The organism is Vibrio sp. 9-16B-A1 (genome assembly GCF_056726165.1).
Genome location: NZ_JBSDZD010000009.1, coordinates 1 through 115343, shown reverse-complemented (window position 1 = coordinate 115343; position 115343 = coordinate 1). Strand labels below are relative to the sequence as shown.

94 protein-coding genes, 1 rRNA gene and 2 other annotated features (1 of these 97 running past the window's edge) are annotated in these 115343 nt (G+C 54.1%); of the genes, 55 read left to right on the top strand and 40 right to left on the bottom strand.

From position 1 onward, the window contains the following. A protein-coding gene (locus ACVB80_RS15335) for an HlyC/CorC family transporter (protein WP_481082166.1) crosses the window boundary here: on the bottom strand, window positions 1-896 show its 5' portion. 373 nt of this gene lie to the left of the window's left edge; the window shows 896 of its 1269 coding nt (coding positions 1-896); the start codon lies at window positions 894-896; its stop codon lies off the left edge, out of view. 80 nt (window positions 897-976) lie between these two features. Next, window positions 977-1771: a cytochrome C assembly family protein gene (locus ACVB80_RS15330; RefSeq protein ID WP_481082267.1), complete on the bottom strand. Its 795-nt coding sequence runs from the start codon at window positions 1769-1771 to the stop codon at window positions 977-979. Window positions 1772-1916: 145 nt separating this feature from the next. Between ACVB80_RS15330 and ffh the strand changes: the two genes are divergently transcribed. The 9 genes from ffh to ACVB80_RS15285 all read left to right on the top strand — a co-directional run bounded on the left by ffh (window position 1917) and on the right by ACVB80_RS15285 (window position 12647). Then, entirely contained in the window at window positions 1917-3302 is a 1386-nt protein-coding gene (gene ffh / locus ACVB80_RS15325; RefSeq protein WP_481082165.1) for a signal recognition particle protein, read from the top strand. A 365-nt stretch (window positions 3303-3667) separates the two neighbouring features. Then, window positions 3668-3916, top strand: coding sequence for a 30S ribosomal protein S16 (gene rpsP / locus ACVB80_RS15320; RefSeq protein WP_005438039.1), 249 nt, complete (start codon window positions 3668-3670; stop codon window positions 3914-3916). A 9-nt stretch (window positions 3917-3925) separates the two neighbouring features. Beyond that, window positions 3926-4480 (top strand): ribosome maturation factor RimM, encoded by a 555-nt coding sequence (rimM, locus tag ACVB80_RS15315; RefSeq protein ID WP_481082164.1) that lies wholly within the window; start codon window positions 3926-3928, stop codon window positions 4478-4480. 26 nt (window positions 4481-4506) lie between these two features. Further along, window positions 4507-5250, top strand: coding sequence for a tRNA (guanosine(37)-N1)-methyltransferase TrmD (gene trmD, locus ACVB80_RS15310; RefSeq protein WP_481082163.1), 744 nt, complete (start codon window positions 4507-4509; stop codon window positions 5248-5250). 41 nt (window positions 5251-5291) lie between these two features. After that, window positions 5292-5645: a 50S ribosomal protein L19 gene (gene rplS, locus ACVB80_RS15305; RefSeq protein WP_481082162.1), complete on the top strand. Its 354-nt coding sequence runs from the start codon at window positions 5292-5294 to the stop codon at window positions 5643-5645. 344 nt (window positions 5646-5989) lie between these two features. Then, window positions 5990-6799, top strand: a complete 810-nt coding sequence (gene dapB / locus ACVB80_RS15300; RefSeq protein ID WP_481082161.1) for a 4-hydroxy-tetrahydrodipicolinate reductase — start codon at window positions 5990-5992, stop codon at window positions 6797-6799. A gap of 498 nt (window positions 6800-7297) precedes the next feature. Further along, window positions 7298-8437 carry a glutamine-hydrolyzing carbamoyl-phosphate synthase small subunit gene (gene carA / locus ACVB80_RS15295; RefSeq protein WP_481082160.1) on the top strand — a complete coding sequence of 380 codons (1140 nt, stop codon included), beginning with the start codon at window positions 7298-7300 and terminating at the stop codon, window positions 8435-8437. Window positions 8438-8453: 16 nt separating this feature from the next. Next, the gene (gene carB / locus ACVB80_RS15290; RefSeq protein ID WP_481082159.1) at window positions 8454-11684 is read left to right on the top strand and encodes a carbamoyl-phosphate synthase large subunit; all 3231 of its coding nucleotides are present in this window, start codon (window positions 8454-8456) and stop codon (window positions 11682-11684) included. A 183-nt stretch (window positions 11685-11867) separates the two neighbouring features. Beyond that, the gene (locus tag ACVB80_RS15285; RefSeq protein WP_481082158.1) at window positions 11868-12647 is read left to right on the top strand and encodes a TSUP family transporter; all 780 of its coding nucleotides are present in this window, start codon (window positions 11868-11870) and stop codon (window positions 12645-12647) included. Here the strand turns inward: ACVB80_RS15285 and ACVB80_RS15280 are convergent. From ACVB80_RS15280 to gltB (ACVB80_RS15230), 11 genes are all read right to left on the bottom strand, one after another. Beyond that, window positions 12577-13446: a LysR family transcriptional regulator gene (locus ACVB80_RS15280; protein ID WP_481082157.1), complete on the bottom strand. Its 870-nt coding sequence runs from the start codon at window positions 13444-13446 to the stop codon at window positions 12577-12579. The two genes, ACVB80_RS15285 and ACVB80_RS15280, sit on opposite strands and share 71 nt — an antisense overlap. A gap of 201 nt (window positions 13447-13647) precedes the next feature. After that, the gene (locus ACVB80_RS15275; RefSeq protein ID WP_481082266.1) at window positions 13648-14034 is read right to left on the bottom strand and encodes a RidA family protein; all 387 of its coding nucleotides are present in this window, start codon (window positions 14032-14034) and stop codon (window positions 13648-13650) included. A gap of 419 nt (window positions 14035-14453) precedes the next feature. Further along, the gene (locus tag ACVB80_RS15270) at window positions 14454-15074 is read right to left on the bottom strand and encodes a TRIC cation channel family protein (protein WP_481082156.1); all 621 of its coding nucleotides are present in this window, start codon (window positions 15072-15074) and stop codon (window positions 14454-14456) included. A 103-nt stretch (window positions 15075-15177) separates the two neighbouring features. Further along, entirely contained in the window at window positions 15178-16002 is an 825-nt protein-coding gene (gene btuF / locus ACVB80_RS15265) for a vitamin B12 ABC transporter substrate-binding protein BtuF (protein WP_481082155.1), read from the bottom strand. Between the two features lie 2 nt (window positions 16003-16004). Further along, window positions 16005-16958: a cobalamin biosynthesis family protein gene (locus ACVB80_RS15260; protein ID WP_481082154.1), complete on the bottom strand. Its 954-nt coding sequence runs from the start codon at window positions 16956-16958 to the stop codon at window positions 16005-16007. A gap of 4 nt (window positions 16959-16962) precedes the next feature. Beyond that, window positions 16963-17658 (bottom strand): 5'-methylthioadenosine/S-adenosylhomocysteine nucleosidase, encoded by a 696-nt coding sequence (gene mtnN, locus ACVB80_RS15255; RefSeq protein ID WP_481082153.1) that lies wholly within the window; start codon window positions 17656-17658, stop codon window positions 16963-16965. A gap of 94 nt (window positions 17659-17752) precedes the next feature. Then, window positions 17753-18229, bottom strand: a complete 477-nt coding sequence (locus ACVB80_RS15250) for a DUF1499 domain-containing protein (protein ID WP_481082152.1) — start codon at window positions 18227-18229, stop codon at window positions 17753-17755. A gap of 15 nt (window positions 18230-18244) precedes the next feature. Beyond that, window positions 18245-19657 carry an FAD-dependent oxidoreductase gene (locus ACVB80_RS15245; RefSeq protein WP_481082151.1) on the bottom strand — a complete coding sequence of 471 codons (1413 nt, stop codon included), beginning with the start codon at window positions 19655-19657 and terminating at the stop codon, window positions 18245-18247. A gap of 11 nt (window positions 19658-19668) precedes the next feature. Next, on the bottom strand, window positions 19669-24132 hold the full coding sequence (gene gltB, locus ACVB80_RS15240) for a glutamate synthase large subunit (RefSeq protein ID WP_481082150.1): 4464 nt from the start codon (window positions 24130-24132) through the stop codon (window positions 19669-19671). Between the two features lie 239 nt (window positions 24133-24371). Further along, on the bottom strand, window positions 24372-25841 hold the full coding sequence (locus tag ACVB80_RS15235; protein ID WP_481082149.1) for a glutamate synthase subunit beta: 1470 nt from the start codon (window positions 25839-25841) through the stop codon (window positions 24372-24374). After that, entirely contained in the window at window positions 25841-30391 is a 4551-nt protein-coding gene (gene gltB, locus ACVB80_RS15230; protein WP_481082148.1) for a glutamate synthase large subunit, read from the bottom strand. The genes ACVB80_RS15235 and gltB (ACVB80_RS15230) overlap by 1 nt, the downstream gene beginning before the upstream one ends. 522 nt (window positions 30392-30913) lie before the next feature. Here gltB (ACVB80_RS15230) and mnmL point away from each other — a divergent pair. The 4 genes from mnmL to ACVB80_RS15210 all read left to right on the top strand — a co-directional run bounded on the left by mnmL (window position 30914) and on the right by ACVB80_RS15210 (window position 36544). Beyond that, window positions 30914-31861, top strand: coding sequence for a tRNA modification radical SAM protein MnmL/YtqA (mnmL, locus tag ACVB80_RS15225; protein ID WP_481082147.1), 948 nt, complete (start codon window positions 30914-30916; stop codon window positions 31859-31861). Between the two features lie 51 nt (window positions 31862-31912). Beyond that, window positions 31913-33643 (top strand): GGDEF domain-containing protein, encoded by a 1731-nt coding sequence (locus tag ACVB80_RS15220; protein WP_481082146.1) that lies wholly within the window; start codon window positions 31913-31915, stop codon window positions 33641-33643. 94 nt (window positions 33644-33737) lie between these two features. Beyond that, entirely contained in the window at window positions 33738-36095 is a 2358-nt protein-coding gene (arcB, locus tag ACVB80_RS15215; protein ID WP_481082145.1) for an aerobic respiration two-component sensor histidine kinase ArcB, read from the top strand. Next, window positions 36092-36544 carry a hypothetical protein gene (locus ACVB80_RS15210; protein WP_481082144.1) on the top strand — a complete coding sequence of 151 codons (453 nt, stop codon included), beginning with the start codon at window positions 36092-36094 and terminating at the stop codon, window positions 36542-36544. The genes arcB and ACVB80_RS15210 overlap by 4 nt, the downstream gene beginning before the upstream one ends. A gap of 61 nt (window positions 36545-36605) precedes the next feature. Here ACVB80_RS15210 and arcA read toward each other — a convergent pair whose 3' ends face one another. Next, window positions 36606-37322 carry a two-component system response regulator ArcA gene (gene arcA / locus ACVB80_RS15205; RefSeq protein ID WP_481082143.1) on the bottom strand — a complete coding sequence of 239 codons (717 nt, stop codon included), beginning with the start codon at window positions 37320-37322 and terminating at the stop codon, window positions 36606-36608. A gap of 332 nt (window positions 37323-37654) precedes the next feature. Here arcA and ACVB80_RS15200 point away from each other — a divergent pair, with 332 nt between their 5' ends. Together ACVB80_RS15200 and ACVB80_RS15195 are read left to right on the top strand one after the other, a co-directional pair. Continuing rightward, window positions 37655-38041: a DUF3293 domain-containing protein gene (locus ACVB80_RS15200; RefSeq protein WP_481082142.1), complete on the top strand. Its 387-nt coding sequence runs from the start codon at window positions 37655-37657 to the stop codon at window positions 38039-38041. Window positions 38042-38112: 71 nt separating this feature from the next. Then, the gene (locus ACVB80_RS15195; RefSeq protein WP_481082141.1) at window positions 38113-38601 is read left to right on the top strand and encodes a putative 4-hydroxy-4-methyl-2-oxoglutarate aldolase; all 489 of its coding nucleotides are present in this window, start codon (window positions 38113-38115) and stop codon (window positions 38599-38601) included. Here ACVB80_RS15195 and ACVB80_RS15190 read toward each other — a convergent pair whose 3' ends face one another. Next, window positions 38602-39081, bottom strand: coding sequence for a ribonuclease regulator (locus tag ACVB80_RS15190; RefSeq protein WP_481082140.1), 480 nt, complete (start codon window positions 39079-39081; stop codon window positions 38602-38604). Between the two features lie 326 nt (window positions 39082-39407). Next, window positions 39408-39530, top strand: a sequence feature (Thr leader region). Window positions 39531-39560: 30 nt separating this feature from the next. Between ACVB80_RS15190 and thrA the strand changes: the two genes are divergently transcribed. Genes thrA through thrC form a run of 3 tightly spaced genes read left to right on the top strand, consistent with a single transcriptional unit; the run spans window position 39561 to window position 44259 of the window. Then, the gene (gene thrA, locus ACVB80_RS15185) at window positions 39561-42020 is read left to right on the top strand and encodes a bifunctional aspartate kinase/homoserine dehydrogenase I (protein ID WP_481082139.1); all 2460 of its coding nucleotides are present in this window, start codon (window positions 39561-39563) and stop codon (window positions 42018-42020) included. Between the two features lie 2 nt (window positions 42021-42022). Next, window positions 42023-42979 (top strand): homoserine kinase, encoded by a 957-nt coding sequence (gene thrB / locus ACVB80_RS15180; protein ID WP_481082138.1) that lies wholly within the window; start codon window positions 42023-42025, stop codon window positions 42977-42979. Beyond that, the gene (gene thrC, locus ACVB80_RS15175) at window positions 42976-44259 is read left to right on the top strand and encodes a threonine synthase (protein WP_481082137.1); all 1284 of its coding nucleotides are present in this window, start codon (window positions 42976-42978) and stop codon (window positions 44257-44259) included. Before thrB ends, thrC begins: the two co-directional genes overlap by 4 nt. A 104-nt stretch (window positions 44260-44363) precedes the next feature. On the opposite strand, the gene grcA is transcribed toward thrC, so the two are convergent. Continuing rightward, on the bottom strand, window positions 44364-44741 hold the full coding sequence (gene grcA / locus ACVB80_RS15170; protein WP_481082136.1) for an autonomous glycyl radical cofactor GrcA: 378 nt from the start codon (window positions 44739-44741) through the stop codon (window positions 44364-44366). 348 nt (window positions 44742-45089) lie between these two features. Between grcA and nfo the strand changes: the two genes are divergently transcribed. From nfo to ACVB80_RS15155, 3 genes are all read left to right on the top strand, one after another. Continuing rightward, window positions 45090-45956, top strand: a complete 867-nt coding sequence (gene nfo, locus ACVB80_RS15165; protein ID WP_481082135.1) for a deoxyribonuclease IV — start codon at window positions 45090-45092, stop codon at window positions 45954-45956. Window positions 45957-46251: 295 nt separating this feature from the next. Then, on the top strand, window positions 46252-46929 hold the full coding sequence (ung, locus tag ACVB80_RS15160; RefSeq protein ID WP_481082134.1) for a uracil-DNA glycosylase: 678 nt from the start codon (window positions 46252-46254) through the stop codon (window positions 46927-46929). Window positions 46930-47069: 140 nt separating this feature from the next. Beyond that, window positions 47070-47621 carry a hemerythrin domain-containing protein gene (locus ACVB80_RS15155; RefSeq protein WP_481082133.1) on the top strand — a complete coding sequence of 184 codons (552 nt, stop codon included), beginning with the start codon at window positions 47070-47072 and terminating at the stop codon, window positions 47619-47621. Between the two features lie 56 nt (window positions 47622-47677). Here the strand turns inward: ACVB80_RS15155 and ACVB80_RS15150 are convergent, their stop codons facing one another. Then, window positions 47678-47863: a DUF3545 family protein gene (locus ACVB80_RS15150; protein ID WP_481082132.1), complete on the bottom strand. Its 186-nt coding sequence runs from the start codon at window positions 47861-47863 to the stop codon at window positions 47678-47680. A gap of 402 nt (window positions 47864-48265) precedes the next feature. Further along, entirely contained in the window at window positions 48266-48463 is a 198-nt protein-coding gene (locus ACVB80_RS15145; protein WP_481082131.1) for a hypothetical protein, read from the bottom strand. 115 nt (window positions 48464-48578) lie between these two features. On the opposite strand from ACVB80_RS15145, the gene ACVB80_RS15140 reads away from it, so the two are divergent. Both ACVB80_RS15140 and yaaA read left to right on the top strand, forming a co-directional pair. After that, the gene (locus ACVB80_RS15140) at window positions 48579-50009 is read left to right on the top strand and encodes an alanine/glycine:cation symporter family protein (protein WP_481082130.1); all 1431 of its coding nucleotides are present in this window, start codon (window positions 48579-48581) and stop codon (window positions 50007-50009) included. Between the two features lie 264 nt (window positions 50010-50273). Then, window positions 50274-51050, top strand: a complete 777-nt coding sequence (yaaA, locus tag ACVB80_RS15135; RefSeq protein ID WP_481082129.1) for a peroxide stress protein YaaA — start codon at window positions 50274-50276, stop codon at window positions 51048-51050. 222 nt (window positions 51051-51272) lie between these two features. Here the strand turns inward: yaaA and srmB are convergent, their stop codons facing one another. Both srmB and ACVB80_RS15125 read right to left on the bottom strand, forming a co-directional pair. Further along, complete coding sequence (gene srmB, locus ACVB80_RS15130) at window positions 51273-52511, bottom strand: ATP-dependent RNA helicase SrmB (protein WP_481082128.1); 1239 nt, start codon at window positions 52509-52511, stop codon at window positions 51273-51275. 73 nt (window positions 52512-52584) lie between these two features. Next, window positions 52585-53304, bottom strand: a complete 720-nt coding sequence (locus tag ACVB80_RS15125) for a tRNA1(Val) (adenine(37)-N6)-methyltransferase (protein ID WP_481082127.1) — start codon at window positions 53302-53304, stop codon at window positions 52585-52587. Between the two features lie 289 nt (window positions 53305-53593). Here ACVB80_RS15125 and brnQ point away from each other — a divergent pair, with 289 nt between their 5' ends. Further along, the gene (brnQ, locus tag ACVB80_RS15120; RefSeq protein WP_481082126.1) at window positions 53594-54904 is read left to right on the top strand and encodes a branched-chain amino acid transport system II carrier protein; all 1311 of its coding nucleotides are present in this window, start codon (window positions 53594-53596) and stop codon (window positions 54902-54904) included. Between the two features lie 113 nt (window positions 54905-55017). Here the strand turns inward: brnQ and fldB are convergent, their stop codons facing one another. Continuing rightward, window positions 55018-55536 (bottom strand): flavodoxin FldB, encoded by a 519-nt coding sequence (fldB, locus tag ACVB80_RS15115; RefSeq protein WP_481082125.1) that lies wholly within the window; start codon window positions 55534-55536, stop codon window positions 55018-55020. Between the two features lie 138 nt (window positions 55537-55674). Here fldB and xerD point away from each other — a divergent pair, with 138 nt between their 5' ends. The 8 genes from xerD (at window position 55675) to ACVB80_RS15075 (ending at window position 65007) form a co-directional block, all read left to right on the top strand. Next, window positions 55675-56574, top strand: coding sequence for a site-specific tyrosine recombinase XerD (gene xerD, locus ACVB80_RS15110; protein WP_481082124.1), 900 nt, complete (start codon window positions 55675-55677; stop codon window positions 56572-56574). Between the two features lie 32 nt (window positions 56575-56606). Further along, window positions 56607-57344 (top strand): thioredoxin fold domain-containing protein, encoded by a 738-nt coding sequence (locus ACVB80_RS15105; RefSeq protein ID WP_481082123.1) that lies wholly within the window; start codon window positions 56607-56609, stop codon window positions 57342-57344. Window positions 57345-57408: 64 nt separating this feature from the next. Next, complete coding sequence (gene recJ / locus ACVB80_RS15100) at window positions 57409-59148, top strand: single-stranded-DNA-specific exonuclease RecJ (protein WP_481082122.1); 1740 nt, start codon at window positions 57409-57411, stop codon at window positions 59146-59148. Window positions 59149-59390: 242 nt separating this feature from the next. Continuing rightward, a protein-coding gene (prfB, locus tag ACVB80_RS15095; RefSeq protein WP_481082121.1) for a peptide chain release factor 2 occupies window positions 59391-60489 on the top strand; the annotation gives its coding sequence in 2 pieces (ribosomal slippage) (window positions 59391-59465 and window positions 59467-60489; 1098 coding nt in all). Between the two features lie 34 nt (window positions 60490-60523). After that, complete coding sequence (gene lysS / locus ACVB80_RS15090) at window positions 60524-62044, top strand: lysine--tRNA ligase (protein ID WP_481082120.1); 1521 nt, start codon at window positions 60524-60526, stop codon at window positions 62042-62044. A gap of 305 nt (window positions 62045-62349) precedes the next feature. Further along, window positions 62350-63681, top strand: a complete 1332-nt coding sequence (locus tag ACVB80_RS15085) for a sigma-54-dependent transcriptional regulator (RefSeq protein ID WP_481082119.1) — start codon at window positions 62350-62352, stop codon at window positions 63679-63681. 460 nt (window positions 63682-64141) lie between these two features. After that, complete coding sequence (locus tag ACVB80_RS15080; RefSeq protein WP_481082118.1) at window positions 64142-64396, top strand: DUF1127 domain-containing protein; 255 nt, start codon at window positions 64142-64144, stop codon at window positions 64394-64396. Between the two features lie 299 nt (window positions 64397-64695). Continuing rightward, window positions 64696-65007: a DUF6482 family protein gene (locus ACVB80_RS15075; RefSeq protein WP_481082117.1), complete on the top strand. Its 312-nt coding sequence runs from the start codon at window positions 64696-64698 to the stop codon at window positions 65005-65007. 66 nt (window positions 65008-65073) lie between these two features. Here the strand turns inward: ACVB80_RS15075 and mutH are convergent, their stop codons facing one another. Next, on the bottom strand, window positions 65074-65739 hold the full coding sequence (mutH, locus tag ACVB80_RS15070; protein ID WP_481082116.1) for a DNA mismatch repair endonuclease MutH: 666 nt from the start codon (window positions 65737-65739) through the stop codon (window positions 65074-65076). 632 nt (window positions 65740-66371) lie between these two features. Between mutH and rppH the strand changes: the two genes are divergently transcribed. Genes rppH through ACVB80_RS15045 form a run of 5 tightly spaced genes read left to right on the top strand, consistent with a single transcriptional unit; the run spans window position 66372 to window position 71648 of the window. Then, entirely contained in the window at window positions 66372-66890 is a 519-nt protein-coding gene (gene rppH, locus ACVB80_RS15065) for an RNA pyrophosphohydrolase (protein ID WP_481082115.1), read from the top strand. Between the two features lie 5 nt (window positions 66891-66895). Next, window positions 66896-69145 (top strand): phosphoenolpyruvate--protein phosphotransferase, encoded by a 2250-nt coding sequence (gene ptsP / locus ACVB80_RS15060; protein WP_481082114.1) that lies wholly within the window; start codon window positions 66896-66898, stop codon window positions 69143-69145. A gap of 13 nt (window positions 69146-69158) precedes the next feature. Beyond that, window positions 69159-69956 carry a sulfite exporter TauE/SafE family protein gene (locus tag ACVB80_RS15055; protein ID WP_481082113.1) on the top strand — a complete coding sequence of 266 codons (798 nt, stop codon included), beginning with the start codon at window positions 69159-69161 and terminating at the stop codon, window positions 69954-69956. A gap of 18 nt (window positions 69957-69974) precedes the next feature. Beyond that, the gene (lgt, locus tag ACVB80_RS15050; RefSeq protein WP_481082112.1) at window positions 69975-70781 is read left to right on the top strand and encodes a prolipoprotein diacylglyceryl transferase; all 807 of its coding nucleotides are present in this window, start codon (window positions 69975-69977) and stop codon (window positions 70779-70781) included. Between the two features lie 15 nt (window positions 70782-70796). After that, entirely contained in the window at window positions 70797-71648 is an 852-nt protein-coding gene (locus ACVB80_RS15045) for a thymidylate synthase (protein WP_481082111.1), read from the top strand. A 377-nt stretch (window positions 71649-72025) separates the two neighbouring features. Here the strand turns inward: ACVB80_RS15045 and ACVB80_RS15040 are convergent, their stop codons facing one another. Next, a complete protein-coding gene (locus ACVB80_RS15040; protein WP_481082265.1) occupies window positions 72026-73177 on the bottom strand; it encodes a Na/Pi symporter in 1152 nt (383 codons plus the stop codon). A gap of 402 nt (window positions 73178-73579) precedes the next feature. Here ACVB80_RS15040 and nhaR point away from each other — a divergent pair, with 402 nt between their 5' ends. Then, entirely contained in the window at window positions 73580-74470 is an 891-nt protein-coding gene (gene nhaR / locus ACVB80_RS15035; RefSeq protein WP_481082110.1) for a transcriptional activator NhaR, read from the top strand. A gap of 125 nt (window positions 74471-74595) precedes the next feature. Next, window positions 74596-74892, top strand: coding sequence for an ArsR/SmtB family transcription factor (locus ACVB80_RS15030; RefSeq protein ID WP_481082109.1), 297 nt, complete (start codon window positions 74596-74598; stop codon window positions 74890-74892). A 172-nt stretch (window positions 74893-75064) separates the two neighbouring features. On the opposite strand, the gene rpsT is transcribed toward ACVB80_RS15030, so the two are convergent. After that, window positions 75065-75325 carry a 30S ribosomal protein S20 gene (rpsT, locus tag ACVB80_RS15025; RefSeq protein ID WP_481082108.1) on the bottom strand — a complete coding sequence of 87 codons (261 nt, stop codon included), beginning with the start codon at window positions 75323-75325 and terminating at the stop codon, window positions 75065-75067. 247 nt (window positions 75326-75572) lie between these two features. On the opposite strand from rpsT, the gene murJ reads away from it, so the two are divergent. From murJ to ispH, 6 genes are all read left to right on the top strand, one after another. Next, window positions 75573-77135, top strand: coding sequence for a murein biosynthesis integral membrane protein MurJ (gene murJ / locus ACVB80_RS15020; protein WP_481082107.1), 1563 nt, complete (start codon window positions 75573-75575; stop codon window positions 77133-77135). 89 nt (window positions 77136-77224) lie between these two features. Next, window positions 77225-78160, top strand: coding sequence for a bifunctional riboflavin kinase/FAD synthetase (gene ribF / locus ACVB80_RS15015; RefSeq protein ID WP_481082106.1), 936 nt, complete (start codon window positions 77225-77227; stop codon window positions 78158-78160). 64 nt (window positions 78161-78224) lie between these two features. Beyond that, the gene (gene ileS, locus ACVB80_RS15010; RefSeq protein WP_481082105.1) at window positions 78225-81056 is read left to right on the top strand and encodes an isoleucine--tRNA ligase; all 2832 of its coding nucleotides are present in this window, start codon (window positions 78225-78227) and stop codon (window positions 81054-81056) included. Window positions 81057-81119: 63 nt separating this feature from the next. Then, window positions 81120-81626: a signal peptidase II gene (lspA, locus tag ACVB80_RS15005; RefSeq protein WP_481082104.1), complete on the top strand. Its 507-nt coding sequence runs from the start codon at window positions 81120-81122 to the stop codon at window positions 81624-81626. 291 nt (window positions 81627-81917) lie between these two features. Beyond that, window positions 81918-82346, top strand: a complete 429-nt coding sequence (gene fkpB / locus ACVB80_RS15000; protein ID WP_481082103.1) for an FKBP-type peptidyl-prolyl cis-trans isomerase — start codon at window positions 81918-81920, stop codon at window positions 82344-82346. A 63-nt stretch (window positions 82347-82409) separates the two neighbouring features. Continuing rightward, window positions 82410-83354 carry a 4-hydroxy-3-methylbut-2-enyl diphosphate reductase gene (gene ispH / locus ACVB80_RS14995; protein WP_481082102.1) on the top strand — a complete coding sequence of 315 codons (945 nt, stop codon included), beginning with the start codon at window positions 82410-82412 and terminating at the stop codon, window positions 83352-83354. A gap of 70 nt (window positions 83355-83424) precedes the next feature. Here the strand turns inward: ispH and ACVB80_RS14990 are convergent, their stop codons facing one another. Continuing rightward, window positions 83425-84912: a carbon starvation CstA family protein gene (locus tag ACVB80_RS14990; RefSeq protein WP_481082101.1), complete on the bottom strand. Its 1488-nt coding sequence runs from the start codon at window positions 84910-84912 to the stop codon at window positions 83425-83427. A 209-nt stretch (window positions 84913-85121) separates the two neighbouring features. Between ACVB80_RS14990 and ACVB80_RS14985 the strand changes: the two genes are divergently transcribed. Then, entirely contained in the window at window positions 85122-85463 is a 342-nt protein-coding gene (locus tag ACVB80_RS14985) for a DUF2799 domain-containing protein (RefSeq protein WP_481082100.1), read from the top strand. On the opposite strand, the gene ACVB80_RS14980 is transcribed toward ACVB80_RS14985, so the two are convergent. The 3 genes from ACVB80_RS14980 to ACVB80_RS14970 all read right to left on the bottom strand — a co-directional run bounded on the left by ACVB80_RS14980 (window position 85451) and on the right by ACVB80_RS14970 (window position 89335). Next, on the bottom strand, window positions 85451-87190 hold the full coding sequence (locus ACVB80_RS14980; RefSeq protein ID WP_481082099.1) for a putative bifunctional diguanylate cyclase/phosphodiesterase: 1740 nt from the start codon (window positions 87188-87190) through the stop codon (window positions 85451-85453). The genes ACVB80_RS14985 and ACVB80_RS14980 overlap by 13 nt on opposite strands. Before the next feature lie 93 nt (window positions 87191-87283). Beyond that, window positions 87284-88219: an N-acetylmuramic acid 6-phosphate etherase gene (murQ, locus tag ACVB80_RS14975; RefSeq protein WP_481082098.1), complete on the bottom strand. Its 936-nt coding sequence runs from the start codon at window positions 88217-88219 to the stop codon at window positions 87284-87286. A 12-nt stretch (window positions 88220-88231) separates the two neighbouring features. Further along, on the bottom strand, window positions 88232-89335 hold the full coding sequence (locus ACVB80_RS14970) for an anhydro-N-acetylmuramic acid kinase (protein WP_481082097.1): 1104 nt from the start codon (window positions 89333-89335) through the stop codon (window positions 88232-88234). A 95-nt stretch (window positions 89336-89430) separates the two neighbouring features. Between ACVB80_RS14970 and nagZ the strand changes: the two genes are divergently transcribed. Next, window positions 89431-90414: a beta-N-acetylhexosaminidase gene (gene nagZ, locus ACVB80_RS14965; RefSeq protein WP_481082096.1), complete on the top strand. Its 984-nt coding sequence runs from the start codon at window positions 89431-89433 to the stop codon at window positions 90412-90414. Here nagZ and ACVB80_RS14960 read toward each other — a convergent pair. The 3 genes from ACVB80_RS14960 to ACVB80_RS14950 are packed head-to-tail and all read right to left on the bottom strand — an operon-like array spanning window position 90411 to window position 93533. Continuing rightward, window positions 90411-91106: a DNA alkylation repair protein gene (locus ACVB80_RS14960; protein ID WP_481082095.1), complete on the bottom strand. Its 696-nt coding sequence runs from the start codon at window positions 91104-91106 to the stop codon at window positions 90411-90413. The two genes, nagZ and ACVB80_RS14960, sit on opposite strands and share 4 nt — an antisense overlap. Then, window positions 91106-91828: a two-component system response regulator BtsR gene (btsR, locus tag ACVB80_RS14955; protein ID WP_481082094.1), complete on the bottom strand. Its 723-nt coding sequence runs from the start codon at window positions 91826-91828 to the stop codon at window positions 91106-91108. Before btsR ends, ACVB80_RS14960 begins: the two co-directional genes overlap by 1 nt. A gap of 1 nt (window position 91829) precedes the next feature. After that, window positions 91830-93533: a LytS/YhcK type 5TM receptor domain-containing protein gene (locus ACVB80_RS14950; protein ID WP_481082093.1), complete on the bottom strand. Its 1704-nt coding sequence runs from the start codon at window positions 93531-93533 to the stop codon at window positions 91830-91832. Window positions 93534-93726: 193 nt separating this feature from the next. Between ACVB80_RS14950 and ACVB80_RS14945 the strand changes: the two genes are divergently transcribed. Further along, window positions 93727-94800, top strand: coding sequence for a 3-deoxy-7-phosphoheptulonate synthase (locus ACVB80_RS14945; RefSeq protein ID WP_481082092.1), 1074 nt, complete (start codon window positions 93727-93729; stop codon window positions 94798-94800). Window positions 94801-94813: 13 nt separating this feature from the next. Continuing rightward, window positions 94814-95947 (top strand): bifunctional chorismate mutase/prephenate dehydrogenase, encoded by a 1134-nt coding sequence (gene tyrA, locus ACVB80_RS14940; protein WP_481082091.1) that lies wholly within the window; start codon window positions 94814-94816, stop codon window positions 95945-95947. A 416-nt stretch (window positions 95948-96363) separates the two neighbouring features. Here the strand turns inward: tyrA and ACVB80_RS14935 are convergent, their stop codons facing one another. From ACVB80_RS14935 to ettA, 3 genes are all read right to left on the bottom strand, one after another. Further along, a complete protein-coding gene (locus tag ACVB80_RS14935; RefSeq protein WP_481082090.1) occupies window positions 96364-97365 on the bottom strand; it encodes a M23 family metallopeptidase in 1002 nt (333 codons plus the stop codon). Between the two features lie 2 nt (window positions 97366-97367). Beyond that, a complete protein-coding gene (locus tag ACVB80_RS14930) occupies window positions 97368-97742 on the bottom strand; it encodes a PilZ domain-containing protein (protein WP_481082089.1) in 375 nt (124 codons plus the stop codon). 152 nt (window positions 97743-97894) lie between these two features. Further along, the gene (gene ettA / locus ACVB80_RS14925; RefSeq protein ID WP_481082088.1) at window positions 97895-99562 is read right to left on the bottom strand and encodes an energy-dependent translational throttle protein EttA; all 1668 of its coding nucleotides are present in this window, start codon (window positions 99560-99562) and stop codon (window positions 97895-97897) included. 324 nt (window positions 99563-99886) lie between these two features. On the opposite strand from ettA, the gene ACVB80_RS14920 reads away from it, so the two are divergent. Then, window positions 99887-101806, top strand: a complete 1920-nt coding sequence (locus ACVB80_RS14920) for a transglycosylase SLT domain-containing protein (RefSeq protein ID WP_481082087.1) — start codon at window positions 99887-99889, stop codon at window positions 101804-101806. Between the two features lie 102 nt (window positions 101807-101908). Next, window positions 101909-102229 carry a trp operon repressor gene (gene trpR / locus ACVB80_RS14915; RefSeq protein ID WP_481082086.1) on the top strand — a complete coding sequence of 107 codons (321 nt, stop codon included), beginning with the start codon at window positions 101909-101911 and terminating at the stop codon, window positions 102227-102229. Here the strand turns inward: trpR and yjjX are convergent. From yjjX to bamD, 6 genes are all read right to left on the bottom strand, one after another. Then, window positions 102210-102743: an inosine/xanthosine triphosphatase gene (gene yjjX, locus ACVB80_RS14910; RefSeq protein WP_481082085.1), complete on the bottom strand. Its 534-nt coding sequence runs from the start codon at window positions 102741-102743 to the stop codon at window positions 102210-102212. The two genes, trpR and yjjX, sit on opposite strands and share 20 nt — an antisense overlap. Next, on the bottom strand, window positions 102707-105031 hold the full coding sequence (locus ACVB80_RS14905; protein WP_481082084.1) for a putative bifunctional diguanylate cyclase/phosphodiesterase: 2325 nt from the start codon (window positions 105029-105031) through the stop codon (window positions 102707-102709). The genes yjjX and ACVB80_RS14905 overlap by 37 nt, the downstream gene beginning before the upstream one ends. Further along, window positions 105028-106077, bottom strand: a complete 1050-nt coding sequence (locus ACVB80_RS14900; protein WP_481082083.1) for a polyamine ABC transporter substrate-binding protein — start codon at window positions 106075-106077, stop codon at window positions 105028-105030. The genes ACVB80_RS14905 and ACVB80_RS14900 overlap by 4 nt, the downstream gene beginning before the upstream one ends. Before the next feature lie 76 nt (window positions 106078-106153). After that, the gene (pheA, locus tag ACVB80_RS14895) at window positions 106154-107332 is read right to left on the bottom strand and encodes a prephenate dehydratase (RefSeq protein ID WP_481082082.1); all 1179 of its coding nucleotides are present in this window, start codon (window positions 107330-107332) and stop codon (window positions 106154-106156) included. Window positions 107333-107379: 47 nt separating this feature from the next. Further along, window positions 107380-107501: a sequence feature (Phe leader region), on the bottom strand. A 107-nt stretch (window positions 107502-107608) separates the two neighbouring features. Further along, window positions 107609-107941: a ribosome hibernation-promoting factor, HPF/YfiA family gene (gene hpf, locus ACVB80_RS14890; protein ID WP_481082081.1), complete on the bottom strand. Its 333-nt coding sequence runs from the start codon at window positions 107939-107941 to the stop codon at window positions 107609-107611. A gap of 371 nt (window positions 107942-108312) precedes the next feature. Beyond that, entirely contained in the window at window positions 108313-109038 is a 726-nt protein-coding gene (gene bamD, locus ACVB80_RS14885; protein WP_481082080.1) for an outer membrane protein assembly factor BamD, read from the bottom strand. A gap of 258 nt (window positions 109039-109296) precedes the next feature. Between bamD and rluD the strand changes: the two genes are divergently transcribed. The 4 genes from rluD to ACVB80_RS14865 all read left to right on the top strand — a co-directional run. Then, complete coding sequence (rluD, locus tag ACVB80_RS14880) at window positions 109297-110271, top strand: 23S rRNA pseudouridine(1911/1915/1917) synthase RluD (RefSeq protein WP_481082079.1); 975 nt, start codon at window positions 109297-109299, stop codon at window positions 110269-110271. A 2-nt stretch (window positions 110272-110273) separates the two neighbouring features. Continuing rightward, a complete protein-coding gene (gene pgeF, locus ACVB80_RS14875) occupies window positions 110274-110996 on the top strand; it encodes a peptidoglycan editing factor PgeF (RefSeq protein ID WP_481082078.1) in 723 nt (240 codons plus the stop codon). Between the two features lie 98 nt (window positions 110997-111094). Then, window positions 111095-113668 carry an ATP-dependent chaperone ClpB gene (clpB, locus tag ACVB80_RS14870; RefSeq protein ID WP_481082077.1) on the top strand — a complete coding sequence of 858 codons (2574 nt, stop codon included), beginning with the start codon at window positions 111095-111097 and terminating at the stop codon, window positions 113666-113668. Window positions 113669-114077: 409 nt separating this feature from the next. Further along, window positions 114078-115343 (top strand): 16S ribosomal RNA (locus ACVB80_RS14865); the annotation flags it as partial.

Below are 115343 nucleotides of genomic sequence, written 5' to 3'. Positions count from 1 at the left end.
TTATTGCGCTGGAACTTCAGCAGCTGAACGTTAAGCGGCGTGGCTTCGGGAATGAAGTACACCTCATCGGCAGACCGCAGCAGGCTCTCTTTGGTAAACTCGTTTTTCTCCAGCATCAGGCGATAGGCTTCACGCAGGCGAACGATGCCGACCACTTCATCGATCTGATCCCGGTAGAGCACGATCCGGCCGTGCGGGGAGTGAGTCAGCTGGCGTACGATCGATTTCCAGTCATCGTTGATGTCGATACCGGTGATCTCGTTGCGCGGCACCATGATGTCGTTTACGGTGACGTTTTCCAGATCCAGAATCGACAGCAGCATGTCCTGGTGACGGCTGGGAATAAGGCCGCCGGCTTCATTCACCACGGTACGCAGCTCTTCTGAGCTGAGCGGGTCATCGCCGTTGTGGGCGACTTTAATCCCCAGAACCCGCAGAAAGCCATTGGTGATGAAGTTCACCAGGATCACCAGCGGAGAGAGCACTTTCATCAGAATGCTCAGTACCACCGAGCTGGCGTAGGAGACGCGTTCCGGATAGAGAGAGGCGAGGGTTTTTGGCGTCACTTCGGCAAACACCAGTACCACCATGGTCAGCGCACCAGTGGCGATCGCTACCCCGAGGTCGCCGTACAGGCGCATACCCAAAATAGTGGCGATGGCAGAGGCCAGAATGTTGACCAGGTTGTTGCCGATCAGGATAAGGCCGATCAGGCGGTCAGGACGGTCGAGCAGTTTTTCTACCCGGCGGGCACCTTTGTGGCCCTCTTTGGACAGGTGCTTCAGACGGTAGCGGTTGAGGGACATCATCCCTGTCTCTGAACCTGAAAAATACCCTGAAATGATAATGAGCAGCGCCAGCAGCGCGAATAAAACTCCGGTAGAGATGGCTTCCAAACTGTTTGAGTCCCTTTTTCCTGGTCTGGTGATTAAAATGGTTTTAGCGACGATGCCGCTAAAATGCAAATGGGTGCATGTTAACTGAGAATAAACTCACGTATAAATCGGCTGCCGAAGTAGGCCAGCGTCAGCAGGGTTGCGCCTGCCACGGTGAACCAGGTCACCCGTTTGCCGCGCCAGCCCTGGTGGTAGTGCCCCCACAGCAGAACGCTGTAAATCACCCATGCAACAAAAGAGAACACCGCCTTGTGCGCTTTGCCCTGGGCAAACATATCTTCGACAAAGAAATAGCCGGTCAGCAGGGTCGCGGTCAGCAGTCCGTTACCGATCAGAATAATTTTGAACAGCTGACGTTCGACTTTCATCAGCGGCGGAAAGTTGGGGTTAAATGCCAGTGCCTTCTTATTCTTAAGTTTGTAGTCCAGCCAGGCGAGCTGAATCGCGTACAGGGCGGCAATGGTCAGGGTCGAATAAGCAAACAGCGCCAGCGAAATATGGGTCAGTAGTTTGGGGGCATTTTCAAAGTGAGTAATGTAGGCGCTGGGCAGAAAAGTGGAGCCGGTGATGTTTAAGATCGCAAAACCGTAAGCGACCGGCAGCAGAAACCACAACCGGGTCTTGAACATTGAGGCACTCAGCACCATAGATATGATAAAGCTGATCAGCGAAGCCACGTTCATGATACTGAGGTTTTGCCCGCTGCCGTTCAGGATCAGGTCAGCCAGCAGCCAGGCATGAAACAGCAGGGCCAGCATCGCACCGGTAAACACAGTGCGGGTTTTGATCCCGGTATGATGAGCCAGACCCGGCACTATCATACTGATGGCAAGAGCGTAGAGTATTATTGCCGCAACGGCGACCAGGCTTTCCATAGTGTCCACTAATCATCAGATAGAATGAGAGATTATACCCAACAGACACCCGGGTGCATAGCGTCCGGACAGGGGGGCTGCTTTCAGGTCAGTGATTAAGGTATACTCTCTCACAATTTAGCGCATTGATTGAGCAATATAGATTATGTTTGACAATTTAACCGAACGACTGTCGAAAACGCTGAAAAACATCAGCGGTAAAGGTCGACTGACAGAAGACAATATTAAAGAGACCCTGCGCGAAGTGCGCATGGCGCTGCTGGAAGCGGACGTTGCCCTGCCGGTAGTCCGTGAGTTTATCAAAGGCGTAAAAGAACGCGCCGTTGGTGTGGAAGTCTCGAAATCCCTGACCCCGGGCCAGGAGTTCATCAAGATCGTTCAGGCCGAGCTTGAAGCGGTAATGGGCGAATCGAACGAAGCGCTCAACCTGGCGGCTCAGCCACCGGCCGTGATCCTGATGGCCGGTCTGCAGGGTGCGGGTAAAACCACCTCGGTCGGTAAGTTGTCAAAACTGCTGAAAGAGAACGACAAGAAGAAAGTGCTGGTGGTGTCTGCGGACGTTTACCGCCCGGCGGCGATCAAACAGCTGGAAACCCTGGCCGCTGACGTTGGCGTAGACTTCTTCCCGTCCAGCGCGGATCAGAAGCCAATTGATATTGCTAATGCCGCTATCGATCACGCGAAGAAAAAATTCTATGACGTACTGGTAGTCGATACCGCCGGTCGTCTGGCCATCGATGAGCAGATGATGGGTGAAATCCAGGATCTGCACGCAGCCATCAACCCGGTTGAAACCCTGTTTGTGGTCGACGCCATGACAGGTCAGGATGCGGCGAACACCGCAAAAGCCTTTGGTGAAGCCCTGCCGCTGACCGGTGTGGTTCTGACCAAGGTAGACGGTGATGCCCGTGGTGGTGCGGCGCTGTCGGTACGTCATGTGACCGGTAAGCCAATCAAGTTCCTCGGTGTGGGTGAGAAGACCGACGCGCTGGAACCTTTCCATCCGGACCGTATCGCGTCACGTATTCTGGGCATGGGTGACGTACTGTCGCTGATTGAAGACCTGCAGAAGAACGTTGACCACGAAAAAGCCGAGAAGCTGGCGAAGAAGTTTAAAGAGAAGAAAGGTTTCGACCTGGAAGACTTCCGCGAGCAGCTGGGCCAGATGCAGAACATGGGCGGCATGATGGGCATGATGGACAAGCTGCCGGGTATGTCCCAGTTGCCGGACAATGTAAAAGACAAAGTTGACGACAAGATGTTTAAGCAAATGGAAGCGATTATCAATTCCATGACCATGAAAGAGCGTCAGCGTCCTGAACTCATCAAAGGCTCACGCAAGAAGCGTATCGCAGCCGGTTCCGGTACTCAGGTACAGGATGTAAACCGTCTGCTCAAGCAGTTCACCCAGATGCAGAAGATGATGAAGAAAATGCAGAAGGGCGGCATGAAAGGCATGATGCGCAACATGCAGGGCATGATGGGCGGTATGGGTGGCATGGGCGGTGGATTTAATCCGTTCGGACGTTAATATCGCTTGCGCGATGGCGCTGGACACGGGGCGCTAGGCCCTGGGGGAGCTTGCGATAAGTGATGTGGGAAACCGAAGCTATCGTGTTGACTGCAAGGTTCTGGTAAGAAACTCTGCTTGCAGAGCCCAGAGCCCAGAGCCCAGAGCCCAGAGCCCAGAGCCCAGAGCCTATTATTTTTCAACCCGTTACCCAGCTCACACTTTTCCGCTTTACATTCTGTTGGTGAAAAAGTAGCTAAAACCCTTGCAAAGCCCCGGAATAAGAGTAAAATTCCGGGGCTTTATTTTGGCACGAGACCCCAGGTTGTTTATTGATAAATGGCTTTTGGGGTTAATTTTATTTTTGAGAAAGCAAAGAGGACGACATGGTAACCATTCGTTTGGCACGTCACGGCGCTAAGAAGCGTCCATTCTATCAAATCGTAGTAGCGGACAGCCGTAATGCGGCAACTGGCCGTTTCATCGAGAAAGTAGGTTTCTTCAACCCTACTGCTAAAGGTCAGGAAGAAGGTCTTCGTCTGGACCTGGATCGCGTTAACCACTGGGTTGGTCAAGGCGCATCTCTGTCTGACCGCGTAGCTAAGCTGGTAAAAGACGCTCAAAAAGCGGCTTAATTCTGGCTTATGTCGATGAAGGATAAAGAAACAATGAGTGAGCAAAACGAAAGAATTGTTGTAGGCAAGTTTGGTGCTACCTATGGCATTCGTGGCTGGCTCAAAGTTTTTTCCTACACAGACAATGCCGAAAGCATTTTTGATTACAGCCCCTGGTATATCCAGCAAAAGGGCGAGTGGGTTGAGTTTAAAGTAGAGAGCTGGAAGCGCCATAACAAAGGTATGGTGGCTAAGCTTGAAGGTCTGGAAATTCGCGAAGACGCGCAGCTTCTGACCAACATCGAAATTGCTATCGACCCGGCAACACTACCTGAATTGTCAGAAGATGAGTTCTACTGGCGTGAATTGTTTGGTATGCAGGTGTTCACCACCAAAGGCTATAACCTTGGTGAGGTCGTTGACCTGATGGAAACCGGCTCCAACGATGTTTTGGTAGTTAAAGCCAATCTGAAAGATGCTTTTGGACAAAAGGAACGATTAATTCCGTTCCTTGAAGAGCAGGTGATCAAGAAAGTTGATCGCGAAGCTCAACGGATCGAAGTTGACTGGGATCCTGGATTCTGATCTCCATATAAAGAGCGAGCAGTAACATGTGGGTTGGCGTAATCAGCCTTTTTCCTGAAATGTTCCGCAGCGTTACCGATTATGGAGTAACAGGTCAGGCGGTTAAAAGTGGTCTTTTGTCAGTTGAGACATGGAATCCCCGTGATTTCACTCACGACAAACATCGCACTGTCGATGACAGACCCTACGGTGGTGGCCCCGGTATGCTGATGATGGTGCAGCCTTTGCGCGATGCCATTCATGCTGCCAAACAAGCCGCACCGGGAAAGACGAAAGTCATTTACCTGTCGCCGCAAGGTCGTAAGCTCGACCAGCAGGGCGTAGAGGAACTGGCAACCAATGAGAACCTGCTTCTTATTTGTGGCCGTTACGAAGGGGTAGATGAGCGCATCATTCAGTCTGAGGTTGACGAAGAATGGTCAATCGGAGACTTTGTGATGACGGGCGGTGAAATCCCGGCCATGACGCTTATCGACTCAGTATCCCGGTTTGTTCCGGGTGTATTGGGCGATTTTGCGTCGGCAGAGGAAGACTCCTTTGCCAATGGCTTACTGGATTGCCCGCACTATACGCGTCCAGAGGTACTTGATGGTGAGTCCGTTCCGGCGGTACTTAAATCAGGCAACCATAAGGACATTCGTCGCTGGCGGTTACAACAATCGCTGGGCCGTACCTGGCTGAGAAGACCAGAGCTCCTGGAAAACCTAGCTCTGACTGACGAACAGGAACAATTACTGGCCGGGTTCATCAGAGAACACCGTAATCAGTAACCTATTTATTTTAGTATCAGTTTATTCTAGGAATTTAGAAAATGAGTAACATCATCAAAGCTCTTGAGCAAGAGCAAATGAAACAAGATCTGCCTGCATTTGCACCAGGTGACACTGTTGTAGTTCAGGTAAAAGTAAAAGAAGGTGACCGTGAGCGTCTTCAGGCGTTCGAAGGTGTTGTAATCGGTAAGCGTAACCGTGGCCTTCACTCAGCATTCACCGTTCGTAAGATCTCTAACGGCGAAGGTGTTGAGCGTACGTTCCAAACTCACTCTCCAATGGTTGATAGCATTGAAGTTAAACGCCGTGGTGCAGTACGTCGTGCCAAACTGTACTACCTGCGTGAGCGTTCTGGTAAAGCAGCTCGTATTAAAGAGAAGCTTGCTAAGAAGTAATGCTAGAACTAGCGTTCTCATGAAAAAAGCGGGTCCTGTATGGGACCCGCTTTTTTTTGGCGCTGGGTACTGGGCGCTAGGCCCTGGGGGAGCCCGCGATACAGAATGTGGGAAATCGAGGCTATCATGTTGACTGCAAGGTTCCAGTAAGAATCTCTGCTTGCAGAGCCCAGAGCCCAGAGCCCAGAGCCCAGAGCCCAGAGCCCAGAGCCCAGAGCCCAGAGCCCAGAGCCCAGAGCCCAGAGCCAATTCTTTTCCAAATGCAACTACACACCATCAATCCTTGCTCAAAAGTGTGATTTCCGTTACATTGATCACACCTTTCATCATGGAGACAGAACGCAATGGTTCGAATTGCGATTGCAGGAGCAGCTGGCCGTATGGGCCGCAATCTCGTTAAGGCGACACATCACCATCCAGAGGCACAACTCGGTGCCGCTTCAGAAAGACCAGAATCTTCACTTATCGGCGTTGACGCCGGTGAGCTCAGTGGCGAAGGCCGTCTGCAGGTTGCGCTGGTGGATGACTTTGCCAAAGTCGTGGATGATTTTGATGTTCTGATCGACTTCACTGCCCCGGTCAGCACCATGGCCAACATTGAACTGTGTAAGCAGCACGGTAAACAGCTGGTGATCGGCACCACAGGTTTTACCGAAGAGCAGAAAGCAGAGATCGATCAGGCTGCCAGAGAGATGCCAATCGTAATGGCGCCAAACTACAGCGTTGGCGTAAACCTGGTGTTCAAACTCCTTGAGAAAGCCGCCAAAGTGATGGGCGACTACTGCGATATTGAGATCGTAGAAGCGCACCACCGCCACAAAGTCGATGCGCCTTCGGGTACCGCTATCGGTATGGGCGAAGCGATCGCCGGTGCCATGGGTAACAACCTCAGCGATGTGGCCGTGTATGCCCGTGAAGGGATCACCGGCGAACGCACCAAAGATGAAATCGGTTTTGCCACCATTCGTGCCGGCGACATTATCGGTGAGCACACCGCAATGTTTGCTGACATTGGTGAGCGTGTGGAGATCACCCACAAAGCCACAGACCGGATGACATTTGCCAATGGTGCCGTAAAAGCAGCTATCTGGCTGGCAGGCAAACCGGCGGGTTTTTATACCATGACAGATGTGCTGCAGCTCAATAAGCTGTAATCTCACTGTTACTGACAGAATAACTATGCGCCGGCTTATGCCGGCGTTTTTTGTATTTACCGCCCCGGACTCATATCACTTAACCTGCCATTCACCGCCCGAATATCCCTACTTATCTTGTTATTTTGCGTGTTTATGGTCTTTTTTGTCTTATTTGTGCAGAAATGCAAACTAAACCCGGCTTGATGAACGTTTGCCTTTTTCTGTTTGCCGGAAAAGTGCGGTTTTAGCAAGTGGCATCGCAGTAATGAAGCATATCTGACGAAAAATGCAGCTCCGGCCGGAGTAAATGAGTGGTTTTGGCGTTTTGGGGCAAGAAATTGAGTTTTGGTGGACAAAATACAAATTTATTTGGTGGCAAATGTTGACACTGGTCACATGGCTCACTAGAATACCGCCAATTTATCTGAAGTCCTCGAAAGCGCATAAATACGGTTTCAAGGGAGGCGGATTTGCAATATAATTTATTTTTAATGCATTTTTATTCTGGAGGTTGTCTTGAGTAAGTCAGCACTGCTGGTCCTGGAAGATGGGACAGTATTCCGCGGAGTATCTATTGGCGCAGATGGAAGCTCCGTTGGTGAAGTCGTTTTTAATACCTCGATGACGGGGTACCAAGAAATCCTCACTGATCCTTCCTATTCTCAACAAATCGTAACTCTTACCTATCCCCACATTGGCAATACCGGTACCAATACCGAAGATGAAGAATCCTCAGCGATTCACGCACAGGGCCTTGTGATTCGCGATCTTCCACTGATTGCTTCCAACTTCCGTAATGAACAGTCTCTTTCTGATTACCTTAAGTCACAAAACATTGTGGGCATCGCTGATATCGATACCCGTAAGCTGACCCGCATTCTGCGTGAAAAAGGTGCTCAAAACGGCTGCATCATGGCAGGCGATAACCTGGACGAAGCTTTGGCGCTGGCGAAAGCAAAAGAATTCCCTGGCCTGAAAGGAATGGATCTTGCGAAAGAGGTTACAACAAAAGAAGCGTATCAATGGAAACAGGGTTCGTGGACGCTCGAGGGTGGACTTCCTGAAGCGAAAGACGACAGCGAACTGCCATACCACGTTGTCGCTTATGACTTCGGTGCCAAGCGAAACATCCTGCGAATGCTGGTTGACCGCGGCTGCCGCCTGACCGTTGTACCTGCTGAAACTTCTGCAGAAGAAGTGCTGGCGATGAACCCGGACGGCGTGTTCCTGTCAAACGGCCCTGGTGACCCGGCGCCATGTACTTACGCGATTGAAGCGACCAAAACGTTCCTGGACAAGAACCTGCCAATCTTTGGTATCTGTCTTGGCCACCAGATCCTGGCTCTGGCCTCTGGCGCACAAACAGTGAAAATGAAGTTCGGTCACCATGGTGCAAACCACCCGGTTAAAGACCTGGACCGCGACGTTGTGATGATCACTTCTCAGAACCACGGTTTTGCTGCGGATGAAGAGACGCTGCCGGAAACACTGCGCGCGACGCACAAGTCACTGTTTGACGGCACCCTGCAGGGTATCCACCGCACTGACAAACCAGCGTTCAGCTTCCAGGGGCACCCTGAAGCAAGCCCGGGCCCGCACGATGCAGCCCCGCTGTTTGACCACTTTATTGAACTGATTAAGAAGCACAAAGCGTAATTCGGAGTATTAAAGAATGCCAAAACGTACTGACATAAAAAGTATTCTGATCCTGGGTGCAGGCCCGATTGTTATCGGTCAGGCATGTGAGTTTGACTACTCTGGTGCTCAGGCCTGTAAAGCGCTGCGTGAAGAGGGTTACCGCGTAATCCTGGTAAACTCGAACCCGGCTACTATCATGACCGACCCGGATATGGCAGATGCAACTTACATCGAGCCAATCCAGTGGGAAGTGGTACGCAAGATCATTGAAAAAGAGCGTCCGGATGCGGTTCTGCCAACCATGGGTGGCCAGACAGCACTGAACTGTGCACTTGAGCTGGAACGTCACGGCGTACTGGAAGAGTTTGGTGTCGAAATGATCGGCGCGACTGCAGACGCAATCGACAAAGCAGAAGACCGTTCACGCTTCGATGCGGCAATGAAATCCATCGGCCTTGAGTGTCCGCGTGCGGATACTGCCAAGACAATGGAAGAAGCGTACAAAGTGCTGGATATGGTCGGCTTCCCTTGTATTATCCGCCCTTCTTTCACCATGGGTGGTACCGGTGGCGGTATCGCTTACAACAAAGAAGAGTTTGAAGAGATCTGTCGCCGCGGTCTGGACCTGTCGCCAACCAACGAGCTTCTGATTGACGAATCTCTGATCGGCTGGAAAGAGTACGAGATGGAAGTGGTTCGCGATAAAGCGGATAACTGCATCATCGTATGTTCTATCGAAAACTTTGACCCAATGGGCATCCACACCGGTGACTCAATCACAGTTGCGCCTGCGCAGACTCTGACTGATAAAGAGTACCAGCTGATGCGTAACGCCTCTCTGGCGGTACTGCGTGAAATCGGTGTAGAGACTGGTGGTTCAAACGTACAGTTTGGTATCAACCCGAAAGATGGCCGTATGGTTATCATCGAGATGAACCCGCGTGTATCACGCTCTTCTGCGCTGGCATCGAAAGCGACCGGTTTCCCGATTGCAAAAATCGCCGCCAAACTGGCAGTGGGCTTCACTCTTGATGAGCTGCAAAACGACATCACCGGTGGCAAGACGCCGGCATCGTTCGAGCCGACCATCGACTACGTGGTTACCAAGATCCCACGCTTTAACTTCGAGAAATTTGCCGGCGCTAACGACCGCCTGACGACTCAGATGAAGTCGGTGGGTGAGGTAATGGCGATTGGCCGTAACCAGCAGGAATCCCTGCAAAAAGCACTGCGCGGCCTGGAAGTGGGCGCAAACGGCTTTGATGAAATGGTTGACCTGGACGCGCCTGACGCACTGACTAAGATTCGTCACGAGCTGAAAGAAGCCGGCGCTGAGCGTATCTGGTACATCGCTGACGCATTCCGTGCCGGTCTGTCAGTAGACGGCGTATTCAACCTGACCCAAATTGACCGCTGGTTCCTGGTTCAGATTGAAGAGCTGGTGAAGCTGGAGCAGGAAGTTAAAGCTGGTGGTTTTGCCGGCCTGACTCAGGACGTGCTGCGCAAGATGAAGCGTAAAGGCTTCTCTGATGCCCGCCTGTCTGACCTGTTGGGTGTAGCGGAAAGCGAAATCCGTCGTCTGCGTGACCAGTACGACATCCACCCGGTTTACAAGCGCGTGGATACCTGTGCGGCTGAGTTCTCATCTGACACCGCTTACATGTACTCATCTTACGATGACGAGTGTGAAGCGCAGCCAACTGACAAAGACAAGATCATGGTTCTGGGCGGCGGTCCAAACCGTATCGGTCAGGGCATCGAATTTGACTACTGCTGTGTACACGCGTCGCTGGCGCTGCGCGAAGACGGCTATGAAACCATCATGGTTAACTGTAACCCTGAAACCGTTTCTACTGACTACGACACTTCAGACCGTCTGTACTTTGAGCCGGTAACCCTGGAAGACGTGCTGTCTATCGTGCGCGTTGAGAAGCCAAAAGGCGTTATCGTTCAGTACGGTGGCCAGACTCCTCTGAAACTGGCGCGTGCGCTGGAAGCGGCAGGTGTGCCAATCATCGGTACCAGCCCGGATGCGATTGACCGTGCGGAAGACCGTGAGCGCTTCCAGGTCGCTGTAGACCGTCTGGGTCTGCTGCAGCCGGAAAACGCCACTGTAACCACGCTGGAGCAGGCGGTTGAGAAGTCACGTGAAATCGGCTTCCCGCTGGTGGTTCGCCCGTCTTATGTACTGGGTGGCCGTGCGATGGAAATCGTATACGACGAAGCAGACCTGCGCCGTTACTTCAACGAAGCAGTAAGTGTATCCAACGAGTCTCCGGTTCTGCTGGACAGCTTCCTGGATGACGCAGTAGAAGTCGACGTGGATGCAATCTGTGATGGTGAGCGTGTGGTTATTGGCGGCATCATGGAGCACATTGAGCAGGCGGGCGTTCACTCTGGTGACTCTGCATGTTCTCTTCCGGCTTATACCCTGAGCCAGGAAATCCAGGACGTGATGCGCGAGCAGGTTGAGAAATTGGCGTTTGAGCTGGGCGTACGTGGTCTGATGAACACCCAGTTTGCCGTGAAGAACAACAAGGTTTACCTGATTGAAGTGAACCCGCGTGCTGCACGTACCGTGCCTTTCGTATCGAAAGCAACCGGTGCTCCGCTGGCGAAAATCGCCGCGCGTGTAATGGCTGGTCAGTCTCTTGAGTCTCAGGGCTTCACCAAAGAGATCATCCCACCTTACTACTCAGTGAAAGAAGTGGTACTGCCGTTCAACAAGTTCCCGGGTGTTGACCCGCTGCTTGGCCCTGAAATGCGCTCTACCGGTGAGGTAATGGGTGTGGGTGCAACGTTCGCAGAAGCATACGCGAAAGCAGAGCTGGGCTGTGGCAAGGTTTACCCTGAAGGCGGCCGTGCACTGCTGTCTGTTCGCGAAGGCGATAAAGAGCGTGTGGTTGACCTGGCATCGAAACTGACCAAACTGGGTTACCAGCTGGATGCGACTCACGGTACTGCTGTGATTCTGGGCGAAGCGGGTATTAACCCACGTCTGGTGAACAAGGTACACGAAGGCCGTCCGCACATTCTGGACCGTATCAAGAACAACGAGTACACCTACATCGTGAACACGGCTGCCGGCCGTCAGGCGATTGAAGACTCGAAAGTACTGCGTCGCGGCGCGCTGGCAGAGAAAGTGAACTACACCACAACTCTGAACGCTGCGTTTGCTGCCTGTATGGCGCACACGTCTGATGCGACCAGCAACGTGACTTCAGTGCAGGAACTGCACGCTCAGGTTAAAGAGAACCTGGCATAAGCATATAAAAACAGTAAGCCTCAGGCTTATCTGACAACCTCATTGCCCGCTCTCTGAGCGGGCTTTTTTTTGCCTTTGTAAAACTGTTGAAAAAGTGGAATGAATTGTAGGCGGGCTATTCGCTGTTGGTTGTTGAGCACTCCTGATACGCTTTGGCGATAACTCTGGCAATAACTGAATATTATGGAACTGACACTGGAATTACTCGCAATGCTGTTTGCGGTCGCCACTCTGGCGGGCTTTATCGACGCCATGGCAGGAGGTGGCGGCCTGCTGACCCTGCCGGCGTTGCTGGCATCGGGCATGTCCCCGGTTCAGGCACTGGCGACCAATAAGCTGCAGAGCTCGTTTGGCAGCTTCTCGGCGAGCCTTTATTTTGTGCGCAACGGACTGGTGAGCTTAAAAGAGATGCGCCGCGCCATTGCGTGTACGTTCACCGGTGCGGTTCTCGGTGCTGAAGCGGTGCAGTATATCGATGCGGGGATCCTGACCAGCCTGATCCCGCTGCTGCTGATCGCAATTTCGCTTTATTTCCTGCTGGCACCAAAAACCCAGACCAGCAAAGGCCCGGCCAAAATGTCTGAAAACCTGTTCGCCCTGTGTGTGGGGGGCGGCGTTGGCTTCTACGATGGCTTTTTTGGCCCGGGCACCGGTTCGATTTTTACCGTCTGCTTTGTGGCGATAGGGCACTTTTCACTGGTCGAGGCCACCGCCCGGACCAAGGTGCTCAACTTTACCTCCAACATCGCCGCGCTGCTGTTTTTTGCCCTCGCCGGGCTGCCGGTGTGGGAAGTGGGGCTGGTGATGGCGCTGGGCTGTTTTATCGGCGCGCGCATGGGTGCCCGGGTGGTGCTGACCAAAGGGCAGAAGTGGATCCGCCCGCTGGTGATCTTTATGTCGATGGCGATGGCGGTAAAACTGCTGTGGCAACAGCATCCGCAATGGCTGCAAGCACTGTTTTAACCCGCGGATTTCGGCCGATGTTCTGCCGGTAGCAGAGATAAACCGGGCGTTTGAGGCGGCTGAGTACCGGGTAGTGGTCATGGCACTGAGCCGGGTTTATGCCCAGGGTGCGTACCACCGAAAGCGGAATAATGGCCGGGGCCACACCGGCCAGTGCCAGATTGGCAGAGGCGGTATAAGAGTCCATCTCCATCAGGGGCTCGATGCCGGCCCCGCGCAGCGCTCGCAGCTGATAGGTATTGGCCGGATTACTGAGGTCATTGGTGATGACCCGGGTGAGCTCAGGCGGAGGCGTCCCCTGGCTGACCAGATAGAACGGCTCATCGGTCAGGTGTTCGGTGACCAGACCATGATGGGGCGGCAGGTGACCGGCACAAAAGCCCACCGCGGCTTTTCCTGACTGAACCTGTTCTATGATTCGCGGTGTATGCCGGGTTGTGAGGCGCAGGTTGGGGTCGGCTTTGAACAGCCGGCTTATCACCGGGCTGATATAGCCGCTGACCAGGGTTTCAGAGCAGGCCAGTTCGAGCACTGAGCTGTCGGGCAGTGGCTGTTGCTCGTATATCTTTCCAAGCAGTTCGTTAAACCCGGGTGCCAGCGATTCTGTCAGCGCCTTTCCCTCCTCGGTCAGCCTGACCTGACGGCCGTCCGGTTCGATCAGTTTCTTTCCCAGCTGTTTTTCCAGCCTTGCGATGCGTTTGCTGACCGCCGATTGGCTGATATAGAGCAGGCTGCCGGTACGGCTCATGGTTTTGGCCTTACTCAGTACCAGCAGGGTTTCGATGCCTTCAAGCAGCATAGTAATGATGAAAGTTGGGAATGGGTCTGGTTAAGATAGCGGATAGACAGGCTGGATGCCAGATGTGAAAGAGGGATTATGGCGGTCCTGGGTCCTGGGTCCTGGGTCCTGGGTCCTGGATTCTGGGTTCTGGGTTCTGGGTTCCGGGTTCCGGGGCAGGGATGAAGAGCCCGGCATGGGCCGGGCATCATTATGCTTGTTTTAGCGGCGCAGTGCGATCACTTCGATTTCAACTTTGGCGTCTTTTGGCAGGCGGGCGACTTCCACACACGAGCGGGCAGGGTAACCGGCATTGTGGGAGTCAAAGAACTCGCCGTAGACCTGGTTTACCAGCGCAAAGTCGTTGAGATCTTTCACAAACACCGTGGTTTTCACAATGTCACTTACCGACAGGCCTGCCGCCTGGATGATTTCAGCAGCGTTGGTCAGGGACTGCAGGGCCTGCTCCTGAACGTCTTCCGGCATTTCGCCGCTGCCTGGGTGAATAGGCAGCTGGCCGGAAGTGATCACCATGTTGCCGAGATCGACAGCCTGAACATATGGGCCAATAGCAGCAGGCGCTTTTTCGGTATTGATTACAGTCATTATATTTCCTTGATTCTCTTTGATTACGGAACAGTGCGGGGCACAACAGGGCGGACTGAGGCTCTTTCAGCTCAGCTTTCCCGCAGTTAATTGTGGGTTGATTACGCCGGAGTGGCGCAGCAGTACAGCCGGTTTAACCGGTCTGAAGTCAAAACAGTGAAGGTACCACTGACGGAAAGTCGTGGCGAAGGCGGTGATCCCGGATATACCAGGGAGCGATTAAGCTGCCAAAAAAACGGGTGTGGGACATGCCGTGTACGCTTTAAGTAATACAGGGCTTTGATACTAAAAGAACAGATTTATAAATAACGTGAAAGCGATCGCTAAACCCGCCAGGCACTGTGGCTGGCAGTGAAAATCATGAGGCGGGTCACTGAAACAGAAGAGCCCGCAAAAGCGGGCTCACGAAGGTATTTATCTGCTCAGCGGTTAAGTGCGAATGTTGGCAGCGACAGGTGCCAGCGGATGGCGGTCAGGCGGATTGCCAGGGTGGTAAATATCCCTGCCAGAAGCGCCGTCGAGGAGTCCAGTTCCAGCTGAAGCGCGCCGGTATGCACCAGGCCGCCAATCAGACACGCGGTGGCGTAGACTTCACTGCGCAATACCATAGGCACTTCCCGTGCCAGCACATCGCGGATGATACCGCCGCCACAGCCTGTGGCGATGCCCATGATCACCGCGATCATGGCGGAATCCTGATAGGCGAGAGACTTCTCAACCCCGATGCCGACAAATACCGCCAGGCCGATGGCGTCACAGACCGGCAGTACGTACCAGGGCACCCGTTTCGGGCGGCGGACAAACAGCATGGTCAGAATACAGGTCACCAGGATCACCCACAGGTAGAGGGTATCCTTGATCCAGAAGATCGGGGTCGCGCCGAGCGCCATATCACGGAAGGAACCGCCGCCAATCGCGGTAACGCTCGCCAGTACGATAACGCCAAAAGGGTCCATCTTCAGCCTTCCGGCCAGCAGTACCCCGGATACCGCAAAAATCGCAGTACCAAATAAATCGATCAGATATAACAGCGAGAAATCCATAAGGACAGAACCCCGAAATTAACTACAACAGTGGACGCGAATGAATCTTACTGGAAATCGTTTGCGGCGCTAAGTGTTTTATGTCAAAAAAAGTTGCAGATTGTTATTTTGTTGCAAGTCTGGCTGCATCAAGGTACCCGCACACCTGCTCAACGGCTTTCAGGGTTCTCACCGTCGGGCGGTTGATCCAGTCTGCCTGCAGTGACCAGATATGTCCGCTTTCCACTGCCGGGATCTGTGGCCAGCGCTGCCACTGGTGCTGATCCGCCATGGCGTGGCGGGAGAAAAAGATCGCCTGGGGCGCTTTGGTGATCACCTGCTCTTCCCCGACCTGAGGGTAAGGAGCGCTGCTGTGCTCAAAAATGTTCTCACCGCCACACAGGGAAAACACTTCGCCCGGCCAGCTTCCCTGCGCCATGGTAATGATGGGCTTTTGGCTCAGCTGATAAAAATAGCTGACTTTGGGGCGATTTTGGTACCTGGCTTTAATATCAGACAGTTGAGAGCGGAATTCTGTGGCTACTCTTCGGCCATGAGCCGGGTCAGGGCTGTACTGGCTGAGCAGTTCGATATTGTCTGCGATCTGTTCCAGTTTGCCGGTTTCGGTGTAGACCACGTTAAAGCCAAGTTGTTCAAGCCGGGTGGCCTCTTTGGCCGGAGTGCCGTTTCTCCACGCAATGATAAGGTCGGGATTAAGGGCGATAATTCGTTCGAGTTTAAGGCCCTGGTAGTTGGCGACTTTCTCGATATCCAGCACTTCTGGCGGGTAGTCACTGCGTTCACTGACTCCGATCACCGCAGGACCAAGCCCGGCGGAGAAAGCCAGTTCAGCAGAGTGGGGTGAGAGGGTGATAACCCGCTCTGCTACCGCAGAGACGGCCGGGGCGGAACACAGCAGCAGGGTGGCTGCGGTGATTCTCAGGTTCATTATTAAACTCCCTGGAAGACGAGCGCCATCAGCGCGCTCTGGATCAGCAGCCAGACGCAGGTACGCCATGCGAGCAGGTGCTGGATCTGGGCAAGGTGGAAAGCCGCCGGGGCGATGCGCCCACCCAGTTTCGCCCGTACCTGTTTGCGGCCTTCATAGATGGCTGGTCCACCCAGTGACAGGCCGAGTTTGTTGCCGGTTACAGCCAGTACCCAGCCAGGGCCGGGCAGCGGCCAGCTCAGCGCCTGCTGACGCATCAGCCGCAGGTGGGTCAGGCCGTTATTGCCTGCACCAAGCAGCAGGGCGAACAGTCTCAGGGGAACAAAATCGAGGATTGCCTGAATGCGTACGGCGGTCAGGCCAAACGGGGAGTGGCTTGCCCGGGCCGGAGACCAGGCGCGCGCCAGTTCGGCGCTGAAGCGGTAGATAAGGGCACCACTGGCTCCGGCGATTCCGTACCAGAACAGCACGCCAATCACGTTGCGGCTGAATCCGACCAGCAGGGTTTCAGCACCGGCTTTACCCAGCCCGAGCTGAGAAAGGGGGGCGGTTTCCCGGTTGAGGAAAAACGCAAGCTCTTCGCGGGCTTTGGCTTTGTTCTGATGACTGAGCCATTTGACCATCTGTTTTGCCAGGGTTTCGCTGTCACGCCAGCCAAAGGCGAGCAGCAAAATGGCCAGATCGAAAAACTGAGGCTGCCAGGCGAGGGGCTTGAATGCCCAAAGCAGCAGCCACAGCGGCACTATCATCAGCAGCCAGGCCAGCGCACCGGAAATCAGGCTCTGCTGGTAGCTGTGATTACGGTTTACCTTGTCTGCCAGCAGCTGAGCAAAACGGTGCCATATCCTCGCCGGATGCGCCGCTTTGGGGATCGGCAGGATATAGTGGAAAACCAGTGCGCCCCACATAACCAGCAGGGCGCCGTTGGCGTAGAGGTCACTCAGCGCTTGTGGCATAGGCTCAGCTCAGCAGCGCAGCCATTTTGATCACCATCTCAGATGAGCTCTTCGCTGCCAGCGGCAGAAATTCATCAAAGCTCATTGGTGACTCTTTGTCAGCCACGTCTGAAATTGCACGAACAACAACAAACGGTACCTGGAACTGGTGACAGGTCTGGGCAATAGCAGAGGCTTCCATCTCAACCGCAATCACTGACGGGAAGTTTTCACGGATAAACGCCTGGCGCTCTGCACTGCAGACAAACGCGTCACCGGTACAGATCAGGCCACGCACCGCGTGCTGGTCTTTCATCTGAGCCAGTGCCTGCTCTGCAACCTGCATCAGTTTCTCGTCAGCGGCGAAGGCTGCCGGCTGGCCTGCCATCTGGCCGATTTCGTAACCAAACGCAGTAACGTCCGCATCGTGGTGGCGTACTTCGGTAGAGATAACCACATCACCCAGGTTCAGTGTGCTGTCGAAACCACCTGCAGAGCCGGTGTTGATAACCATATCTGGTTCATAGATTTCCAGCAGCAGTGCAGTGCCAACAGCAGCAGCGACTTTGCCGATGCCCGATTGCAGCAGTACCACGTCCACGCCTTCCAGCTGACCGGTAAAGAAAGTGCAGCCGCCACGGCGTTGCTCTTCACAGTTTTCCAGCGCTGCCTTCAGGATCGCAACTTCCTGCTCCATTGCACCGATAATGCCTAGTTTCATAGTGTTTCTCTGTTTGATGATTCAATAAGTTGCCGGGATTTTATCACGAACAACCGGGCGTGTTGACCTTTGGGCAGACAAAATTCGCACAAGATCAGGGCCGGATCAGTCCGGCTTCGCTCAGGCGCTCACGCAGCGTTTCTGCCCGTTTGCGGTTGACGCCAAAATCGTAGTATCCCAGCCGGGCCTGTGAACGGATCTGCAGAGTACCGTTTTCGGTAAACAGCTCCATATCATCGACAAACCCCAGCACTCTGCTGGAGTACTCGATACGCAGGTAATTCTGCTTTTTTTCTCCCAGCGCTGCGCCCGGCAGGCTGAGGGCGACCGGTTCGATCTGTGCCAGTGTGGTGTCCGGCGTCAGCGTAAACGGAGCGAGCGTGTAGTCCGCGCGCGCATCCAGGGTGGAAACGCAGTTGGGGCTGTCACCGCAGGGCTCTTTGTGACGCGGGCTTTCCGGCGGCGTGCTGCTGCACGCCATCAGTGGCAGGCACAGCAGGGCGGTAAACAGTTTTTTGTCTGGCACGTTCTTATCTGACACCTTTTTATCTGGCTCGTTCTTGTTTGACATAGTTACTCCTTTGGATCAGACGCCAAGGTAGTCGAGGATCCCCCCGGCGGCTTTGCGTCCTTCATCGATGGCGGTGACCACCAGGTCTGAACCGCGCACCGCATCACCACCGGCAAAAATTTTGGCGTTGCTGGTCTGGTAAGCATAGCTCTGATCCTGTGGCGCTTCGATTCGTCCCCACTGATCCAGCCCTACGCCAAACGGCTCCAGCCACTCCATGGTGTGAGGCTGAAAACCAAACGCCATGATCACAGCATCAGCGTCGAGCAGGTGCTCGCTGCCGGGAACCGGCTGTGGCCGCCGGCGTCCGGCCTCATCCGGCTCTCCCAGTTCGGTTTTTACCACCCGCACACCGCTGACCTGGCCCTTGCTGTCGGTTTCAATGCCGAGCGGCTGAAGGTTAAACATAAAGGTGACACCTTCTTCGCGGGCATTTTTCACCTCCCGGCGGGAGCCGGGCATATTCGCTTCGTCGCGACGGTAAGCACAGATGACTTTTTGCGCCCCCTGGCGGATGGAAGTGCGCACGCAGTCCATCGCGGTGTCACCACCGCCGAGGACCACCACTTTTTTACCGGCCATATCGATATAAGGCTGGTCACTTTTGAGTGCCATCACCTGGTAAGTGTTGGAGATAAGAAACGGCAGCGCGTCATATACGCCGGGGGCATCTTCGTTCTCCAGTCCGGCGCGCATGTTTTTATAGGTGCCGACACCAAGAAAGACGGCGTCATAGTCGTCCACCAGGCTCTGCATGGTGACGTCTTTGCCTACTTCGCAGCCCAGGCGGAACTCCACGCCCATATCGCTGAAGATGCGGCGGCGGTTGACCATCACTTCTTTCTCCAGTTTGAAAGAGGGGATTCCGAACGTCAGCAGGCCGCCGATTTCCGGGTAGCGGTCAAAGACCACGGGTTTGACGCCGTTGCGCACCAGAACATCGGCAGCGGCCAGACCCGCCGGGCCTGCCCCTATGATGGCGACTTTCCTGTCCGTCCACTCCACGTGGGACATATCCGGCTTCCAGCCCTGCTCAAAAGCTTTGTCTGTGATGTATTTTTCGATGTTGCCGATGGTGACGGCGCCAAAGTCATCGTTGAGGGTACAGGCCCCTTCACACAGGCGGTCCTGTGGGCAGACCCGGCCACAGACTTCCGGCAGGCTGTTGGTCTGGTGTGACAGCTCGGCTGCTTCAATAATCCGCCCTTCGTTAGCCAGTTTCAGCCACTGGGGGATGTAGTTATGGACCGGGCACTTCCATTCACAGTAGGGATTACCGCAGTCGAGACAACGGTCTGCCTGAGCTTTGGCCTGCTGGCCGGTAAAAGGTTCGTAGATCTCAACAAACTCAATTTTGCGTATCCTGAGCGGTTTTTTGGCCGGGTCCACGCGCTGCACATCGATAAACTGATAAACGTTCTGGCTCATAATGCTCTCCTTTACTGTGCCTGAACGCGCAGCTCAGCGGCGCTGCGGCTCTGGTGACCAAGCAGGGTGTTGAGGTCGGCGGCTTTGGGCTTGACCAGGAAGAAGCCGGGGATCCAGCGGTCGAAGTCGGCGAGGATCTTTTCGGCATGCCGCGAGTGAGTGTGGCTGAGGTGTTCGGCAATCAGGCCGCGCAGGTGCTCCTGATGGATCGGCAGTCCACTCAGTGCGATGGCTTCCACCGACTCGTGGTTGACCCGGCCGGTGAAGTCCTGGTTGTCATCGAGCACGTAAGCAAATCCGCCTGTCATGCCCGCGCCAAAGTTCACCCCGGTTGCACCCAGGATAGCGACCACGCCACCGGTCATATACTCACAGGCGTTATCCCCGGCTCCTTCGATAACCGCGATGGCGCCGGAGTTACGTACCGCGAAGCGCTCTCCTGCGGTGCCGGCCGCAAACAGCCTGCCTCCGGTCGCACCATAAAGACAGGTGTTACCGATGATCGACGCTTCGTTACAGTTAAAGGCGCTGCCTGCCGGGGGATGGATGGCGATAAGTCCGCCGGCCATGCCTTTACCCACATAGTCGTTGGCATCCCCGGTCAGGTGCAGTTCGATGCCTCCGGCGTTCCATACTCCGAATGACTGACCTGCGGTGCCGGTAAAGTGCAGTTTCAGCGGCGCGGTGGCCACCCCGGTGTTACCAAAGCGTTTGGCGACTTCGCCGGAGAGACGGGCTCCGACCGAGCGGTCAGTATTGCGGATGTCGTAGTAAAAGTTTTGGCCTCTGCCGCTTTCCACCGCAGGCAGGGCGTCATCGAGGATCGTCTGGTTAAGTCCGGCACTGTCAAACGGCTGGTTGGCCTCGCTCCAGAAGAGCGGGTGACCCTGGGGAGAGACAGGTTTCTCCAGTATCGAAGTGAGATCCAGTCGGCTCTGTTTGGCGGTCAGGCCGGGCAGGGCTTCGAGCAGGTCGGTGCGGCCGATAAGATCGGTCAGTTTCTCCACCCCGAGTTCCGCCAGCAGGCCGCGGACTTCTTCGGCGAGACCGGTGAAGTAGTTCACTACTGCTTCCGGCAATCCTTTGAAGTATTCCCTGCGCAGGGTTTCATCCTGGGTCGCCACACCGGTGGCGCAGTTGTTGAGGTGACAGATACGCAGGAACTTACAGCCCATGGCGATCATGGGCGCGGTGCCAAAGCCAAAGCTCTCTGCGCCAAGGATCGCTCCTTTGACCACATCCAGTCCGGTTTTCAGACCGCCGTCTACCTGGAGGCGGATCTTGTGCCTCAGACCATTGGCCACCAGCGCCTGCTGGGTTTCGGCCAGCCCCAGTTCCCAGGGGCTGCCGGCGTATTTTACTGAGGTCAGCGGACTGGCTGCTGTACCGCCGTCGTAGCCGGAGATGGTGATAAGGTCGGCGTAAGCCTTGGCTACGCCGGTAGCAATAGTGCCGACGCCAGGCTCGGAGACCAGTTTGACCGACACCAGCGCGTCCGGGTTGACCTGCTTGAGGTCGAAGATCAGCTGGGCCAGGTCTTCAATCGAGTAGATGTCGTGGTGCGGCGGCGGTGAAATCAGGGTCACGCCCGGTACCGAGTAACGCAGCTTCGCGATTTCTGCGGTGACTTTGTGGCCCGGCAGTTGCCCCCCTTCTCCGGGCTTGGCCCCCTGGGCGACTTTGATCTGCAGTACGTCGGCGCTGGTCAGGTAGTGCGGGGTGACGCCAAAGCGTCCGGAGGCGATCTGTTTGATGCGCGAGTTGCGTTCTGTGCCAAACCGGCGCGGGTCTTCGCCCCCTTCACCGGAGTTGGAGTATCCGCCAAGGCGGTTCATCGCGGTCGCCAGTGCCTGGTGTGCTTCCGGGCTCAGGGCGCCGATCGACATGGCTGCAGAGTCAAAGCGTTTGAACAGATCGGAAGCGGGCTCGACTTTTTCCTGTGGCAGAGGCTGGTCTGCTTTTTTCAGTGCCATCAGATCGCGCAGCATCGCGGCCGGACGCTGGTTTACCTGCTCAGAATAGGAGAGGTAGTCCTGCTGTTGGCCGGTTTTAACCGCGCTCTGCAGGCTCTGTACCACATCCGGGTTGTAGGCGTGAAACTCGCCGCCGTGGACGTATTTCAGCAGCCCGCCATGCTCGACTGGTTTGCGTTTGATCCAGGCTTTTCTGGCCAGGTTGTGCAGGTCCTGTTCAAAGTCGCTGAAGTCTGCGCCCTGAATGCGTGATGCCACGCCGTTAAAACAGAGAGCCGTGACCTCATCGTGCAGGCCGACCGCTTCAAACAACTGAGAGCAACGGTAAGAGGCGATGGTCGAGATGCCCATTTTGGACATGATCTTATACAGGCCTTTGTTGATGCCGCTCTGGTAGTTGAGCATGGCCTCTGCGTAGTCCTTGTCCAGTGCGCCATCGTCGATCATTTTGCCCAGCAGCTCATAGGCCAGGTATGGATAGACGGCGGTGGCGCCAAAACCGAGCAGTACCGCAAACTGGTGCGGGTCCCGGGCACAGGCGGTCTCAATCAGGATATTGGCGTCGCAGCGTAAGTCAGTATTTACCAACCTGGCCTGGACTGCGCCAACGGCCATTGCCGCCGGAATCGGCAGTTTGCCTTTGACGATTTCCCGGTCAGAGAGGACCAGCAGCACGGTGCCGTTTCTGACTACTTCTTCGGCCTGGTCACACAGTTTTTCGATGGCGGCTTTCAGGCTTACCTGCTGTGGGTCATAGTTAATATCCAGGGTGGTGTTGTGGTAATACTTGTTGTCGAGTTCAAGCAGCTGAACCATGTCTGAATAGAGCAGTACCGGTGAGTCAAACGTGACCCGGTGGGCATGGCCGCCGGTTTCACAGAAGACGTTCATCTCCTGGCCGATGCTGGTGGCCAGTGACATCACGTGCTTTTCGCGCAGCGGGTCTATTGGCGGGTTGGTGACCTGGGCGAACTTCTGACGGAAGTAATCACTGACTAACCGCTCGCGCGAGGACATCACGGCCATCGGGGTGTCATCCCCCATGGAGCCGACCGCTTCCTGGCCCATATCGGCCAGTACTTTGATGACCTGGTCCATCTCTTCACTGCTGACGCTAAACTGTTTCTGGTACACCCGGAGTTCATCGTCGCTGAAATCCCGTCCGCCAGGCGTGGCTTCATCCAGCTCGGTGAATGGCGTCAGGCGGCGGACGTTGTTCTCCATCCACTCCCGGTAGGGGTGACGGCTCTTAAGTTCGTTGTCGATATCGGCCGAATGCCACAGGCGGCCTTCACCGGTATCGATTACCAGCAGCTCGCCGGGGCCGACCCGGCCTTTCTCGGCCACTTCATCCGGGGCGTAATCCCAGATCCCGACTTCTGAGGCCAGGGTGATCAGTTTGTCTTTGGTGATCACATAGCGTGCCGGGCGCAGGCCGTTGCGGTCGAGGTTACAGGCGGCATAGCGGCCGTCAGACAGTACGATGCCGGCCGGACCGTCCCAGGGCTCCATGTGCTTGGAGTTGAAGTCGTAGAAAGCGCGCAGGTCCGGGTCCATATCCGGATGATTTTGCCACGCGGGTGGCACCAGCATTCGCAGGGCGCGGAAGATATCCATCCCCCCGGCCAGCAGCAGGTCGAGCATGTTATCCAGGCTGGAGGAGTCGGAGCCGCTCTCATTCACAAACGGCGCGGCGCTCTGCAGGTCCGGCAGCAGTGGCGAGGCAAACTTGTAGCCCCTTGCACGTGCCCACTGGCGGTTGCCCTCTATGGTGTTGATCTCGCCGTTATGGGCCAGATAGCGAAACGGCTGCGCCAGTGGCCAGCGTGGCTGGGTATTGGTGGAGAATCGCTGGTGGAACAGGCAGATGGCGGATTCCATCCGGAGATCGGCCAGGTCCGGGTAGAAGCGGGGCAGGTCGGCGGGCATACACAGGCCTTTGTAGACCACGGTCTGGGTCGAGAGGCTGCAGATGTAAAACTCATCATCGTCACTGAGCTGCTTTTCTATCCGCCGCCTGGCGATATAGAGGCGCCGTTCCACGTCCTGATCCCGCCATCCGGCCGGGGCCGGAATGAACACCTGTTCAATTGCGGGCAGTGAGTCCGCGGCGATGGGGCCGAGCACTTCCGGCGTGACCGGAACAGTTCGCCAGCCAGCCACCGCCAGGGTTTCCTGCTTGAGCGCTTTACGGATAATCTCCCGTGCGGCACCGGCTTTGTGACTGTCACGGTTTAAGAAGAACATGCCGACCGCGTACTGGCGGGCCAGGTTCCAGCCCTGTTCCTGTGCGATCAGGCGAAAATAAGCGTCTGGTTTTTGCAGCAGCAGTCCACAGCCATCACCGGTTTTTCCGTCGGCGGCGATCCCGCCCCTGTGGGTCATACGGTCGAGCGCCGAAATGGCGGTGCGTACCAGTTTGTGGCTCGGCTCACCTTCCATGTGAGCGATCAGGCCAAAGCCACAGTTATCTTTCTCGAGCTTCGGGTCATATAGCGGCATGACAACTCTCCCTTTGTGTGCTGTTTCAGCAAGTTACCGAACCTGAGCCGAACCCGGATCCGTAACTGACAGTGATGTTAATTTTTATTAGTTTTTGTTTACATCAACTTTACAACGTACCCCTGTTAATGACGGGGGTCAAGTAAACAAGTTGCATTTCAGGAAGAGGGGAGACAGAAACAAAAAAGGCCTGCACAGGACAGAGTGCAGGCCAATTCGGAAGGAAAGGTTTTATTGTGTTACACAGACAGCATCAGCGAGTCTGCTTTGGCTTCCAGGTTGGTGTTACCCATCAGGAAGCTGTCGATCTCACGGGCACATTCACGGCCTTCGTTGATACAGCGAACCACCAGAGACTGGCCGGTACGCATATCACCAGCAGCAAACACGCCAGGCTGATTAGTCTGGAAACCTTCGGTGGCGACGTTGCCGCGCTCATCAAGGCTGATGTCCAGCTGAGCCAGCACGCCGTTTGGTTCCGGATGCAGGAAGCCCATCGCCAGGAACGCCAGGTCACACTCCAGTACCCGCTCACTGCCCGCGACTTCTTCAAAGCCAGGGCGCTCGCCAGGTTTGGCGTCCTGCCAGACGATATCCGCAACGCGTACGCCGGTCAGTTCACCTTTATCGTTACCGATAAACTCCTTGGTCAGGATGTTCCAGTGACGCTCACAGCCCTCTTCGTGAGAAGTTGAGGTGCGCAGGATCATCGGGTACTGAGGCCATGGCATGTTCGCCGGGCGTTTCTCCGGCGGCACAGGCATGATCTCAACCTGAGTGATGCTGGTTGCGCCGTGACGGTTTGAGGTACCCACACAGTCAGAGCCGGTATCACCACCACCGATCACCACGACTTTCTTGTCTTTGGCGTGGATCTCGTCGGTTTTCAGGTCCATGTTGTTGGCGCGGCGGTTGTTCTGAGCCAGAAACTCCATCGCGTAGTGCACGCCTTTCAGCTCACGGCCCGTAACCGGCAGGTCACGCGGCACGGTCGAACCACCGGTCAGCAGCACCACATCGTGCTCCTGACGCAGCTGCTGGGCGTTGATATCCACGCCGATATGCGCGTTGACCACAAACTTGATCCCGGCTTTTTCCATCAGGTCGATCTTACGGTCGATCACTTCCATGCTGAGCTTGAAGTCAGGAATACCAAAGCGAAGCAGACCACCGACTTTCTCATCACGCTCATAAACCGTCACGGTATGACCGGCACTGTTAAGCTGCTCGGCTGCCGCCAGACCCGCAGGGCCTGAGCCGATGATGGCCACGGTTTTGCCGGTGCGCGACTTTGGCGTCTTCGGCTTGGCGTAACCTTCACGGTAGGCGGTCTCGACAATGGTCTTCTCGATGTTACAGATGGTGATCGGATCCTGGTTGATCCCCAGAACACACGCACTCTCACATGGAGCCGGGCAGACACGCCCGGTAAACTCCGGAAAGTTGTTGGTGGTGCTCAGGATGTTCCAGGCCTCTTCCCAGCTGTCACGGTAAACCGCGTCGTTAAACTCCGGGATGATGTTGCCGATAGGGCAGCCGTTATGGCAAAACGGCACCCCACAGTCCATACAACGTGAAGCCTGGGTATTGATCTTGCTGCCAAACTCCTCGTTAAGAACGAACTCTTTGTTGTTTTGAATACGAACACTTGGGTCGAGCTTGCGGGGCAGCTCGCGGCCGTGCTCTAAAAATCCAGTAGGCTTACCCATTATACTGCCTCCATCTCTTCCTTGATCTTCGCCTGGGTTGCTTCTGCTTTACGCTTTTCAAGCACCGCTTTGTAGTCACGTGGCATCACTTTCACCATCTGTTTCAGGCTGGCTTCAAAGTTGTCCACAAACTCCTGCGCCACGCGGCTGCCGGTGTAAGCGATATGTTTGTTCAGCATATCCAGCAACAGATCCTTGTCTTCCTGCTCCATTGGATCAAGGTCAACCAGTTCCGGGTTAAGCTTGGTTTCGAAGTCACCTTCTTTATCCCAAACGTACGCCACACCGCCGCTCATACCTGCGGCGAAGTTACGTCCGGTACCACCAAGGATCACCGCGACACCGCCGGTCATGTATTCACAGCCGTGGTCACCCACGCCTTCAACCACAACTTTGGCACCCGAGTTACGCACACAGAAGCGCTCGCCCGCCATACCGCGGATGTAAGACTCACCCGAGGTCGCACCATAGAAACAGACGTTACCGACCACGATGTTCTGTTCAGGAACGATAGTGGAGTCAGCGTGCGGGTAGAGCACCAGGGTACCGCCTGACAGGCCTTTACCCCAGTAGTCGTTCGCGTCGCCTTCTACTTCGAACTTGACGCCTTTGGCAAGGAATGCACCAAATGACTGACCGGCGCTGCCGTTGAACTTCACCTGCATTGGCTGCGGCAGACCCTGGTCTTTGTAGACCTTGGAGATCTCGTTCGACAGCATGGTACCGGTACTGCGGTCGGTGTTGATGATGTCGAGCTCGGCATCTACTGCTTCGCCTTTCTCCAGTGCAGGCTGAGCCAGTTCGATCAGCTTGCGGTCCATCACCGATTCCAGGTTGTGGTTCTGTTCAATCTGAGAGTACAGACCATCCTGCTCACGCGCCTGCTCAAGGAACAGAACAGGAGACAGATCCAGGTTCTGGTATTTCCAGTGTTTGATATCCTGACGCACTTTCAGCTTCTGAGACTGACCAACCATTTCGTCGATGCTCTTAAAGCCCAGCTCCGCCATGATTTCACGCAGGCCTTCTGCCATGTACTGGAAGAAGGTCACTACGTCTTCCACGCGGCCGTCAAAGCGTTCGCGCAGCGTCTTGTTCTGGGTTGCGATACCCACAGGACAGGTGTTCTTATGACACTTACGCATCATGATACAGCCTTCAACCACCAGGGCTGCGGTTGCCACGCCCCACTCTTCAGCGCCCAGCAGGGTTGCGACTGCCAGGTCACGCGGGGTTTTCATCTGACCATCGGTCTGAACCACGATACGGTTACGAAGGCCGTTACGCAGCAGCGTCTGGTGGGTTTCCGCCAGACCCAGCTCCCATGGAAGGCCGGTGTGACGAATCGATGAAATTGGTGATGCACCGGTACCGCCGTCGAAGCCTGCGATCAGAACCACGTCTGCTTTCGCTTTGGCAACGCCTGATGCGATGGTGCCGACACCCGCTTCTGATACCAGCTTCACGTTAACGCGGCCGGCACGGTTGGCGTTTTTCAGATCGTAGATCAGCTGCGCCAGATCCTCGATAGAGTAGATATCGTGGTGTGGCGGTGGCGAGATCAGGCCGACTCCCGGAGTGGAGTGACGGGTCGCACCGATCCAGTCATCAACTTTATCGCCCGGCAGCTGACCGCCTTCACCAGGTTTCGCGCCCTGGGCCATCTTGATCTGGATTTCGTCTGCGTTGGTCAGGTAGTAAGAGGTCACGCCGAAACGGCCCGATGCCACCTGTTTGATCGCAGAGCGTTCCCAGTCGCCGTTCTCTTTGCGCTCGAAACGGGTCGGGTCTTCACCACCTTCACCCGAGTTCGACTTGGCTCCGATACGGTTCATGGCAACAGCAAGAGTCGAGTGCGCTTCGTAAGAGATAGAGCCGAATGACATCGCACCGGTCGCAAAGCGCTTCAGAATGCTCTCAATCGGTTCCACTTCTTCCAGCGGAATGCTGCCGGCCGGGTTCTTCACAAAGTCCAGCTGGCTGCGCAGCGTGGCGGCATTATCGCCCTGGGCATCGACTGCTTTGGCGTACTTCTTAAACTGGGTGTAGTCTTTGTTGCGGGTCGATTCCTGCAACAGAGAGATGGTTTCCGGGTTAAACAGGTGTTTCTCACCACGCTGTTTCCACTGGTAAACACCACCGACATCGAGTACCTGAAGCGGGATTTCGCGGGTCGGGTAACCCAGGCGGTGGCGTACCAGCACCTCTTTGGCGATATCATCGATGGTCAGGCCCTGAATACGGGTCACGGTACCGGTAAAGTACTTGTCGACCACAGACTTGCTGATACCCAGCGCTTCAAAGATCTGTGCACCGTGGTAAGACTGCAGGGTTGAGATACCCATCTTGGAGAAGATCTTCAGCAGGCCGGCATCGACCGCTTTACGGTACTGGTCGAACAGCACTTCAGAAGAGAGTTCCGGATCCAGCTTGCGCTTGCGCTGCAGGTCTACGATGGTCTCGGTCACCAGGTATGGGTTCACCGCGTTGGCACCATAACCGACCAGGGTCGCGAAGTGGTGGGTTTCACGCGCGTCACCGGTCTCGATCACGATGTCACACTTGGCACGCAGGCCTTTACGGATCAGGTGGTGGTGTACCGCGCCCACTGCCAGCATCGCCGGGATTGCCGCGTGGTTAGAGTTCACCGCACGGTCGGTCAGCAGGATGATGGAGTAGCCATCGATAACCGCATCTTCAGCGTACTGGCAGACGCGTTTCAGCGCGCGTTCCAGTTTGCCTGGTTCTTCACTGGCGCGGAATACGATATCCAGCGTCTTGGCCTGCAGGTGCTCGTTATCAATAGCACGCAGTTTTTCCAGCTCAGCGTTCGACAGTACCGGCGAGTCCAGCTCAACCTTACGGCAGTGGAGCGGAGTCTCGGTCAGCAGGTTCTGATCTTTACCCAGATAGGTCTTGAGTGACATCACCATACGCTCACGGATCGGGTCGATCGGCGGGTTGGTTACCTGGGCAAACAGCTGCTTAAAGTAGTTAGACAGGTGCTGAGACTGGTGCGAAAGCACCGCCAGCGGCCAGTCTGCACCCATGGCACCCAGCGGCTCTTTGCCGTCTTTGGCCATAGGCACGATGATTTCATTCACCTCTTCCGAGCTGATACCAAAGGCCTGCTGATGGTGAAGCAGACGTTCCGGTGACGGCTGGTGGTGCATGTTGTCTGCTTCCGGCAGCTTCTTCAGGCTCAGTAGGTTGTCTTTTACCCACTGCTCATAAGGCTGCGCGTTGGCGATAGAGTCTTTCACCTCTTCATCAGAGATGATGCGGCCCTGCTCAAGGTCGGCGACGAAGATACGTCCCGGCTGCAGGCGGCCACGGTGTTCGATGTTTTCCGGTTCGATCTCTACCACGCCTGATTCAGACGCCATCACCAGGAAGTTATCTTTGGTGACTGTGTAGCGGGAAGGACGCAGGCCGTTACGGTCAAGAGTTGCACCTACCTGTACACCGTCGGTGAAACAGACAGAGGCCGGGCCATCCCACGGTTCCATTACGTTGGCGTGGTACTGGTAGAACGCACGGCGTTTTGGATCCAGGTTTTTGTTCTCCTGCCACGCTTCCGGGATCATCATCATCAGGGCGTGCGGCAGGCTGCGGCCGGAAAGCACCAGCAGTTCCAGTGCCATATCGAAGTTGGCTGAATCCGACGCGCCTTCCTGACAGACAGGAAGCAGCATGTCGATTTCGGTCTGGGTGAACAGGTCCGATTCAATAATCGCTTCGCGGGCCTTCATCCAGTTCAGGTTACCGCGTACGGTGTTGATCTCACCGTTGTGGGCAATGTAACGGAAAGGCTGCGCCAGGCGCCATTTCGGGAAGGTGTTGGTTGAGAAACGCGAGTGAACCAGCGCCAGCGCGGTCACCATAGTCGGGTTCTGCAGGTCGAGGAAGTACTGAGGTACCTGCTCTGTGGTCAGCTGACCTTTGTACACCAGTGTCTTGTAAGACATGGAGTTAATATAGAAGTCGTCACCGATGTTGGAAACGCTCTCCAGGCAGACGCGAATGGTGTAGTTACGCAGCACGTACAGCTTACGCTCCAGCTCTTCCGGCGATACGCCCGGACCTGCGGAGATAAATACGTGCTCGAACTGAGGTTCTGTGCTGAGCGGGTCAGCGCCGATCATCGAGTTATCGACCGGCAGCACACGATAGCCAAGAACGTCCAGCTCAAGGCGTTTTGCATTGCGCTCCAGGATGTCGCGGCATTGCTGACGTTTATATTCGTCTTTAGGGAAGAGCACCACGCCCACACCGTATTTCTCAAACGACGGCAGTTTGATACCCAGTTTGACGGTCTCTTCCAGCAGAAATTCATGAGGTTTTTGCAGCAGAATGCCCGCACCGTCACCGCTGCTCGGGTCACAACCCTGACCACCGCGGTGTTCCATACGTGCCAGCATATCCAGCGCCTGCGTTACTACCTGATGTGATTTACGGTTTTTCAGGTGAGCAACAAAACCGATACCACAAGCGTCATGCTCCAGCTCGGGAGTGTACAGACCTTGTGATGCCTGCTCTCTATCTAGCATAGATACATCCTTCCAGTTATTTCAGGTGACAACCAGCCAGTGGTCATCAACCCTGTCCTTTCAATATTGACATCGCAGCCAGCCACAGGTCTGGCTGGTGAGAATCCTTTCTGCCCTTCGCAGGAAAAAGTTTGCGAAGAAAACACTTCCCTGGAGTTTTTCCACAGAGTTTGCCGTTTATTTGGCTTTTTATATTGGAGGGCGTGGAAAAACTGCCTTTTTATAACCTGACAAATGGCGATAATTCGACCATTTTGACAAGGCTATCTGTAACTATCCTACAATTATGCCTAGCTAAATTCCAATCAAACTTCTATCACTGGCGCTGATTTTTTGTTCCTGAGACGCATATCCAGCTTAACAAAATGCTGACAGGTGCCGTTTTTCACTGGATTTTGTGCATCTTTATTGATTTCTGCCAGTATGTGTTTCCTTTGTCAGTAATAGAATGTGGAGTTTTCTTTTGAAAAGCTGTAATTTTATTTCACTGATGAGAGTCATTCTCAACTGGGTGCTAAGGTAATGAAACAACTCCACGAACTGGTCAATACACTGGGACAGGATCTGCAACGCCGCTACGGAGAGAAGGTGCACAAACTGACTCTGCACGGAGGCTTCAGTTGTCCGAACCGGGATGGCACCATAGGCCGGGGCGGCTGTACTTTTTGTAACGTGGCCTCGTTTGCCGATGAGCAGGCACAGATCAAATCCATTACCGACCAGCTGACCGACCGTGCCGGCGAAGTGCACCGGGCCAGGAAGTATCTGGCCTATTTTCAGGCATACACCAGCACGTACGCTGAAGTGCAGGTGCTGAAAGGCATGTATGAAGAGGCGCTGACCCAGGCGGACATCGTCGGCCTGTGTGTGGGTACCCGCCCTGACTGTGTACCGGACGCGGTGCTGGATCTGCTCAGTGAATATCATCAGAAAGGTTATGAGATCTGGCTGGAGCTGGGTCTTCAGACTGCCAACAATCAGACCCTGAAGCGGATTAACCGTGGTCATGATTTTGAGTGCTATGCTGAAATTACCCGCCGCGCACGCGAACTGGGCCTGAAAGTGTGTACTCACCTGATTGTTGGCCTTCCGGGTGAAAGCCGGGAAGATTACCTCGATACCATAGATAAAGTGGCGGAAGTGGGCACTGACGGTATCAAGCTTCATCCGCTGCATATCGTAGAAGGCAGTACCATGGCGAAAGCCTGGCGCGCCGGACGGATGGATGCACCGGATCTGGATGAGTACGTTGAAGTGGCGTCTGAAATGATCCGCCGCACTCCGGCTGACGTGGTGTACCACAGGGTCAGTGCCTCTGCGCGCAAACCAACTCTGCTTTCACCGTTGTGGTGTGAAAACCGCTGGGCCGCGATGACAGAAATTGGCCGGAATCTGAACGATAATGGTGCCCAGGGGAGTGCACTCGGTCAGCCCTTTGTTTATACTCAGCCGGTTTTAAAAAAAGGTTAACGATCAGCTGCAAAAGTGAAGGGTTAACCTTAAATATCAGGGAAATCAGTCATGGATGCAGCATTGAACATCATCTGGAGCGGTCTTTACCAGTTTGGCTTTGAGCTGGTAGTACTGGCCGCTGCCACCGCCATGGTGTGGCACTTTCGCCGCCGGTTTCAGCGCCAGCTGAAAAGCTTTGTGGCGGATATGCCGGGTTGCCTGTTTATTATCGACAGTCATTCCGGCCAGTTGCTGGAAGCCAACCGCCAGGCGATGCAACTGCTCTCTATTCGTAAAATCGGCCGGCGTTTTCATTTTCCCGGTCAGCTTCCTCCCCGTCAGCTTGCGCGGATGTTTACCCCTTTTACCCATCATGGTCATTTTACCAATCAGGGATTTGACCTCACCGTTTCCGAGTCTGTGACCCGGCGTCTGACGCTGAGCGGGCGGCTGGACAAATACGAGGGGCACAGAGCCTGGTTTTTGTACGCGGAGACAGCGGCCCGTCATCAGGAAGAAGGCGTGCTGTCCGGTGACCCGCTTGCATCCCGGGTTCTTGATTCCATGTCTGAGCCGGTGTTCTTTCTTAACCTGAAAGGGGAAGCGCTCGGTACTAACCGCGCTTATGACCATTTCTGGCAGGGAAGAACAGAGCAGGGCTTTCAGGCGGTTCAGGGGCTGCAGCCGGGCCGCTACAGTCAGCGCCGCTGGACGACCACTCCGGATGGCCGGAGTTGTCTGCTAGAAACTCATGTCAGTACCCTGACCGATGACCGCGGCCAGCCGTTTGGTTCGCTTGGGATCAGTCATGATGTGACTGACTGGCACCAGACCCAGCAGGCCCTGCGCGATGAAATGGAGCGACGTAAGGATACCGAAGTGGCGCTTGCGCAGCGTGATACCATCCTGCAGTCGATCCTGGAGGCCAGTCCGGATCCTATCGGTATGTTCAATGAGAGTATGATCTACGAAGCGTGCAACAGGCCGTTTGTGGAGTCGCTTGGGATCACCGACGCCAAAGAGCTGCTTGGCCAGCGGCTGGATCAGGTGGTGGCTCCGGACAACTACCTCAATTACAAAGACAGTGACGAGCAGGTAATGCGTTACGGCCGGACCCTGCGCTATATCCGTCAGGTGGAGAAAACCCTTGGCGAGCCGACCTGGTATGATGTGGTGAAATCTCCGTATCAGGATCCCGCTTCCGGTACCAACGGCGTGCTGGTGATCGCCCGGGATGTCAGTGAACGCTTCCTTGCTGAACGTAAGCTGGCCCGCGCCAACCAGGAGCTGGAGCAGCTGAGCTTTATTGACGGCCTGACCAAAGTCGCCAACCGGCGCCGGTTTGATGCCCAGCTCGAAACCCTGTGGCGGCTGCACGTACGTCAGAAGCAGCCGCTGACCCTGATGTTGTGTGACATCGACTTCTTTAAAGATTACAACGATAACTATGGCCATCTGCAGGGCGATGAAGCGCTGATCCAGGTCGCCAGGGCGTTCAGTCAGGAGTTGTCACGGGATTCCGATTTCGTTGCCCGCTATGGCGGTGAAGAATTTGCCTTCCTGCTGCCCAATACCGACAAAGAAGGGGCTGCGCATGTGGCCCGCCGCATCCACGATGCCATCGCCAGGCTTAATATTGCTCATCATCACTCCGGTGTTGCCCGGCGGATAACTTTAAGCCTTGGCAGTGTTTCCTGCGTACCAGAGCACGGTTCGAAAGGTGCGGAGCTGGTGGCTCTGGCCGATAAGGCTCTTTATCAGGCCAAAGAGAAGGGCCGCAACCGTTCAGAGTTCAGCTGATTATGCTACCTGTTTATTGAGATGTGAGCCTGCCTTGCGACTCTGCGCTGGCTCACCGTTACAATAGTCCCAATTACCCTTTTTGGAGCTCTTCATGAAGCCGATAAAAAAACTTGCCCAGTACTATGTTGATCTGCTGGTCAAGCTCGGTATTGTTCGCTTTTCCATTCTGTTGGCCCTGGCGCTGGTGGCGCTGGCGGTGTTTGTTCAGGTCGGGATCACCCTTGCCCTGAAAGGGAGGGTGGATGATATTGATATTGTCCGCTCGGCGTTTTTTGGTCTGTTGATCACCCCATGGGCGGTGTATTTCCTGTCGGTGGTGGTGGACCAGCTTGAAGAGTCCCGCCAGCGTTTGTCCAAGCTGGTTTCAAAGCTTAAGGATATGCGCTCCCGCGATCAGGAGCTGAACTATCAGTTGCAGAAAAATATCGCCCAGCTCAACCAGGAGATTGAAGAGCGCCAGCGGGCGGAAGAGGCGCGCGAAGAGGTGCTGAGCGATCTGGAAAACGAGGTCTACCAGCGCGAGCGTGCTCAGGTAGAGCTGGCAGAGCGGACTGCGCTGTTGCGTTCGTTTATCGATGCGTCGCCGGACCTGATTTACTACCGTAACGCCATCGGCGAGTTTTCCGGCTGTAACCGGGCGATGGAACGGCTGACCGGCAGGCACGAGCATGAGCTGGTCGGCCTGACTCCATGGGATGTCTACAGCAAAGAAGTGGCACGCAAGATCGTCGAAACCGACCGTCAGGTGATCGACGGTAATCACTCACTGACTTACGAGCAGTGGCTGGATTACCCGGACGGCAGAAAAGCCTGTTTTGAACTGCGTAAAGTGCCGTTTTACAGCAAAGAGGGCAAGCACCTCGGGCTTGTGGGCTTTGGCCGGGATATTACCGAGCGCAAGAAGTATCAGGATGCGCTGGAAAAAGCCAGCCAGGACAAAACCACTTTTATCTCTACCATCAGTCATGAACTGCGTACCCCGCTCAACGGTATTGTCGGCCTGAGCCGGATGCTGCTCGACAGCAAGCTGACCAAAGAGCAGCGCCAGTACCTGCAGACCATCAACGTCAGTGCGGTGAGTCTGGGGAACATCTTCAATGACATCATCGACATGGACAAGTTTGACCGCCGTAAACTGGAGCTTCTGCCCAGGCCTCTTGATTTCAATGAATTTGTGGCGGAAATCGACAGTTTGGCGAGCCTGATGGCCGAGCAGAAAGGGCTGCGCTTTGACCTGGAGCGAATGACGGATTTGCCGGCCGGAATCGAAGTGGATGCCACCCGCCTGCGTCAGGTGCTCTGGAACCTGATCAGCAACGCGATGAAGTTCACCAAAGAGGGTGGCGTGGTGATGAGCGTCAGCGCTCACTGTGAAGCAGGCATGGCAGAAATTGCGATTGAAGTGGAAGACAGCGGCATCGGTATTCCGGAGGCGGAGCTGGATAAAATCTTCGCCATGTATTACCAGGTCAAATCGGGCAAAGACAATCTGCACGCGGTCGGCACCGGTATTGGCCTTGCGGTATCCCGCCAGCTGATCAATATGATGGGGGGCGATATCAGTGTGACCAGTGAAGAGGGATTTGGCAGTACCTTTATCGTGACCATCCGGGTACCGCTGGTGGGGCTGGAAGAAGAGAAGTCCTCTGCGACAGATAATCAGGCTCCGCTGCGTATTTTTATGGTTGAGGATATAGAGCTCAACGTGACCGTGGCGCGATCCCTGCTGGAAAGCTTGGGTCACAGTGTCGAGGTGGCAATGACCGGTCAGGAGGCCATTGATAAGTTCAGCCCGGATGACTATGACCTGGCGCTGCTTGATATTCAGCTGCCGGATATGACCGGATTTGACGTGGCGAAAGCGTTCCGCGAACGCTACACCTCACTGCCGCCGCTGGTGGCCCTGACGGCTAACACGCTCAAGGACAGGGAAGAGTATCTGCGTGGCGGTATGGATGGTGCCATCAGTAAGCCACTGTCGGTTAAAGGTGTGAAAACCGCTCTGTCCCTGACTGGTGGCAGTGAGCAGCCGATGGAGCCACAGGCAGCATCGGAAGAAGAACTGCATGATAAACAGGTAAATCTGGTGAACAAAGCGCTCGATTTGGATATGCTGGAGTCCTATGTGGATATTGTGGGATCCGGACCGGTCTTTAAGAGCATCACCATGTTTGAAGAGGCGATGCCGGGTTATCTGGAAGTGCTCGATACTAATATGGTCGCGCGGGACCAGGATGGGATCGTTTCTGAGGCGCACAAGATAAAAGGTGCGGCGGGCTCGATTGGCCTGAAGCATATTCAGGGGATTGCCCAGAAAGCGCAAAGCCCCGGCCATCCGGCCTGGTGGGAGAACATCGATGACTGGGTGGAAGAGATCCGTGACGGTTATCTTCATGATATTCAGGTTTTAAAACAGTGGTTGAACAACTATCAGGGAGACTCACAATGAGATCTGCGATTTTGCTTTGTGCCGCCGTGCTGGCGGGATGTGCGGCTCAGCCGGATACGGCTCCGTCTCCGTGGGGAGCGGACAAACAGGCCAGTGTGGCGGGGACAGATCTGCAGTTAAACAGCAATATCTGGATTAACATGATGCCGTCTGCGACTGAAGAGACTGACTATGCGGTGAACGGCGCTCTCTATATTACGACCGATGAAGCGTTGCCGGCGGATCTGTCCGTTGCTCAGGTGATGGTTCGTCAGGGCGAGAACAGTGTTCTGCTGGGAGAAGCGGATTTCGAGCTGCGTACTCATACCGAGCAGCAGTGGGAAGTGGCTTTCTCTGCCGGAATGCGCCTTGATACAGATAACCAGGTGGATGTTGCCGTCGCGGTAGAGTATCAGGGAAAACAGACCTGGCTGGTCGAGCGCAACCTTGACGTGGATGTCGCTTACTGAGTGGCTTCGGACGAAAAAAACCTGCCGGATGGCAGGTTTTTTTGTATCAGCTGTGTGGGGATCAGTCTTCCAGATCACCACAGAAGCGGTAGCCTTCACCGTGAATGGTCGCGATGATTTCCGGAGTGTCCGCCACTGATTCGAAGTGCTTACGGATACGACGGATGGTTACGTCTACGGTACGGTCATGCGGCTTCAGCTCGCGGCCGGTCATTTTCTTCAGCAGATCCGCACGGGTCTGAATCTTGCCTGGGTTCTCACAGAAGTGCAGCAGGGCACGGAACTCAGAACGTGGCAGCTTGTAGCTTTCACCTGAAGGGCTTACCAGTGAGCGGCTGTTGATGTCCAGCTCCCAGCCGTTGAATTTGTATTTTTCAACGCTGCGTTTTTCTTCCTGTACGGTACCGGCACTCATTGAGCGGTTCAGCAGGTTGCGTGCACGGATAGTCAGTTCACGAGGGTTGAATGGCTTGGTGATGTAGTCATCTGCACCGATTTCAAGGCCCAGAATTTTGTCGACTTCGTTATCACGGCCAGTCAGGAACATCAGGGCTACGTTTGCCTGCTCGCGCAGTTCACGAGCCAGCAGCAGGCCGTTTTTGCCTGGCAGGTTGATGTCCATGATCACCAGATTAACAGCGTGCTGTTCAAGCAGCTGATGCATTTCATCACCGTCACTGGCTTCAAATACTGCGTATCCTTCTGCTTCGAAAATGCTCTTAAGCGTATTACGTGTTACTTGTTCATCTTCGACGATGAGGATTTGTGGGGTTTGCATTGGCGGTACCTAAATTGTAACTAAACTGTTCTAAATAAATTGATTTTAGGCAAAAAAAATAACACAGGGGAAAGTGTTAAATGATAATAGTCGATATGTATCAAAAAAACACTCCCGATAAATGGTACGCCGTCCGTGGGAGCCCGGAACAAGTCTGGCTCATTCTCCTTAAGGGGTAGATGTTCTTTTCTGCCATTAATTGTTAGCAATTCTATAATGTTAACAGCTTGCTAACAACGGTTGAGTTGTAATTACCTGCACTTTGTTGATTTATATCAATAGATGAAAACTTACCAGAATGGATAGTAATTCGGCACCCGGAGAAAGAGTTTATGCGATCAGTATCAGGTGATCTTTGGCAGGCTTATCAGGCAACCGTTTTCTTCTTGTCTCAGCCGGTAATGTACAGACATTTTGCCATTATTACCGCATGGAATCCCAGAAGCATAAAGGCATCTGACGAGAGTAATCACCAACAAAACCAGACCCTGATCGCAGAGTTCGGTGGGGCGAATTACGTCACATTGTTGGCAGGTGATGAAAAAAAAAGCTGGATCGAAGAGAGCTTTGCTGTAGAAATATCACTACAAAATGCCCTCAGACTTGGGCGAAAGTTTGAACAAAACGCCATCTACTATGTCGAAAATAACGACTTGTGGTTGGTGTCTTGTGAGGGAGAAAGGTTGAATTTGGGCCTTTTTGACCACAAATTGCGATAAGGAATAGAACGCGAAGGATTCACTTTAGTTATTGCTCTTCGGAGCAAAGGAAAACTTTCCAAGGAGGAAAAATGCAAGACTTACTGCCCGAACTGTGTGATCAGTTTCCCGACCAGGTAACCCTGTTGGATCTGCCGCTGCAAAACTTCGGAGAGCGAGCGGCGTTTTGGGGTGAAATAGTCACCGTACGGTGTTTCCACGACAACTCAATGGTTCGTGAAGCACTGAGTGCAAACGGCAAAGGAAAAGTGCTGTTTGTGGATGGAAACGGATCAACACAGAAAGCCCTGCTCGGGGATCAGCTGGCGATTCTCGCGATTGAAAATGAGTGGGAAGGCGTGATCGTTTGGGGGGCCGTCAGAGATGTTTCTGCCATGGCTGAAATGGATCTGGGGGTGAAAGCCATCAGCGCCTGTCCATTCAAAACGGAAAAACGCGGAATAGGGGAGATCAATGTTGGTCTGACTATTCAGGGACAGATGATCCAGCCAGGCGATTACATTTACGCCGACTGGAACGGAATGCTGGTATCCAAGGAGTTACTGCAGGCGGTGGCTTGATCAGAAGCTGAAGCCTAATCCCACTTCAATCCCCTGCTGCCACTCTTCAACATCGAGGGTGGCATGCAGGTTCAGACTCTCGGTCAGCTTAACCCGGCTGGTCACTTCAGCAGAAAGCTGCTTCTCATCACCGGCGCCAGCGGGTTTATCACGCAGCTGTGCACGCACTCCACTGTTAAGGGTGATTTTGTCACTGAACTGGTAGCTTACCCCGCTGAGGAAGCCGCGGGACTGCTCATGGGTATCGTTGCTGAAGCTGGCACCGACGTAAACATCCAGCGGGCCAAACACGTTATAGGCATAACCACTGTCGATGTTCCAGACATCAAACGCGTCACTGCTCTCAGAAGAGCTGCTGTAACTGGAAACAAACCATTTATGTGGCGTGGCTTTTTCGTTCTGCGTTGTCAGCAGATCGAGCGGGTTTGCGGAGCAAAACAGAGGCAGCACAAGAAGGCCGCTGAGAATCCATTTTGTCATCATCGCCTCCTTGCATAATTGAACCTGTTTACTGAATATAGCGGAAGTTCCCTTCGCGAACGATCTTTTTATGCGTGACCCGGTTAAAATGCGATCTTTCTCACTAATCGCAGATCCTTTGGCGGATCTTTGGCTGACTGGTCCGGGCAGATCCCAGGCCGGATAAGGCGTGACAGATCCTCTGACGTTTTCCGGCAGATAATCTGCCGCTCCGGAAAAAACCAAAGAAAACACATTTTTCTGTTGACTCGCTATACGAAAGCCGGTAAACGTAAATATAAGCAAACACAAACAGCAGCAGACAGAAGTAACAGTTAAAATGCTAAATATCGTTACCACCATGACCACAACCACCATTATTACCGACATTACATACGTTGGGGCGGGCTGGTAAGCGAAAGAATTACAAAGAAAAGGCCTGTATCCCACAAGATACAGGCCTTTTTTTATGCCGATTTAAAAATACACCGGAGGAAGGGATGCGAGTATTAAAGTTTGGAGGCTCATCACTGGCTGATGCGGACCGCTTCTTAAGAGCGGCGGACATCATCGCCAATAATGCGAGGCAGGATGAGATTTCCGTGGTGCTGTCAGCACCGGGTAAGACCACCAATAAACTGGTTTCGGTCATTGAAGGGGCACTGCGCAACGGCGAGGCCGAGTTGCAGATCTGCGAACTGGAACAGTACCTTCAGGGGCTGTTTGATGAAGTTGAGCAGAGGTTGCCGGGCCTGGATGGCAGTGGCTTTGCCAGCGTGCTGCGCAGCTCACTCTCTCAGTTGCGTCAGTTTGTTCACGGCATTTCGCTGCTTGGGATGTGTCCGGACAACGTGAATGCCCGCATTATCAGTAAAGGGGAAAGGATCTCTATCCAGCTGATGAAAGCGGTACTGGAAGCCAAAGGTCAGCCGGCAGATCTTATCGACCCGGTACATTACCTGGTGGCAAGCGGCAGTCCGCTGGAAGCTATGGTAGATGTGGAAGTCTCCACCAAAAAATTCCAGTCCGAGCCACTGGCTGAAGGTCATGTACACATCATGCCTGGCTTTACCGCCGGTAACGCTCAGGGTGAGCTGGTCACACTTGGCCGTAACGGCTCTGATTATTCAGCCGCGATTCTGGCCGCGTGTCTTCGTGCCGAGTGCTGTGAGATCTGGACCGATGTGGATGGTGTTTATAACTGTGACCCACGGCTGGTCGACGATGCGCGCCTGCTGAAATCCCTCAGCTATCAGGAAGCGATGGAACTGTCCTACTTCGGGGCATCCGTTCTGCACCCGAAAACCATCGCACCTATCGCCCGCTTCCACATTCCGTGTCTGATCAAAAACAGCTTTAACCCTCAGGGACAGGGCACGCTGATCGGCCAGGATACAGGTGAAGACAAGCTGGCGATCAAAGGGATCACTACCCTTAACCGTCTGACCATGGTCAATGTCTCCGGACCAGGCATGAAAGGCATGGTGGGCATGGCGAGCCGCGTATTTGGCGCCATGTCTTCAGCCGGCGTTTCTATCGTACTGATCACTCAGTCTTCTTCGGAATACAGCATCAGTTTCTGTATCGAGTCTGCGGATAAAGCACAGGCTCAGAAAGCGCTGCGTGACGCATTCGAACTGGAACTGAAAGACGGCCTGCTGGAGCCGGTCGACTTTATCGATGACGTGGCGATCGTGACCCTGGTGGGTGACGGTATGCGTACTTCCCGTGGCGTGGCATCCCGCTTCTTCTCTTCCCTGGCGGAAGTGAACGTCAACATTGTGGCGATTGCCCAGGGCTCTTCTGAGCGGGCGATCTCAGCGGTGATCCCGGAAGACAAGATCTCGGAAGCGGTGAAAGCCTGTCATGAAAACCTGTTTAACTCCAAGCACTTCCTTGATGTGTTTGTGGTTGGTGTTGGTGGTGTTGGCGGTGAACTGGTGGATCAGATCGAGCGTCAGCAGGCCAAACTGGCAGAGAAAGGTATCGTGCTGCGCGTTTGTGGTCTCGCTAACAGTAAGGGCATGCTGCTCGACAGTCAGGGCCTGCCGCTTGAGCACTGGCGTGACCGGATGAACAATGCGACTCAGGAGTTCAGCCTGCCGCAGCTTATCGCACTGGTGCAGCGTAACCATATCATTAACCCTGTGCTGGTGGACTGTACGTCGAGCGATGCAATTGCTGCTCAGTACGCGGACTTCCTTGGTGCCGGTTTCCACGTCGTTACCCCGAACAAGAAAGCCAACACCGCCAGCATGGCCTACTACCATCAGTTGCGCAGTGTGGCGCGTTCGTCCCGCCGTAAGCTGATGTATGAGACCACCGTTGGCGCGGGTCTGCCGGTTATCGAAAACCTGCAAAACCTGATTGCTGCCGGTGATGAGCTGGATCGCTTCAGCGGTATTCTGTCTGGTTCCCTCTCTTATATCTTCGGTAAGCTTGATGAAGGTATGACCCTGAGTGAAGCGACCGGTGTGGCCGGCGATAACGGTTTTACCGAGCCGGATCCGCGTGATGATCTGTCAGGTATGGATGTGGCGCGTAAGCTGCTGATCCTGGCGCGTGAAGCGGGCTTTGAACTGGAGCTCGATGATGTGGAAGTTGAGCCGGCTCTGCCGCCGGGCTTCGATCAGTCCGGCAGCGTAGAAGAGTTTCTTGCCCGTCTGCCGGAAGCGGATCAGTACTTCCGCGAGCAGTCTGCCAAAGCGGCAGAGCAGGGCCAGGTGCTGCGCTACGTGGGTGAGATCAAAGAGGGCCGTTGCCGGGTGAGTATCCAGGCGGTGGACGAAAATGACCCTATGTTCAAAATTAAAGATGGCGAGAACGCGCTGGCCTTCTACAGCCGTTACTACCAGCCGATCCCGCTGGTGTTGCGCGGCTACGGTGCGGGCAGCGAAGTGACCGCAGCCGGTGTGTTCGCTGATGTGATGCGTACCCTTGGCTGGAAATTGGGAGTATAACCATGAGTGTTGTTGTTTACGCTCCGGCCTCTATTGGCAATGTCAGCGTAGGATTTGATGTACTGGGGGCCGCGGTGTCCCCGGTGGATGGCACCCTGCTGGGTGACCGGGTAAAAGTGGCAGCCGGTGAACAGCCATTTTCACTCTCCACTGCGGGCAGCTTTGTGGATAAGCTGCCGGCGGATCCGAAACAGAATATTGTTTACCGCTGCTGGCAGGTTTATGGCCGCGAGCTGGATCGCAAAGGCGCAGAGCTTAAGCCGGTGCACATGACGCTTGAAAAGAACATGCCGATTGGCTCCGGGCTGGGCTCCAGCGCCTGTTCTATCGTCGCGGCGCTGGATGCACTGAATCAGTTTCACGACACCCCGCTGGACCAGACCGAACTGCTGGCCCTGATGGGTGAGATGGAAGGCGAGATCTCCGGTGGTATTCACTACGATAACGTTGCGCCGTGTTACCTTGGCGGTGTGCAGCTGATGCTTGAAGAGCTGGGCCATATCAGCCAGGAAGTGCCGTGCTTTGATGAGTGGTACTGGGTCATGGCGTATCCGGGCATCAAGGTTTCAACCGCTGAAGCGCGTGAGATCCTGCCATCGCAATACCGCCGTCAGGATATTATTGCCCACGGCCGTCACCTGGCGGGCTTTATCCACGCCTGTCACTCCGGCCAGCCGGAGCTGGCGGCGAAGATGATCAAAGACGTGATCGCTGAGCCGTATCGTGAGAAACTGCTGCCTGGTTTTGCCAATGCGCGTGAATACGCGGCGTCTGCCGGCGCGCTGGCGACCGGCATCTCCGGAAGCGGACCAACGCTGTTCAGTATCTGCAAACAGAAAGATGTGGCAGAGCGCGTGGCAGCGTGGCTGGAGCAAAACTACATTCAGAATGAAGAAGGATTTGTCCACGTTTGTCGTCTCGACAAGCAGGGGTCAAAAGTAACAGGAAGTGAGCTATGAAGCTGTACAACATAAAAGAACATGATCAACAGGTCTCCTTTGGCCAGGCCGTGCGCCAGGGGCTCGGCCGCAATCAGGGGCTGTTTTTCCCGTCAGAACTGCCGGTGCTGGAAGATATCGACCAACTGCTGGAGCAGGATTTTATTACCCGCAGCACCAAAGTGCTGTCTGCCCTGATCGGCGATGAGCTGCCACAGTCCAAAGTGGCTGAAATGGTAGAGAGCGCGTTTCAGTTCCCGGCTCCGGTTGAGAAAGTAAAAGAGGGCGTTTATGCGCTCGAACTTTTCCATGGTCCGACGCTGGCGTTCAAAGATTTTGGCGGCCGCTTTATGGCTCAGTCACTGGCGGCGGTATCAGACGGTGGTAAGATCACTATCCTGACCGCAACTTCCGGTGATACCGGTGCGGCGGTTGCCCATGCTTTCTATGGCATGGAAGACATTAACGTGGTGATCCTGTACCCGAAAGGCAAGATCAGCCCGCTGCAGGAGAAGCTGTTCTGTACCCTGGGTAACAATATTCATACCGTGGCGATTGAAGGCGACTTCGATGACTGTCAGGCGCTGGTGAAGCAGGCGTTTGACGACGCTGAGCTGCGTGAAGAGATTGGCCTGAACTCAGCGAACTCGATCAACATCAGTCGTCTGATGGCGCAGATCTGTTACTACTTTGAAGCTGCGGCGCAGCTGAGCAAAGAACAGCGTGAGAACCTGGTGGTCTCCGTACCGAGCGGTAACTTCGGTAACCTGACCGCCGGCCTGCTGGCTAAAGCGCTGGGCCTGCCGATCAAACGCTTTATCGCTGCGACCAATGTCAACGATACGGTGCCTCGTTACCTGGAAACCGGTCAGTGGGAACCAAAACCAACCATCGCCACCACCTCTAACGCCATGGACGTCAGTCAGCCAAACAACTGGCCGCGTATTGAAGAGCTGTGTCAGCGCAAAGGCTGGGGTCTGGATACCCTGGGCAAAGGTGCGGTGACCGATGAGCAGAGCAGTGAGTCGGTAAAACAGCTGCATGAGCTGGGTTACCTGTGTGAACCACACGGTGCGATCGCTTACCGGGTGCTTGAAGAGCAGCTGGAGCCGGGTGAAACCGGTCTGTTCCTGTGTACCGCTCACCCGGCCAAGTTCAAGGAAGTGGTGGATGAGATCCTTGGCAGTGATATTGAGCTGCCGGGCCCGCTGGCCAAACATGCGCAGATGGAGCTGTTGTCTCAGGATCTGCAGGCTGATTTTGACCAGCTGAAGCAGGTGCTGCGCGGGGCGCAGAAGTAACATGCTATGCAGAAAGAGCGGCTCAGGCCGCTCTTTTTATACCTGTAAACAGCAGACATAAAAAAACGGCGCTCACTGAGCGCCGTTTTTGAATGCGTTATCTCTTACAGAGATTCAGTAAAGGTACGTGCGATTACGTCACGCTGCTGCTCTGGAGTCAGAGAGTTGAAACGTACAGCGTAGCCAGATACACGGATAGTCAGCTGTGGGTAGTTTTCCGGGTGCGCTACTGCGTCTTCCAGAGTTTCACGCTTAAGAACGTTAACGTTCAGGTGCTGACCGCCTTCGATACGTGGTGCAGTTTCGATAGCCACTTCACGGCTCTCGTACTCACCCAGCTCAGATGCAGCGATAACCTGGTCAGCTTCGTAGCCTGAAGTTGCAGCAACACAGCGAGCTTCGTTCTTCTCGGTGTCCAGCAGCCAGATTGAGTTCAGCAGGTCGTCGTTTGCAGCTTTAGTGATTTGAATACCTTGGATCATGACTTTTCTCCTGGGCCACTTATGAGTGGCATTATATTAATGGTGTAATTTTTAGAATTTTTGTTGAGTCGCGTATTATATAGCGTATGCCCACTATATTAATATTGATTTGGGTCAAATTACAACTAAAAACCGCATTTATTTTGCGGTGAATATTTTGCGTTAAATCAATAAACCGTTAAAAAACAGCTCTGCATCAGATTTTTTGATACCATAAAAAATAGTTGAAAGGGCGTTTTGTCGTAAAGTTACTACAAAAATCCGGGCAAGATTGGGCCTGGTTCGCTTAAGTCTTTGGCGGCAGGGTGTCCGCTGAAAGTGATTACATAATCAAGTTACAGGAAAAGTATGAAACTTATTGGAGCACACGTCTCTGCCGCTGGCGGGGTGGATCTGGCGCCGCTGCGGGCGAAAGCGATCGGCGCAACCGCGTTTGCGCTGTTTACCAAAAATCAGCGTCAGTGGCAGGCCAAACCGCTGACCGCAGACACCATTGCGGCGTTTAAGCGCAACTGCCGTGAAGCCGGTTACAGCAGCGACGCGGTTTTGCCGCATGACTCTTATCTGATCAATCTCGGCGCACCGGAGCAGGAGAAGCTGGAGAAATCCCGCGCCGCTTTTATTGATGAGATGGAGCGCTGCCATCAGCTTGGGCTGACCCTGCTTAACTTTCACCCGGGCAGCCATCTTGGCAAGCTGAGTGAAGAGGCGTGTCTGGCGCGGATCGCAGAATCGATCAACCTGGCTCATCAGCAGGTGCCGGATGTGGTCGCCGTAATAGAAAACACTGCCGGTCAGGGTACTAACCTCGGCTGGCGCTTTGAACATCTGGCGGCCATCATCGAACAGGTCGAAGACAAAAGCAGGGTCGGCGTCTGCCTGGATACCTGTCATACTTTTGCCGCCGGTTATGATCTGAGTACGGCACAGGCGTGCCAGGAGACCTTTGCAGAGTTTGACCGCGTGGTCGGGATGCACTATTTAAGGGCAATGCATATTAATGATTCAAAAGCAGAATTGTCATCCCGGGTGGACCGTCACCACTCGCTGGGTAAGGGGCATATCGGCTGGGTGTGCTTTGAGTATATTGCTGCAGACCCGCGTTTTGATGGTATCCCTTTGATTCTGGAGACAATTGATTCCGAAATCTGGCCTGAGGAAATTGCTGCCCTGAAAGAGATGGCAGAAAAAAACACTGAGATTGCAGCGGGTTAACAGCCTGCTTTTCAGGTTGGCACTGATCTTTCATTACTCCGGATAAGGCCCGGCACACAGCCGGGATGCACAGGAGGCAGTTATGGTCAGTAAAGTTTTTTCCGTGCGGGTACCCGCCCCGGTTCCTAACCGTCATATCCAGGGTCGTGGTCACTGGAGAACCCCGCAGCAAAAAGGCCGCTGAAAGGCAGTGAGCCCGGACAAAACGGGCCTGTTTTTTTAAGGCAGGCTCTGCGTCCGGGTCAAAACCCGGTTACAATGTCAGGCTTGTGCCCTAACCCGAAATGGAGCAAGTATGACGACTTCCCTTACCTGGCAGGATATCCTCGGCCAGGAAAAACAGCAGGCCTATTTTCAGAACACCCTGGCGTTTGTTGAAGCTGAGCGCCTGAGTGGCAAGGTGATCTACCCGCCTGCCGGTGATGTGTTCAGTGCATTTGACCTGACCCCCTTTGAAGATGTCAAAGTCGTTATCCTGGGCCAGGACCCATACCACGGCCCGGATCAGGCGCACGGCCTGTGCTTTTCTGTGCTGCCAGGCGTGAAGACTCCCCCGTCTCTGGTCAACATGTATAAAGAGCTGGAACAGGACATTCCCGGTTTTACCCGGCCTGACCACGGTTACCTGAAAAGCTGGGCGGAGCAGGGCGTGCTGATGCTCAATACGGTACTGACCGTCGAGCAGGGCAAAGCACATTCTCACGCCAAATGTGGCTGGGAAACGTTCACTGACCGGATCATCGAAGCGCTTAATCAGCATCACGATAACCTTATCTTCCTTTTATGGGGGGCACACGCCCAGAAAAAAGGCAGGATGATCGACCGTGAGCGTCATCATGTGCTGGCTGCGCCGCACCCTTCACCGCTCTCTGCCCGTCGCGGTTTCTTTGGCTGTGGACATTTCTCTGAAACCAATCAGATTCTTACCGGTATGGGTGAGATGGCGATTGACTGGCAACCGGTCATAAAATAGACGTTTTGCAAACCGCATCAAGGTGCGCAGCTTATTTCCTGGTTACACTATATGCATAGCGCTGCGCGCTTAACGTGTTGACATTTATCTGTTTACCCGCGCTAAGCGTGTCTCAGGGACAGTAACAGAAGGAAGAAGCAATGATGCTAGAACGAATACGTCGTGAACATGGCTATATGGCCCGGCTGCTGGCCATCCTCAGGAAGAAACTCAATACATTGCGCAATGAGCAGCCGGTCAATTACTCCCTGCTTAAAGAGATCGTTGACTACCTGTGTAATCACTCTGAAAAGACGCATCATCCCAAAGAAGACATCATTTACCTCTACTATATAGAGAACTATAAAGATTCGGCCCGGGTGGAAGATCTGGAGCTGGAGCACAAAGAGCTGTCACAGATGACCCACGAGTTCCTGGATATGGTGGATATGATCCTTCAGGACGCCGTTGTGCCTCAGGATCTGTTTATCGAACGGCTGGAAGAGTTCATTGAGCGCCAGAAGCGTCACCTTGAGATGGAAGAGCGGGAAGTGCTGCCGTTGATCGATAAAGCGTTTGGTCTTGAGGACTGGAAAGCCGTTGAAGCGAAATGGCATGAAGAAGAAGAGGACCCGGTGTTCGGGGACACTATTGCAGACCGTTACCGCCAGCTGGCCGAACGGGTCAAGCAGGTGGAATCAGAGCAGTACTGAGTCCGGCGCACTGATGCGTCGCAGAATGAAAACAGGCGCCCGGAGGCGCCTGTTTGCTATAAATCTATATCGTCTAAGCTGTAATCGTTGCAGATGTCCATTTCCATCAGTTCACGCTGCAGACGCTGGCGGTCTTTAATCGCCTCGATTTCACGCCACTTGCGTTTCACCGGTTTGCTTCGGGTACTGCGGCCCGTTGGCGTATCCATTTCATAGATATCGTCTGACTGAAAGCCTTCCATAAGCGACCTCACTTTATTATTGCTGTTGCGGGACTCCGTGTGAGCCTTTTAAGTAACACAGGTGGCCTGAGCATATCTTTGACGTGTTTCTCATTTGTTTCGCGCAGATGAAGCTTTTGTGGAAACTACCGTGGCATTCACACTTTTTACTGGGTGATTTCGTTCAAAAAAGCATCAATTGAAAAATTTTTTTTCACTCAGCCAGTCAGGCTGAATTGTTAAATCCGTGTCAGGAAAGGTCCCCCCGGGGGGCATGTTAATAATTTGGGACACCCGATTAAGTGAACACTGTTCAGTTAATAAAAGCAGAACTGGCTCTTTTTATCAGGCCCCAGAATTGGCAATGCTTCGCGGCAAATAAAACCGGAACCGGGTTCACAAACAGCATTTTCCCGGATTGTGTTAATAAATGTTGGTGTTTTGTTTTGTTGTTTGGCATTTACTTTTGTTATGCCTGTTAACAGAAGGTGCTAATGTGGTGAAATCCGCAAGGGATATTTTATCGATTGCATATTGCTTTTTGGCCGCGTCATCTGCATTATCCCGGCGGTCAAAACAACCATCAACGCCGTCACGGCGTGAAATTGCAAACAACAACATCCTCTGACACCGGGTTGCATGACGGAGGCTGGCCCAGAGCGGCGGCTTTCAGGTGTCAATTTTCAGGGAGCACGGTAAGCGTGCGTCTGTGTCATAAACTCAATGTGAGGTTCACGTGACAGATTTAATTAACTTGATGAACGATCTTCTTTGGGGATCGATTCTTGTGTATCTGCTGGTAGGGGTAGGTGTGTTCTTTACCCTGCGTCTTGGCTTTATCCAGTTTCGCCACTTTGGCCACATGTTCTCCGTGCTGAAAAACAGCCGTAAAGCCGACAGTGCAGGTATCTCCTCTTTCCAGGCGTTGTGTACGTCTCTGGCTGCCCGTGTGGGTACCGGTAACATGGCCGGTGTGGCCGTTGCACTGACCGCTGGTGGTCCGGGTGCGATTTTCTGGATGTGGCTGATCGCCATGCTGGGTATGGCAACCTCGTTTGCCGAAAGTACCCTGGCTCAGCTTTACAAAACCCGCGACAGCGACGGTAACTACCGTGGCGGCCCGGCCTACTACATGGAAAAAGGCCTGGGTATGCGCTGGATGGGTATCCTGTTCTCCATCCTGCTGATCATTGCATTTGGTCTGGTGTTTAACGCGGTTCAGGCGAACTCGATCACCGGCGCAATGAACAATGCTTTTGGTGTTGAGCCTAAAATGACCGGTATTGCCCTGGTGGTACTGTCTGCGTTCATCATCTTTGGTGGCCTGCGTAAGATTGCCCGTACTGCTGAGATCCTGGTTCCTGTTATGGCACTGGCTTACCTGGCACTGGCTGTCTTTATTATGCTGACCAACCTTGAGAAGCTGCCTGGCGTTCTGTCTCTGATCATTAAGAGTGCGTTTGGTTTCCAGGAAGCGGCCGCCGGTGGTCTGGGTTACGCGATTGCCCAGGCGATGATCAACGGTATCAAACGTGGTCTGTTCTCGAACGAAGCGGGTATGGGTTCTGCGCCTAACGCCGCGGCATCGGCAACCCCTTATCCGCCACACCCTGCTTCACAGGGTTACGTGCAGATGATGGGCGTGTTTATGGATACTATCGTTATTTGTTCTGCAACGGTTGCTATCATCCTGATGTCTGGTGAATATGTACCGCATGGTGAGATCACCGGTATCGAGCTGACTCAGCGCGCGCTGACCAGTCAGGTTGGTGAGTGGGGTGGCATCTTTGTTGCTGTGGCGATCTTCTTCTTCGCTTTCACCTCTATCATTGCGAACTACTCGTACGCGGAAACCAACCTGGTTTTCCTTGAGCACAACAAGAAAGCGGGTCTGCATATCTTCCGTATCATCGTATTGGGTATGGTGATGTTTGGTTCCCTTGCTGAGCTGCCTACCGTATGGGGCATGGCGGATGTGTCGATGGGCCTGATGGCTATCGTGAACCTGGTGGCGATTCTGCTGCTGTCGGGGATCGTGGTTAAGCTGGCCAAAGACTACAACCGTCAGCTGGACGCGGGTAAAGTGCCAACGTTCAACGCCGATGATTACCCGGAGCTGAAGTCTCAGCTGGAAGAGGGTATCTGGGATAACAACGGTCATAAGTAACCGCTGTTACAACGATTGATAAAGCCATGCTGACTCAGCATGGCTTTTTTTATATTCTTAGCTTTATTCCGGATGAAGGTTGTTCAGGCAGACACTGATAAGCAGACCCTTCTTGCACCTGGGCGGCCCCCAAGGACGGCAAGGTGGAGCCCCAGGGATGGGTTTATGCGTGTCTGTGTTCAGTGTCTGCCTGATTGAGCCGACACAGGGTGTATTATTGGAACTGCGATTCCATCAAAACAATAATTCCAAGAGAGTAAAGTCATGCTAATCCTGATCTCGCCAGCTAAGACGCTGGATTATGAGTCGCCACTGGCGACAGAGCGTTACACCCAGCCGGAGCTGACAGAGCACAGCGCAGAGCTGATTGAAGAGTGCCGCAAGCTGACTCCGGCGGATATCTCCAGCCTGATGAAAGTGAGCGATAAAATTGCCGGCCTCAACGCCGCCCGCTTTGAGCAGTGGTCACCGGAATTTACCACTGAGAATGCCCGTCAGGCGTTGCTGGCGTTTAAAGGGGATGTCTATACCGGGCTGGAAGCGCAGACTTTCAGTGAAGAAGATTTCGATTACGCGCAAAAGCACCTGCGTATGCTGTCGGGCCTGTATGGCCTGCTGAAGCCGCTGGATCTGATGCAGCCTTACCGGCTGGAGATGGGCACTAAACTTGCCAACCCGCGCGGAGCCAATCTGTACCAGTTCTGGGGCGGGCTGATCACCGAGAAGGTAAACCAGGCACTGGCTGAGCAGGGCGACAACGTGCTGATCAACCTGGCGTCAAATGAGTACTACAAGTCGGTCAAACCCGCCAAACTGGACGCTACTGTGGTAACCCCGGTATTTAAAGACTGCAAAAACGGTCAGTACAAGGTGATCAGTTTCTACGCCAAAAAAGCCCGCGGCATGATGGCACGCTACATCATCGAAAACCGTATCGAACGTCTTGAGCAACTGACGGAGTTTGATGTGGCGGGGTATTACTTTGATGAGAGTGAATCGACGGCGGCGGAGCTGGTGTTTAAGCGGGAAGAGATGAAGTAAAGGCGCTGGGCTCGGGGCGCTAGGCGCTGGGGAATTCGCGATAAGTGAAGTGGGAAGATTAGCTATCGTGTTGACAGTAATACTTGGATAAGAAACCGTGCTTGCAGAGCCCAGAGCCCAGAGCCCAGAGCCCAGAGCCCAGAGCCCAGAGCCCAGAGCCCAGAGCCCAGAGCCCAGAGCCCAGAGCCCAGAGCCCAGAGCCCAGAGCCCAGAGCCTTCTGTCTACTTCTTTTTCTTCGGCTTTTTGGCCGCAGTTTTCTTGCCGCCTTTCTTATCGTCTTTTTTGGCTTTCTTTTTCTTTTTGAAAACCGGTTTTTTGTGTTGCGGGCGCATGCCTTCGACGAAGCGTTCTTTGATTTCGTCTTTGGTGTAGCGCATTACGCGGTCGATCATTGGCTGGTCGTGGGCTTCTACCAGGGATACGGCGTTGCCTTTCTTACCGGCACGGGCGGTACGGCCGATGCGGTGCAGGTAGACGTCTGCGGTGCGCGGCATGTCGTAGTTGATCACGTGGCTGATGTCCGGCACGTCGATACCACGGGCGGCAACGTCGGTGGCCAGCAGTACGTTGATCTCACCTTCACGGAAGCGGCGGATCGCGTTGTTGCGGCGGTCCTGAGGCATTTCACCCTGGATCCAGGCGCATGGTACCTGGTTGCTTTCCAGGTGAGCACGCAGGTCGGCCAGACGCTCACGGGTTTTGACAAATACGATCGCGCGCTCGATTTCTTCGGTCAGCAGGTGACGCAGGATCGCCAGTTTGTGCTCTGCGGTGTCACAGCGGTGGTACCACTGAACGATCTTCTTACGCTCACGGCGTGACGGTTCGGCGTTTACTTCAACCGGGTTGTTCAGCAGGTCAGCGGTAAAGCCTTCCACGCCTTTGCCTTCCAGGGTCGCAGAGAACAGCATTGACTGTTTACGCCAGCGACACTCTCCAGACAGGCGGTCAACCACAGGGCCAAAGCCCATGTCCAGCATGCGGTCAGCTTCGTCGAGCACCAGCCATTCGATAGCGCGGCAGTCAAAGCGCTCGGCGTTGATGTATTCCATCAGACGGCCCGGAGTTGCGATAACGATGTCCTGGGTTTTGGCCAGTACGTCTGCGTGCTCCTGATACTCTACGCCACCTGTGATGGAGAAGATGTTCAGTTTGGTGTGTTTGGCCAGCTGTTTCGCCTGCTCGGTTACCTGCAGCGCCAGCTCACGGGTCGGAGTCAGGATCAGAATACGGGCAGGTCCCGGCTTCTTACGCGGAAAGTCCTGCAGGTATTGCAGGGCTGGAATAAGGAAAGCAGCGGTTTTGCCTGTTCCGGTCGGCGCCGATGCCAGAACATCCCGGCCATCCAGAGCCGCAGGGATCGCCATCGCCTGAACCTGGGTTGGGCGTTCAAATTCCATCTCTTCGATGGCTGCCAGCAGGTTGTCGTCCAGGTCGAGTTCAGCAAAGTTTCTGATCACAGTGATTCTCCACAGAGTGAGGAAGAAAAAAGAGTTAAGCCGGACATTATAAGAGGTCTGCCAGCCAGGATCACTACATCTTTAGGTAAAACTCGCAGGTCAGGGCAATAAATTGCTCACTGTAGCCGCCATTGTGGTGAATCAGCAGCTCTTCAGGCTGATATTCGCCTGGCTGCTTTGCCAGTTCCAGCAGAATCCGGCTGACCGGCTTTTTGGCGGTAGTGCGGACATTGAGCCGGCGGGTTAAATGAAATCCCTGTTTTTCTGCCAGTATGATGAATTGCTCCCCTTCGGTCAGCGGCAGGATAAAGCTCGCCCGGCCGTGCGCCTGAAGGTGCTGCCAGCAGCGCTCAAGCAGGCTGGCGTGAGTGAGGGTAATAACGTGGCGGGCCTGAGCACGGTGCTGCGCCTGTGCGGTTTCGCCACTGGTGAAGTAGGGGGGGTTACAGATGATGTGGTCAAAGCGCGCCTCTTTGCCCCAGTCGAGCAGATCCTGATGACGGGCGCTGAGACGATCTGCCCATGGGCTGGCGGCAAAGTTGGCTGCAGCGGTCTGCCAGGCGTTGTGGTCAATATCCAGCGCGGTGATTCGGGCATCAGGATTTCGCTGCGCGCTCATCAGTGCCAGCAGCCCGGTTCCGGTGCCGATATCGAGCACGGTTTGAGCGTTTTCCAGTGCCGCCCAGGCGCCAAGAATCACCCCATCGGTGCTGACTGGCATGCCCGCATTTCCTCCGGTAACGGAGAACTTCTTGAAATGAAAGTCTTTTGTTTGTGCGCTGGAAATTTTCATATCGTTGAATTGTTGCTCATTTAATGGGATTTGTTGCTGTCAGTAAGCGTCTGTTTAGTGAAATTATCTGAATTGATCTCTTTATGTAAACATTTGCGTTAATTATATCCACTGCCTTTTTTTAGTAATCCAGTGAATAAAACTGCTTTCCTGACCGTTTTGTAAATTATTGTCGTGTTTTTTGGTCAGCTATTGTTTATTGAATTCTATTTCGTCATTATTCTTGCCGATCTTTTCAGAAGAAAATATCAGATTACATGCAAACACAAGATTATTATAAGGGTTATCAGTGAATCAAAAACTTAAGACAACTGATGTCATCGCTGTGGGCTTTATGCTCTTCGCGTTCTTCCTGGGGGCAGGCAATATAATCTTCCCTCCTCTTGCTGGTCAACTGGCCGGGGATAACCTGCTGCCGGCGATGTCGGGCTTCCTGTTTACCGCAGTCGGTCTGCCGCTGATCACCATTATCGCCATTGCGAAGGTGGGCGGTACCTGGGATCACCTGTCACACCATCTGCCAAAACAGGCTGCAACCCTGATCGCGGTGCTGATTTTTATCATTATAGGTCCTGCTTTTGCAGCTCCGCGTACTGGTCTGGTCGCTTATGAGATGGCGGTAAAACCGTTCTTTGCCGACGCTTCTCAGCTGCACCTGACCCTGTTCTCAGTACTGTTCTTTGCCACTGCAATGTTCTTTGCGTGGTCTCAGGGCAAGCTGATTGACACTATCGGTAAGCTGCTGACTCCGGCGCTGTTCGTGGGTCTGATCGTGCTGGCGGTATCGGTATTTGTGAATCCTCAGGGCGACATCCTTGCCGCTCAGGGCGCTTACGTGGCTCAGCCGTTGACCACTGGCTTCCTTGAGGGTTACAACACCATGGATACCTTTGGTGCCCTGATGTTCGGTATGCTGATGGTTGATGCGCTGCGCAGCAAAGGCATCACAGAGCAGAAAGCGACCACCCGTTACCTGGTCAGCGCGGCAGTGATTGCGGCAGCCGGTCTGGCATTTGTTTACATCTCACTCTTCTACCTGGGCGCGACCAGCTCTGCGGTAGCGGCGGGTGCGGACAACGGTGGCGTGGTTCTGAGCCTGTACGTGCAGTCCCTGTTTGGCGGCGCGGGTCAGATTGTTCTGTCGACCATCGTACTGCTGGCGTGTCTGACTACGGCTATCGGCCTGATCTCAGCCTGTTCTGATTACTTCAGCAGCCTGACTTCAGTGACTTACCGCCAGTGGGTAATCGTGATCGGTGTTATCTGTGCGGTTGTGGCAAACGTAGGTCTGGCTCAGCTTATCTCCCTGTCGGTACCTGTGCTGTTCGCCCTGTACCCGGTGGCAATTGCGCTGGTCGCACTGGCATTCGTACGTAGCCGTCTGCCAAACCCTGCGGTTGCTTACCGCGTGGTTATCGGCGTAGCCCTGCTGTTCGCCCTGCTGGATGCCGCGAAAGTATCCGGCCTGGATATGAGCGTATTCAGCATGCTGCCACTGTTTGAAGTGGGCATGGCATGGGTAATGCCAACCTTCGCTGCAATTATCGCGATGTTCTTCATCGGCAGCCCGCGCGCAGAGCTGGAAGGCGAAGCCGCATAAGCGAATTGAAGCAATAAAAAAGGTTGGCGATTGCCAACCTTTTTTTATACGTTTTCCAGAGCCCAGAGCCCAGAGCCCAGAGCCCAGAGCCCAGAGCCCAGAGCCCAGAGCCTTTAGAGCGCGTCGTGATACTCCGTCAGCACCTGCTCACACCACTGCTCAATCCGCTCATCGCTGAGTTCGTACTGTGAGTCTTCATCCAGTGCCAGGCCGACAAAGTGGCTGCCATCTTCGGTCAGGGCTTTTGAGGCTTCAAACTCATAACCCTGGTTCGGCCAGTAGCCGATAAAGTGTACGCCGCAGTTCTTCAGCTCATCGTGCAAAAGACCCATCGCATCAAGGAACCATTCGCCATAGCCTTCCTGATCGCCGAGCCCGAACAGTGCCACGTATTTGCCTTTGAGATTTACTCCGCCAAGCTGGTCCCATGCCTGGCTCCAGTCTTCCTGGATTTCACCAAAATCCCAGGTGGAGATCCCGAGGAGCAGCAGATCATACTGGTTCATCTGCGTCAGCGGGGTGTCTTTGACGTTATGGATATCTACCAGGTCTTCTCCGATAAAGGCGCGGATCTTCTCGGCGGCCATTTCGGTGTAGCAGGTGCTGGAGCCGTAAAACAGTCCTGTCTTCATAGTATGCTCATGCTGTTGAAGTATGGGGAATGATTCTAAACCCAAACGGCCGCGCAGATCCAATAGGCCGATTTTTGTTGGCTTTCCCGGCTGCCTCCCTTACCCTGAAAGGCAAATAATTTGTGTTACTGAGGTAGTATGCTCGCAAGTGACCAGGCATTGGTGGAGCGCTTTCTGGATGCCATGTGGATGGAGCGGGGGCTGTCAGAGAATACCCTGGCTTCTTACCGGAACGATCTGACCAAACTGTTGAGCTGGATGGATATCAATCATTACCGGCTGGGCTTTATTTCTACGGCGGGTTTGCAGGAATACCAGAGCTGGCTGGTGGATCAGGATTACAAGCAGACCTCCCGGGCGAGGATGCTGTCGGCGATCCGCCGTCTGTTCCAGTACCTGCACCGGGAAAAGGAGCGCGCCGATGATCCCAGCGCGCTGCTGGTGAGCCCGAAACTGCCCAAACGGCTGCCAAAAGATATTTCTGAACAGCAGGTGGATGCCCTGCTGGATGCGCCGGACCCGGAAGACCCGCTGGAGCTGCGTGATAAAGCCATGCTGGAGCTGCTTTACGCAACTGGCCTGCGTGTGACCGAGCTGGTCAGCCTGACGATGGAAAACGTCAGTCTGCGCCAGGGCGTGGTGCGCGTGGTCGGTAAAGGCGGGAAAGAGCGCCTGGTGCCGATGGGGGAGAGTGCAGTCGAGTGGCTGGAGAGCTTTATGGCTAATGGGCGGCCGGCGCTGCTCGGCGAGACCAGCAGCGATGTGGTCTTTCCCAGTAAACGGGCCCGGCAGATGACCAGACAGACCTTCTGGTACCGGATCAAGTTCTACGCCACCCTGGCGGGAATCGATCATGAGTCGTTGTCACCGCACGTACTGCGTCATGCGTTTGCTACTCACCTGCTTAATTACGGAGCGGATCTCAGAGTGGTGCAAATGCTGCTTGGGCATAGTGACTTATCCACTACCCAAATTTATACTCACGTCGCGACGGAGCGGTTAAAGCAGCTGCATCAGCAGCACCATCCGCGCGCATAATAATGACTCAACATACACAAGGTACGGAAATCATGGTTTTATTACGCCGACTGGCACTGATTGGTTCAACTCTTCTGCTCTCTGTTTCTGCCTTTGCAGCCAAGCCGGCTAACGTGGCGGAGATCGAAGCCCGCTTTGCCGGTCTGGGTATGGCTGTGACTGAGGTACAAAACAGCGATATCGATGGTCTGTACGAAGTACATACCAGTCAGGGAATGTTCTTTACTACAGCCAGCGGAGATTACTTTCTGCACGGCAAGCTTTACTCGCTGGATAAGAAGGGCCAGTTTACTGATGTGATCGCCAAACGTTATGCCGATAAAATCCCTGAGTACGCGTCAAGCTGGATTGAATACAAAGCGAAGAATGAAAAGTATGCCATTACGGTTTTCACCGATGTTGACTGTGGTTACTGCCTGAAACTGCACCGTCAGATGCAGGGCTACAATGATCTGGGCATTACCGTGCGCTACATGGCTTTCCCGCGTGCCGGTGTACAGAGCCAGGTTGGCCTGACCATGGCGCAGATCTGGTGTTCTGATGACCGCAAAGCGGCGATGGATGATGTGAAACTTCAGCGCAGCCTGAGCAAGAAGCCGGAAAATGCTCAGCAGTGCCTGAAAACCATCGCAGAGCATCATGAGCTTGGCCGTAAGATTGGTGTGACCGGTACGCCGGCGATCGTGACCGCAGAAGGCCGGGTGATCGGTGGCTTTATGGAGCCAAAAGATCTGCTGGCTCAGCTTGATGCCATGGCTGTCCAGAACTGATTTCTCTTTGCTCTTTCGCCCCGGTTTTGCCGGGGCTTCCCACTGACTCACCAGGTTACCAAGCATGATCCAAATTCAACGCCGCCCCGAGGTGGACCTTTCCCTGTTGCCAGACTCCATTCCTGAGTTGCTGCGCCGTCTGTATCTCAGCCGTGGGATCACCAGTGCCGATCAGCTGGAGCGTGGTGCCAAAGGGCTGCACTCCTACCGCCTGCTCGATGGTGTTGAGCGGGCGGTGGCGCTGCTGTTTGAAGCGATTCGCGATGGCAAACGGATTATCGTTGTCGGGGATTTTGACGCCGATGGCGCGACCAGCAGTGCCCTGTCGGTGCTGGCGATGCGAATGCTCGGCAGCCATAACGTCGATTACCTGGTCCCGAACCGGTTTGAAGACGGCTATGGCCTGAGTCCTGAAGTGGTGGATCAGGCGCTGGCGATTGGCGCTGAAGTGATCATGACGGTGGATAACGGCGTCTCCTCTATCGAAGGGGTACGTTACGCCAAAGAGAAAGGCATGACGGTGGTGGTCACCGATCATCACCTGCCTGGTGCAACCCTGCCGGAAGCTGATGCCATGGTAAACCCGAACCTGACCAGCTGCGGATTCCCGTCCAAGTCGCTGGCCGGTGTGGGGGTGGCGTTTTATCTGATGATGGCGCTGTGCGTTGAAATGCGTGCCAAAGGCTGGTTTGCAGAGCAGGGGCTGGCTGAGCCCAAACTGATGGAACTGCTTGACCTGGTGGCGCTTGGGACTGTCGCAGACGTGGTGCCGCTGGATGAGAACAACCGCATTCTGGTTCATCAGGGTCTGCAGCGTATCCGTGCCGGTAAAGCGCGCCCGGGTATTCAGGCGCTGATGGAAGTCGCCAAGCGCAGCCCGCACCGCCTGGTAGCGGCGGACTTTGGTTTTGCCCTTGGCCCGCGCATTAACGCTGCCGGACGGCTGGATGATATGTCGTTCGGAGTCGAGCTGCTGATGTGTAACAACATCCACGCGGCAAGACGGATGGCCAGCGAACTCGATGCCCTCAACCAGACCAGAAAAGAGATAGAGCAGGGGATGAAGCAGGAAGCGATGGCTTTCTGTGAGCGGCTGGAGTTTGGCGCGAAAAGTGAACTGCCGTTTGGTATTGCCCTGTTCCAGCGTGACTGGCACCAGGGGGTGATCGGTATTCTTGCCTCAAGGATCAAAGAGCAGTATCACCGTCCGGTGATTGCTTTTGCGGACGGCGGTGACGGTCTGATCAAAGGCTCGTGCCGCTCGATCCCGGCGCTGCATATGCGCGATGCGCTGGACCGGATCGATACCCAGAACCCGGGCCTGATCCTTAAGTTTGGCGGCCACGCCATGGCGGCGGGCCTGACCATCAAAGAGGCCGATTTTGACCGCTTTGCCCGTCTGTTTGACGAAGAGGTGCGCCGCGAGGTTGATCAGAGCGCACTGCAGGGCGTGGTCCTGTCTGACGGCGAGCTGGCCCCGGAAATGTTTAACCTGCCGACCGCCGAGCTGCTGCGCAACTCCGGCCCGTGGGGACAGGCGTTCCCGGAACCGGTGTTTGACGGTGAGTTCAAGGTACTCCACCAGAAACTGGTGGGCGAGAAACACCTCAAGCTGATGGTTGAGCCGCTGTTTAAGGGCCACCCAACCCATATCATGCTCGATGCGATTGCCTTCAACGTCGACCTGCGCCGCTGGCCGGACGCCTCGGTCAAAACCGTCCGCCTGGCTTACCGGCTGGATATTAATGAGTTTCGCGGGAATCAGTCGCTGCAGTTGATGGTGGAATATCTGGAAGGGCTGTAGGCTTTCAGGTACGAGGGCGCTTTGCTTTGAGAGGCGAGAGGGCAGAATGGTTCTGTGGTTCTGTGGTTCTGTGGTTCTGTGGTTCTGTGGTTCTCGCATCTCGTGTCTTCCATCTCGCAGTGTGATTACCCACAGGGCCAAAGCACCATAGAACCGCTCTTCCCCCAATTTTTTCCTGTATCTCCATCACATTTTTGAGTAGAATTCCCCGGTTAAATTCTACTCACAAATGATGAGCTCCCATGTTTGAAATCAATCCTATTAAAAACCGCCTGCAGGACGTGTCTGAACGCACGAATGTCCTGAGGGGGTACCTTTGACTATGACGCCAAAAAAGAGCGTCTTGAAGAAGTAAACGCAGAACTTGAGCAACCGGATGTATGGAACGAACCTGAGCGCGCACAGGCGCTGGGTAAAGAGCGTGCCTCTCTGGAAGCGGTCGTAGAAACCATTGAACAGCTGGACCAGGGCGTGGAAGACGTTGACGGTCTGCTTGAGCTGGCAGTGGAAGAAGAAGACCAGGAAACGTTCGATGAAATCGAGCCGGAACTTACAGAACTGGAAACTAAGCTTGAGAAGTTAGAGTTCCGCCGTATGTTTGCCGGTGATCACGACAGCTCTGATTGTTATATCGACCTCCAGGCGGGCTCTGGCGGCACCGAGGCTCAGGACTGGACTTCGATGATGCTGCGTATGTATCTGCGCTGGGCTGAAGCGAAAGGCTTCAAAGCAGAAGTGATTGAAGTTTCAGAAGGGGATGTGGCAGGATTGAAGTCAGCAACGGTACGCATCTCTGGTGAGTACGCTTACGGCTGGCTGCGCACAGAAACCGGTGTTCACCGTCTGGTGCGTAAATCGCCGTTCGATTCAGGCGGTCGTCGTCATACTTCATTTGCCTCAGCGTTTGTTTATCCGGAAGTCGATGAAAACATCGATATCGATATCAACCCGGCCGATCTTCGTATTGACGTTTACCGTGCATCGGGCGCGGGTGGTCAGCACGTAAACACCACCGAATCTGCGGTTCGTATTACCCACCTGCCAACCAACACGGTAGTGCAGTGTCAGAACGACCGTTCCCAGCACAAAAACAAAGACCAGGCGATGAAGCAGCTGCGCGCTAAGCTTTTCGAACTGGAACTTCAGAAACAGAACGCTGAGAAGCAGGCCAACGAAGACGCTAAGTCTGACATCGGCTGGGGCAGCCAGATCCGTTCTTACGTGCTGGATGATTCACGCATCAAAGATTTGCGTACCGGAGTTGAAAACCGCAATACTCAGGCGGTTCTCGACGGCGACCTGGATAAATTTATTGAAGCCAGCCTGAAATCAGGGCTGTAAGCTTTTCACCGACCACTGACAGGATAGATCGAAAATGACTGATGCTGTTCAAAACGAAACACTGCAACAAGAAGAAAACAAGCTGATTGCTGAGCGTCGCGCCAAACTGGAAGCGATCCGCAAGAGCTGCAAGGCTAACGGCCACCCTAACGACTTCCGTCGTGACAGCCTGGCTGGCGACCTGCAAAAAGAATTCGGTGAAAAGAGCAAGGAAGAACTGGAAGAGCTGAACAAAGTGGTATCGATCGCAGGTCGTATCATGGCGAAGCGTGGTCCATTCCTTGTTATTCAGGAAACTTCTGGCCGCATTCAGGCATACGCTGCCAAAGACGTACAGAAAGAACTGAAAGAGAAGTACCAGGGCCTGGATATCGGTGACATCATCGGTGTGAAAGGTGCACTGCACAAATCAGGCAAAGGTGACCTGTACGTGAACATGGAAGAGTACGAGCTGCTGACCAAAGCACTGCGTCCTCTGCCAGAGAAGTTCCACGGTCTGACCGACCAGGAAATGCGTTACCGTCAGCGTTACGTTGACCTGATCGTTAACGAAGATTCGCGCACCGCGTTCATCATCCGTTCTAAGGTGATGTCTGCGATCCGTAACTTCATGAACACCAAACAGTTCATGGAAGTAGAAACCCCAATGATGCAGGTGATCCCTGGCGGTGCGTCAGCACGTCCGTTTATCACTCATCACAATGCGCTGGATCTGCCAATGTACCTGCGTATTGCACCAGAGCTGTACCTGAAGCGTCTGGTTGTGGGTGGTTTTGACCGTGTGTTCGAAATCAACCGTAACTTCCGTAACGAAGGTCTGTCTCCGCGTCACAACCCTGAATTCACCATGATGGAATTCTACATGGCGTACGCAGACTACAACGATCTGATGGACTTCACTGAAGAGCTGCTGAGCTCAGTAGCACTGGAAGTTCTGGGTTCGACTTCTATGCCTTACGGTGACCACTCTGTAGAGTTTGGCGGCACGTACGCTCGCATGAGCATGTTCGAAGCGATCAAGCACTACAACCCGGACCACGCTCAGATCCAGGCTCTGACTGAAGAAGATCTGAAAGACCGTGACCTGATGGTATCTATCGCCAAGTCTGTACACGTTGAAGTGGAAGAGTTCTGGACCTGTGGTCAACTGCTGGAAGAGATCTTTGGTGAAACAGCTGAACCTAAGCTGATGCAGCCTACTTTCATCACCGGTTACCCGGCGGACATCTCTCCTCTGGCACGCCGCAGCGACGACAACCCGTTCTTCACTGACCGCTTTGAGTTCTTCATCGGTGGCCGTGAAGTAGCAAACGGCTTCTCGGAGCTGAACGATGCAGAAGACCAGGATGCGCGCTTTAAAGCTCAGGTTGAAGCGAAAGAGTCTGGTGATGACGAAGCGATGTTCTACGATGCAGACTACATCACTGCACTGGAGCACGGCCTGCCACCAACAGCAGGTCAGGGTATCGGTATCGACCGTCTGGTTATGCTGTTTACCAACACGCACACCATCCGTGACGTAATTCTGTTCCCGGCAATGCGTCCACAACAGTAATCTGCTGTTTATTAAGTACTTCGAAGCCAGCTGTCTTTCAGCTGGCTTTTTTGTATCCAAATATTAAATTTTATAAATCCCGATCTCGCTCGTATTTATCACGAATCCCCATCTTTTTATGTTGTGTTATTTGTTATTAATATGAACTCGATCAGCCGGGAACCTTGACTCCCTGCAGATATGAACTATGTCTTATAAACGAGACAATCTCTGTCTGGTGATAACGGATTATGTATTCAGAGCAAATATTCGTTAGGATGATGGCTGAACTATAACAATTCTAAATAGAGACAAAGGATAACTACATGGGTAATCAGTTCCGAATGGATTCTGTGCCGGGTTCTTTGGTTTTGGTTGGGGGCATACATGAGCCCTGGATAAAGGTGTTGGAACAGGTTGGTTGGCGCTGTCAGCGGTGTGATGATCTCAGGGAAGCACAAACCCTGTTTACTGAGATCGGGCCGTGTATCGGCGTGGTGGATCTCAGTCAGGATGAGTTTAGCTTAAACGGGCTGGCCAATCTGGTCAGCAGTCACAAGCACGTCCGCTGGATCGCATTTATTCGCGAGTCTCAGCTGGCTTCGGATACGATTTGCCAGTTTATCGTCAACTTCTGCATCGACTTCTTTACCGCGCCAATTCCCGACGCACAACTGCTGAATACAATCGGTCACCAGCTGGGTATGCTCAAGCTGGAGAAGAAAGTCTGGCCGTATTATGGTCAGAACAGCGATATGGGCCTGATAGGTGAATCAATGGCGGTCAAGCGCCTGCGGGATCAGGTCAAACGGGTCGGGCCGACGGATGTCAGTATTCTGATTTTCGGTGAGTCCGGTTCGGGCAAAGAGAAAGTCGCCAGGGCAATCCACTCCACTTCTTCCCGCTCCAAGGGGCCGTTTATTACGGTCAACTGCGGCGCTATGTCGGAGCAGCGTATGGAGCGGGAGGTGTTTGGCCTCGATTACAGTGAGCCATCCCTGCTTGAGCAGGCCGACCGCGGCACTCTGCTGTTTAACGACATTCTCAGTATGTCGCCGTATTCACAGCAGCGGTTGCTCGACTTCCTCCAGGAAGGCACGGTGGAGTCGGCGGAGCACAGTGTACGCAAAGTGGATGTGCGGATCCTGGTGGCGAACCATTCCGATATGGAAAAGGCCCTGCTCGACGGGGATTTTAATCAGGAGCTCTATCACCGGCTTAACGTGCTGAGAGTGAGCGTTCCTGGTCTTAAAGAACGTCCCGGGGATATTCCTCACCTGGCTAACTACTATCTGATGGCTTATTCGCAGGAGTATAACGCGAGGGCGAAAAGCTTCTCTGAAGTGGCTATGAAGGCGCTGTGCCATTATCACTGGCCGGGTAACCTGCGTGAGCTGAGTAATCAGATCAAACGGGTGGTGCTGATGTCGGACTCGGTAGTGATTGAAGAGTCGCAGCTGGATCTGCCAAGGCGTTCGGACAGCCGCCGCAGTCTGAGATCGATTCGTGAGCGCAGTGAAAGGGAGGCAATCCTGATGGTGCTGGAGTCTCACGAAGGTCAGGTCACCCAGGCTGCCAAGGAGCTTGGTGTCTCCAGGGCAACCATGTACCGTCTGCTCAGCAAGCACAATCTGGTTGCCGAAGCCGGTAGTATGTAAGCGGCAGGCGCTTAAATCAGTAATCACAGGGCGCTTATAGCGCCCTGTTCTGTTATATAACCGCTTTATATGGAAATGTTCTGTATTCCAGCAGATTCACAGCAATGAATTGGTTGGATTGTTTTTATTTGCCCTACTTATAAATAAACGGTTGATATTTCGTTCGTTCAGGTTAACATTTAACCGTGTCAGACAGACTGTCTGAACAACTCTCTTCTTTTTTTTTGGATTTATTAACGCAGGAGGCGCAATCATGCTTAATTTCGTATTTGCTCAGCATCTTTGTGCTTCAGTGTCCGTAACCGCCGATATGACCTTCATTCCGGCCGGTGATTACACCGCACGTTAATTGATCCGTAACCCTTTGGGCTGCGGAAAAGCAGCCTGAGCGGGTTTGATCCTGCAGTACTCCCCAAAAGGCGTTTTTCCCTGCCCGGTATTATCAAACCGGAGAAATATTATGCGTCACTCTGTATACATTCGTTTAGCAACCCTGTTGGTTAAAGCCGAACTGAAGCGCGAAGAGCGTGAATGGCGGAACAAACTGCGCCGTGCCAGTGTGGATATTCCATGGCATAACGCGCACCTGCTGAAAGACATTGGTCTGGACAGTGATTATCGTGCTGTTATCGGATCCGATGAGCCGCCGGCAGTGACCGCTGAGCGCCGTCTTCGTCATCTGCGGCGGGTGGTGCGAACGCGAATCCTCACGTAACAGACCGGGGCTGCTGCAAGGCGGCAGCCCCGTTATCCTTTAAGGGCAGGAACCGGAGTTGCGGACTCCGGTACTGCCGGTATCACTCAGTAACTCCGCAGACAGTGCGATCTCATCACTGTCGATGCAGGTTTTTGTATCTGCTTAATCTTTCATTATTGCGCTTTCATGCCGTATCCGCTCAGTCTTCGGGTAAGGTTTCTGTTGCAAAGCCTGCACAAGTACCGCTGCCGGGATTGGTCTATGCTTATTAACAACGCTGTTAACTAAGTTCCAGAGGGCAGGCTCAGGGAGGCAGAATGAACCGGGAGCAACTCAATCACTGGCTGCACGCCAAACATATCGACCATACTGATGAGCCGAAGATCTATGTGATCAGCTGTGGAGATGCTGGCTGCTATGTGCTGGCGGTGGAATACAAACATCATCTTGAGCCGATCCGCCTGAAAGAGGAGCAGGAACCGGTCCATTACCAGAGTCTGGACCAGGTGAAAGAGGAACTGCACCGTCTTGGTGTGCACAACGCGTATCTGCGCCTGCATAATGCGGATGACGAGTTTGGCAGCACGGCACACTCAAGCTATAACGATATCCGGCTGGCCGTACACTGAGGTATGAGCAGAGGCATTAACTGAGGCATTAACTGAGGCATTCATTGAGGTATGGCGGAGCCGGCTTCAGCTGAAGTAATCGCTGAGGATCTTTCCGGTAAACTGAGTGCGCAAATAGAAGCCCCTCGGCAGGGTCATGATGGGGGTACCGTTAGCGCCGTACGCTTCGGTGAGTGCCCGGCTGTTGGCGGCTTTGGGCCTCAGCTGCAGCGCTTCACCATGGCGGGCGGTGATCTGTTCGACCTGGCCCAGCACGATCATTTCCATCAGCTCTTCCCAGTCCTGTTTCAGGATCTGCTCTTCTTCCTCTGACGGGCTCCACATCAGCGGGGTGCCCACCCGGCGGTCGCCCAGAGGGATCTCCCGCTCTCCCTCTACCGGGATCCAGAGTACGCGGGCCAGTTTGTGGCGCACGTGGCTTTGCTGCCAGGTCAGGCCGTGCACACCAATCAAAGGAGCGACGGCCACAAAGGTGGTCTCCAGAGGTTTGCCCTGATAGCTGACCGGGATGCTTTTGAGTTCGATCCCCAGTTCAGCAAAGTCCGGCTCGGGTTTACTGCCTGCGCTGGCTCCCAGATGCCACTCCAGCAGCTGGCCAACCCAGCCTTTCTCCCTTTTCAGGTTCTCAGGTACTGTCATTCCGGCTTCTTCAGCCAGCTCGCGAAAGCTGTAGCCGGAAATGGCAAAGGCGCGCTCCAGCAGTTCCTGTTCTGATTTGGGCGTGGGTTTCATTAACGTATCCGGAAGTAAAAAGGGAGCTGATTTTATCACACCAGGCAGGCATAGCGACAATGGTGGTGTATCTGGTCAGGATCCTGATGGGACAATAATTGATCACAACAGAGGTTATCCACAGGCTGGTGGCGTTGTCAGGGGATTAAACGCATTACTGGATCGATAAACAGGGCTGCAAAGCCAATAAACCGGTGTGGTGATGCTGTTTTAATCACTTTTTTATTGGCGTCATGTGGATAAAGGCAGGGGTGGTGGATCTTTAACCGATCTGTTCAACGGAAAAGATCGTTGTTTTTTTGTCCGGTTTGATGTGAAGGTGGTCTTTGGTAAGCGCTTGTTATATATGTATTTGATTGCATTTTTCGATTTTGTTTTGGTTTGAGCTGTTGAATGCGGTTTTCCTCAATGCTGGTTTTCATCTGGCTTCTTCACACACTTATTCACAGAAAAAGTGAATAAATGTGGCTTAGGTCTCATTTGAGTGTTGATAAGTTTTGTGTTGGTTAAAAGTTATTCAGGTGTCGTGAGGGCGGGAATAAAAAATCAGGTTATGCGACATGGAAGTTTGCCCCGCCTGGGGATATGTGGAAAAATCACCATTAACAGAGATTTATATTTGAGGTTAGCCAGTGATCGATGGCGATGGTTACCGCTTAAACGTGGGAATTGTAATTTGTAACAACCATGGTCAGGTGTTCTGGGCTAAACGATACGGACAACACTCCTGGCAGTTTCCCCAGGGAGGCATCGATGATGGCGAAACGCCTGAGCAGGCGATGTACCGGGAACTGTACGAAGAGGTAGGGTTAACCAAAAAAGATGTCACCATTCTGGCAACCAGCCGCCACTGGCTGAGATATAAGCTGCCAAAGCGCCTGGTGCGCTGGGACTCAAAACCCGTCTGTATCGGACAAAAACAGAAATGGTTCCTGCTGCGGCTTGACTGTGAAGAGTCAAGGATCAACATGCAGCGGGGAACGACGCCTGAATTTGATGGCTGGCGCTGGGTAAGTTACTGGTATCCGGTGCGTCAGGTGGTGTCTTTCAAACGCGACGTTTACCGTCGGGCGATGAAAGAGTTTGCCACCCTGGCGATGCCATTCAGAGAACGCAAGACCAAAGGTAAACGGAAGAACCGGAGAGGATAAGGGGAATGCTCACTCAGCTAAGGGATATCGTTGAACAGGTTTCCAGGGTAGAAAATATTCATCAGGCTCTGGATGTTCTGGTTAACGAAACCTGCACCGCGATGCAGACTGAGTGTTGTACCGTTTATTTTGCCAATGATGAGTTGCAGCGCCTGGAGCTGATGGCCACCAAAGGCCTTCGCTTTAAAGGCGGTGCGATTCATATTGATTACCAGGAAGGCCTGGTAGGGCTGGTCCGCCGCAGTGCGGAGCCGCTTAACCTTGCTGAAGCCTCCCTCCATCCCAACTTTAAATACCTTCCCCAGCTCGGAGAGGGGGTATATCACGCCTTTCTCGGCGCGCCTATTATCTACCGCAAACAGGTGCTCGGCGTGCTGGTCATTCAGCAGCGCACACCGCGCCAGTTCAGTGAAACGGAAGAGTCATTTCTGGTCACCCTGTCCGCCCAGCTGGCGGTACTGATCGCTCATGCCCAGGCGCAGGGACACTGGCTGCTTAACGATTCCAAATGTCAGTCCCTGCAGGGTGTTGCCGCATCACCGGGTGTGGCGATCGGAACCTACTGGTGGGACGATACCCAGCCAAGGCTGTCTGAAGTCTGCCCGGCGAGTACCCTGGACGTTGAGCAGGAGCAGGAGTGGATGGCGCTGGCGATTGACGCCGCGCTGAGCGATTTTCGCCGGATGCGGAAGAAGTTTGATAATGAGATCAACAAAGACGCGCTTGCGATTTTCGATCTCTTCACTCACCTGCTTAACGATCCTATGCTGCGCAAGGATCTTAAAGGCCAGATAGACAAGGGCGACCGTGCCGACTGGGCGCTTCGCCAGGTCGTGGAAAGCTACTCCGGCCGTTTTGCCCGTATGTCAGATCCCTATCTGCGTGAGCGTGCCCGGGATGTACGTGAGCTGGGGCAGAGACTGCTGCACTTCCTGCACTCCAGCGAAGGCGCAGAGCAGGCGTGGGACTATCCGGTGATTCTGGTGGTGGGAGAGCTGACAGCATCCATGCTCGCCGGTATGCCGCGGGATAAGCTGCTGGCGGTGGTCTCAATGGAGGGCGCAGCCAACTCACACGCCGCGATCCTGTCACGGGCGCTGGGTGTGCCAGCCGTGATGGGGGCTACGCTGAACCCGGAAGCGCTCAACGGCAAAGTCGGGATCGTGGACGGTTACAGCGGCAGCCTGTTCATTGATCCGTCTCCCCAGGTATTGCTTGAGTATCAGGCGCTGCAGGAAGAAGAGACCGAGCTTTCCCGGATGGTGGAAAGTGAGCTGACCGAGCAGGGCTGTACCCAGGACGGCTGCCGGGTTGAAGTACTGCTCAATGCCGGCCTGAGCGCGGACAACCAGATCGCGATCAACCAGGGTGTGGATGGTGTCGGCCTGTACCGGACCGAGATCTCTTTTCTTCTCAAGCAGCGTTTTCCTTCTGAAGATGAACAGACGGCTCAGTATCGCGCTGTGTTGTCGAGTTACCCCTGTCAGCGGGTGGTGATGCGTACCCTGGATGTAGGGGGCGACAAGCCGCTGCCATATCTTCCGATCGAAGAAGATAACCCCTTCCTTGGCTGGCGCGGGATCCGCTTTACCCTCGACCATCCGGATATTTTTCTCATCCAGCTGCGGGCTATGCTCAGAGCGAGTGCCGGGCTGGATAACCTGAGCATTCTGCTGCCTATGGTTTCCGGCAGTCAGGAGCTCGATGAGGCCATTGCACTGGTCGATCAGGCCTTCAGTGAAGTCGCCAAAGTGCAGCCTCAGCTCAAACGGCCCAAGCTTGGTATCATGCTCGAAGTTCCGTCAATGCTGTTCCTGCTGCCTATGGTGGCGCCGCGGATCGATTTTGTTTCTGTGGGTACCAACGATCTGACTCAGTACCTGCTGGCGGTGGACCGCAACAATGCCCGGGTTTCGGATGTGTATGAGTCGATGCACCCGGCTGTGATTCAGGCGCTGGCTCAGATCCAGTCCTGCTGCCGGCAGCATGGCCTGCCCGTGTCAATTTGTGGTGAATTGGCCGGTGACCCTATTGGCGCTTTGCTGGCTGTGGGGTTAGGCTATCGTTCTCTGAGTATGAACACCGCCAACGTTGCGCGGGTGAAATACCTGCTTCGCCAGGTCAGCCTGAGTGAACTGGAATCTCTGGCGCATGGTGCCCTGCAACAGAGCTATGGCCGGGACATCCACAGTCAGGCGATGGATTTTCTGGAGCAGAAACAGCTCGGCGGTTTTGTGCGGGCGGGTAAACAGTAACAGGACCCTTCTTTTGGACTTCTTTATTATCTTTGAATTTTTGTTGCTTGGCTGCGTGACCGGCCTGCTGGCCGGGTTGCTCGGCATCGGCGGCGGGCTGCTGGTGGTACCGGCGCTGGTTTGGCTTCTGCCTCAGGCGGGAGTGAGCAGTGACATTCTTATGCACATGGCGCTGGGCACATCGCTGGCGACCATTATTCTTACCTCCGGCTCTTCTGCATGGAACCATTTGCGCCTCGGCAATGTCGATATGTTTGTGGTCAAGTGGCTGTTGCCCGGTGTGGTACTGGGCGGCCTGAGTGGTTCGTTTATCGCAGACATGATCCCTTCTCAGTATCTCGGGCGGGTGTTTGGCGTTATCGTACTGATGCTGGCATTGCAGATGTTTGTTTCCATTCGCAAAACTCAGACGTACCCAATGCCTGGTCAGGCAGCGACGCTGATAAGCGGCTCTCTGATCGGGGTCGTGTCGAGCCTGGCAGGCATCGGTGGCGGGTCACTGACCGTGCCTTTCCTTGCCCGTCACGGAGTGGAGATGCGCAAAGCCATCGGCAGCTCATCGGTATGTGGCTGCGTGATTGCCGCGGCCGGTATGGTCGGGTTTGTGTTTCATGGCAGCCACGCCAAGGGCCTGCCTGATTACAGTCTGGGTTATGTGTATCTGCCGGCGTTATTTGGTATTGTGGCCACCTCAATGCTGATGACCCGGGCAGGGGCAAAGCTCGCCACCCACCTGCCGACTACGGTACTGAAAAAAATATTCGCAGTCTTTTTGCTGTTTATTGCCGCAAAAATGCTGCTGCCCGTTTAGGAAATTAAGAGAACGACTATGAATCAGGGATTTATCACCTTCCCCTCTATTGACCCGGTTATTTTTGAGATAGGCCCCATCGCCCTGCGCTGGTACGGGCTGATGTATCTTGTGGGCTTTGTGTTTGCCCTGTGGCTGGCAAACCGCCGTGCAGACAAGCCGGGCAGTGGCTGGACCCGTGACCAGGTTTCAGACCTGCTGTTTGCCGGTTTCCTGGGGGTGGTGATCGGTGGCCGTGTCGGCTACGTGCTGTTTTATCACTTTGACCTGTTTCTGGATGACCCGCTCTACCTGTTTAAGGTCTGGACCGGCGGTATGTCGTTCCACGGTGGCCTGCTGGGCGTGATCACTGCAATGTTCTGGTACGGACGCCGTAATGGCCGGACGTTCTTCTCTGTCGCCGACTTTGTTGCGCCGCTGGTGCCGTTTGGTCTTGGTATGGGCCGGGTAGGTAACTTCATGAATGACGAGCTGTGGGGCCGCGTAACAGACGTTTCCTGGGCTGTCATGTTCCCAAGTGGCGGTTACCTGCCACGCCACCCGTCGCAGCTGTATGAGGCGTTTCTGGAAGGCATCGTACTCTTTCTTATCCTTAACTGGTTTGTGCGCAAGCCAAGACCTGCGGGCTCGGTCTCCGGGCTATTTCTGGCCGGATATGGTATCTTCCGCTTCATCGTTGAATACTTCCGTGAACCGGACGCCCACCTCGGGTTGTTTGGCGGTCTGATTTCAATGGGACAAATTCTTTCGCTGCCGATGGTGTTCGGTGGCGCGCTGCTGGTGGCCTGGGCGTACAAGTTCAACCGCCAGCCGGCATCGCAATAAACTGAGGACAGACAAGTGAAGCAGTATTTAGACCTTTGTCAGCGCATCGTTGACCAGGGCCATTGGGTTGAGAACGAGCGTACCGGTAAACGCTGTCTGACCGTGATTAACGCCGATTTGAGCTATGACGTGGCCAACAACCAGTTTCCGCTGGTGACCACGCGCAAGAGCTTCTGGAAAGCGGCGGTGGCTGAGCTGCTGGGTTATATCCGTGGTTACGACAACGCGGAGGACTTCCGTAAGCTGGGTACCAAAACATGGGATGCCAACGCCAACCTGAACGACGCATGGCTGAACAACCCATACCGCAAAGGCGAAGACGATATGGGCCGCGTATACGGCGTTCAGGGCCGTGCCTGGGCTAAGCCAGACGGCGGCCATATCGACCAGCTGCGTAAAATCGTTGATGACCTGAGCCGTGGTGTGGATGACCGTGGTGAGATCCTGAACTTCTACAACCCGGGCGAGTTCCACATGGGCTGCCTGCGTCCGTGTATGTACAGCCACCACTTCTCTCTGCTGGGCGACACCCTGTACCTCAACAGCACCCAGCGCTCGTGTGATGTGCCGCTGGGCCTGAACTTCAACATGGTTCAGGTTTACGTCTTCCTGGCGCTGATGGCGCAGATCACCGGCAAGAAGCCGGGTGTGGCATACCACAAGATAGTGAACGCTCATATCTACGAAGACCAGCTCGAACTGATGCGTGACGTGCAACTGAAGCGTGAGCCACTTTCCGCTCCTCAGTTCCGCATCAACCCGGAGATTAAGAGCCTGGAAGACCTGGAAACCTGGGTTACCCTGGACGACTTTGAAGTCACCGGCTACGAGTGCCACGAACCGATTCGTTATCCGTTTTCGGTGTGATTGAAGGCTCTGGGCCCGGGGCGCTGGGCTCTGGGCGGAGAGTGTGGTAGTTGAGAACGTCAGTCTTTGAGGCTGGCGTTTTTTTATATTTTTGGCTCTGGGGGAGTTTGCTGCCAATTGGTGAGTGAAATCTGTAGTTATGGCTTGACCTGACAGAGTCCCGGAGACAACATCCTGCAGTACCCAGTACCCAGTACCCAGTACCCAGTACCCAGTACCCAGTACCCAGTACCCAGTACCCAGTACCCAGTACCCAGTACCCAGTACCCAGTACCCAGTACCCAGTACCCAGTACCCAGTACCCAGTACCGAAATTTAAAACAAAAAATCCCCACCCGGTCTCCCGGATGGGGATTTCAAATTCAGCGCTCCGTTCCTTAGTTAGTCAGGAACAGGATTGTGCCAGGCATTACCAGGAAGACGCTTACCAGGTAAGCTGCAACCACAGCTTTGTTCTTCACTGCCATCTCTGCGATGTAGTCTGCACCTTTAAGCGGCAGTTCACGCAGGAACGGGATACCGAAGATGAAGATGGTTGCCATCAGGTTGAACGTCAGGTGCACCAGGGCGATCTGCAGGGCGAATACTGCGTACTCACCAGATACTGCGGTAGCAGCCAGCAGAGCGGTGATACAGGTACCGATGTTCGCACCCAGGGTGAACGGGTATACATCACGCACTTTCAGTACGCCGGTACCGACCAGTGGAACCATCAGGCTGGTCGTGGTTGAAGAAGACTGTACCAGTACAGTGACAACCGAACCTGAAGCGATGCCGTGCAGGGGACCGCGGCCAATGGCGTTTTTCAGGATTTCACGGGCACGGCCTACCATCAGGCTCTTCATCAGTTTACCCATCGCGGTGATTGCAACGAAGATGGTCGCGATACCCAGTACGATAAGAGTCACACCACCGGCTACGTCACCAAAGGTCGCCAGAGGCTCCTGGATTGCGCTTACCACAGGCTTAGTGATTGGCTTGATGAAGTTCATGCCCTTCATGCTCATGTCACCGGTCGCCAGCATAGGCGATACCAGCCAGTGAGAGATTTTCTCCATGATGCCGAACATCATTTCCAGTGGCAGGAAGATGACTACCGCCAGCAGGTTAAAGAAGTCATGAATGGTTGCACTGGCAAACGCGCGCTTAAACTCAGTCTGACAGCGAACGTGACCCAGGCTTACCAGGGTGTTGGTAACTGTGGTACCGATATTGGCACCCATGACCATAGGAATGGCGGTTTCTACCGGCAGGCCACCGGCAACCAGGCCAACAATAATCGAAGTAACGGTACTGGATGACTGGATAAGCGCGGTGGCTACCAGGCCAATCATCAGACCCGCTACCGGGTGAGAGGCAAATTCAAAAAGGGTTTTGGCGTGTTCTCCTGTTGCCCATTTAAAGCCGCTTCCTACCATGGAAACCGCCAGTAACAGCAGATAAAGCATGAAAGCCAAGTTCGCCCAGCGTAACCAGCGAGACGCGTTTGACGTCGGCGCCGCTGTTCTTGCGGTTGTAGCTTGGTTAATCATAGTTTGCTCCGTGGACCTTTTTTCTGTTTCGGTCTGTTAGTGAATCTGCCGCCGATACTAGAGAGTGAATATTACAGCTATATTACAGTTATATTTAAAACTGCCATTTTCAGGACAGGGTTGGAGTAATCGATTACACAGTGGTTGTGCTTGGTTAAGTTATTGTTATATAGGGTTTTAATTTGTCTGTCAGAGCGCTGGAAGGGTCTGTTTTTGGGGTGGGATGGCAAATAATCGGTACAGCTCACACTATTTATATGACAAAAACTGTCATATTCGGCCGTATCCGTTTCGGCTTTATTTGGTTTATTCGAATTTAATTTCGAAAATACCGAATTAATGGTGTCGCTGCGCATAATGGATTAAGATGGCTTTTTTTATGTTGCATAAGGCGTAACTATGTCTCACCTGAACTACAACCATCTTTATTACTTCTGGATGGTCTGCAAACAGGGCTCGGTGTCTAAAGCGGCGGACGCACTGTTTCTGACCCCGCAAACGGTCACCGGGCAGATCAAAGCGCTTGAAGAGAGGATGGACGGTAAGCTGACCAAACGCAGCGGGCGCAGCGTTGAGCCAACGGAGCTGGGGCAGCTGGTGTTCAAGTACGCCGACCGGATGTTTGGCCTCAGCTATGAGATGCTCGATATCGTCAACTACAGTCAGCGCTCTAACATTCTGTTTGATGTCGGGGTCGCGGATGCGCTCTCCAAGCGCCTGGTCAGCCGGATCCTGATGACCACGGTGCCGGAAGACAACAGTATTCACCTGCGCTGTTTTGAATCGACCCACGAACTGCTGCTTGAACAGCTCTCTCAGCACAAGCTGGATATGATTTTGTCTGACTGTCCGGTGGACTCCAGTCAGAGTCCTGGTCTGTACAGTAAAAAGCTTGGTGAATGCAGCATGAGCTTTTTCAGTTCAGCCCCAATCGACCTTGGCGATCTGCAGCGGGTGCTTGAAGAGCGCAAACTGCTCATCCCGGGCAGCCGCACTGCGATGGGAAGGAACGTGCTGCAATGGTTTGACAGACAAGGGCTTCAGCCGAATGTATTAGGTGAGTTTGATGACGTTGCATTGATGAAGGCGTTCGCCCGTTATCATCCGGATGTCATCTTTCTTGCGCCGAGTCTCTATATGTCGGAAGTCGAGCAGGACACGCCACTACACCTGATCCATGAGCTCGAAGATCTCAAGGAAGAATACTATGTTATCTTTGCAGAACGGATGATCCAGCATCCAACAGTGAAAAATGTTTGTGATGCGGACTTCACCAGTCTTTTTCAGTGATTGTGTCTGTTTTATTCAATGGTAAATTGTAATAACATTCCCTATTCGGGGCTTCAATCATTTATAAATAATAAGCATAAGGTTGAGGTTGTAGTAGTTTAGTTTTGGCCCATGGAGGCTGCTTGATGAATTTACAGGAAATGGAGCGGAATTCCGCTCAGGCTGTGGTACTTTTGAAAGCTATGGCGAACGAACGCCGTTTGCAAATTCTTTGTATGCTGCACAACAATGAATTGTCTGTAGGAGAGTTATGTTCACGTCTGGAGCTGAGCCAGTCGGCTTTGTCCCAGCATCTGGCATGGCTGCGCAGGGATGACCTGGTGTCAACGCGCAAAGAAGCACAGACCGTTTACTACTCATTGAAAAGCAACGAAGTTCAGCAGATGATCAAGTTGCTGCACGACCTGTACTGCCAGGCATAAAAAACGGTAGTTACCCATGGAGCTGTCGCGTGAAACAGGGAAAAGCGTGGCAGTTTCCGAAACTACTCTTTCCGGAAAGACTTTCTTTTGAGCAGTTTTGTTCAGATAGCCAGAAAACAGATATGAAAAAACCGGCCTGAGCCGGTTTTTTTGCATGAATCAGAGTCTGAAATTACAGAGCTTTGATTGCTGCAGCGAAACGTGACTTATGACGGGCAGCTTTATTCTTGTGAATAAGACCTTTAGTCGCCATACGGTCAAGGATCGGAGTAACTGCAGTGAATGCAGCAGTTGCAGCTTCTTTATCGCCAGCTTCGATAGCAGCGATAGTTTTCTTCATGTAAGTGCGCATCATAGAACGACGGCTAGCGTTGTGCTGGCGACGTTTCTCAGCCTGGATAGCGCGCTTCTTAGCAGATTTACAGTTTGCCAAGGGTCTAACTCCCAAAAACTTAGTTCGGTGACAATTTAAGGGCGAGGAATATCCCCTATTTGTACCCAAATGTCAAATGATTTGTGCAAAAACCCACCTAAGCCAAACAAAATTTTTGGATTGGGCAGTCTTCGCGGTTAAGATGGCGGGGATTCTAACAGCATTTTTTTTCCAATGCTAATAAAACTGTGCTTTGAGTGCCCCTGTTGCAATGTGAAGACAGTTTCCCTTTGTTTTCGAGGTAAATGTGAGTAGAAAGTTGCTTAAGTCGGGGCTGATCGTCAGTGTCATGACCCTGGCTTCCCGCGTTCTCGGCCTGGTGCGGGACGTGGTGGTGGCCAACCTGATGGGAGCCGGTGCCAGTGCGGACGTGTTTTTCTTTGCCAATAAAATTCCCAACTTTCTGCGCCGTCTTTTTGCAGAAGGTGCTTTCTCCCAGGCCTTTGTACCGGTACTGACCGAGTATCAGGCGGCAGGAGATAAAGATAAAACCCGCGAGCTGATAGCCAAAGTATCCGGTACTCTTGGCGTGCTGGTGTCGATAGTGACCCTGGTGGGCATCATTGGCTCCGGCGCAGTAACGGCACTGTTTGGTGCCGGCTGGTTTATCGACTGGCTGAACGGTGGCCCGTCGGCGCATAAATTTGAGCTCGCCAGCCTGCTTCTGAAGATCACCTTTCCTTATCTGTGGTTTATCACTTTTGTTGCGCTCTCCGGGGCCATTCTGAACACCCTGGGTAAGTTTGCGGTCTCCTCTTTTACCCCTGTGTTTCTCAACGTGATGATCATCACCTGTGCGCTGATGATTTCACCGAAGCTTGCCCAGCCAGAGATCGGCCTGGCGATCGGGGTCTTTCTCGGTGGTCTGGTGCAGTTCCTGTTCCAGCTCCCTTTCCTTATTAAAGAGGGCGTACTGGTACGGCCGAAGTGGGGCTGGCGTGATCCGGGAGTGGTGAAGATCCGCACCCTGATGATCCCGGCGCTGTTTGGTGTGTCGGTCAGTCAGATCAACCTGCTGTTTGATACCTTTATCGCCAGTTTTCTTCAGACCGGCTCGATCAGCTGGCTCTACTACTCTGACCGCCTGCTGGAGTTTCCGCTTGGGCTGTTTGGTATCGCGATTGCGACCGTGATTTTGCCGGCGCTGTCGCGTAAGCACGTTGACGCGCACAGCGAAGGTTTTGCCCATACCATGGACTGGGGCGTACGTATGGTGCTGCTGCTTGGCCTGCCAGCGATGCTCGGCCTGATGGTGTTGGCCAAACCTATGCTTATGGTGCTGTTTATGCGCGGTGAGTTTACCCCGGACCACGTAGAGCACGCCTCGCTCTCGCTGGTGGCGTATGCATCCGGTCTGCTTAACTTTATGTTGATCAAGGTGCTTGCGCCGGGCTATTACTCCCGTCAGGACACCAAAACACCGGTGCGCTATGGCATTGTCGCCATGGTATCCAACATGGTGTTTAACGCCATCTTCGCTTACTTCTATGGCTATGTTGGCCTGGCGATGGCCACCGCACTGTCTGCCTTTATTAACATGGCGCTGCTCTATCGCGGCCTGCACCGTGACGGTGTGTATAAGGTGAGCCGACAGACGCTGGGCTTCGCTGCGCGGATTTTGATTTCCGGGGTGGCCATGGCGGCGGCGATCTGGTGGCAGCTGGCTGAGATGAGTGAGTGGCTGAGCTGGTCATTCAGCTCACGGGCGCTGACTCTGGCCGGGCTGATTGCATTTGGTGGCGTGGTTTATGCTGTGTGTGCTGTGGTGCTGGGGCTGCGTCCCCGTCATCTGAGGGCAGGTGGCGTATAAGCCATGCTGTATTTTATCTCAGCATCAGTATATAATCCGTCGGTTTGACGCCCAGTAAATCACCACAAGCAGAACAAGAAAAGCGCAGCATGGAATTAATCCGCGGCATCCATAATATTCGGCCAGAGCATAATGGCTGTGTCCTGACCATAGGTAACTTTGACGGTGTTCATCTTGGGCACCAGCAGGTATTAGCCCGGGTGACCGAAAAAGCGGCGCAACTGAATCTGCCTTCAGTGGTGATGACGTTTGAACCTCAGCCGATGGAGTTCTTTGCCCCGCAGAATGCGCCGGCAAGGCTGACCAGGCTGAGGGATAAACTGACCCAGCTTGATAAACTGGGTATCGACAGACTGCTGTGTGTCAGCTTTAACCAGCACTTTGCTGATATGGAAGCGGACAGCTTTATCCGCGATCTGCTGGTCAGTCAGCTCGGGGTGAAATACCTGGTGGTCGGTGATGACTTCTGTTTTGGCCGTCAGCGTCAGGGTGATTTCGCCATGCTGCAGCAGGCGGGGCTTGCGATGGGCTTTGAGGTGGTCAGCACCCAAAGTTACCGGATGCAGCAGACCCGGGTCAGCAGTACTGAGATCCGCCACGCGCTGGCTAATGACAGGCTCAGCGATGCAGAGCTGATGCTCGGCAGGCCTTACAGTATGTCCGGCCGGGTTTCCCACGGCAGAAAACTGGGCCGCACAATCGGCTTTCCAACGGCGAACCTGCCGCTCAAGCGTTGTGTGTCTCCGGTATCTGGGGTATATGTGGTTGAAGCGCATCTGCCCGATGGCCGTATTGCAGGCGGGGTGGCCAATATCGGCAACCGTCCGACTGTAGACGGAGTGCGCCAGCAGCTTGAGGTGCACCTGTTTGACTTTGACGCCAACCTTTATGGTCAGGCGCTCGAAGTCGTGTTGCTGCATAAACTACGCGAAGAACAAAAGTTTGCTTCGTTTGATGCGCTGAAAGCGCAAATAGAATTGGATGCTGAGGCAGCAAGGGTGTGGCTGCGTCAGCTTAAAGGTTAGCCGGACAGTTCCACCGGCCAACATAATGTCTAACTTTCGCCCAATACAACGGAATTAAGAATCGATGAGTGAGTATAAAGATACCCTGAACTTACCTGAAACAGGGTTTCCGATGCGCGGTAATCTGGCTAATCGTGAGCCAGAGATGCTGAAGCGTTGGTACAAAGAAGATCTGTACGGTGCAATCCGTGCAGCCAAGAAAGGCAAAAAATCTTTCGTATTACACGATGGCCCTCCGTACGCCAACGGTGATATTCACATTGGTCACGCACTAAACAAGATTCTTAAAGACATTATTATTAAATCCAAAACACTTTCAGGTTTTGACGCACCTTACATTCCTGGCTGGGACTGCCATGGTCTGCCAATCGAACTGATGGTAGAGAAAAAAGTGGGCAAGCCGGGTCAGAAAGTGACCGCTGCTGAGTTCCGCGAGAAGTGCCGCAAATACGCCGAAGGTCAGGTTGAAGGTCAGAAAGAGAGCTTCAAGCGTCTGGGCATCATGGGTGAGTGGGACAAGCCGTACCGCACCATGGATTTTGGCACCGAAGCGAACATCATCCGTGCGCTGGGCAAAATCGCTGATAACGGCCACCTGCTGAAAGGCTTCAAGCCGGTACACTGGTGTACAGACTGTGGCTCTGCACTGGCAGAAGCGGAAGTGGAATACAAAGATAAAGTATCTCCGTCTATCGACGTTCGCTTTAAAGCGGCTGACGAAGCGGCGCTGGTATCTAAGTTCGCACTGAGCGAAGGCCATGAAGGCAAAGGCGACATCTCTGTGGTTATCTGGACCACCACACCATGGACCCTGCCTGCAAACCGCGCGGTTTGTATGCGTGAGGACCTGGAGTACGTGCTGATCCAGGTAGAAGGCGACAATCCTGAGCGTATCATCGTGGCTTCTGAGCTGGCGAAAGATGTAATGGACCGTGCCGGTATCGAACACTTCCACAACCTGGGCTTTGCCAAAGGTGCGGACCTTGAGCTGTCTCAGTTCAACCATCCGTTCTACGACTTTACTGTTCCGGCGATCCTGGGTGATCACGTAACGACTGATTCTGGTACTGGTGTAGTACACACCGCTCCTGGCCACGGTCAGGAAGACTTCGCGGTCGGCGCAAAATACGACCTGGAAGTGGCTAACCCGGTTGGCTCTAATGGTGTTTACCTGCCGGATACTGAGCTGTTTGCCGGTCAGCACGTATTTAAAGCCAACGACGCGGTAGTTGAAGTGCTGAAAGAGAAAGGCGCGCTGCTGCACCACCACGCTTACGAGCACAGCTACCCGCACTGCTGGCGTCACAAAACGCCGATCATCTTCCGTGCAACTCCTCAGTGGTTTGTATCGATGGATCAGGCAGGCCTGCGTGCCAAAGCGCTGGAGTCTATCAAGGGTGTGGAGTGGATGCCTGAGTGGGGCCAGAGCCGTATCGAAGGTATGATCGAAGGCCGCCCTGAGTGGTGTATCTCCCGTCAGCGTACCTGGGGTGTGCCAATTGCCCTGTTTGTCCATAAAGAGACGGCAGAGCTGCACCCTAACACCTCTGAACTGATTGAAAAAGTCGCTCAGCTGGTTGAGCAGAAAGGCATCCAGGCATGGTGGGATGTGGATTCTGCCGAGCTGCTGGGTGAAGAAGACGCAGCCAAGTACGAGAAAGTACTGGATACCCTGGACGTATGGTTCGATTCCGGTGTGACTCACTACTCTGTGGTTGATACCCGCGAAGAGTACAACGGCAACAGCGCGGATCTGTACCTGGAAGGTTCTGACCAGCACCGTGGCTGGTTCCAGTCGTCACTGATTTCTTCTATCGCGATGAAAGACGAAGCGCCATACAAGCAGGTGCTGACTCACGGTTTCGTGGTAGACGGTCACGGCCGTAAGATGTCGAAATCTATCGGTAACGTGGTTGCGCCAAAAGATGTTACCAACAAGCTGGGTGCTGACATCCTGCGTCTGTGGGTGGCTTCTACCGACTACACCGGTGAAGTTGCGGTATCTGATGAGATCCTGAAGCGTTCTGCGGACGCGTACCGCCGTATCCGTAACACTTCCCGTTTCTTCCTGGCAAACCTGAACGGTTTCAACCCTGAAACTGACATGGTACCGGCAGAAGAAATGGTGGCACTGGATCGCTGGGCTGTAGGCCGCGCTCTGGCTGCACAGGAAGAGATCATCAAAGCTTACGACGAGTACAACACTCACGCCGTAATGCAGCGTCTGATGCACTTCTGTTCTATCGAGATGGGTTCATTCTACCTGGACATCATCAAAGACCGTCAGTACACCGCGAAACTTGGTGGCCACGCTCAGCGCAGCTGTCAGACCGCTCTGTACTACATTGTGGAAGCACTGGTACGCTGGATGGCACCTATCATGTCGTTCACTGCAGACGAGATCTGGAACGAAATGCCGGGCGAGCGCGGCAAGTTCGTATTCGCTGACGAGTGGTTTGGTGGTCTGTTCGGTCTGACTGAAGGCGAAGAGATGAGTAACGAGTTCTGGGCAGAGATGCAGCAGGTTCGTGATGCAGTCAACAAGCAGCTGGAAGCGGCCCGTAACGAAAAAGTTATCGGTGGCGCCCTGCAGGCTGAACTGACTCTGTTCGCTGATGACGCTCTGCTGGCGAAAATCAACAAGCTGGAAGATGAGCTGCGCTTTGTACTGCTGACCTCTTCTGCTGTGGTTAAGCCACTGGCTGAGAAGAGCGACGCAGCTCAGGCGACCGATATCGAAGGCCTGTTCGTCGAAGTGAAAGCGACCGAATCTGAGAAGTGTGACCGTTGCTGGCACCACACTCCGGAAGTAGGCACCATCGAAGGTCACGAGAAGATCTGTGGCCGTTGTGTGTCTAACGTTGAAGGTGAAGGCGAGACCCGCCGCTTCGCGTAATCAGGGAACTTTTTACAGGTTCAACAGCCCCAGTATTTACTGGGGCTTTTTTCAGGTAAGGCTATGAGTGAACAAGCAGTAACGATTAAACAATCCGGAGTGCGCTGGCTGTGGCTGGCGGCGCTGATTTTTATCGCCGATATTGCCATCAAGCTGGTGGTGATGGATAACATGGAGTATGGCCTGAGTGGACGGATTGAGATCCTGCCATTCTTTAACCTGCTGTACGTGCACAACTACGGTGCCGCGTTCAGTTTCCTGAGTGATCAGGCTGGCTGGCAGCGCTGGCTGTTTACCGGCATCGCCTTTGTGGTGAGCGGTATGCTGACCTTCTGGATGAGCAAGCTTCCGGCGAAAGAGAAGTGGAACAATATCGCCTACGCGATGATCATCGGCGGCGCGATCGGTAACGTGTTCGACCGTATCGTTCACGGCTTTGTGGTCGATTACCTGGACTTCTACTGGGGCACCTACCACTGGCCGGCATTTAACCTGGCAGATTCTGCCATTGTGCTCGGTGCAGCTATGATCATCTTTGACGGTTTCCGCAAACCGGAAAAGAACAGCTGAGCAGACCCGCAGAGCTGAAATAACCACAGGCGCTGTCCGTTGATACGGGCGGCGCTTTTTTATATAAACATAGAGGCGCTGGGCTCTTGGCACTGGGCCCTGGGGGAGATCGTTGATAGTTACGTGGTAAACGTTTTTTCAGTGGTTGACTTCACTGAGGGGCAGTGAAAACATCTTGCAGCGCCCAGCGCCCAGCGCCCAGCGCCCAGCGCCCAGCGCCCAGCGCCCAGCGCCCAGCGCCCAGCGCCCAGCGCCCAGCGCCCAGCGCCTAACAACATAAGGACAACCAACGTGACCAAAATAACCTCCGGCTCAACAGTTACCCTCCATTTCACCATTAAACTCAAAGACGGTTCTGTGGCGGACAGTACCCACAGTATGGGGAAGCCGGCACGCTTTTCTATGGGGGATGGCAGCCTGAGCGATAACTTTGAGCGCTGCCTGCTGGGGCTGGCGGAAGGGGAGAACCACTCGGTTGAGCTGGTGGCGGATGATGCGTTTGGTCAGCCGAACCCGGATAATATCCATCATATGGAACGTGCCCGCTTTGCCGGACAGGAGATGGAAGTGGGCACCATTATGGCCTTTGCCGGTCAGGATGGGGTTGAGATCCCGGGGATTATTACCGAAGTGACCGGCGAGTCGGTGACGGTGGATTTCAATCATCCCCTGGCCGGGCAGGACGTGACTTTTGACGTAGAGATCCTGACGGTCGAATAGCCGATGGCAATTCCTGCCGGGCTGAGTAGAATAAGCACAACCAAAATGACAACGAGCAGAGCAATGAAAATACTGTTAGCCAACCCGCGTGGTTTTTGTGCCGGGGTTGACCGGGCGATCAGCATCGTCGAGCGGGCGCTGGAAATGTATCAGCCACCGATTTACGTGCGTCACGAAGTGGTGCACAACCGTTTTGTGGTCGAGGGCCTTAAACAGCGCGGCGCCGTGTTCGTCGAAGAGCTGAGCGAAGTGCCGGACGACAATATCGTGATTTTCTCTGCCCACGGCGTGTCTCAGGCAGTGCGCAAAGAAGCCAAAGAGCGTGAGCTGACGGTATTTGACGCCACCTGTCCGCTGGTGACCAAGGTTCATATGGAAGTGGCGCGTGCCAGCCGTAAGAATATGGAAGTGGTGCTGATTGGCCACGCCGGTCACCCGGAAGTGGAAGGCACCATGGGCCAGTACGCCAGCGAAACCGGTGGTATGTACCTGGTGGAAAACCCGCAGGATGTTGAAGCGCTGAAAGTGAAAGACCCGTCTAACCTGCACTACGTCAGCCAGACCACGCTGTCGGTGGACGAGACAGCGGATGTGATCACCAGACTGCGTGAAGTTTTCCCTGAGATTCAGGGCCCGCGCAAAGACGATATCTGTTACGCCACCCAGAACCGTCAGGACGCGGTGCGTGAACTGGCGAAGGCGGTGGATGTGGTTGTGGTTGTTGGTTCGAAAAATTCATCCAACTCTACCCGCCTGAAAGAGCTGGCTGAGAAGCTGGGTACGCCGGGCTATCTGATCGATTGTCCGGAAGCGGTTGAGCCGCAGTGGTTCGAAAATGCTGAGAGGGTTGGCGTGACCGCCGGTGCTTCAGCGCCACAGGAGCTGGTAGAGCAGATCGTAGCGCGTATTCAGTCGCTCAAAGAGAGCAGCGTTGAAGAGCTGGAAGGGCGTGAAGAGAACATGTTTTTTGAAGTGCCGCGCGAACTGCAGGTGAAGCAGGTCGACTGATCCCGGCTCAGTAAGCAGAATAAACAAAGGGCTCCCAACGGGAGCCCTTTCGCGATCAGGGGGAAAAGAATTATGCAGTTTCCGTTTCGGCTTTGACGCTCTGCCCGTCTTCTGGCAGTTGCTCTTCACCTTTACCTTTCGAAGTCTTAATCACGTAGCCCGCGATAACAACAGCGGTGATAACACCGGCAACGGTTGAGATCTCTACCGGAAGACCGAAGCCCAGTTTAGAGCTGTTGAGGATGAAGCTGACACACACAGTGGTCATGAACATCGCCGGTACTGTGGTGATCCAGTGCAGTTTGTTGTGGCGCAGCAGGTAAGCTGATGCGGTCCACAGCATCATTACTGCGGTAGACTGGTTAGCGAAACCGAAGTAGCGCCAGATAACACCGAAGTCTACCTGAGTCAGGATGCCACCGATAACGAACAGAGGCACGGCCATCATCAGACGGTTACGCAGGGTCTTCTGCTCCATGTTGAAGTACTCAGCCAGGATCAGGCGGCTTGAGCGGAATGCGGTGTCACCGGAAGTGATTGGCAGGATAACCACACCCAGGAAGGCCAGGATACCACCGAACACACCCAGCAGGCCGAATGACGCGCTGTATACCACGTTACCAGGACCGCCGTTTGCTACTGCGTCAGCCAGAGATTCCACTGAGCCGAAGAAAGAGAGCGCCAGCGCACACCAGATAAGAGCGATAATACCTTCACCGATCATTGCTCCGTAGAACACAAAGCGGCCGTTCTTCTCGTTTTCCATACAGCGGGCCATCAGCGGTGACTGGGTCGCGTGGAAACCAGAGATTGCACCACATGCGATGGTGATAAACAGTGCCGGCCACAGTGGCAGGTTGTTCGGGTTCATGTTGGTGAACATGTCGCTGATTTCGTAGCCGCCCATGATGCTGTGCTCGTCAGACAGGCCGATTGCCGTAATAAGGCCAACTGACATAAAGATAAGCAGTGCGCCGAACAGCGGGTAGAAGCGGCCGATGATCTTATCGACCGGAACGATGGTCGCGATGATGTAGTAAGCAAAGATAGCGATAACCATAGCCGTCATAGGCACGTTCAGGCTGGTTTGCTCGTTCACCAGGTTGGTCAGCATGCCTGCAGGGGCTGATACGAATACCACGCCAACCAGCAGCAGCAGAATAATGGCAAAGATATTCATAAAGTGTTTTGCGCCATTACCCAGGTAGCGTCCTGTGATGGTCGGAACCGAAGCACCGCCGTTACGCACAGACAGCATACCGGAGAAGTAATCGTGCACCGCACCGGCAAAGATACAGCCAAGTACGATCCACAGCATTGCTGCCGGGCCATACAGGGCACCCATGATTGGGCCGAAGATCGGGCCGACGCCGGCGATATTCAGCAGTTGAACAAGATAGACCTTCTTGTTCGACATTGGTACATAGTCAACACCGTCCTGTTTGGTGTAGGCCGGGGTCTTGCGGTTTTCGTTTACGCCAAATACTTTCTCAACGAAAGCGCCGTAGATAAAGTATCCGCCTACCAGGGCTGCGATACAGAGCAGGAACCATGTCATTGTCTTCGTCCTTCAGTGGTTATTTCACGTTCATCATGGATACTAACGCCGGCGGATGGCGAGCGCATTCGGTTGTGAGGTCAGCGGAGGGATAGATATTTAAGCGGTATTTATAGCCATTAAGTGGTTTTTGACAAAGTTAAGAGAAACCGCTGGTAAGCTGGACTGGTCGCGCTACACTAATAACTGTCTGATAAAAGGAATAAAACATGAAAAAAGTGATGCTTGTCGCACTGCTGGGTGGTGCCCTGACCGCCTGTGCCAGCAGTGAGGCGGATCTTGCGGCAGCCGGTGACTGGTTCAGTATCGGCTATCAGGATGGCGTGCGCGGACGGACACACCGCTCTCACAGCTCGCTGAATGAGCTGGGCGCGGTTAATCAGGGAGAGTATGCCGAAGGCTACCTGAAGGGCATTGAAGAGTTCTGTAACCCGGACCACGCTTTCCAGATCGGTTTGTCCGGCACCTACTATGAAGGTGTGTGCGAAGGTACGCCTGATGCGCAGAAATTCCGTATGGAATGGCAGCGGGGATGGGATCAGCGCGAATGATTCGCCATTCTTAATCCGTCAAAGATTTCAGCCGTCACCGGGGGAGAAAACAGATACCCCTGGTAGCGGTCACACTGTTCTGATTTCAGCAGCTCCAGCTGCATCTCATTTTCCACCCCTTCAGCGGTGACCACCATATTCAGGTTGTGTCCCATCTGGACTATAGTCCGGATCAGCATGTGGGCCTTGGGCTCATCCACGCAGTCATCAACAAATGACTTGTCGATTTTCAGTACATCGACCGGCAACCGGCGCAGATAGTTGAGACACGAATAAGCCACACCAAAGTCATCGAGCAGGATCTGCACCCCGATATTCCGCAGGCGGTGACAGGTGTTAATGGTGTGCTCTGACTGGGACATGATCGCCGTTTCGGTTATCTCCACCTGCAGCAGTTCGCCGGGATACTGGTGCCTGAGCAGGCTTTCTTCCACGACTTTGTACAGGTCATCGCAGTCGAGCTGTACCGCGGAAACGTTGACTGAAATCGGGCACGGGCGTCCCGCTTCGAGCCAGGCTTTTCCCTGGGCACAGGCCTGGTCGATAACCCAGCGGCCAATGGCAATAATGTGCTGGCTCTCTTCGGCGATGGGGATAAATTCGCCCGGAGAGAGCGGCCCGAGGGTGGCGTGGTGCCAGCGAAGCAGGGCTTCAGCACCATGAACTTTGTTGTCGCTCAGCTGAAGCTTGGGCTGATAGAGCAGGGTCAGCTCGTCATTGCTGATGGCCTGAGCCAGGCCTTTTTCTATTTCTGCCCGGCGCGCCTGAGCCTGGTACATCTGATGATCAAACCACATCATGGACAGACTGGGGTGGCGTTTGCTGTGGTTCAGTGCCAGCTCGGTACACTGAAACCAGCTGTCGATGTCGCGTCCGCACTCCCGGTAACTGGCAAGACCGACGGTAATATTGATCTGGTAGTTGCGGCCATTGACCTGAAAACGCAGCGTTTCCGCTGCCATGAGCTCGCTGCCCATTTGCTCCGCCTGTTCAAAATCCTGTGGCATGGCGAGACAAAACTCGTCACTGCCGATACGAAACACCCGGGTTTGTTCACCGGCTTTTTCTGTGAGGCGCTCAGCGAGCTGGATAAGCAGCTGATCGCCCACCAGGTGGCTCAGGCTGTTTACCGCTTTGAAGTTGTTGATATCAAGCAGCAGCAGGATACCGCGTTGATTTTCAGGTAACTGATGGAGGTGAGCATAGAGTGCGCGGCGGTTACCCAGTCCGGTCAGTGGGTCAGTCTCACTCTCGGACTTGTAATGTAGGGCGCTGCGGCTGGCGATCTGCTGAAAATAACTCATTACGCAGGCAAAAGTGGTGATGAGGATCAGCTCGATGGCGTCTTCGAAAAACTCACCCAGGTCATCGCCTTCCAGCTCTGGAATATAAAGGGCGAGAAGTGCAACGCATATGAGAAGTGGCCAGAGGCTGCCGGGATAGAGCACCAGAAACAGCAGCGGTATGACGATAAAGCTCTCTTCAACAGCGTCAAGTTCGTAGGGTTCGGCGATTCCGCCGCTGATGAGTACGGCTGCTGCCAGCAGGCTGGCCAGATGACGCCAGGCGGGCAGAAACAGAGCGGTCATCAGGGCAGCAGGAAAAAGCAGATATATTCCGGTCAGCAGGGACTGGGTGGTCAGCAGCGTATGGCTGACCAGCGCCGTCGCCAGACAAAAAAACAGGGTGATTCCCCATTGCTGCCATTTCTGCTGGACTTTGTTCACCCGTTACCCCTGCCTGAACAAAAAAGATCATTACTTTTATTTTAGCAGCAATTAATAAATCTGATTATTCAGTTATCTGGAGCTGACTCGCAGTTATCCTTTTTGAGAATCCTGGTGAACATTTACCGCGTGACGCAGGTATCCCCGCTGCTGTTCCAGCAGGTCTGCAGCCTGGCCTTTTTCGATGCCGGTCAGCAACATCAGGATTGCCAGCTTAACGTCGTAATCTGAATCGGTCAGCGCCTGGCGGGCGGCGGATTTATCGCACTCGGTCGCCTGCATTACGATACGCACTGCCCGGGCGATCAGTTTCTCATTGGTCGCTTTCACATCCACCATCAGGTTCTGATAGCTCTTGCCAAGGCGGATCATACTGGCGGTGGTCAGCATATTGAGCACCAGTTTCTGTGCGGTGCCGGATTTCATCCGGGTTGAGCCGGTCAGGGCTTCAGGACCAACCACCGGGCAGATGGCGATATCTGCCTGCTGGTTGACCGGTGCGTCCGGGTTACAGCTCAGGGCGATGGTTTTGGCTCCGGCGCGGCTGGCGTATTCCAGGCCACCGATTACATACGGAGTCCGGCCGCTGGCGGCGATCCCGACGACCACATCTTTGTCGGTCAGCCTGCAGGCTTTCAGGTCATCTTCGCCCAGCTGAGGGGAGTCCTCCGCACCTTCTTTGGCGCGAAACATGGCGTCTCTGCCTCCGGCAATCAGGCCGATCACCATCTGATCATCCACCCCGAATGTGGGCGGACACTCTGAGGCATCGAGTACCCCAAGCCGGCCGCTGGTACCGGCACCAAGATAGATTAGCCTTCCCCGCTTCTTAAAAGCATGGGTGATCACGTCTACCGCGGCGGCGATCTCAGGCAGGACTTTTTCAACCGCGAGAGGCACCAGCTGATCCTGCTGATTGAGCTTGGTGACGATTTCAAGGGACGGCAGCAGGTCGATATCCATGGTATCCGGGTTACGTCCCTCAGAGACCAGACGCGACAGCGCGTTAATAAGAGCATCATTTGCCATAGGGTTGTCCTGTTAATCCGCCGGATAAATCACCCCGAGCGACACCGCCTGGCGCGCTCCGGTGACTTCCGGCACATTGCTGGGTAAATTGTGAATGCGTTGCCGGGCCAGCCAGGCAAAGGCCATGGCTTCCATAAATTCGCCGCTGACGCCGCGTGAGTCGGTTGTGGCAACCTGCCAGTGTGGCAGCAGTGTGGTCAGGCGCTCCATCAGAAGCGGGTTTCTGGCTCCGCCGCCACAAACGAGCAGCTCAGGCGAATTACCGCAGGTAAAGCGCTCCACCTGTTCGGCGATGGTACGGGCGGTCAGCTCGCACAGGGTGGCCAGCATATCGGCGTGGCTCAGTTCGCTGGTGAGGTGACTCTCCAGCCATGCCAGGTTAAACAGCTCGCGGCCGGTGCTTTTGGGGTAATTACGGCCAAAGTAGTCTTCACTGAGCAGGCGATTCAGCAGGTCTTCATTAACTTTGCCCTGACGGGCGAGCGCAGCGTCCCTGTCATAGTGCTCACCGGTGTGTTTTTGCACCCAGGCGTCCATCAGGGTATTTCCCGGCCCGGTATCATAGCCGGTGACCGGCATGGACGGGTGAAGCAGTGAGATATTGGCGATGCCGCCGATATTAAGTACCACGACTCCGGAATCACCGCTGGCAAAGACCGCACGGTGAAAAGCGGGCACCAGTGGCGCGCCCTGTCCGCCAAGAGCCATATCCCGGCGGCGGAAATCTGCGACTGTGGTGATTCCTGTGCGTGCGGCGATAAGGTGGGCATCCCCAAGCTGGATGGTAAATGGAGCCGGACCATCCGGGCGGTGAAAAACGGTCTGACCGTGGTTGCCGATGGCGGTAATGTCAGTGGCACTGAGCTGGTATTTATCCAGCAGCGCCAGCACGGCGTCAGCATACAGTTCGCCCAGCAGGTGATCGAGTTCGCCCATCTCTTCCACCGCTACCGGTTGGTTGAGGCTGAGGTTGAGCAGGCGCGCTTTGAGCGGTGCGGGCATTGGCAGGCTGATGTGTCCCTCCAGTTCCACCGATTGCGGGCCAACAGCCGTCAGGGCGCAGTCCACCCCGTCCAGGCTGGTTCCGGACATGATCCCAATATAACGTTCCTGCATGGCGGCTCCGTGAAATTTCAACTCAAGCCATTGTAAAGCAAAAATAAAGCGAATAATCTGGCGGCAACGAAAATTTTGTGTGACAGAGGTGCAGGATGGGTCCGTTGTGGCTGGATGTGGAAGGATGTGAGCTGGATGCAGAGGAGCGCGAGCTGCTTGAGCACCCTCTGGTTGGCGGGGTAATCCTGTTCGCCAGAAACTATCACGATAATAAACAGCTGCTTGCGCTCAATAAGGCGATTCGCAAAGCCGCCGGTAAGCCGATTCTGATCGGGGTCGATCAGGAAGGCGGCCGGGTGCAGCGCTTTAAGGACGGCTTCAGCCGTATTCCCGCAGCGAGCCGCTATGGTGAGCTTGCCGGAGGGGAAGAGCTGGCCCGTCAGGCGGGCTGGCTGATGGCTGCTGAGCTGGTCGCTCATGACATCGACCTCAGCTTCGCACCGGTCCTCGACCAGGGCTATGAGTGCCGGGCCATCGGTAACCGGGCATTTGGCGAAGATGCCCAGACCATCATCCGTCATTCCGGCGCGTTTATTAAAGGGATGAAGCAGGCAGGTATGGCCACGACCGGTAAACACTTCCCGGGCCACGGCGGGGTAATAGCTGATTCGCATCTGGAGACGCCGGTAGACCCGCGCGATGATATTTTTGCGCTGGATATGGCGGTGTTTAAGGCCCAGATCGATGCCGGTATTCTCGATGCCATGATGCCGGCTCACGTGGTTTACCCGAATTATGATGACCAGCCTGCCAGCGGCAGCCAGTACTGGCTGAAAAAGGTATTGCGTGACCAGCTTGGTTTTAACGGGCTGGTGTTTTCTGACGACCTGGGTATGGAAGGGGCTAAGATCATGGGCGGCGCGGCTGAGCGGGCTCAGCAGTCTCTCGATGCCGGCTGTGACATGATTCTGATGTGCAACCACCGCCCGTCAGCGGTTGAAGTGCTGGATCGTCTGCCTGTAACAGAAGTACCCAAAGCGCAGGGACTGCTGAAAAAGCAGAGCTTTACGTTAAGCGAGCTGCAAAGCAGCCCGGAGTGGAAAGCAGCCAGCGAAGCGATGCGTCCGCTGGTGGATTAGTCTTTCGCCATATAATGCCTGCGCTGCTTAGGGGTAAGTTTTTCTATCGAGTAGCGCAGCATGGTACGGGGCATGGTTTTGCTGTGGCGGTCGAGAAAATCCAGCAGCAGTGCCGGGTCACGTTTGCCGGTTTCACGCAGCATCCAGCCGGTGGCTTTGTGGATAAGGTCATGCGGGTCGCCAAGCAGGGCCTCGCTGATGGCGAGAACATCCAGGTAGTCGCCGCGGCGGATAAAGTAAAAACAGGCCAGCACCGCGATACGTCGCCGCCACAGATCATCTGAGTCTTTCAGTTCATACAGCAGGCCCCGCTCTTTGTCTGCCAGATAGCCGCCGACGATTTGCGGCGCTGAGCTGTCGACGAGATCCCAGTTGTTGATGTAGCGGGTATGGGCCATATAGAGTTCAAATACCTGCCGGCGGGTTTCTGAGTCGCCTTTTTCAAACTTCTCCACTAACACAAACAACGCCATCAGGCGCACTTCATGGTATTCGCAGGTCAGCAGCGGCGTGACTTCATTCAGGCTCATTCCGCGCAGGGTTTTGGCGACTTTACGCAACTCTGGTACCCGGATACCGAGAAAGCGGTCTCCTTCGGCGTACTCTCCCGGTCCGGTTTTGAAAAAACGCTGGCTGTGAGCGGCGCGCTCCGGGTCGGCCAGCTCATTGAGCCTGTCCATCCAGTCTGTCATCAGTGGAATCCCAGAGTCTCTTTGAGGCTTTTCAGGTAGCGGCGGCTGACCGGAACCGGCTGACCGCTGCTGGTAATGATCTCGGCCAGGCCGTTTTCCAGCAGGCGGATCTCACGTATCGCTTTGGTGTTGACCAGGTACTGGCGGTGGCAGCGCAGCAGCGGGGTTTTTTGCTCCAGCACTTTCAGGGTCAGCTGAGAGGTGGCGCTTTCGGTAGCGGTCCGGATCTGCACGCCGCTGATGTCGGTGTAGGCAAATTCCACTTCCCGGACCGGGATGATCACAATCCGGTTGTGGCCGATACACGGCACCTGGCTGAGTTCACTTGGCGTGACAGGAGCAAGATCCTGCGGCGTTTTCAACTGATGGGTTTTCACCAGCCGGGCGATGCATTTCTCAAGGCGCGAGGGCTCGATAGGTTTGAGCAGGTAGTCAAACGCATTTTCCTCAAATGCCTGAATCGCATACTGGTCGTAGGCGGTGACGAATACTACGTTGGGCATGGTATCCGGGTCGAGCATTGCCAGCAGCTCCATACCAGAGACCTGTGGCATGTGGATATCGAGAAATACCACGTCCGGTTTGTGGGTGTTGATCTTCTTCAGGCCTTCTATGGCGTTACTGGCCTGATCCACCACCTCAATCTGGCCGGTTTCATCCAGCTGTTCGATCAGGGCTTCACGGGCAAACAGCTCGTCATCAATGACAATTGCGCTCAGCATGTCACTCCTCATTGTTCACGTTTTGTTGTTTTGATAATTCTGTCAGTGGCAGCAGGAAACTCATACGAGTATAGCGTCCCGGCTCACACTCTGTTTTGAGCGAGGCCGCTTTTCCGAGCCGGTTGGTCAGTCGCTTATCGACGATCTCCATCCCCAGACCGCCATGCTCATCCTTCGGGGCCTGATAGCTGCCGGCGTTGTCTTCCACCACGATGCGGTGCCCGCCGGTAACCGGCTGGCTGTAAATGCGCACCCTGCCGCCATCGAGCAGGTTGGAGATGCCGTGTTTGATCGCGTTCTCGACCAGTGGCTGCAGGGTAAAGCTCGGGATTTCCAGCTCAAGCAGGGACTCATCGATATCCGTTTCTACTTCCAGCCGGTCGGTGAAGCGGGCTTTCTCTATAGTCAGGTAGGCGTTTACGTGGGCCAGCTCCTCTTTGAGCCGGACTGTTTCGATGTTCTGTTTCAGGTTACTGCGGAAAAAATGCGACAGGTGCTGAATGAGCTGGCGCGCTTTCTCCGGGTCCCGCCGGGTAATAGCACTGATGGTATTGAGCGCGTTAAACAGGAAGTGCGGGTTCACCTGAGCATGCAGCAGCTTAAGCCTGGCCTGGGTCAGCAGGGTCTGTTTCTGCTGATAATCGCCGTAGAGGAGCTGACTGGAGAGCAGCTCGGCGATCCCTTCAGCCATCGACATATTGATGGTGGAGAAGAGCTTGTTCTTCGGTTCGTAGAGTTTGATGGTGCCCACCACTTCATCGCCCTGACGCAGCGGAATGATCAGCGCCGAGCCCAGCTTACACTCGGCAGACAGGGAACACTGGTAAGGTGTCTCGGTGCCGTCCAGGTAGATGATGTCATTCTGGTTGATCGAGTCCAGGGTGCACTGGGAGGAAATCGGAGTGTTGGGTTTATGGTGGTCATCGCCGATGCCAACAAAGGCGAGGATCTTGTCCCGGTCGGTGATTGAGACTGCGCCGACTTTGGTTTCTTCATAGACGATGCGGGCGATCTTATCGGCGTTGGTCGAGTTAAATCCGGAGCTGAGCACCCCGACGGTACGCTCAGCAATAGAGAGCGCCCGTCGGGAGAAGGTAGCCGAGTACTCTTCGAAAATGGTTTTCCTGTCCTGGAGGATGCTCATAAACAGCATCGCCCCGACTGAGTTGGCGATGATCATCGGTGCAGCGATGGCGGAGACCAGTGAGTACGCCTGGTCGAACGGGCGGGCTACCGCCAGGATGATCAGCATCTGAATCAGTTCGGCCAGCAGGGTGACCAGGAAGACGATCATCGGATTAAACAGCTGATCGCCCTTATCACGCCGGACATAGTAGCTGTGCATCAGGCCGCCAATCAGGCCCTCTGCAGTAGTAGAAATGGCGCACGCCACATCGGTAAATCCGCCGAGGCTGTAGCGGTGCATGCCGCCGGTCAGGCCGACCAGAAAGCCCACCACAGGGCCACCAAACAGGCCGCCCATGACCGCGCCGATCGCCCGGGTGTTTGCAATCGCATCGTTGATCTGCAGACCAAAATAGGTGCCCATGATACAGAACAGGGAGAAAACTACGTATACACTGAACTTGTGGGTCCAGCGCTGGGAGATGTTGAGCAGGGGCAGTACCAGCGGCGTCTTGCTCAGCATATAGGCCAGCACCAGATAGACACACATCTGTTGCAAAAGGGAGAGAACTAAATCCATATCGGCTCTGGGTCGTCGCGTTTTCCCTATTGTATTAGAGAATGCTCTGATTCGGTATGTAAATATATTTTTACGGTAAATGTTTATTTTGATTTACACTTGCAATTCCATTTTATGCTGTTAATTTGTGCTTATTGTCTTTTCAGAGCCCAGAATGGAATCTGGGTGTAAAATATAAAATACAGGTTTAGTGATGCAGAAAAGTGAACTCAGTAACATTCATATCAGTGACGAGCAGGTCCTGATCACACCAAATCAGTTAAAGCAGGAGATCCCGCTCAGCGATAACGCCCGCCGCTTTATTCAGCATTCGCGCAACGAAATCGCCGACATCATTAAGAAGAAGGATCACCGCCTGCTGGTGGTATGTGGTCCATGTTCAATTCATGATGTCGATGCAGCGATGGATTACGCCAAGAAGCTCAAAGCGCTGTCTGAGAAAGTTGGTGACCAGCTCTACCTGGTGATGCGGGTTTACTTTGAAAAGCCGCGTACTACGGTAGGCTGGAAAGGGCTGATTAACGACCCGCACCTGGACGGCAGTTTCGATATCGGCCACGGCCTGCATGTAGCGCGCAAGCTGCTGGTGGATCTGGCTGAGATGGAAATCCCGCTGGCGACCGAAGCGCTGGACCCTATCAGCCCGCAGTACCTGGGGGATACGTTCAGCTGGGCGGCGATCGGTGCGCGTACCACCGAATCCCAGACTCACCGTGAAATGGCCAGTGGTCTGTCGATGCCGGTTGGTTTCAAAAACGGCACCGACGGCAGTCTTTCAACCGCGATCAACGCCATGCAGGCAGCCTCTTCCGGTCACCGCTTTATGGGTATTAACCGTGAAGGTCAGGTGGCGCTTCTGACTACCCAGGGGAACCCGGATGGTCACGTGATCCTGCGTGGCGGTAAGCAAACCAACTATGATTCTGTTTCTGTCACCGAGTGTGAGCAGGAAATGGCGGCTGCGGGTCTGGATGCGGCGCTGATGGTGGACTGCAGTCACGCTAACTCGCGTAAAGATTACCGTCGCCAGCCGCTGGTTGCTGAAGATGTGCTGCATCAGATCCGCGAGGGTAACCGTTCGATCATTGGCCTGATGATCGAGAGCCATATTAACGAGGGTAACCAGTCATCGGATCTGCCACGCGAAGAGATGAAATATGGCGTATCCATCACCGATGCCTGTATCAATTGGGAAGCAACTGAGGCACTATTAACGCATGCACATCAAGAGCTTGTGCCTTTCTTACAACAGCGTATCCAGGATTAACAAGGTAGTGTGAATGGCTGCAGAATTAGACCAACTCAGAGATCAGATAGACAGTGTAGATAAGCAGATGCTGGATCTGCTGGCGCAACGGCTTGCGCTGGTAGAACAGGTCGGTGAAGTAAAGAGCCGGCATGGCCTGCCCATCTATGTACCCGAGCGGGAAGCGGCAATGCTGGCATCGCGCCGGGCAGAGGCAGAGCGCCTGGGAGTACCGCCCCAGCTGATCGAGGATATTCTGCGCCGCACTATGCGTGAGTCGTATGCCAGTGAAAAAGACTCAGGTTTTACCTGCCTGAAACCTGAGCTCGGCCCGGTGGTGATCGTCGGTGGCCGCGGTCAGCTCGGCAGCCTGTTTGCCCGTATGTTTACCCTGTCAGGATACGAAGTGCGTGTTCTGGGCAGTCAGGACTGGGAGCGGGCAGAAGAGCTGGTTTCTGACGCCGGTCTGGTGGTAGTCACGGTTCCTATTCATCTGACCGAAGACGTTATCGCCCGGCTGCCAAAGCTTCCGGAAAACTGCATTCTGTGTGATCTTACTTCGATAAAAGCCAAACCACTGCAGGCGATGCTGGACGCGCACAGCGGCCCGGTGGTTGGCCTGCACCCTATGTTTGGTCCGGATGTACCAAGCCTTGCCAAGCAGGTGGTGGTGCGCTGTGACGGCCGTCAGCCAGAAGCGTATGAGTGGCTGCTGAAACAGATCGAGATCTGGGGTGCGGTAGTGTGTGATATTGACGCGGCTCAGCACGACCACGGTATGACCCTGATCCAGGCGCTGCGTCACTTCACTTCTTTTGCTTACGGCCTGCATCTGTGCAGTGAGAATCCGGAGCTGGATAAACTGCTGCAGCTGAGCTCACCTATTTACCGGCTGGAACTGGCGATGGTCGGCCGTCTGTTTGCCCAGGACCCGAATCTGTACGCGGACATCATTATGTCCTCAGAGCAGAATATCGAGATGATCAAGCGCTTCCACCACCGCTTTGGTGAAGCGATCGCCGTGCTGGAAGGCAAAGACAAGCAGGCGTTTGTCACCGCATTCGATAAGGTCTCAGACTGGTTCGGCGACTACTCGCAGCAGTTTATGGATGAGAGCCAGAAGCTGCTGAAGCAGGCTAACGACGCGATTCACAGGCCGCGGAGTTAACCCATAAAAAAAGAGCGACGTAAGAGTCGCTCTTTTTAGTCCGGAGCCAGCACCTGGCTTTACTCGTTTCCATGGTCTGAAGTGACCCCTTAAAGCAGCCTTCAGCTCTGTGCAGTCGCTGTCGCGAGATGCGTATTCCCCCTGCTGACAGAAGATCCTGAATCGCGCTTTACCAGTGAGATAGGGGAATGTTAACGGGAGCGCGTTCAGGATGACCGTTTTCAGTTCTTGTGGTCATTTGGCTTCTCTGAACGCTTCACCAGATCCCGGCTCGCGCCCGCCCCTGAGAGTGGTAACAGTTAAGCGGAACGCGTCCGGGACGACAAATGTTATTTTAATCTACCAGCCTCCTCGAACCACGTCCCACGAACCCCGCAACCAAAAAGAGCAGCTGCCAAGCTGCTCTTTTTTCACACTCAGTTCTTCGCCGTATCCGGCAGACTCACTGGTTCAGGCTGCTGGGTCAGCAGGACCTGTTGCTGAACCACCTTGTTGACGATCGCCAGCAGTGACGGCCACTTGATGCTGCGCTCTTTTTCAAACAGCTGATCAAAGTTCTCCGGCCCCCAGGCGATAAAGTTGGCCGGGTTAAGGGTACGGCCAAGGAAGCGTACTTCGTAGTGCAGGTGGGGGCCGGTGGAAGTGCCGGTGTTGCCGCACAGGGCGATAAGCTCACCCTTGCTGACGAACTGGCCGCTGCGCACCTTGAAGCTGTTCAGGTGAGCGTAGGCGGTCATAAAGCCAAACGAGTGGCGCAGTTTCAGGTAGTTTCCGTAACCCTGGTTGCTCGGGCGGGTAAATTCCACCACGCCATCTGCCGGGGCAAAGATGGGCTCGCCCGGAGAGCAGGTCATGTCGTAGCCACGGTGGAAGTGACGCTTACCTGTGATTGGGTGGCGGCGGTAGCCGTAGTCAGACGAGATACGCTCAAAACTCATCGGCGCCTGGTTGGGCAGCAGACGGAACAGGGTGGTGCGCACGGCGGAGTCGACGGCTGCGGCATCGATACGGGCTTCGAGATTCTGCTCTTCACGCGGCTCATCGCCGCCAAGGCCCAGTACGGTTTCCACGTCATTGACCCGCTGGCCCAGCGCGACGATCTGAGAGTTCTTGTCTTCCAGTTCAGATGCCAGGGTGTGATTCGACAGGGCTTCCGCTTCATACAGGGTTTTGAACTGACTGCTCTTGCTGTCCAGGTAGGCAACCTGCTGCAGCGCGGCGTCAAAGTTGCGCACCATCTTTTGTGTCTTGTGCTCCAGTATCTGTTGAGTCTGGGTATATTGCAGGTAGCACCAGAGTGCTATCGCCGGCGAGAGGGCGATAAAAAACAAAAAGGCCCACACGGCCTTTCTGGATACGGAAAATTGTTCAGCCCCACCCCTGACAGGGATGGAGATCAGGATCTTGCGTTTTTGCATTACTAATCATGTGAGCCAAGATCAGACAACTGTTCCAGCTCGCGGTGCAGCAGGGATTCATCCCCGACGTTGAGCTCAACCAGCCGCTTGAGGTGGCTAATACTATCAATATCAATGTGTTGTATTTTTAGTCGGATGGAATTGTGATCCAGCCCGACAATTTCGGCCTGCAATGTTATCACAACATCGCTGCCTGGAAGGGTAAAAGTTACGTTGACGCTCTGGTCACGGTTCAGAAGGTGTGACTCATCATGGGCACTGACCAGCAGCCCGTGCAACGAGAGATCGTGGATATTGCATTCCAGGTTTACGCCCTGCTGGGAAAGGGTGGCAGGGGCCTGATAAACAATTCTTGAAAAGCGGCGGCGTTCTATCATAGTTCTCTCTCGAAACGGATCCTTTTGATTCATCATAGCTTTAGTTTAGCTTACCAGCACGGGTGCGGCTAAAAACTGTGATACGGGCGGAGAACCGGATTGATAACGGACATAAAAAAGGCCACCGGTAGGTGGCCTTAATATGACAGCGATTACTTGGCAATACGCTTGTACTTGATACGGTGAGGCTCTGCTGCCTGAGCGCCCAGAGTTTGCTTCAGCCACTCAGAGTACTCGGTGTAGTTACCTTCGTAGAAGTTCACCTGACCTTCATCACGGTAGTCCAGGATGTGGGTCGCGATACGGTCCAGGAACCAGCGGTCGTGCGAGATAACCATTGCGCAGCCCGGGAATTCCAGCAGCGCTTCTTCCAGCGCACGCAGGGTTTCTACGTCCAGGTCGTTGGTTGGTTCATCGAGCAGCAGTACGTTGCCGCCGGTTTTCAGCAGTTTTGCCAGGTGAACACGGTTACGCTCACCACCAGACAGCTCGCCGATCACCTTCTGCTGGTCTACACCTTTGAAGTTAAAGCGTGAACAGTAAGCGCGGGCAGGGATTTCGAAGTTGTTGATCTTGATGATGTCAGCGCCTTCAGAAATCTCCTGGAACACCGTCTTGCTGTCATCCATAGAGTCACGGAACTGATCTACAGAGGCCAGTTTCACGGTATCACCCAGTTCGATGGTACCTGAGTCCGGCTGCTCTGTGCCGCTCAGCATCTTGAACAGGGTAGATTTACCGGCACCGTTGGCACCGATGATGCCCACGATCGCACCTTTAGGCACGCTGAACGACAGGTCGTCGATCAGAACGCGGTCACCGAATGATTTGGTCAGGTTATTCACTTCGATAACCTTGTCACCCAGACGCTCACCCGGCGGGATAAACAGTTCGTTGGTTTCGTTACGCTTCTGGTGATCTGAGTTGTTCAGCTCTTCAAAGCGGGCCATACGCGCTTTCGATTTCGCCTGACGACCTTTAGGATTCTGACGAACCCACTCAAGTTCTTTCTCGATGGTCTTCTGGCGCGCTTTCTCCTGAGAGGCTTCCTGCTTCAGACGTGCGTCTTTCTGCTCAAGCCATGAGGTGTAGTTACCTTCCCATGGAATACCTTCACCACGGTCAAGTTCCAGAATCCAGCCAGCTGCGTTATCCAGGAAGTAACGGTCGTGGGTAATCGCCACAACGGTACCGTTGTAATCGACCAGGAAGCGTTCCAGCCAGCCAACAGACTCTGCGTCCAGGTGGTTGGTTGGTTCGTCGAGCAGCAGCATGTCTGGTTTTTCCAGCAGCAGACGACAGATAGCCACACGGCGGCGCTCACCACCGGACAGGTGTTCAATCTTCTGGTCCCACTCTGGAAGACGCAGTGCATCGGCAGCACGCTCCAGGGCGTTATCCAGGTTGTGACCGTCTTTCGCCTGGATCAGCGCTTCCAGTTCACCCTGTTCTTTTGCCAGTGCATCGAAGTCGGCTTCCGGTTCTGCGTAAGCTGCGTAAACCGCATCAAGGCGTTTCAGCGCATCGGCTACATCAGCAACGGCTTCTTCAACCACTTCACGTACGGTTTTTGATTCATCCAGCACCGGCTCCTGTGGCAGGTAGCCAACATTCAGGCCTGGTTGTGGACGCGCTTCACCGTCGATATCGGTATCGATACCCGCCATGATGCGCAGCAGGGTAGATTTACCCGCACCGTTCAGGCCCAAAACACCGATTTTGGCACCCGGGAAGAAGCTCAGAGAGATGTCTTTTAGGATCTGACGCTTAGGTGGAACAATTTTGCTCACCCGCGACATGGTATAGACGTATTCAGCCATTGCCGATCTTTCCTGTTTGTACAAAAAAATAGGGGGCTATTTTATACCAGGTCCGCTTTGAATGTCAGTGGAGAGACCGGTTTTTTATCCGGGTAATAATTTGACATTGTTTCGACGGAACTCTCATTTCCAGGCCGGGGTCTGCAATATAAGTGACTTAAAGCCGGGGGAGGAGTTTACTGGGCGTATGACAACTGTCATCAAACCAGTTTAGGCTTGTGTTACCGGCCTGAGTGGTCTTGAATGAACAGGCAGGCGCACTCAGCGCGATTTCAGATTGCCACAACCAATAATTAGAAGGCAAAGCATTAAAGGAAGTACACCATGCGTCAGACACATTATGGACTGGGACTATTACTGGGCTGGCTGGCGGCATTGCCGGCCAGTGCCACCACGCAGGATGCGCTCGTACAGCAGCGCGACCTGTATGAGCAGGCGCAGCAGATGCTTGATGCCAAAGAGCCGCAGCGTTACCTTGCAATGCGTGATCAGATAGCGGCGTATCCGCTGACTCCTTATCTCGATTACCGCACCTTTTTACTTCAGCTGGGTGAGAAAACCCCGGCAGAAGTGACCGCGTTTCAAAAGCAGTTTTATGAACTGCCGTTTTCACAGCGCATTCGTGCTACTTACCTTGACCGGTTAGCCGCCGATGGCCGATGGCAGGAGATCAACGAGTATCAGACCCGGGTGCCACGCGGAGAAACCTATTTGTGCCACTACTACACCGCTAAGCTGGAAACCGGGGATAAGGCGTCCGCCTATCGCGGGGCGGCGAAGCTGTGGCGCAGCGGCAGCAGCGTCAGCGAAGCCTGTGACGAGCTGTTTGATGCCTGGAAAAAGACGGACGGCTTTACGGATGAGGCGATTCTGGACCGAATGCTGCTGACGTTTGGCGCGGGCAATGGCCAGATGATCAGCTATCTGTCGAAGATGCTTAAAGATCCCGAAGCCGGAGAAGCGCTCAAAACCCTCTACCGCAAACCGGAAGGGGCGGGGGCATACGCTAAAAAGCAGTTCGTCACTGAGTTCAATCAGCAGTTGTCACAGCTGGCGCTGAAACGTCTGGCACGCAAAGACATTGAAGAAGCGGTCAGCCAGTTTGCCCTGGTGGTGAAAGGCCAGAAGCTCAGTGACGGGGAGGCCCGCAAGCTGAAAGATTACCTGGCGGGCAGGCTGATGACCAGTGACGATAAAGCCCTTATTGTCTGGCGCGACAAAGCCATCGCCGCCAGCCACAGTGATTCGCTCAAAGAGCGCCGGATCCGCCAGGCGATGCGCAGTGCAGACTGGGCGGGCGTAGAGGCATGGATCCTGCGCCTGTCTCCGGGACAAAAAACGTCGCTGCGCTGGCAGTACTGGCTGGCGCGGGCTGAAATGGAAAACGGCCAGCACCGCCAGGCTCGCAAGCGCCTGGAAGGTATGCTGGGTCAGCGTCACTACTACAGCGTTGTCGCCGCCCAGACTCTGGGTAAAGCGGTGCGGTTTGATATTGAGAAAACCCATGTGGATATGAGTTCGCTCAAAAAGCATCAGAGCACGCTGGATCGGGTAGAAGAGCTGATCGCGCTGGATAAGATCGCTGCGGCCAAAAGTGAATGGGACTGGTTGCTGGCCCGTTCAAACGAGACTCAGAAAGCGGCTCTGGCCAAATACGCGGCTTCGCAGCGCTGGCACCATCTGACAGTAAAAGCCTCGATCGCTGCCCGGGTATGGGATGATATCTATCTGCGTTTCCCGGTGGCGCACCGCTGGTGGTTTGATTTCTACGGCGATAAATATGATGTTCAGCCCCTGACGCTGATGTCACTGGCCCGTCAGGAGAGCGGTATGGATGCCGAGGCCCGTTCGCCGGTTGGAGCACGGGGTATCATGCAGATCATGCCACGCACCGCGCAGTACACTGCCCGTAAGCTGGATATCCCCTATGATGGCCCTTCACAGCTCTATTCGGTGCAGAAGAATATTGAGATCGGTTCCGGCTACCTGAGCAGTCTGCTCGACCGCTACGACGGCAACCGGATCTACGCCTTTGCCGCTTATAACGCCGGACCTTACCGGGTGGATTCGTGGCGCGAGCAGACGGATAAGCAGCTGGATGTATTTGCCTTTATTGAAGCGATCCCGTTTAACGAGACCCGCGGATACGTGCAGAACGTGCTGATGTTTGAGTCTTATTACCGCTACCTGACCGGCAAACAGGGCGAGTTTCTCACCAATGGTGAAAGAAATGCGAAGTACTAGATGGGATTTGGACGCGTCACCGGATAGAATGTGACGCGTAACTATTACCATTTAGTGACTATCACCATTTAGTAACTACCACCATTAAGATGAGAGCCCTGTATGTCAGTAAAACCAGAATATTCTGAGTGGCAGGACCTGCTGGATTTAGTGAAGTATGCGACCGAAAACGGTCAGCACGAACTGTTTTTGACCATGCTGATGACCCCGGATGAGCGCGAGGCCATGGTGGCCCGAGTGAACATCTTTCATGAACTGCTGAAAGGGGAGATCTCCCAGCGCCAGATCAGTCAGATGCTGGGCGTCGGCATTGCCACCATTACCCGGGGTTCTAATGAGCTGAAAGGTAAGTCAGCGGATGAGAAGCAGCAGCTTCAGGCGCTGCTGCAGGCTCAGATCGACGCTAAAAACGCTCAGGATTAAGAAATGGGATCAGCGCCAGGATTAACGCCTGGTGGTAAACGCTGCTGCGGGTCAGTTGATGACCGGTCAGCAGGCCAATCGCGCCTCCCTGCTGTTTGATGTTTTGGGTGCCAAAGGTGGCATCCATGACATCTCCCAGTTCACTTCCTTCCCTTACTTTCTCCAGTACTTCCGGTGGCAGCATCAGGCTGGCAGAGCGGGACTCGCCCCGTTTATGCTGATCTTCGATGATCATCCAGGCATAGGTCGAACTGCCGTGGATCCCGGCTTCCAGCCCGACATAATAATCGGCTTCCGGCCGGGCCTGTTTTGCGTTGTGTACCCGGTTCAGCGCGCCCTGTTTTGTCTCGCTGTCATTGAGGGGCTGATCGGGGACTCCGCTCGGGACTGATACCCCTTCGAACTCAAATAACTCAGTGGGCATGGCCTGTTCAAACGCGCTGGTGACGGCACTGATCTTGGCCGGGTTAAGGGAGGCTATGATGACTTTCTTTCCTGACGTAGCTGTTGCCATTGATGAAGCTCTTCTATTTTCATTGGCTTACCAAAGTGGTAGCCCTGCATGTAATCGCAGCCACTGTCTCTCAGCCACTGGAACATGGCGTGGTTCTCCACCCCTTCAGCGGTAACGCACAGTTTTTCTGAGTGACAAAGCTCGATCAGCGGTTTAATGATGTGTCCTTTGTTGGTCTCTAACATAGAGATCAAAAACTGCCGGTCAAGCTTAATTTTCTGGATTGGGTAACGCACCAGTTGGGTAAACGAGGTATATCCGGAGCCAAAATCATCAATTGCCAGCGGGAAGCCGAGGCGGTCCAGCTCATGCAGCAACGGGAAGTCCTGGCTGTTGGCGGCAAAAGTCTCGGTGATTTCAAACGCCACCAGGTGATGCGGCACGCTGTGGAAGCGGGCCTCTTCAACGATAAAGTCCGCCAGCGGGCTGTAGTTGAGCTCGGCTGAAGAGAGGTTCACCGATAGCTGCACCGGATAGCTGAACTGGCGCTGCAGGTGATGAAACTCACTGAACGCCTGCTTGATCACCCAGCGGTCGATCTCTTCAAACAGCCCGGTTTTTTCCGCAATCGGAATAAACTCATCCGGGGAGACAAACCCCAGTTTGGGCGAATCCCAGCGAAGCAGTGCTTCGACACCAGCGACATGGGTCTCGTTGCGATCCACCAGAGGCATGTACACAAGATAAAACTCATCGTCATAGTGCTGTTCGCGCAGGGCCCGCTCGATGTCATTGTTGCGCCGTATGATCGCATCGAGCTCCGGTGAATAGAAAGCATAGCGGTTCTTGCCCGCATCCTTGGCCTGATACATTGCCGTATCGGCCCGTGAGAGCAGTTTCTCTATGCTGTTGCCATCTTCACCCCACGAAGCGATACCTATACTGGCGGTGATCGGGTAGGTGCCGGTGGCAGTCTTGAGTCCATTTTGCATCGGCAGCAGGATCCGGTCACAGAAGCTGTGGATCAGCATCCTGTGATCCTGGGGCGCATCCAGATAGACGGCAAACTCATCACCAGACAGGCGCGAAGCATAGATCATGGTGTGGTAGCGCTGCTGGAACTCTATCGCCAGGTTTGTCAGTTGCTGGGCAAAGTGTACCAGCACCATGTCCCCGACTTTATGCCCGTACTTGTCGTTCACAAACTTGAAGTTGTCCAGATCCACGTACATCAGCCAGGCGCTGTGGAGCTCTTTATTGAGATGCTCTGTACGCTCAACGACCTGGTTGTGGAAGTGGCGCCGGTTGGCCAGCCGGGTCAGCTGATCGCTGTCTGCCAGCTCTTTGGTTTGCTGGAAACTGTCTGCCAGCTCCTGATACATCTGATGAAACTTGTGGGACAGGTTGCCAATTTCATCTTTGCTGTTGAGTACTTCTATATTGGTTCTGCGGTTGGCTTCCACTTCCCGTAACTGGGTGTCCAGATGGGTGATGGGGCGGATCACGTAGCGGAAGAACAGCGTAAGCAGGATCATTACCGCCAGCGCAGACGAGAGGCCGAAGGCGATCAGCAGTTCCCTGAGCAGGCGCTCCAGCCGCTGTTTGAGCAGAAATGAAGCCGGATCTATGGTGGCATAGATCCCGTTATCCAGCGCTACCGAATAGGTCAGGGTTTGCGTCTCTTCCGGAGGGGTGCTGGAATATGTCACTACGGTGTGGTGTTCCAGTTCCAGTTCGTGCAGCAGGGCATCAAAAGAGGCTGCCGATGTCATTACCGCGACGATCAGAGTGTGCTCATCGGGTGGTCCCAGCGGAGGCTGGAAGGTTCTGCGGTCATAGGTGTCATAGCGCACCAGCAGGCCGCTGCCATCGTTATTGTAGAGGTAGACGGTTTTGTCCGTGTAGTTGTCGTTCAGTGAGTGACTGATGAACTCACGTACGCCGGGGCTGAGTGCAGAAAACGGATCGGTGCCGTTGTCTACGTAGAGCAGCGGGTTGGCCTGATGGTCAAGCAGTGCCAGTGCGGCAAAGCCCTGGTCGGTTTTGGCGAGATCTTTGAGCATCCCGGTCAGGTTTTCACTCAGGTGCACTTCCCGGTATGGGTTGGTGCTGTCAGTAAAATAGCGTTGCAGTACCGGGGTATTGGCCAGGGTATAAGCGTAGCTGTCGAGAAAGGCATCCGCCTGACGGTAATGGCTGGCCAGCTTCTCCATTTTCAGCTCAATTGAGCTGCGTTCCAGCTTGATGATCGCCTGTTTCTGGTTGAGATAGATGATATAGCTCGACAGCGCTGCACTGAGCAGCACTGCAGGAATGATTAACAGCAGGGTACGCTGACTCAGTTTCATCGCTGCTCCTGCTTATGTTCTTTTAAAATGGCGTTGATGATACGGCTGCGCAGTATCGCCGTTCCCTGGGGCAGGGAAGTGTAAAAGTCGCTCTTGTGAATAGTGGCGTCATTCAGATAGAGAGAGGGGTTGTAACTGCCATTGGCTTTTTGGATCTCAATCGCTGCCGGGCTTGGCGATGCGTTACCCACATCGCTCGCGTTGAGGGCAGCCACATCCGCTCCATTAAGATAGTTAATAAAGGCCATGGCCTTATCTTTTTGGGCAGAAGTGGCCGGAATGGCGATACAATCCACCCAGACCAGGCTGCCTTCCTGCGGCGTGACAAAATGCCAGTTGTTGTGCGGCGCAAGTTCGTTCAGCGTGACTTCATCGCCGCTGTAGGCCATGGTCAGGTACAGTTCCTCATCATCCGGATGGTTTTCGATATAGCTGATTGGATAGCCGTAGTGCAGCACATAAGGAAGCTGGTTACGCAGCCGGGTATAGGTTTGCTCCAGCAGGTGCTGATCTATTTCGGTAAAGTCAGTGCCGCTGAGGATCACTGATGGCAGCAGCATATCCCAGTAATCACTGATCATGCCGATATGCCCTTTCAGTGCCTGGGGCGGGGTCATCAGGGTATGCCAGGAAGCCGGGGGAGACAGGATTTTGTCACTGCGGTAAGCCAGCCCCATCGCTCCCCAGAAATAAGGCACGGCGAAGTCGCCGCACTGTTTCATCCAGTGAGGATCGATATATTTCAGGTTGGGCATGGCATTGCGGGCTTCGTCATTGAGCCTGGTCAGGGCGCCGCTGCTGCCCAGCAGACCGGCACTGATCATATCGACTATCACCAAATCAAACGCCCCGGCAGGGGAGGAAGTCAGGATGCGGTCGCGCTCGCCATCGGAGTCAAAAAAGACCTGTTCAACGGTCTGTGACTGTTCGGTTTCCCACCGGGCGATAACGGACTCCGACAGGTAATACTGCCAGTTAAATACCGTTAACGTGTCTCCGGAGCATGCAAAAGCTGCAAACAGCAGCGAAAGATATGCCCATCGCATAGGAGAGGCCTCTTATAATTACTTTATTTATAAGCTTAATTATAAGAGGCAAAGTAATCGCTGTCAGTGATGAAACTTAATTAGTCTCAGTTAAATTGACCTGGGTTGCCTTAATGTTTTCACTTGGATAGCAGCCAAGTACTTTCAGATGGCGGGTTATTTTGGTCAGCTCAGACAGTGCCTGCTGCATCTCCTGCGATTCCAGGTGTGCTTCCAGGTCAACATAGAACATCTCTTCCCACGGATTACCCATGATAGGACGTGATTCCAGCTTGGTCATGTTGATGCCGTAGCGCTGCAGTACCAGCAGGGTTTCCACCAGGGAGCCCGCTTCCTGAGAGGTGGACATAATCAGGGTGGTTTTGGCCGGGATCTGGGCGGAGACATCCACCGGCTTGCGTGCGACAACAATAAAGCGTGTGTGGTTCTCTGTCTGATTGGCAATGTTGCCCTGAATGGCCTGCAGGCCGTACAGCTTGCCGCTCGATGCGTTACCGATTGCTGCCACTTCCGGGCTGTTGAGTTCTTTGACCTTTTTCATGGCGTCGGCGGTACTGGCGCACGATTCCAGGGTAACGCCTTTCAGGCGTGACAGGAACTCACTGCACTGCTGATGCGGCTGCGGATGCGAGTAGAGGGTTTTAATTTGCTCAAGGCGCAGCTCAGAGGTCGCCAGCAGGCAGTGTTCTATCGGCAGGGTCAGCTCACCTACGATGTGCAGGGTGGTGTGCTGGAGCAGGTCATACACTTCGTTAATCGAGCCGGAACTGGTGTTTTCAATCGGCAGCAGGCCGTAGTCTGCGTGACCGGATTCGACCGTTTGGGCGACTTCTTTAAAGTGACTGCAGCTCAGTTCGATAAGCTCTGTGTTACGGCGGCTGAAGTATTCCCGGCTGGCCAGGTGTGAGTAGGAGCCGGTTGAGCCAAGGAAAGCCACCCGTGCCAGTGGTTTGCGGCTCTGGGCCGGGTTGAGCAGGTTTTGCAGGTAAGCCTGCTGGAGCAGAACAGAGTCTTCAATAATGGTGTGGAACAGCTTGGTGATGTACTGGGCGTCCAGATCATATTTATCACGGCCGTTGCTGATAAGTTTGACCAGCAGTTGCTGTTCCCGCTCGGCATCGCGTACCGGTTTTGAGGTTTCGACTTTGCTTTTGGCGACTTCGATGCTCAGCTGACGACGTTCGGAAAGCAGTGCAAGCAACTGGTCGTCGAGCTCGTTGAGACGCAAGCGAATTTCATTGAGTCTGTCTGTCATAAATTTTTCCCTGTCATTCCGGCCGGTTCACCTGAGTGCCAGCCGGTATAAAAAAAGCCTCCCTGAGGAGGCTTTCTGTTCGTTTTTGATTTCTCTTTAGTAACGAGCTAAGCCTCTGCCTGTTCAGCAGCTAAAAAAGAAGTCAAAAAAGAACAGCGATGAATTTGTCATGGGTTTCCCTTTGTTTAGCGAGTATCCACAATAAGCATGCAACCATACATCGTCAAGTAAAAAAAACGGCGCCCATTGGGCGCCGCGTAATGATTCGTCTCCTGATTATTCCTGCTCTTCCAGCTCTGGTTTTTCTGCGTGGCTGGCACGACGCGCGTCAGGTTTGTGGCGCAGTTTATTTAGTTGTCTCTCCAGTTTTTGTTCTGCTTCATTTACTGCCGCGTATAAATCTTCATGGATTGCTGATGCCACCAGTTGTCCTTTGGGTACCGAGATGATGGCTTCGAACTTCATTTTATTGTTCGGTTCTTCGCTGATGCTGGTCTGGCAGCCGATAATGTCTACCTGCCATTTCTCCAGTTTTTTAAACTTGCTCTCAACATGCGCACGGATTGCAGAGGTGATTTCGATGTTTTTGCCAGTGATGTTTACTTTCATAGTTATTTTCCTCTGTAGCATCCCTCATGGGTTAACTCCAGATTACCCATTCAGGGCTAAATGAATGTGATCGGGATCACTTAAATGAGTGGTGTTTTTGGGTGAAAGACTAAATGTGATCCCGGGCAAATCCTGCCCTGATTTCTGCATAAAAATCTTGTGCCGGAGCCAAAAGTCATTAGATTGGATTAAGTAGCAAGCTGAAAATGATTCGTTTTTGGTGGCTTTGTACAGCCTTAAAAAACAAATGATTAAAAGCTGAACAGCAGGGAAGTGTGAGTTCTGTCTCACCAGGATTCTGACTGCTGTGAAACCCGGATATAAAAAAAACGCTCCCCATTTGGGCAGCGGTTTTTTTGTGTCAGCAGCAATCAGAGCGGGTTGAGTTCGATCAGTTGCTCAGTGCGTTGTACCGATTCGGTCAGGCCCAGCTTTTTGTAGGCTTCGAGCTGGATACGCAGTGATTTACGTGCCGCCACCGTATCCGGGTACGTTTTCTGCAGTTCCTGGCAGCGGTTGATCGCGGCAATCCAGGCTTCGCGGCGCAGGTAGAAATCGGCTGTGGCCAAATCGTACTCCGCCAGGCGGTTTTTCAGTGCCAGCATACGTTTTTGTGCATCGGCAGCATACGGGCTGTCCGGATAGCGCTGCAGCATACGTTTGAAATCATTAAAGGCGGCTTTAACCGGTTCAGGGTCACGGTCGCTGCGGTCAATGTTGAATACGTCATGCATAAAGTTGCGATCCTGGGCCATGTGGGTCAGGCCACGCATGTACAGCACCCAGTCGGTTTTCTCGTGGGTCGGGTTAAGACGCAGGAAACGCTCAATAGTGGCCAGGCCAAGCGGCAGGTCATTGTTCTTGTAGTAAACGTAGATCAGGTCAAGTTGCACCTGCTGGGTATAGGCCCCGAACGGATAGCGGGTATCCAGTGCTTCCAGTTTGTCGATGGCGGTACGCCAGTTACCGGTTTGAAGCGCGGCTTTCGCATCAGCGTACAGCTCTGCTGGTGGCACATCAGGCACGATTTCCTTGCTGCTTGAGCAACCGAACAGCAGTCCGAGCATTAACAGGCCTGATAAAGTCTGCTTTTTCATATCAGCGGGGGGTTCCTTGCAATATTTATTTCTATACCATCCGTTACATCTTGCCGGTTAACGGATACAATGGCCAATTAAACCATTTTATCCATACCAGTGGCTAGAGGCCGTTGGCCGATAAAGTTTGAACCGGGTTTTGTTCAGCGCGATTGATGCGCTGTTTCTCCGGTCAGGCTGGCATTATAGGCGGGCTTATGCCCCTCCGGCAAACGACAGTGGCCTCTGTTAGTCCCACAGATTGAAAAAAAGTTCGATATGGCTCAGCAAATTGAATTAACAAGTATTGTAAAACCAGCCCAGCTTGGTCAGCGTCTTGATCAGGCAGTAGCAGAGCTGTTTGGTGATTATTCACGTTCCCGGCTCAAGGAGTGGTTGCTGGAAGGCAAAATTAAGGTCGACGGCGTTGTCGTGACCAAAGCCCGTCAGAAAGTGATGGGTGGCGAAGAGATCGTACTTTTGGCCGAACTGGAAGACGAAGAGCGCTGGGAAGCCCAGGATATTCCGCTGGATATCGTCTTTGAGGATGATGACATTATCGTTATCAATAAGCCGCGCGACTTTGTGGTTCACCCGGGCGCAGGTACGCCGGATGGCACTGTACTGAATGCCCTGTTGCACCATTACCCGGCGATCGCCGAAGTGCCGCGTGCAGGCATCGTGCACCGTCTGGATAAAGACACCACCGGCTTGATGGTGGTGGCGAAAACCGTACCGGCTCAGACCCGCCTGGTTCGTGCGCTGCAAAAGCGTAATATCACCCGTGAGTACGAGGCGATCGCTATCGGTAAAATGACCGCTGGCGGTAAAGTGGATAAGGCGATTGGCCGTCACTCGACCAAGCGTACCCTGATGGCAGTGAGCGAAATGGGCAAACCGGCGGTAACTCATTACCGTGTGGCAGAGCACTTCCGTGAGCACACCCGTATCCGTCTGCGTCTGGAAACCGGCCGTACACACCAGATCCGTGTGCACATGTCTTACCTGCAGCATCCGCTGCTGGGTGATATCGCCTACGGTGGCCGTGCCCGTATTCCAAAAGGAGCGAGCCAGGAACTGACGGATATGATCCGTGCATTTGACCGTCAGGCACTGCATGCTGTGATGCTGCGTTTCGAGCACCCGATCACCGGTGAAGAGCTGGAGTTCCACGCACCGGTACCGGACGATATGGTTGCCATGACCGAAGCACTGCGTGAAGACGCCCGCGAGAACAAAGAAGAAGAGTACTGAGCATGAACATCCCCAACTGGCCGGCGCCAAAGTGCGTTAAAGCTGTCAGTTCCACCCGGATCGGCGGAATCTCCCGCGCGCCTTATCATGGGCTGAATCTGGGTGATCACGTTGGGGATGACAGTGATTCAGTGCGTCGCAACCGGGCGATTTTCCGTCGTCAGGTAGAAATGCCGTCTGAGCCGGTATGGCTGAATCAGACTCACTCGACTGAGGTCGTGCTGGTTTCTGAGCCGCAGGTGCAGGCCCTGGACGCGGACGGCAGTGTCACGACCACACCTGGCGTGGTGTGCTGCGCCATGACCGCTGACTGTCTGCCGGTGCTGCTGACCGATATGGACGGCACCCAGGTTGCTGCTGTACACGCGGGCTGGCGCGGGCTGGCAGACGGTATTGTGGAGCGAGCGGTGGCGATGTTCGATAAGCCGGTGATGGCCTGGCTTGGTCCGGCTATCGGCCCTGCTGCGTTTGAAGTCGGCGATGATGTGGTTGAAGCATTTACCGGCTTCGACCAGCAGGCCAAAGCCGGTTTTACACGTAAAACAGACGGTAAATGGCTGGCTGATATGCCGCTGCTGGCGACTCAGCGACTGAATGCGCTTGGAGTGAATCAGGTTTACGCCAGTGATTTGTGCACTTACCGTCAGCCGCAGCAGTTCTACTCTTACCGCCGCGACGGCGTAACCGGCCGGCTGGCGAGTTTTATCTGGATCGAACCCGCTTAATCCGCTCCTCCTCTCAACCTTGAAAAAATCCGTGGCGAATCCCATCTATTGAACATATTGTTTTTATTGTTCAGGTTAGTTTGGCCACGGAGGTTGATATGCGCCTTGACCGCTTTACCAGTAAATTTCAGGTTGCTATCTCAGACGCCCAGTCGCTCGCTTTGGGGCGGGATCATCAGTATATAGAACCTGTTCACCTGATGGTGTCTCTGCTTAATCAGGATGGCAGTACCATTCGTCCTCTTCTGACATCACTCGGTGTCGATGTCAGCCAGCTTCGCTCCAAGTTGAGTGAAATGCTTGACCGTCTGCCCAAAGTCAGTGGTATTGGCGGTGATGTGCAACTCTCCTCTGGTATGGGCACCTTGTTCAACATGTGTGACAAGGTGGCGCAAAAACGCCAGGACGCCTATATCTCGTCAGAAATTTTCCTGCTGGCAGCAATTGAAGACCACGGTCCGCTGGGGCAGTTGCTTAAAGAGCTGGGGCTGACCGAAAAGAAAATTGCGGATGCTATCGAGCAGATCCGTGGTGGTCAGAAAGTCGATGACCCGAACGCAGAAGAGAAACGCCAGGCGCTGGAGAAGTTCACCATAGACCTGACCGAACGCGCCGAGCAGGGCAAGCTTGATCCGGTTATCGGCCGTGATGATGAAATCCGCCGCACTATCCAGGTGCTGCAGCGCCGTACCAAAAACAACCCGGTGATCATCGGTGAACCCGGGGTAGGTAAAACTGCCATCGTTGAGGGGCTGGCGCAGCGCATCATTAATAATGAAGTGCCGGAAGGCCTGCGTGGCCGCCGGGTGCTGTCGCTGGATATGGGCGCACTGGTTGCCGGTGCCAAATACCGCGGTGAGTTTGAAGAACGTCTGAAGTCGGTGTTAAACGAGCTCTCTAAAGAAGAGGGCAATGTCATTCTCTTTATCGACGAACTGCATACCATGGTCGGCGCCGGTAAAGGCGAAGGCTCTATGGATGCGGGTAATATGCTTAAACCGGCACTGGCCCGGGGTGAGCTCCATTGCGTTGGTGCAACTACCCTTGACGAATATCGCCAGTATGTAGAGAAAGACGCGGCCCTGGAGCGCCGCTTTCAGAAAGTGCTGGTGGACGAACCGAGTGTTGAAGACACGGTGGCGATTTTGCGCGGTCTGAAAGAGCGCTATGAGTTGCACCACCATGTAGAGATCACCGACCCGGCTATCGTAGCGGCGGCCAGTCTGTCGCACCGTTATGTCTCGGACCGCCAGTTGCCGGATAAAGCTATCGATCTTATCGATGAGGCGGCGTCCAGTATCCGGATGCAGATCGACTCCAAGCCAGAATCACTGGATAAACTCGACCGCAAAATCATTCAGCTCAAGATAGAACAGCAGGCGCTGGTCAATGAGCACGACGAAGCCAGCACCAAACGTCTGGGTGCGTTAAACGCCGAGCTAAAAGAGAAAGAGCGCGACTACGCCGAGCTTGAAGAGATCTGGAAAGCGGAGAAAGCCGCTCTTTCCGGTACCCAGCACATCAAGTCAGAACTTGAACAGGCGAGGATGGACCTTGAAGTCGCCCGCCGGGCCGGTGATTTGAACCGGATGTCTGAACTTCAGTATGGTCGTATCCCTGAGCTTGAAAAACAGCTCGACCTGGCCGCTCAGGCAGAAATGCAGGAGATGACCCTGCTGCGTAACAAAGTCACCGACGCAGAGATTGCCGAAGTGCTTTCCAGACAAACAGGTATCCCTGTGTCCAAAATGCTGGAAGCAGAGAAAGAGAAACTGCTGCGCATGGAAGAAGTGCTGCATAAGCGGGTGATTGGTCAGGGTGAAGCAGTAGAAGTTGTCGCGAACGCGATCCGGCGCAGCAGGGCTGGCCTGTCTGACCCGAACAAGCCTATCGGCTCTTTCCTTTTCCTTGGCCCTACCGGGGTGGGTAAAACCGAGTTGTGTAAAACACTGGCCAACTTTATGTTCGACAGTGAAGACGCCATGGTGCGTATCGATATGTCGGAGTTTATGGAGAAACACTCGGTCGCTAGATTGGTTGGTGCGCCTCCGGGTTATGTCGGATATGAAGAGGGCGGCTACCTGACCGAAGCGGTAAGACGCAAACCTTACTCGGTGATTCTGCTCGATGAGGTAGAGAAAGCGCACCCGGATGTGTTCAACATTCTGCTGCAGGTACTTGATGACGGCCGTCTGACTGACGGCCAGGGACGTACGGTCGATTTCCGTAATACCGTGGTGATCATGACTTCTAACCTGGGTTCTGACCGGATTCAGGAAAACTTTGCTGCGCTGGACTACCAGGGTATTAAAGAGAAGGTAATGGAAGTCGTTACTCATCATTTCCGTCCTGAATTCCTGAACCGGGTAGATGAGAGCGTGGTGTTCCATCCGCTGGGCAAAGAGCATATTAAGTCGATTGCGGCGATCCAGCTCGACCGTCTTGGTATGCGCATGGCTGAGAAAGGCTACGAGCTGGAAGTATCGGATAAAGCACTGGAGCTTATCGCTGAAGTGGGCTTTGATCCTGTTTATGGTGCCCGTCCGCTTAAGCGGGCGATACAGCAGGGGGTCGAAAATCCGCTGGCGAAAGACATTCTTGGCGGAAAAATCATGCCGGACAGGAAAGTTAAGCTGGTGGTCAGCAACGACAGAATCATTGCACATCAATAAAAATCAGCGATAAAAAGGGCCTTTTGGCCCTTTTTTTGTGCGATTTGTTTTCTTTGTGACCGGTTGATGCCCCAAAGGGCATTTTTTTTAAATTTACGGTTGCGCCCGGAAAGAATCTCCCTATAATGCGTCCTCGTTGTCACGGACAACACGACGGAAAAAAGAGTTTGACACAAGAAGTTAACTCGTTAAAATGACCGTCCGCTTTGAGAAAGGCTCTCGAAGCAAGCTCTTTAACAATATAAACCTATCAATCTGTGTGGGCACTCGTTGATGATAATCAATATGAAACTTCGGTTTCAAAATGGTTTCAATGATACGAAGTGACCATTGAGTCTTCGGACTCAGCACAGTCAATTCAAACATTACTATATGTAATGTTCAGTATTCATTGAGCCGACAAAATCTTAAATTGAAGAGTTTGATCATGGCTCAGATTGAACGCTGGCGGCAGGCCTAACACATGCAAGTCGAGCGGCAGCGACATAAACAATCCTTCGGGTGCGTTTATGGGCGGCGAGCGGCGGACGGGTGAGTAATGCCTGGGAAATTGCCCTGATGTGGGGGATAACTATTGGAAACGATAGCTAATACCGCATAACGCCTTCGGGCCAAAGAGGGGGACCTTCGGGCCTCTCGCGTCAGGATATGCCCAGGTGGGATTAGCTGGTTGGTGAGGTAAAGGCTCACCAAGGCGACGATCCCTAGCTGGTCTGAGAGGATGATCAGCCACACTGGAACTGAGACACGGTCCAGACTCCTACGGGAGGCAGCAGTGGGGAATATTGCACAATGGGCGCAAGCCTGATGCAGCCATGCCGCGTGTGTGAAGAAGGCCTTCGGGTTGTAAAGCACTTTCAGCAGTGAGGAAGGCATTGTCGTTAATAGCGGCATTGTTTGACGTTAGCTGCAGAAGAAGCACCGGCTAACTCCGTGCCAGCAGCCGCGGTAATACGGAGGGTGCGAGCGTTAATCGGAATTACTGGGCGTAAAGCGCATGCAGGTGGTTTGTTAAGTCAGATGTGAAAGCCCGGGGCTCAACCTCGGAATAGCATTTGAAACTGGCATACTAGAGTACTGTAGAGGGGGGTAGAATTTCAGGTGTAGCGGTGAAATGCGTAGAGATCTGAAGGAATACCGGTGGCGAAGGCGGCCCCCTGGACAGATACTGACACTCAGATGCGAAAGCGTGGGGAGCAAACAGGATTAGATACCCTGGTAGTCCACGCCGTAAACGATGTCTACTTGGAGGTTGTGGCCTTGAGCCGTGGCTTTCGGAGCTAACGCGTTAAGTAGACCGCCTGGGGAGTACGGTCGCAAGATTAAAACTCAAATGAATTGACGGGGGCCCGCACAAGCGGTGGAGCATGTGGTTTAATTCGATGCAACGCGAAGAACCTTACCTACTCTTGACATCCAGAGAACTTAGCAGAGATGCTTTGGTGCCTTCGGGAACTCTGAGACAGGTGCTGCATGGCTGTCGTCAGCTCGTGTTGTGAAATGTTGGGTTAAGTCCCGCAACGAGCGCAACCCTTATCCTTGTTTGCCAGCACTTCGGGTGGGAACTCCAGGGAGACTGCCGGTGATAAACCGGAGGAAGGTGGGGACGACGTCAAGTCATCATGGCCCTTACGAGTAGGGCTACACACGTGCTACAATGGCGCATACAGAGGGC

Bases quoted from the DNA above. Each gene is read 5' to 3' on its own strand.
- rplS (WP_481082162.1), top strand. From the start codon at position 5,292: ATGAGTAACATCATCAAAGCTCTTGAGCAAGAGCAAATGAAACAAGAT.
- ptsP (WP_481082114.1), top strand. From the start codon at position 66,896: ATGCTCACTCAGCTAAGGGATATCGTTGAACAGGTTTCCAGGGTAGAA.
- ACVB80_RS14945 (WP_481082092.1), top strand. From the start codon at position 93,727: ATGCAGAAAAGTGAACTCAGTAACATTCATATCAGTGACGAGCAGGTC.
- arcA (WP_481082143.1), bottom strand. From the start codon at position 37,322: ATGCAAACCCCACAAATCCTCATCGTCGAAGATGAACAAGTAACACGT.
- bamD (WP_481082080.1), bottom strand. From the start codon at position 109,038: ATGAAAAAGCAGACTTTATCAGGCCTGTTAATGCTCGGACTGCTGTTC.
- clpB (WP_481082077.1), top strand. From the start codon at position 111,095: ATGCGCCTTGACCGCTTTACCAGTAAATTTCAGGTTGCTATCTCAGAC.
- lgt (WP_481082112.1), top strand. From the start codon at position 69,975: ATGAATCAGGGATTTATCACCTTCCCCTCTATTGACCCGGTTATTTTT.
- ung (WP_481082134.1), top strand. From the start codon at position 46,252: ATGACGACTTCCCTTACCTGGCAGGATATCCTCGGCCAGGAAAAACAG.
- ACVB80_RS15245 (WP_481082151.1), bottom strand. From the start codon at position 19,657: ATGAGCCAGAACGTTTATCAGTTTATCGATGTGCAGCGCGTGGACCCG.
- ACVB80_RS15190 (WP_481082140.1), bottom strand. From the start codon at position 39,081: ATGACAAAATGGATTCTCAGCGGCCTTCTTGTGCTGCCTCTGTTTTGC.
- btsR (WP_481082094.1), bottom strand. From the start codon at position 91,828: ATGCTGAGCGCAATTGTCATTGATGACGAGCTGTTTGCCCGTGAAGCC.
- arcB (WP_481082145.1), top strand. From the start codon at position 33,738: ATGAAGCCGATAAAAAAACTTGCCCAGTACTATGTTGATCTGCTGGTC.
- ACVB80_RS15125 (WP_481082127.1), bottom strand. From the start codon at position 53,304: ATGAAAATTTCCAGCGCACAAACAAAAGACTTTCATTTCAAGAAGTTC.
- ACVB80_RS15080 (WP_481082118.1), top strand. From the start codon at position 64,142: ATGCGTCACTCTGTATACATTCGTTTAGCAACCCTGTTGGTTAAAGCC.
- ACVB80_RS14920 (WP_481082087.1), top strand. From the start codon at position 99,887: ATGCGTCAGACACATTATGGACTGGGACTATTACTGGGCTGGCTGGCG.
- rluD (WP_481082079.1), top strand. From the start codon at position 109,297: ATGGCTCAGCAAATTGAATTAACAAGTATTGTAAAACCAGCCCAGCTT.
- thrB (WP_481082138.1), top strand. From the start codon at position 42,023: ATGAGTGTTGTTGTTTACGCTCCGGCCTCTATTGGCAATGTCAGCGTA.
- recJ (WP_481082122.1), top strand. From the start codon at position 57,409: ATGATCCAAATTCAACGCCGCCCCGAGGTGGACCTTTCCCTGTTGCCA.
- carB (WP_481082159.1), top strand. From the start codon at position 8,454: ATGCCAAAACGTACTGACATAAAAAGTATTCTGATCCTGGGTGCAGGC.
- ACVB80_RS15270 (WP_481082156.1), bottom strand. From the start codon at position 15,074: ATGGATTTCTCGCTGTTATATCTGATCGATTTATTTGGTACTGCGATT.
- ACVB80_RS15330 (WP_481082267.1), bottom strand. From the start codon at position 1,771: ATGGAAAGCCTGGTCGCCGTTGCGGCAATAATACTCTACGCTCTTGCC.
- ACVB80_RS14900 (WP_481082083.1), bottom strand. From the start codon at position 106,077: ATGCGATGGGCATATCTTTCGCTGCTGTTTGCAGCTTTTGCATGCTCC.
- murQ (WP_481082098.1), bottom strand. From the start codon at position 88,219: ATGGCAAATGATGCTCTTATTAACGCGCTGTCGCGTCTGGTCTCTGAG.
- ispH (WP_481082102.1), top strand. From the start codon at position 82,410: ATGAAAATACTGTTAGCCAACCCGCGTGGTTTTTGTGCCGGGGTTGAC.
- grcA (WP_481082136.1), bottom strand. From the start codon at position 44,741: ATGATCCAAGGTATTCAAATCACTAAAGCTGCAAACGACGACCTGCTG.
- ACVB80_RS15195 (WP_481082141.1), top strand. From the start codon at position 38,113: ATGCAAGACTTACTGCCCGAACTGTGTGATCAGTTTCCCGACCAGGTA.
- ribF (WP_481082106.1), top strand. From the start codon at position 77,225: ATGGAATTAATCCGCGGCATCCATAATATTCGGCCAGAGCATAATGGC.
- trpR (WP_481082086.1), top strand. From the start codon at position 101,909: ATGTCAGTAAAACCAGAATATTCTGAGTGGCAGGACCTGCTGGATTTA.
- ACVB80_RS14960 (WP_481082095.1), bottom strand. From the start codon at position 91,106: ATGACAGACTGGATGGACAGGCTCAATGAGCTGGCCGACCCGGAGCGC.
- ACVB80_RS15030 (WP_481082109.1), top strand. From the start codon at position 74,596: ATGAATTTACAGGAAATGGAGCGGAATTCCGCTCAGGCTGTGGTACTT.
- ACVB80_RS15280 (WP_481082157.1), bottom strand. From the start codon at position 13,446: ATGCTGCTTGAAGGCATCGAAACCCTGCTGGTACTGAGTAAGGCCAAA.
- mnmL (WP_481082147.1), top strand. From the start codon at position 30,914: ATGAAACAACTCCACGAACTGGTCAATACACTGGGACAGGATCTGCAA.
- dapB (WP_481082161.1), top strand. From the start codon at position 5,990: ATGGTTCGAATTGCGATTGCAGGAGCAGCTGGCCGTATGGGCCGCAAT.
- pheA (WP_481082082.1), bottom strand. From the start codon at position 107,332: ATGACAGACAGACTCAATGAAATTCGCTTGCGTCTCAACGAGCTCGAC.
- ACVB80_RS14935 (WP_481082090.1), bottom strand. From the start codon at position 97,365: ATGCAAAAACGCAAGATCCTGATCTCCATCCCTGTCAGGGGTGGGGCT.
- ACVB80_RS15235 (WP_481082149.1), bottom strand. From the start codon at position 25,841: ATGGGTAAGCCTACTGGATTTTTAGAGCACGGCCGCGAGCTGCCCCGC.
- thrA (WP_481082139.1), top strand. From the start codon at position 39,561: ATGCGAGTATTAAAGTTTGGAGGCTCATCACTGGCTGATGCGGACCGC.
- nhaR (WP_481082110.1), top strand. From the start codon at position 73,580: ATGTCTCACCTGAACTACAACCATCTTTATTACTTCTGGATGGTCTGC.
- ACVB80_RS15200 (WP_481082142.1), top strand. From the start codon at position 37,655: ATGCGATCAGTATCAGGTGATCTTTGGCAGGCTTATCAGGCAACCGTT.
- thrC (WP_481082137.1), top strand. From the start codon at position 42,976: ATGAAGCTGTACAACATAAAAGAACATGATCAACAGGTCTCCTTTGGC.
- yjjX (WP_481082085.1), bottom strand. From the start codon at position 102,743: ATGGCAACAGCTACGTCAGGAAAGAAAGTCATCATAGCCTCCCTTAAC.
- tyrA (WP_481082091.1), top strand. From the start codon at position 94,814: ATGGCTGCAGAATTAGACCAACTCAGAGATCAGATAGACAGTGTAGAT.
- gltB (WP_481082150.1), bottom strand. From the start codon at position 24,132: ATGCCGCTATATGACCCGAAGCTCGAGAAAGATAACTGTGGCTTTGGC.
- ACVB80_RS15085 (WP_481082119.1), top strand. From the start codon at position 62,350: ATGGGTAATCAGTTCCGAATGGATTCTGTGCCGGGTTCTTTGGTTTTG.
- ACVB80_RS15150 (WP_481082132.1), bottom strand. From the start codon at position 47,863: ATGGAAGGCTTTCAGTCAGACGATATCTATGAAATGGATACGCCAACG.
- ACVB80_RS15210 (WP_481082144.1), top strand. From the start codon at position 36,092: ATGAGATCTGCGATTTTGCTTTGTGCCGCCGTGCTGGCGGGATGTGCG.
- mtnN (WP_481082153.1), bottom strand. From the start codon at position 17,658: ATGAAACTAGGCATTATCGGTGCAATGGAGCAGGAAGTTGCGATCCTG.
- ACVB80_RS15155 (WP_481082133.1), top strand. From the start codon at position 47,070: ATGATGCTAGAACGAATACGTCGTGAACATGGCTATATGGCCCGGCTG.
- btuF (WP_481082155.1), bottom strand. From the start codon at position 16,002: ATGAACCTGAGAATCACCGCAGCCACCCTGCTGCTGTGTTCCGCCCCG.
- ACVB80_RS14930 (WP_481082089.1), bottom strand. From the start codon at position 97,742: ATGATAGAACGCCGCCGCTTTTCAAGAATTGTTTATCAGGCCCCTGCC.
- gltB (WP_481082148.1), bottom strand. From the start codon at position 30,391: ATGCTAGATAGAGAGCAGGCATCACAAGGTCTGTACACTCCCGAGCTG.
- lysS (WP_481082120.1), top strand. From the start codon at position 60,524: ATGACTGATGCTGTTCAAAACGAAACACTGCAACAAGAAGAAAACAAG.
- ACVB80_RS14905 (WP_481082084.1), bottom strand. From the start codon at position 105,031: ATGAAACTGAGTCAGCGTACCCTGCTGTTAATCATTCCTGCAGTGCTG.
- nfo (WP_481082135.1), top strand. From the start codon at position 45,090: ATGAAACTTATTGGAGCACACGTCTCTGCCGCTGGCGGGGTGGATCTG.
- ACVB80_RS14985 (WP_481082100.1), top strand. From the start codon at position 85,122: ATGAAAAAAGTGATGCTTGTCGCACTGCTGGGTGGTGCCCTGACCGCC.
- ACVB80_RS15105 (WP_481082123.1), top strand. From the start codon at position 56,607: ATGGTTTTATTACGCCGACTGGCACTGATTGGTTCAACTCTTCTGCTC.
- rpsP (WP_005438039.1), top strand. From the start codon at position 3,668: ATGGTAACCATTCGTTTGGCACGTCACGGCGCTAAGAAGCGTCCATTC.
- lspA (WP_481082104.1), top strand. From the start codon at position 81,120: ATGAGTGAACAAGCAGTAACGATTAAACAATCCGGAGTGCGCTGGCTG.
- ACVB80_RS15075 (WP_481082117.1), top strand. From the start codon at position 64,696: ATGAACCGGGAGCAACTCAATCACTGGCTGCACGCCAAACATATCGAC.
- yaaA (WP_481082129.1), top strand. From the start codon at position 50,274: ATGCTAATCCTGATCTCGCCAGCTAAGACGCTGGATTATGAGTCGCCA.
- mutH (WP_481082116.1), bottom strand. From the start codon at position 65,739: ATGAAACCCACGCCCAAATCAGAACAGGAACTGCTGGAGCGCGCCTTT.
- ACVB80_RS14970 (WP_481082097.1), bottom strand. From the start codon at position 89,335: ATGCAGGAACGTTATATTGGGATCATGTCCGGAACCAGCCTGGACGGG.
- ACVB80_RS15145 (WP_481082131.1), bottom strand. From the start codon at position 48,463: ATGTTGTTGTTTGCAATTTCACGCCGTGACGGCGTTGATGGTTGTTTT.
- ACVB80_RS15285 (WP_481082158.1), top strand. From the start codon at position 11,868: ATGGAACTGACACTGGAATTACTCGCAATGCTGTTTGCGGTCGCCACT.
- rimM (WP_481082164.1), top strand. From the start codon at position 3,926: ATGTCGATGAAGGATAAAGAAACAATGAGTGAGCAAAACGAAAGAATT.
- fldB (WP_481082125.1), bottom strand. From the start codon at position 55,536: ATGAAGACAGGACTGTTTTACGGCTCCAGCACCTGCTACACCGAAATG.
- ffh (WP_481082165.1), top strand. From the start codon at position 1,917: ATGTTTGACAATTTAACCGAACGACTGTCGAAAACGCTGAAAAACATC.
- ACVB80_RS15250 (WP_481082152.1), bottom strand. From the start codon at position 18,229: ATGTCAAACAAGAACGAGCCAGATAAAAAGGTGTCAGATAAGAACGTG.
- ACVB80_RS15220 (WP_481082146.1), top strand. From the start codon at position 31,913: ATGGATGCAGCATTGAACATCATCTGGAGCGGTCTTTACCAGTTTGGC.
- xerD (WP_481082124.1), top strand. From the start codon at position 55,675: ATGCTCGCAAGTGACCAGGCATTGGTGGAGCGCTTTCTGGATGCCATG.
- pgeF (WP_481082078.1), top strand. From the start codon at position 110,274: ATGAACATCCCCAACTGGCCGGCGCCAAAGTGCGTTAAAGCTGTCAGT.
- ACVB80_RS14990 (WP_481082101.1), bottom strand. From the start codon at position 84,912: ATGACATGGTTCCTGCTCTGTATCGCAGCCCTGGTAGGCGGATACTTT.
- hpf (WP_481082081.1), bottom strand. From the start codon at position 107,941: ATGAAAGTAAACATCACTGGCAAAAACATCGAAATCACCTCTGCAATC.
- ileS (WP_481082105.1), top strand. From the start codon at position 78,225: ATGAGTGAGTATAAAGATACCCTGAACTTACCTGAAACAGGGTTTCCG.
- ettA (WP_481082088.1), bottom strand. From the start codon at position 99,562: ATGGCTGAATACGTCTATACCATGTCGCGGGTGAGCAAAATTGTTCCA.
- nagZ (WP_481082096.1), top strand. From the start codon at position 89,431: ATGGGTCCGTTGTGGCTGGATGTGGAAGGATGTGAGCTGGATGCAGAG.
- ACVB80_RS14950 (WP_481082093.1), bottom strand. From the start codon at position 93,533: ATGGATTTAGTTCTCTCCCTTTTGCAACAGATGTGTGTCTATCTGGTG.
- trmD (WP_481082163.1), top strand. From the start codon at position 4,507: ATGTGGGTTGGCGTAATCAGCCTTTTTCCTGAAATGTTCCGCAGCGTT.
- ACVB80_RS15260 (WP_481082154.1), bottom strand. From the start codon at position 16,958: ATGCCACAAGCGCTGAGTGACCTCTACGCCAACGGCGCCCTGCTGGTT.